This window comes from Pseudoxanthomonas kalamensis DSM 18571, from assembly GCF_010211745.1.
GTDB classification, from domain to species: Bacteria; Pseudomonadota; Gammaproteobacteria; order Xanthomonadales; family Xanthomonadaceae; genus Pseudoxanthomonas_A; species Pseudoxanthomonas_A kalamensis.
Map to the genome: position 1 here is coordinate 335,790 of NZ_PDWQ01000002.1, position 110,096 is coordinate 445,885.

The window sequence follows — 110,096 nt, forward strand, 5'->3', positions numbered from 1 at the left end:
TTTCGGCGGCGCGGCGGTCGCGGAAGCTGATCATCTCGCCGAACTTCCAGCGCGTGTCCACGTGCAGCAGCGGTATCGGCGGCCGCGACGGGGCGAAGGCCTTCTGCAGCAGGTGCAGCAACACCGAGCTGTCCTTGCCGATCGAGTACAGCAGCACCGGATTGGCGAAGCTGGCCGCCACTTCACGCAGGATGTGGATGCTTTCGGCCTCCAGCGCATCGAGGTGGGATAGGCGGGCAAGCGGCATGTGACGTGATCGCTTCGTAAGCAGGCTGAACGCGCATGTTAGTGGGTCGCCGCCGCCTGACTGGGATACTTGATATAATTCTATATTTCTGGAAATATAGAATTATGGATGCCGCTACCACCGTCACCGCGCTCAAGGCTCTGGCCCACGACAGCCGCCTGGCGGCCTATCGCACCCTCGTCCAGGCTGGGCCGGCGGGCTTGGCCGTGGGCGAATTGCGCGATGCGCTGGGTCTGCCGCCGGCCACCCTGACCGCGCACCTGAACGTGCTGCGCGCCGCCGGCCTGATCCAGGACGAACGCGAAGGCCGGGTCATCCGCCTGCGCACCGATTTCGCGCAAATGAATGCGCTGCTCGGCTACCTGACCGAAAACTGCTGCGGCGGCGAACCCTGCGCGCCGGCGGCCTGCTCCGCCTCTACCCGAGAAATCTCCGCATGACCGACCGCGTCTACCACGTGCTGTTCCTGTGCACCGGCAACTCGGCGCGCAGCATCATGGCCGAAGCCCTGCTCAACGTGCTCGGCAAGGGCCGCTTCCGTGCCTGGAGCGCCGGCAGCCACCCGAGCGGACAGGTGCAGCCGATGGCCGCGGAACTGGCCGCCGCGCTCGGCTACCCGACCGACGCCTTGCGCAGCAAGAGCTGGGACGAGTTCGCGGACGCGCAGGCGCCGGTGATGGATTTCGTCATTACCGTCTGCGACAACGCCGCCGGCGAAACCTGCCCGTACTGGCCCGGGCAACCGATGCTCGCGCACTGGGGCGCGCCCGACCCGGCGGCCGTGCAAGGCGACGACGACAGGCGCCGCCACGCCTACATGAACGCCTTTTCACTGCTGCGCCGGCGGGTGGAACTGCTGGTCTCGCTGCCGGACGAAAAACTCGAGCGCCTGGAAGCGCAGGCGCAACTGCACGCGATCGGCAAGACGACGTGACCCGCAAACTGCTGGCCGAATTCTGCGCCAGCTTGCTGCTGCTGGCGGTGGTGATCGGTTCCGGGGTCATGGCCGAACGCCTGGCCGGCGGCAACCTGGCAATCGCGCTGCTGGCCAACACCGCGGCCACGATGGCCGCGCTGTACGTGCTGATCGAACTGTTCGGCCCGGTCAGCGGCGCGCACATGAATCCCGCCGTCAGCCTGGCGATGGCGCTGCGCGGCGAATTGCCGTGGAACGCCTTTGCGCCGTATCTGCTGGCGCAACTGGCCGGCGCGGCATGCGGCGCCTGGCTGGTGCATGCGATGTTCGACTTGCCGGTGCTGCAATGGTCGCAGCACGCACGGCATGGCGGCGGGCAGTGGCTGGCCGAGATCGTGGCGACCGCCGGCCTGCTGCTGATCGTGCTGCGGGCACCATCGTCGCGGGTTGCGGCGCTGGTCGCCTGCTGGATCGGCGCGGGTTACTGGTTCACGTCCTCGACCGCGTTCGCCAACCCGGCCGCCGCGTTCGGGCGCATGTTCAGCGACAGCTTCGCCGGCATCGCCCCGGCCGATGTCCCCGGCTTCGTGCTGGCCGAACTGGTCGGCATGGCGCTGGCCCTGGGTTTGCATCGTGCGTTGGGAATCGGAGCCGCAAGCACACAGGCCTCGGGTGCCCGTGCCTGAGGGTCACCGGCGCACCTTCTCCCTGCTTGCCGAGCGGGCATACCCATAACGGCGTGACCCAAGGTGGGCCAAGGCCCACCCTACGCAAACATTACAACCCTCAACCGTGGGGCGGGCTCAAGCCCGCCTTGCGCGGGTTGTCGAGACCGCGAAGCGGGCTCGGCTTGGATGAATTGTTAGGTGCTTGGCTCGGAAGCACCGACAAACGGGCTGGGATCGTCCTTAAAGGGGATCGGGACTATTACCCAGTCGTTTTCGGTAATTATCCCTTCAGCCAACACCATGCAGACGCCATCAAAGACTTCCCAGCACTTATCGCCATAGTATTCCAGCTGTTTAAAGAGCCATACACGCGCCTCGTCTATGGCCTTTTCTCGTTCGCCGACGAAGTCCTTGTTCCCCATGGCATCGATGTACGTATTGAGAATTGCCAAGCGAGCCAATTCAGGATCTGCATGGCGATGGCGCCTTTGGTGTACGTGGGAACCGCGTGTTTCTATTAGATCACCAAGCTGCTCAAATACCAGCTTTCTAAGGGACTCGCACACCTCAACGACTGGCTCCGAGAAATCCTTGTCCTTCTTATACTTTCGCTCGACGTACTTAAGAAGATCGAGGATGCGTTGCTGAAAGATGTAGACCTCATTGAGGTAAGCCTCGTTCCAGAACGTGATCACGGTCGAGGCATGCTCTGACGGTGTGGTGTGCAAGGTCTGACGGACCAACACATCTACTACATCGAGCGTTTCGCAAGACTGCATGCACTCGTAAAAGATGTTGAACAAGTCCCGCAGAAAGGTGACTTCGCGCGACTCATCAACAACGCCTTGGTCGTACCCCCATGGCGTCTTGATCAGCTTGATGCTCCGCTCATGCGCGTGCCGATTCCTATCTTCCTTTTGCCTAAGCTTGGCAGCGGGTTTGCTTAGAGCCCGGAGGAAGCGAGCAACGTGGTCCGGTAGTTCGCGGCTCATTGTCTACAAGTACCTAACGCCTGAGTTAAGCCGGGCCGCTTTGCGGCCACGGCAGAGTGACCATGTTACGACGCTCTACCGTGGCCGCGAAGCGGGCCCGGCTTGAACGAATTGTTAGGCTGCACGCCTCTTATGAAGCATCAGAATGCAGCGTCAGCATCAAGCATCAGGAAGAAAATGTCACCGCAAGACATGTCGTTGTGAATGACCTTACGTCCGTTGTCGGCTTGACTGTAGTTGAGGCCGAAATGAGAAACAGGAAGAATCGACGGGAACATGTGTATGGATCCGCCATGGCTCATTGCATCTCGAATGACGGCTGCGAACTGAAGTACGGCAGGCCATTGATTGCATTTTCTCTTGCCGTGTGTCGATTCAATCAAATCTAGGTTTGTCTCCCAATATCGAGTGAACATCGACTGGGCAAGACCTTCAAGAACTTGCGCTACAGCGACTGTCGAGTCGCCAGTAATCTGATCGAAAGTTGGCTTGACAAGATAGGGGATTTGCCCGGTCCGCATATCGCGGTTGAAAACGTTAGTCAGAATATCGTGTGGAACTAGCTCCAGATTTTTTCCGCTCGCTAGTCCGGCAAATGCGGCGGTCGGGTACTGCGGCGCCCCATTTTCCGTATGCGGTGCAAACGTTGCGACAGAACGGCCGTGATAAGCGCCAATGTAACGCCCGATCGCGCAAGACGCCACGGCGAAGTCCAGCGCAAATTCGTAGCACCTGTGGTTGGTGGGAATGAACTGAATCCCTGGAATCTGATCAATAGACATATCTCACTCGATGGTTGAGGAAGCTGCATGCTTGTGCAGCCTAACACCTGATTAGACCGCTAAATTGCAGCACTAATTGGAGTATCCTCAATCCACGACAGGCGGCAAATCCAGCGTCTTGCCGGATCATGTGCTTCCCTTAACATTGCCGAAGCCGGGAATCACCCGCAGCTATCCGCAACCCACCTCAAATCGTGATCGTCTGGCTCAACGATTCCCAACTCGGGGGTGCAGGCCATTTGGCTTCCTGGTTGCCTTCCATCACCCGGCGCAGGTCGCGTTTGTCGATCTGCGGGGCCAGTGCCTGCACCAAGTCCAAAGCGTAGTCGCGCAGCACGCGTTCGCGCGGCAGCACGGCCCAGGCGACGCATTCGTTGATCTGCTTCGGCGCCGGCCATGCGCGCAGGTCGGCGTCGGTGGCGCTGATCGCCATTTCCGCCAGCAGGCCCACGCCCAGGCCGGCACGCACGTAGGTCTTGATCAGGTCCGCGTCCAGCGCGGTCAGGGCGATACTCGGTTCCAGCCCTAAACTGGCGAAGGCGCGCTGCAGCGACGATTCCGGGCGGGTCGAGGACTCGTAGCTGATCAGCGGTTGCGCGGCCAGTGCCGCCATGTCCGGCGCCTCGGCGCTGTCCAGCGGATGGCCGCGCGGCACCAGCGCCAGCCGCCGCCAGCGGTACAGCGGCACCGCCACTCCGGCCTGCGGCACGTCGCCTGCGGTGCTGACCACGGCCATGTCGGCATCGCCGGCGCCCAGCAGGTCCAACGCGGTGCTTTCGGCGGCCTGTTGCAAATGCACGCTGACCTGCGGATAAGCCTGCTTGATGCGGGCGATGGCCGGCGGCAGCACGAACCGGGCCTGGGTGTGGGTGGTGACCACCACCAGCTGACCCTGGCTTTCGCGGCGCTGATTGGCGGCGTAGGTGCGGATGTTGTTGGCTTCAGCCAGCACCGCGCGGGCGCGGGCGATGACTTCCTCGCCGGCCGGGGTCACCGATTCCAGGCTGCGGCCCTTGCGCACGAACAACAGGAACCCCAGCTCGTCTTCCAACTGCTTGAGCTGCTTGGACAAGCCCGGCTGGGTGGCGTGCACATGCGACGCCGCCTGCGTGATGTTGAGCTCGGCGTCGGCAATGGCGATCAGGTAGCGCAGCTGGGTCAGGGTCATGGGGGAGCAGGGTTCCGGGTAACGGACAGGAAATCGGGGCACAACTCCGGCGGCGACTGTAGAGGAACCCACAACTGATCGGGCCCTCCAGCTTATAACCAACGGAAATAAGTCGAAAGCCGCTGGTCATTTCTCATCCCATATAACCGGGGGTTATCGTCGCCACGATTTCAGCATCTGCCGATTTCGGCCGTTGCACATTCCCTCGCCCGGAGCCGGACATGGCCATCCACGACAGCATCCTCGACACCATCGGCCGCACCCCGGTGGTTCGCCTCAACCGCATCTCGCCACCGGGCAAGACCTTGTACGCCAAGGTCGAGTCCTTCAATCCGGGCGGCTCGGTCAAGGACCGGCTGGCGCTGGCGATCATTCTGGACGCCGAGGCACGCGGCGTGCTGAAACCCGGTGACACCGTGGTCGAAGCGACCTCCGGCAATACCGGCGTGGCGCTGGCGATGGTCTGTGCCGCGCGTGGCTACAAGTTCGTGGCGACGATGACCGAAACCTTCTCGGTCGAGCGACGCAAACTGATGCGCGCCTATGGCGCCAAGGTCATCCTGACCCCGGCCGCCGAACGCGGCACCGGCATGGTGCGCAAGGCCAAGGAACTGGCCGACACGCATGGCTGGTTCCTGGCCAGCCAGTTCGCCAACCCGGCCAACCCGGCCTATCACCGGCAGACCACGGCGGCGGAAATCCTGCGCGATTTCGCCGGCCTGCGGCTGGACCATTTCGTCAGCGGCTGGGGCACCGGCGGCACCCTGACCGGGGTCGGCGAAGTGCTGAAGCTGGCGCGCCCCGAAGTGAAGATCACCGCCGCCGAACCGGCCAACGCGCCGCTGCTGCAGGGCAAGGAATGGACGCCGCACAAGATCCAGGGCTGGACTCCCGACTTCGTGCCCGACGTGCTGAACCGCGAGGTCGCCGACCAGATCCTGTCGATCGCCGATGCCGACGCGGTCGCCGTCTCGCGGCGGTTGGCGGCCGAGGAAGGCATCTTCGTCGGCATCTCGGCCGGTGCCACCGTCAGTGCCGCCCTGCAGGTCGCTGAATCGGCGGCCGACGGCGCGGTGATCCTGGCGATGCTGCCCGACACCGGCGAGCGCTATTTCTCCACCCCGCTGTTCGAAGGCGTCAACGAAGGCTCGGACGACGACTGGCTGGCGTCGCTGGACTGAGGCATCGGGGCATCCGGAATCAATGCGCGGCCGCCGCGTCGCCGGCGGCATGCGCGCGGTTCACTCCGCTTTGCATCAGCAGCACCAGCGGCATCGACAGCAGGGTCAGCCACATCATCAGGTAGAAGTCGTTGATGTAGCCGATGGCCAGCGATTGCCGCAGCACTTCGCCCTCCAGCAGCGCGCGGCCGCTGGCGGTGGCCGGGTCGGCCAGCGCCGGCAGCAGGCCGGTTTTGGCGCCGAAGGCGGGAATGCGCGCACCAATCTCGGCGTGGTTGACCTGCAGCGCGCGCGACAGCAGGGTCATCACCACCGAGATGCCGACCGAGGAACCGATGTTGCGGACCAGGCTGAACAGGCTGGCCGCCTCGGTTCTCTGCCAAGGCTCCAGCGTGGCATAGGCCACGGTCGAGATCGGCACAAACACCAGCCCCAGCCCCAGCCCCTGCACCACACCCAGCCAGACCACGTCGTGCATCGGCGCCTCGACGCCGAACCGGCTCATGCCGTACAGCGAGTACACCATCATCGCCATGCCGACCAGGATCGGCCCGCGCGCATCGACCCGTCCCAGCAGGCGGCCGACCACCATCATGCTGACCATGGTGCCCATGCCGCGCGGGGCCAGCACCAGACCGATGGTCAGCACCGGATAATTCATCAGCGAACTCAGGTACGGCGGCAGCAGCGCCAGGGTGGCGAACAGCACGATGCCGACCACGAAGATCAGCACGCAGCTGATGGCGAAGTTGCGGTTGCGCAGCAGGTCGAGATCGAGCAGCGCCTGTTCGCGCCTGCGCAGCCACCACAGCACATACATGTACAGGCCGAGACAGGCCAGCGCGGCTTCGATCCGGATCTCCATGCTGCCGAACCAGTCCTCGCCCTGGCCGCGGTCGAGGAACAGTTGCAGGCCGCCGATTCCCAGCGCCAGCAGGGCCAGACCGACGCCGTCCAACGGTCGCCGGTGTGGCTGATCGTGACCGACGCTGACCATGATCCCGAGCAGCGCCAGCAAGCCGACCGGCAGGTTGATCAGGAACACCCAGTGCCAGCTGTAGTACTCGGTCAGGTAACCGCCCAGCGGCGGACCGAGGATCGGCCCGACCAGGATGCCCATGCCCCACAGCGCCATCGCCGCGCCGTGCTTCTCCTTCGGGAAGGCATCCAGCAGCAACGATTGCGAGATCGGCACCAGCGAAGCGCCGAACACGCCCTGCAGGATGCGGAACAGCACCATCTCGCCGATGCTGCCGGCAATGCCGCACAGCAGCGAGGCGACGGTGAAACCGCTGACGGCGATGATCAGCAGCCGTCGCCGTCCAAGCCAGCCGGACAGCCAGCCGGTCACCGGGGTCAGGATCGCCGCGGCCACGATGTAGCTGGTGAGCACCCAGGAAATCTGGTCCCGACTGGCCGCCAACGAGCCCTGCATATCCGGCAAGGCGACGTTGGCGATGGTGGTGTCCAGCGCCTGCATCAGCGTGGCCAGCATCACCGACACCACCAGCAGGGCGCGACTGCCTTCGCCGGCCCTGGCGTTTGCGCGCGCCTGTCGCAACGATCCGATCATGCCGGTCCGTTCCCCGTGGGCGGGACAGTCCGCATCAACGCGCGGCGGTCGCCGCCGCCTTGGTGCCGTCGCGCAGATCGACATCGACCTCCGCACTCATGCCGGCGCGCAGCACCGGCTTGTCGGTCGAGGTGTCGTCGATCTCCAGCCGTACCGGAATCCGCTGCACGATCTTGACCCAGTTGCCGGTGGCATTCTGCGCCGGCAGCACGCTGAATTCGGAACCGGACGCCGGCGCGATCGAAGCCACGTGCGCCTTCCACTTCACGCCCGGGTAGGTATCGACCTCGATCGTGGCCGGCTGGCCGACCTGCATCTTCGTCAGTTCGGTTTCCTTGAAGTTGGCTTCCACCCAGATCGGCGCGATGGCCACCATCGGCATCGCCGCCTGGCCGACGTTGACGTACTCGCCTACCTGCAGATCGTGCAGGCCGACGATGCCGTCCACCGGCGCGCGCACTTCGGCGTGCGACAGATCCAGCCGCGCCTTGTCCAGCATCGCCTGCGCGATGCGGTAGGCCGGCAGCTTTTCCAGCGGCGTGCCGACGTTGCCGCTGAGGTCGGCGGTGGCCTGCGACTCGGAGGCGATGGCGTCGGCCAGGTCGGTCCGCGCTTCGGCCACGGCGTGACGCGCATCGTCCAGGTCCTTGCGCGCGACCAGTTCCCTGGCCGCCAGCCCTTCCAGGCGCGACAGGTCGCGCAGCGCCCAGCTCAGCGTTTCCCGCGCCGACTGCACCGAACTGCCGGCGCCGCTGACCTTGGCGCGGCTGGCGTTGGCGCTGTTGGCCATGTAGGCGACCGAGGCCTCATTCTGTTCCACCGCGATCTGCAGCGGCTCCGGGTCGATCCGGAACAGCAGGTCGCCCTGCTTGACCGGCTGGTTCTGGCCGACCGCCACTTCGACCACCCGACCGCCGACCTGCGGCGCGATCAGCAGGGTATCGGCCTTGATGTAGGCGTTGTCGGTGCCGACGTGGCGGCTGGACATCCACCACTGCCAACCGAAGATGCCGACCACCAGCAACGGACCGAGAATCCATAGCAGCGCGCGCGAACGGCGACGCGGCGCGGGAGGGGTGGCGGCCGCCGGGATTTCCGCGGCTTCGTTGATCTTGCTGGTCATGGGGGTCAAGCCTGCTTTGCGGGGGAGTCGCCGCGGCTTTCGCGGTCGAGTTGGATAAGGGTTTCGCGGATCCGGTTCAGCACCTTCATCGTGGTGTCCAGTTCGCCGGGATCGATGTCGGTCAGGCTGTCCTCGCGCAGCGAAGAAGCCACCGCCAGGATCGCGTCCATCAGCTGGTTGCTCTGCGGCAACAGGTACAGCCGCCAGCAACGGCGGTCGTTGGCGTCGCTGCGGCGTTCGACGAAACCGGCCTTCTGCAGGCGATCGACCAAGCGGCCGACCGCGATCGGCTCCATGTCGATCTGTTCGGCCAGTGCGGTCTGGGTCAGACCTTCCTCGTCGTGAATGCGCTTGAGCGCACGCCACTGCGAGCGGGTCAGGCCCAGATGCGCGGCACGGCGGTCGAACACGCGCCGGAACAGCTGCCCGAGGTCGGTCACCAGATAGCCGATGTTGGCAGAGTTTTGCTGCATGGCAGCATAATATACCTGCTTAGGCAATAATGTCTACAGCACCCATATAAGACCAATCGGAATCGGGACATCGCTCAAGCCGACGCTATGCTGTGGCCATGCGCCCGCAGGCCCGCAACCTGATCCTGTCCAACCTGCTGACCCTGGTCCTGGCCCTGATCCTGCATTGGGAGCCGGCCTGGCTGGTCTGGCCGTACTGGATCCAGAGCGTGGTGATCGGCTGGTATGCGCGCAAACGCATGCTGGCGCTGGACCGCTTCAGCACCGAAGGCTTCACTTCCAACGACCGGCCGGTGCCGGAAGACGAGCGCGGCAAGCGCTCCACCGCCACATTCTTCAGCCTGCACTACGGCCTGTTCCACCTGGCCTATCTGGTCTTTCTGTGCATCCAGCATCCGGTCGCCGCCCCGCGCGATCTGACGCTGCTGGCGCTGTGCGGGCTGTCCTTCGTGCTGGCGCAGCGACAGACCTACCAGGTCCAGCACGCGGCCGACCTGCGCGGCCGGCCCAACCTGGGCTCGCTGATGTTCCTGCCCTACATCCGCATCCTGCCGATGCACCTGATCATCCTTGCCGGCGGGGCGATCTCCGGCGGCACGTTCACCCTGGTCGCCTTCACCGTGCTGAAGACGCTGGCCGATCTCGGCCTGGACGCAGCCGACCGCAGGATCGCCGAGAACGCGGCCAGGCGCGCCGCGCCGGCACCCAGGACGGAAGGCTGAAACGACGACGCCGGCACAGGGCCGGCGTCGCGCGAAAAGACCTGACGGAACCCGCTCAGCCCTTCCACTGCCCCAGCGCAGCCTGGCCGTTCTCGCGGGCGCGCTCGTAGACTACCGCCTGCGCCTTGGCGAAGTTGCCGACCAGGTCTTCCGACCACAGCTTCAGCGCGGCCTGCTGCATGGCGCGGCCGTAGGAGAAGCTCAGCGGCCACGGCAGATTGCCGAGCTGGTTCATCAGGTTCAGGTGTGAGGTGGACTGCTCGTCGGTCTGGCCGCCGGACAGGAACACGATCCCCGGCAGGATCGCCGGCACCGTGCTCTTCAGGCACATCACCGTGGACTCGGCCACTTCATCGGCATCGGCCTGCTCCTCGCAGCCTTTGCCGGCGATGACCATCGAGGCCTTCAGGATAGTGCCTTCCAGCAGCACGTTCTGCTCGTACAGGGCGCCGAACAGCGAACGCAGGGTGGCCTCGGTGACCTCGTAGCAGGTCTGGATGTCGTGGTTGCCGTCCATCAGCACTTCCGGCTCGACCATCGGCACCAGGCCCTGCTCCTGGCACAGCGCGGCATAGCGCGCCAGCGCGTGGGTGTTGGCCTCGATGCAGGTGCCGGACGGGATGTCCTCGCCGATGTTGATGACCGCACGCCACTTGGCGAAGCGCGCGCCCAGCGTGTAGTACTCCTCCAGCCGCGCGCGCAGGCCGTCCAGGCCTTCGGTGACCACCTCGCCGGGGAAACCGGCCAGCGCATGGGTGCCCTTGTCGACCTTGATCCCAGGGATCATGCCGTGCTCGCTCATGTACTTGGCGAACGGCACGCCGTCGCTGGTCGACTGGCGGATGGTCTCGTCGAACAGGATCGCGCCGGAAATGTAGTCGGACAATTTCGGCGTGGTCAGCAGCAGTTCGCGGTAGCGGCGGCGGTTCTCTTCGGTGTTGTCGATGCCGACGCCGGCGAAACGCTTGGCACAGGTGCCGGCCGATTCGTCGATGGCGATGATGCCCTTGCCCGGGGCGACCATGGCCTGGGCGGTTTCGGCAAGCTGTTCGATGCTCATGTCGATCCTGTGGAGTCGGCTGGAAAAGACCAATTATAGACCGGACTCGCCCTTGCAGCAGCGGCGCAAGCCGCGAACGGAAGCACCCGAGTCCGCACGTATTTTCGCGAAGCGCCGAACGTGGCGGCGGCTTGTGCCGGGTTTACAACTCGCCCAGCCCGACCGCCTTGCCGCCCTCGCCGATCTGCAGCAGGCGCAGGGTGTTGGTCGCGCCGTGGCGCTCCATGTGGTCGCCGCTGGTGAAAACGACGCGGTCGCCGCCGACCAGCAGTTCGCGGTCGAACAGTACCCGCAGCGAATCGCGCGCGGCCTCGCGCGGGGCCAGCCCGCGGCTGTCGAAGGCGATCGGGAACACGTCACGCATCAGCGCCATCCGCCGGCGCGCGCCGTCGTGGCGCGAGAAGGCGTAGATCGGCGAGCCGCTGCGGAAACGCGACAGATAGCGCGCGGTGCCGCCGGATTCGGTCATCGCCACGATCGCGCGCACGCCGATGTGCTCGGACAGGAACATCGCCGCCATCGCGATCGCCTGGTCGGCGCGCTGCAGGTTGCGCGGCGCCGCTTCGAAGTCGGTATCGGCATGGAACTGCTTTTCCGCGCCCAGGCAGATCCGCGCCATCGCCTGCACCGCCTTGACCGGATAGCTGCCGGCCGCGGTTTCCTGCGACAGCATCACCGCGTCGGTGCCGTCGATCACCGCGTTGGCCACGTCCAGCACCTCGGCACGGGTCGGCATCGGGCTGTCGACCATCGACTGCAGCATCTGGGTGGCAGTGATCACCACCCGGTTGCGCGCCAGCGATTCGCGGATGATCTTCTTCTGCAGACCGGGCAGCTCGGCATCGCCGATCTCCACGCCCAGATCGCCGCGCGCCACCATCACCACGTCGCTGGCCTCGATGATCTCGGACAGGTTCTCGATCGCCTCGGTGCGCTCGATCTTGGATACCAGCGCCGCATCGCTGCCGTTCTCCTGGGCGATCCTGCGCGCTTCCTGCATGTCCTCGGCGTTGCGGCAGAACGATACCGCGATGAAGTCCACGCCGATGTTCTGCGCCACGTAGGCGATCAGTTCGCGGTCGCGGTCGGTCAGCGCGCCCAGCGACAGGCCGCCGCCCTGCTTGTTCAGGCCCTTGCGGTCGGACAGCACGCCGTCGTTGAGCACGCGGGTGACGATGCGCTCGCCATCGACCTGCTCGACCTGCAACTGCATCAGGCCGTCGTCCAGCAGCAGCACGTCGCCGGCAGCGACGTCGCCAGGCAGGCCCAGGTAGCTGACGCCGACCTGGGACGCATCGCCCGCCGGCGCATCGGCGCTGGCGACCAGGTCGAAGCGTTCGCCCAGCTTCAATGACACCTTGCCCTCGGCGAAACGTTCGATGCGGATCTTCGGCCCCGGCAGGTCGGCGAGGATGCCGACTTCGGCGCCGGCCCGTTGCGCGGCCGCGCGCACGGCGGCGGCGCGCTTGGCCTGGGCGGACGGATCGCCGTGGGAGAAGTTCAGCCGCACCACGTTGACGCCGGCGCGGATCAGTTCGTCGAGTACGCCCGGCGCATCGGTCGCCGGACCGAGCGTGGCCAGAATTTTGGTATGCCGTTGGTATGCAGTCATCTTCCCTCTCCCTGAGCGCCCAAACTACCACAGAACACTGTGATATCAGCCGTCTGGGGAGCGCAGAAACGAAAATGTCCCGGGATGGTCCGGGACATTGAATACCAACTAATTACCAATTATGGCGCCCGCGACTCAGCCGCCGCGCGCCTCCAGCGCCGCCACCGCCGGCAGGGTCTTGCCCTCGAGGAATTCGAGGAAAGCGCCGCCGCCGGTCGAGATGTAGCCGACCTTGTCGGCGATCCCGTACTTGTCCACCGCGGCCAGGGTGTCGCCGCCGCCGGCGATGGAGAACGCCGGCGAATCGGCGATCGCCTGCGCCAGGGTCGCGGTGCCGTGGCCGAAAGCGTCGAATTCGAACACCCCGACCGGCCCATTCCAGACCACGGTACCGGCGCGGGCGATCAGCCCGGCGTAGCGCGCGGCGGTGTCCGGGCCGATGTCCAGGATCAGGTCGTCCTCGGCCACCGCATCGACTGCCTTGATGCTGGCCGGCGCGTCCGGCATGAACTGCTTGGCCGTCACCACATCGCTCGGCAGCGGAATGTCGGCGCCGCGCGCCTTTGCCGCCTCGACGATCTTGCCTGCGGTTTCCAGCAGATCCGGTTCGCACAGCGACTTGCCGACCGCATGCCCGGCCGCGGCGATGAAGGTGTTGGCGATGCCACCGCCGACGATCAGCTGGTCGACCTTTCCGACCAGGTTGCTCAGCAGTTCCAGCTTGGTCGAGACCTTGCTACCGGCGACGATCGCCAGCAGCGGCCGCGCCGGCTTGTCCAGCGCCTTGCCCAGCGCATCCAGTTCGGCCATCAGCAGCGGCCCGCCGGCGGCGACCGGGGCGAAGCGGATCACGCCGTGGGTCGAGGCCTGCGCGCGGTGCGCGGTGCCGAAGGCATCCATGACGAACACGTCGCACAGCGCCGCGTACTTCTTCGACAGCGCTTCGTCATCGGCTTTCTCGCCGACGTTCATCCGGCAGTTCTCCAGCAGCACGACCGCACCCGGCTCGACCTGCACGCCATCGACCCAGTCGCGCACCAGCGGCACCGGCTTGCCCAGCAGTTCGGACAGGCGGCGCGCCACCGGCGCCAGCGAATCGGCTTCGCTCCATTGCCCTTCTTTCGGCCGCCCCAGGTGCGAGACGACCATCACCGCCGCGCCCTTCTCCAACGCCAGCTTCAGCGTCGGCAACGAGGCGGTGATGCGCTGTTCGGAGGTGATCCGGCCGTTGTCGATCGGCACGTTGAGGTCCTGCCGGATCAGCACGCGCTTGCCGGCAAGGTCGAGATCGGTCATGCGAAGAATTGTCATGTTCTACTCGATGCGTGATTCGATGTGGAGAGAGAGTTGTGTGGCCGCTCAGCTTTCGCCATTCGGCTTGCGCAGCAGGCTGAAGGCGAAACCGGCGACCAGCGCCGCGCCGCACAGCAGCAGCGCCCACAGCAGCCAGGATTTCCAGTCGCGCGCCGGCGGCAGCGGCTGCAATGCGGCTTCGCCGGCGGCGTCCTGCGCCTGCCCCGGCACCGCGGCCACCGGCTGCCAGGCCTGTCCGCGCTGGGTGCGCAACGCCTGCAGCAACGAAGCCACCGCCGCCTCGCCGCGTACGGTACGCGCACTGCCGGCGAACACGGCAAACGGCACCTGCCCCTCGGCGACGAATACCAGCGTCTCCGGGCGATAGCCCAGCCGTAGCACCGGCACCGCGTCGTTGACCGGGGTGCGCGTCTGCAATTGCCAGTAGCGATGCCGCAACCGCCCGCGCAGGCTCTGCGGCGGCGAACGGTCGGCACCGCCGGACTCCTGCAGCTGGAACGCCAGCCACGGCCCGGCCACGCTCTGCCACGCGGCATCGGTGTCGTCGCGCGCGGACAGGGTCCATTCGCGGCTGTTGTTGCCGGGCAGCAGCACGTCGGCCTGTTCGATCGGGAAACGACCGTCCAGCTCGTAGCGGTACACAACCACGCCGTCTTCCTCGACCCGCTGCCCGCTCAATTCGCGCCACTGCCAGGCCGGCGCTTCGGCGCGCGCCTGCAGTTCGGCCTGCAACCCGCTCAGGCGCAACGGCGGCCGTGCTTCGTCCAGCGGTACCAGCCGCAGGTAACGCGCACGCACCGGCTCGGACAGCGCGATCCGCCGCTGCAGCAGACGCTGGCCGTTGTTGTCCAGGTCGAGCAGGCGTGCCTCGTCCTGGGCGATGCTCCAGTGCTTCAGGTCGTCCGAGGCGACCACGCGAAAACGGCGCTCGAACGGCGCCTGCTGCGGGTCCCACTCCACGCGCAGGGCGGCCACCGGCTCCTGCACGCGGCTCAGGTCGACCAGGACCTCGCCGGCCGCGTCGTCGCCGGCCGGCTGCTGCATCAGCACCCGGCGCAGGCTGCCATCGGCAGCGATCTCGCTGATCGAGGCCACGTCGGCGCCGCTGTCCGGCACCGCGGCCGGCAGCGGGAACCACGGCACCTCGCGGGTCGAGGCCGGCAACAATGGCGACTGCCCCGCCGGGAACAGCGCCGAAGGCACTTCCACCCCGGCCGCATTGGCCACCGTGACGTCGTCGAGCCGCGGCGAACGCGCCTGCCGGTAGATCTCCGGCGTCAGTTCGACGCGGTAGGCGCCGGCTACGGTGTCGTCGAGCTGCAACGGCCATTGCCGCGCGTAATCGTCGCGAACGCCGGCCACGGCCAGCCATGGCACCCACAGCAGGGCGGCCATCAGGATCTTCTTCATGCTTGCGTTTCCTCACTCGGCTTGCGCGGCGGCGCCGGGGCGAAATAGCCCACCAGCGTGCACAGCAGGCCATAGGCGATGAACGAGGCGATCCCCAGCACGTTGCCGAGGTTGCCGCGATCGACCAGAACCAGCTTGACCAGTACCACCGCCATCAGCAGCGCGCCAGCCAGCCACAAGCCGCGATTGCCGCGGCGCGAACCGATCACCCAGCCGATCACGCCCAGAACGCTCCAGACCACGGTCAGGCTGGTCTGCGCCAGGCCGGACGACAACAGATCGGCATCCCAACCCAGGCCGCCCCAATGGTGTACGGCATGCAGGGTGATCGAGGTGACCAGCAGGAAACCGGCCGCGGCCATCTTGAATACCCGCAATGGCCGCAGCCAGGTCGGCGCCTGCGCCGACCACAGCCAGTGCGCGGCCAGCGCCAGTACCGCCAGCTGGCCCAGCTCTATCGGGTTGAGCAGCGGCAACCACGGCAACGGCGCGCTGTCGCCGGAAGAAAACACCGCCACCATCCACCAGAAACCGAGCACGACGAACAGCACCACCATCAAGCCGCGGCGCAGCGGATCGAACCCGCTGCCCAGCGGCGCGGCCAGCCACGGCCAGCGGAACTGGGCCAGCGCCGCGACCAGCAGCCACGGCAGCGCCAGCCCCAGCAACGACCAGCCCTCGGCCAGCTGCAGATGACCGGACAGCCAGCCAAGCAGCAGCGATGCCGCCAACGGCCATACCAGCCACCACACGAACTGCGCCCACGCGGCGAAACGATCGCCCGCCGCACGCAGGCACAACAGGCTGCGCACGCCCAGCAGCGCGAACGCCAGCCATGCCCATACGCCATGACCGGCGAACGGCTGGTCGTGCTGAGCGGTCTGTGCCAGCGCCAATGGCGCCGCCAGCGCGAAGGCAGCCAGCGTGGTCAGTGCCAGCAACAGCGCCGGCCGCCGGCGATGCGCCTCGGCTGCCAGCCAGCCGCTCAGCGCCGCCAGGGCCAGCAGCGCATCGGCTTCGGCATTCCACTCTCGCGGCATGAATTCGAACACCTCGCGCATCAGCGCGAAGCACCACCATGCCAGCGCCCACAGGTAGTAGATCGCCGCGTATTGCGGCTTGCCGGCGTTGCGACAGGCCGCGGCGCTGGCGAAGCCGGCCACCGCCAGCAGCAGCGCACCCATGAAGGTCGGGTTGGCGAAAGCGACGGTATCCCGGCTCCAGGCCGCCATCGACAGCAACAGCGCGAACGCCGCGGCCAGTTGCAGGCCGGCGCCGGTCAGCTGCGGCAACCAGCGCCGCTGGCGCAGCCCCAGCCAGACCAGGGCCGCGCCTTCCAGCGCGAACACCGAAGCAGTCGCGCGCGCCGACAGCGCCAGCGGCACCGCCAGCGTGGCGAAGCCGACCGCCAGCAAGGCATACGACTGACCCAGCGCGGCGTAGCGTTCGCGATGAATGAAGATCCTGGCCAGCACCGCGTACAGCGCAGCCAATCCCAGTGCCCACAATGCCAGCGTCATCCGCGGCTGGTCGTGCAACAACGCGGCCTGCAGCGAGAACGCCACCAGCGGCGTGCCGAACACCAGGCAGCCGTCGATGAAATCGCGCCGGCTGGCCGGTCGCCGCCGCGCGTACAGCAGCGGGATCAGCAGATAGAAAGCGAAGAACAGCAGCAGGAACGGCTGCGTGCTGGCGTACTTGTCCGGCGCGTAGTCCAGCACGCCCCACAGCGTGCCGATGCCGAAGGTGAAGACGAAACCCAGCAGGTTCAGCACCCGCCACGGCCGCCACCAGGCGATGACCAGGATCGCCGCGTTCAGCACCGCGTAGTACGAGAACAGCGCGACATGGTTGCCGCTGCCGGTGGACAGCCAGATCGGCGCCAGGAACCCGGCCAGCAGCGCGAACACTGCCAGCGCACGGCTATTCTGCAATACCGCCAGCATGCCGGCCCCGGCGATCAGCACCACGCTGAATGCAAAAGCTGCCGAGGCCGGGATCAGTTCGTAGCGGCGGAACGCGGCGAACGCGACCAGCAGCAGGATGCCGATCATCCCGCCCTGCAGGCTCAAAGCAAAGCTGCGGTTGCTCAGCCGCTTGCGCCAGCCGAACACCAGTCCGGCCATCGCGGCGGCGGCGATGCCGGCCAGACGCAGTTCGATCGGCATCCGCAGCCAACCCTGGTCGCTGGCGTACTTCAGCAGCGCGGCCACGCCGGCGAACAACACCAGCATGCCGATCTTGACCGGCACGTTGCCGACGGTGAGCCAGCGCTTGGCCGCGCGCAGACCCAGGGTGAACGGATCGGGGCGCGCCGGCGTGGCGGGTGCAGTTTCGAATATCGGCTTGGGCTTCGACGCCGCCGCAGCAACTGGCCGTGCCGGTTCCGGCGGCAACGGCGGCGGCAGCCCGGGAGCAGCCGTTTCGACATCGGCCGGCGATTCGACCGGCGACTCGGGTTGCGGGTCGGATAGCGGTGCCGGCTCAGGCTCGAATTCGGGTTCCGGCTCGGCGGCGGTGGCAGCCTCACCGTGCGAAGGAACCGCCGACGCGCGCCACTGCGCCAACTCGCTTTCCAGCGCCCCGACCCGGCCTTTGAGTCGCGACAGCGAGACCAGGGCCACGACCAGCAGCACCGGCACCGCCAGCACAGCGAGGCCGATCAGGGTCAGGATTGCCGCCAAATCGTCCATTCAGGCGCTTCTCTGTCCGCGGTCCTGCCCGAGCGGCGGCCGAACAGAGGATCGTGTCTGGTTCAGCCGGCCACCACCCGCACCATTTCCAGGCACTTGTTGGAATAGCCCCATTCGTTGTCGTACCAGCTGACCAGCTTGACGAAGGTGGAATCGAGCTGGATGCCGGCTTCGGCGTCGAACACGCTGGTGCAGGTCTCGCCGCGGAAATCGGTGGCCACCACCTTGTCTTCGGTGTAGCCCAGGATGCCTTTCAGCGCGCCTTCGCTCTGCGCCTTCATTTCGGCGCAGATCTCGGCGTAGGTGGCCGGCTTTTCCAGCTCGGCGGTCAGGTCGACCACCGACACGTCCGAGGTCGGCACCCGGAAGCTCATGCCGGTCAACTTCTTGTTCAGCGACGGGATCACCACCCCGACCGCCTTGGCCGCGCCGGTGCTGGACGGGATGATGTTCTCCAGAATCCCGCGACCGCCGCGCCAGTCCTTGTTGCTGGGCCCGTCGACGGTCTTCTGGGTGGCGGTGGCCGCGTGCACGGTGGTCATCAGGCCGCGCTTGATCCCCCACTTGTCGTGGATGACCTTGGCCAGCGGCGCCAGGCAGTTGGTCGTGCACGAGGCATTGGAAATGATCGCCTCGCCCCGGTAGGTGTCGTGGTTGACGCCGTAGACGAACATCGGAGTGTCGTCCTTCGACGGCGCCGACATGATCACCTTCTTTGCGCCGGCGTCCAGATGCTTCTGCGCGCCTTCCTTGGTCAGAAAGATGCCGGTGGACTCGATCACTACCTCGGCGCCGACCTCGTCCCACTTCAGGCTGGCCGGGTCGCGTTCGGCGGTCAGGCGAATGCGGTCGCCGTTGACGTGCAACGCGCCGTCCCTGACTTCGACTTCACCCTTGAAGCGGCCGTGCACGGAGTCGTACTGCAGCATGTAGGCCAGGTAGTCGGGTTCCAGCAGGTCGTTGATCGCGACGATCTGGATGTCGCCGCCGAAGTTCTGCACCGCCGAACGCAGCACGTTGCGGCCAATGCGGCCGAACCCGTTGATGCCTACCTTGATCGCCATGACGCCCGACTCCCGTGGGTGGAAAAATGGTCGCTGATTCTAGCAGGCGCGCTGCGGGCCGGTCCTGCCTGAACCCCGCCCATCGCATTGATCCCGATCAAGGTGCGAATAACGCGACCGTAACAGAATCCCGCCATCCAACAAGACGGAAGCAAGACCATGAAGACCAAATACCTGCCCCTCGCCCTGCTGGCGGCTGCCGGCCTTTCCAGCCCCGCCTTGGCCCAGTCAGCCGGCGACTGGACCTTGGGGGTAGGCGTGCACAACGTCGACCCGAAGTCCGACAACGGCAACCTCGACGCCACCGCGCTTGAGTTGGGGGTGTTGCCGCCAACCGAAGTGGACAGCAGCGTGCGGCCGACGGTGACCTTTGAATACTTCGTCGCCAACAACCTCGGCATCGAAGTACTGGCGGCCCTGCCGTTCCAGCATGACATCAGCATCCAGGGTGTCGGCAAGGTCGGCAGCACCAAGCAGCTGCCGCCGGTGGTATCGCTGCAGTACCACTTCGCCAACAGCAGCAAGGTGACCCCGTTCGTCGGCGCCGGCCTCAATTACACCCTCTTCTTCAGTGAGGACACCACGGGCGCGCTGGCCGGTACCGACCTGAAGCTGGACGACTCCTGGGGCTTGGCGGCCCATGTTGGCGTCGACTTCGCCCTGAGCGATCGCAGCGCGCTGCGCGTCGATGCGCGCTGGGCCGATATCGACACCGATGTCGAGGTCAACGGCATCAAGGTCGGCACCGCCGAGATCGACCCGATCGTGTATGGCATGGCCTGGGTCATGAAGTTCTGAACGCCGCGGACGTGAAGCAGCAATCGCCGCAGCAGTCACGTCCCGTCGCTTCGGGGGCAGGTCGTGTCGGATAGAATGTCCGGCATGATCCGCCCCCTCCTTCTTTCGCTGTTCGTACTGCTCCTGCTGCCCTCGCCGGACGCGCGTGCCTGGGGCCGGCAGGGCCATCGTCTGGTGGCGGAACTGGCCGAGGCCGACCTGACCCCGCGCGCGCGCGCCGAAGTCGATGCGCTGCTGCACGACGAGCCCGAACCCGGCCTGGGCGCGATCGCCAGCTGGGCCGACGACTTGCGCGGCACCGATCCCGGGGAGTTCCGCCGCACCTCGCGCTGGCACTACATCAACGCCCGCGGCGGTGGCTGCGATTTCGACCTGGTCCGCGACTGCCCGGATGGCAATTGCGTGGTGATGGCAATCGAGAACCAGCTGAAGATACTGGCCGATCCCTCGCAAGCGGCGAACGCGCGACGCGACGCGCTGAAGTTCGTCGTCCATTTCGTCGGCGACGCGCACCAGCCGATGCATGCCGGCAGCCGTCCGGACAAGGGCGGCAACGATTTCCAGATCAGCCTGCGGACCGACATCGAACCGGAAGCGTACGCGCGCAACCGCTATGCCGATGGCGTGATGGGCACCAACCTGCATTCGGTGTGGGATTACTACATCCTCGCCAACGCGCGGCTGTCGACACCCGCCTATCTCGAACGACTGACCGCCTTGCCCGCACCCGATGCCGCCGCGGACAACGTTCCACTCGACTGGGCGCGCGAATCCTGCCGCCTGATCGACGCCGACCAGTTGTATCCGGACTCGCACAGGCTCGACAGCCGCTACCTCGACGCCATGCGGCCGCTGGCCGAACGGCAATTGCGCCTGGCCGGCCTGCGCCTGGCCAGGGTGCTCAACGACGCGCTCGACCCTGCGCCCTAGCTTGCCGCTTTCGGCGACCAGGGCCGGATGTTGCGCGTAGCCCACTCGCGCATGAAGCCACCCAGTTGCAGGAACGAATCGGCGCGCGGCGAATGCTTGCGCCAGCACAGGCCGATCGTGCGCGCATTGGCTTGATCGCCCAGCGGACGCACGACCACGTCGCTGCCTTCCAGGATACCGCCGACGATCGCCAAGTCGGGCAGGAAAGTCGCGCCCATACCTTCGGCCACCATCGCCACCAGCGTGTGCAGGCTGGTGGAGGAAAAGTTGGCCTTTTCGATTTCGGCCGCGCGCTGCAGCGCCGGCAGCGCATGGCTGTGCAGACAATGGTCGTGCTCCAGCAACAGCAGGTTCTGCCCACCGTCGTCGGCATCCGGCAGGAAACCGCTCCGGTCTGACGGCAACGGCGCCGAAGCGCTGGCGCTGACGAAACGGTAGGCGTCATCGAACAGCATGTACGTCTCCAGCCCCGGCGTTTCGTAGGGAAACGCCATCAGCACCAGGTCCAGCCGCCCCTCGACCAGGCGATCAAGCAACAGCCGCGTCTTGTCCTCGCGCAGGGCCAGGCGGAGATGCGGGAACCTGCGGCCGACATCGGGCACCAACCGCGGCAGCAAAAACGGGCCGATCGTCGGCAGCACACCCATCTCCATCACCCCGGACATCGGCTGGCTGGCTTCGCGCCCCATGGCCATCAGCGCTTCGGCATCCCGCAGCAGCAGGCGCGCCCGCGTGACCAGCTGCCGTCCGATCGGAGTGATCACCACCGAACGCTTGCTGCGCTCGGCCACCGCGACCCCGGTCGCGCTTTCAAGTTCGCGGATACCGGCGCTCAAGGTGGATTGGGTGACGAAGCAGGCTTCGGCCGCCCGACTGAAATTCAAGTGATCGTGCAGCGCCACCAGATAACGCAGGTGGCGCAGGTTGGGTAGAGCATTCATGTGCGCAGTTCCTCCCGACGCCGACTTGGCGTGCTGCACGGTTGCCGGGACAACATATCGGAAAAAACGATCAATTCAATTGAATTTATTCGTTTCCATTGATTTGTCAGCAGGCATATCGTCTCCGCAGGCCAAACGAACCGATATGGAGACACGACATGGCAGCCCCGATTCCCCACCCCGTCGATCTGGACACCCGTCCCGAGGTGACCTCCTTCTTCGACGAGGCCACCAACACCGTCAGTCATGTGGTCAAGGATCCGGCCAGCCAGGCCTGCGCCATCATCGATTCGGTCATGGACTTCGATTACGCCGCCGGCCGGATCGCCTTCGAACACGCCGACCGCATCATCGAACACGTCCGTCAGCACGGCCTGGAAGTGCAGTGGCTGATCGAGACCCATGTCCATGCCGACCATCTGTCCGCAGCCCCTTATCTGCAACAGCAGCTGGGCGGCCGCATCGGCATCGGCGAGCACATCGTCCAGGTGCAGGAAACCTTCGGCAAGGTGTTCAACGAAGGCACCGAGTTCCAGCGCGACGGCAGCCAGTTCGATCGCCTGTTCGCCGATGGCGAGCGCTACCGGATCGGCAGCATGGAGGCTTTCGCGATGCATACGCCGGGCCACACGCCGGCCTGCATGACGCATGTGATCGGCGATGCCGCTTTTGTCGGCGACACCTTGTTCATGCCCGATGGCGGCACCGCGCGGGCGGATTTTCCCGGCGGCGATGCGGCCACGCTGTACCGCTCGGTGCGCCGGATTCTCGAACTGCCGTCCCCGGTTCGCCTGTTCATGTGCCACGACTACGGCCCGGGTGGACGCGAGATCCGCTGGGAAACCACGGTCGGCGAGCAGCGTGCCGGCAACATCCACGTCCATGACGGCGTCGACGAGAACGACTTCGTCGAACTGCGCACCGGTCGCGACGCGACCCTGTCGATGCCGCGCCTGATCCTGCCGTCGCTGCAGGTCAACATGCGCGCCGGCCAGCTGCCGCCGGCCGACGCCGATGGCAGGCATTTCCTGAAGGTTCCGCTGAACACGCTTTGAGTTCTTCGTCGACGGCGCCACTGCGTCGCCCTGCACCGCCGACGCCCTTCCCTGACGCACCCCCCAACGAGGAGACAATCCCATGAGCTGCACCGATTCCGATCCGAAAATCACCGCCGCGGCTGCCGCCAGTGCCGTCGCTCCGGCGACGACCGTTGCCGTGGCACCTGCCGCCGAGCCTGCCGTCATCGGCATTCCCCGCATCAACGAACCCGCGCCCGCCTTCCAGGCGCAGACCACCCATGGCCCGCGCTCGCTGGCCGACTACAAGGGCAAGTGGCTGGTGCTGTTCTCGCATCCGGCCGACTTCACGCCGGTCTGCACCACCGAGTTCACCGCTTTCGCCAAGGCCTCCGGCGAGTTCGCCGCCCTCAACACCGAGCTGCTGGGCCTGTCGATCGACTCGGTGTTCTCGCACCTGGCCTGGGTGCAGAACATCAAGGAAAAGTTCGGCGTCGAAATCCCGTTCCCGATCATCGAAGACCTGTCGATGAACGTGGCCCGCGCCTACGGCATGATCCACCCGGGTGCCTCCGACACCTCGGCGGTACGTGCCACCTTCGTCATCGACGACAAGGGCATCCTGCGCGCGATGGTCTATTACCCGATGACCAACGGCCGTTCGGTCGCCGAGATCCTGCGCCTGGTCAAGGGCCTGCAATACAGCCTGGCCAACGGCGTCGCCACTCCGGAAGGCTGGCAGCCGGGCGAGAAGGTGCTGCTGGGTGCGCCGAAGAGCGTGGCCGAACTGGAAAGCCGCGCCGGGCAGTCGCTGGAAACGGTGGACTGGTACTTCTCGATGAAGCCGGGCGCCTGAGTCCGGGTGGCAATCGCGTCGATGCGGGCGAAGACCTCGCCCGCATCGGCCTTCCGGTCATTCACTCTCTATGTACAGGCACTCGACCGCGGAGTCCCCCGTGCTTTCGATCACACCCGTTTCCGATACCTACCACGTCTGCGCGCAACTGCATCCGCAGGACGTGGTCGAAGTCGCGCGTGCCGGCTACGCGACCCTGATCTGCATGCGCCCGGACGATGAAGTGGACGGGCAGCCCGCCTGGGCCGACATTGCCGCGCAGGCACGCAGGCATGGCCTGGATTTCCACTTCATTCCAGCGCGATCCGGCGCGGTGACACCGCAGCAGGCCGCCCGCCTGCGCGAAGTCATGAACGGCGCACCCGGCAGGGTCCTGTCCTACTGCGCCTCCGGCAATCGCTGCACGCTGGCCTGGCACATGGCCATGAATGAGCACGGCTGAAAACATGAGCTTGCACGTCATCCTGCAGACACTGGCCTCGTTGGGTTCCGGCGCCCTCGTCGGTTTCATCCTGGGCCTGATCGGCGGCGGCGGCTCGATCCTGGCAACGCCGCTGCTGCTGTACGTGGTCGGGATCGCCGAACCGCATGTCGCCATCGGGACCGGCGCCCTGGCCGTTTCCGCCAATGCCTACTCCAACTTCATCGCCCATGCGCGCAAACGCAACGTCTGCTGGCGTTGCGCGGTGTTGTTCGCCGTGGTCGGCACGCTCGGTGCGCTTGCCGGGTCCAGCCTCGGCAAGTCGCTGAACGGACAGCTGCTGCTGTTCCTGTTCGGTCTGGTCATGATCGTGGTCGGCCTGGCCATGCTGCGTCCCCGCCGCGAACGCGGCGGCGATGCCGATGTCACCACCCTGCGCAATTGTCTGCGTACGGCAGCGGTCGCGCTGGTCGCCGGTGGCGCATCGGGTTTCTTCGGAATCGGCGGCGGTTTCCTGATCGTGCCGGCGCTGATGCTGGCCACCGGCATGTCGATGGCCAATGCGGTGGGTTCGTCGCTGCTGGCGGTCGGCACCTTCGGCCTGGCCACCGCGCTGAACTACGCCGCTTCCGGCCTGATCGACTGGAAAGTCGCCGCGCTATTCATCGCCGGCGGCATCGGCGGCGGCCTGCTCGGCACGCGGCTCTCGCTGCAGCTGGGCCGCCAGCGCGATGTGCTGGCGCGAATCTTCGCCGGCACCGTGTTCATGGTCGCGCTGTACATCCTCTACCGCAGCGGCGCCAGCCTGCTGGCCGGCGCATGAGGTCATAGGACGACCGGCCACACCGAACTTCAATGGATCACTGCGACCTGATCGCAGGGCCCTGTCGCCCGCGACGGTTACGGACAGGCCGCGGCCAAGCAAGTATCGATGGGCGCTTCCTGCAGCAACTCGCGCACGCGCGCTTCGGTCGAACGCATGCCAGCATCGCGCCCCAGCTGCAGCGCCTGCTCCGGGTCCATGCCGGTCTGCATCTGCGCCAGCGCCAGCAGTGCGCCGGCGCGGTTGGCCGAGGCGCAATGCAGCAGCACCTTGCCCGACGCCGCGGCCAGCAGTTCGCGCAGCCGGGTCGCGTTGTCCGCATCAAGGTCGGCCGCACCGGCCACCGGCAGGCTCAGGTACTGCATGCCCGCCGCCGCCACTTCGGCAGCCTCGTCGCGACCCTGCATTTCCGCCTCGGGCCGCAGGTTGATCACCGTGGCCACGCCCTGCGCGGCGATACCGGCCCAGTCCGACGCCGTCGGCTGCCCGGCGGTCAGCAGTTCCGGCAACGGCGCATACAGCGGCACCTCCACCGTGGCCACCTTCGCCACTGCCGGTGATGGCGGCGGCGAAGCGCAGGCGCCGACCAGAGCCAGCGACAAGGCCAGCGTGGCCCGGAGGATCCTTGAATGCATGTTCGACTCCTTCGTGCGCGGCGACACGCTCAACGATACGCCTTCAGGTAGCGATCCTCGAACTTGCGCTTCAGCCAGTGGAACAGGCGAAGGCGTGGCAGCACGAGGTTGCGCTTGTCGTTGCGGAACACCAGCATGCCGCTGTCGAGACTGTCGACAATGCACACCAGCTCGGTCTTGAACCCGTGCCGCGCCGGCTGCCCACGCAGTTCGGCAGCGATGTTCCTGGCCACCGCCGCCGCCTGCAGATCGGCCTGGTGCGCCTGCTTGGCCATCCAGTCCGGTCCGGGGTAGCTGCCGGCGTCGCCGGCCACGTACACCCGCGGCATGCCTTGCGCACGACAGTTCGCATCGGCGGCGACGAAGCCACCTTCCGAACGCGGCAGCTCGCTGCCCTCCAGCCAGGTCGGGCCGGTCAGGCCAGGCATGAACAGAATCAGGTCGGCATCGAACTCACCGCCTTCGGTCACCACCTTGCCGGACTCCAGCCGCACCATCTTGTGGCCCAGATGGGTATCGATGTCCTGCCGCGCCATCTGCGCCAGCAGGTTCGACACCGCCGACGGACCCAGCCGCTGGCCCGGCTGCGGCGAAGGATTGAAGAACACCAGCCGGAACTTGTCGCGTCGGCCCTGCTGGCGCAGCAGGGTGTCGATGCCGAACAGGAACTCGAACATCGGCCCACCGCGCACCGCGCCGGGTTCCTTGGGATTGGTGGCGAAACCGACGGCGATGGTGCCGCCTTCCAGCGCCGCCAGCCGGTCGCGGATCGACTCGGCCGCGGCAATGCCTTCGCAGGGGATGATCGCGTGCTCGATCCCCGGCAACTTGCGCAGGTAGCGCCCGCCGGTGGCGATCACCAGGTAATCATTTTCGACTTCACCGCGATCGGTCAGCACACGACGACCGCCGTTCAGCACCTGCTGCACACTACCCTGGTGCCAGCGCACCCGCTGACGGGAGAAGAAGTCCTGCAACGGAATGCGCAGATCCTCGCCGCGCTTGCGGCCCGACGGCAGCCAGATCAGGCTCGGCAGGTACACCAGTTCGGCGCGCGGCGAGACCACCGTGATCTCCGCATCCACCCCCTGCTTGCGCAGCTCGCGGATCGCGGTCAGCGCGGCGAACCCGCTGCCGAGGATGCTGATCCGGCTCATCTCGTGCCTTCCATACTCACGACCGACCCACGGCAGCCAGTTGCGCCTGCGCCCAGCGCACGATGTCGGCCGTGCCCATCGCCCCGGACTGCCGCGCCAGTTCGCGCCCCTGGCGGAACAGCACCATCGTCGGGATGCTGCGGATGCCGAAGCGCGTGCCCAGATCGGGAAGTGCCTGGGTGTCGAGCTTGGCCAGCCGCATGGACGGTTCCAGTTGCGCGGCGGCAGCTTCGAAATGCGGCGCCATCATCCGGCACGGACCGCACCACGGCGCCCAGAAATCCACCAGCAGCGGCAGATCGGCCTTGACCGCATGCGCCTCGAACATCGCCGCCGACTCCAGCGCCAACGGATGCGCGGCAAACAGCGCCTGATGGCAACGCCCGCATTTCGGCGCCTCGCCCAGGCGCGCGGCCGGCACCCGGTTCAGCGCCATGCAGTGCGGACAGGCAAGCTGCAGCATGTCGTTCATGCCGGCTCCGCGGAACCACTGTCGTAGACCACGGCACCGGTGCCGTCCTTGACCGTCACCCCGACCTCGATCCCGGCGCGCACGCTCTGGGTGACCACGCAGAAGTTCTCGAACTGCTCGAGGATGCGCGAGAACTGCTGGTAGTCGTCGGCCGGGTCGGCCAGTTGCAATTCGACCTGCACCGACGGAATCCGCCAGCGGCCGTCGGCATTGCGCTCGGTGCCGGCGCTGATGCTGGCGTGCAGCTTGCCCGGCGTGTTCTTGAACTTGCGCAGGGCGAACAGCAGGCTGGCGGCCATGCAGTTGGCGATCGCCGCCAGCAGCAGGCGCGAAGGATTCGGTCCCTGGTCGTGGCCGAGCGGCGCGGGCTCGTCGGTCAGCAGCGGGTCCAGTTCGGTATCGTCGAAGCTGATGCGGAAGGCATAGTCGCTCTCCTGTTCCAGGCCGACACGGATCGGTTGTCCGGTACTCATGTACAACTCCTCGATGATCGGCGCGGAATCCGGGTTCGTCCGCGCCGGGAAGGATCAGGGTTGCCCGGCAGGCACTTCCACCCACAGGGCGCCACGCAGGTCGCCGACCTCGAAGCCGGTGGCCGCGTCGTCAGGATAATGCGCACGGATGGCCGCCTGCACCGGCGCCGCGACCGCGCTGCCGTGGCACGCCAGGCACGGCGGTTCGGTGGCGATGCCGCGCATCATCCGCAGCGACACGCCGTCCGGCAGCCCGTCGCGCTGCACGCGCAGCTGCGCGGCCGCCGGTTCGCCCGCGGCCACCGCCTGCTGGAACTGCTGCAAGGTTTCCAGCTGCCAGTCCTGCGCCGCCTGGCCCGGATTGCGGTTGCGGCCGGGCAGAGCGACCCGACCCAGGCGCACATGATGTTGCCGCATCACCTCGTCGGCGATCCCGGGGGCCTGCGTGTGGCAGACGTCCACGGCCGCCACCGGCCCGCCGGACTGCATCGACTGCTGCAGGGCTGCGCGCAGCTGGCCGCTGAAATCGGCGGCCGCGGCCTGCGCGCGCAGCAACGCCGGGTCCGGCGCCTGGGTTTCGGCCACCGGCGCCGGGGTCGCGGTATCGGCGTCTTGCGCATCCGCGGAAGGCGAAGCCCCCTGACATGCCGCCAGCAGCAACGCCGACGACAACACGATCATTCTTTGCAGGTTCATGCGATGGCCTCCTGTGTATCCTGCCGCGCCCGCTTGCGCTTCAGCAGTCCGTAGTACAGCAGCGGAATGACGACCAGGGTCAGCACCGTGCTGACCAGGATGCCGAAGATCAGCGAGATCGCCAGGCCGTTGAAGATCGGGTCGTCGAGGATGAAGAACGCACCGCCCATCGCCGCCAGTGCGGTCAGCGCAATCGGCTGCGCGCGCACCGCGCAGGCATCGACCACCGCGCTTTCGAGCGACTGCCCGCGTTCGACCAGATGGTTGATGAAGTCCACCAGCAGGATCGAGTTGCGCACGATGATGCCGGCCAGGGCGATCATGCCGATCATCGAGGTGGCGGTGAACTGCGCGCCCAGCAGCGCATGGCCCGGCATCACTCCGATCACCGTCAGCGGGATCGGCGCCATGATCACCAGCGGCACCACGTAGTTGCGGAAGTACGCCACCACCAGCAGGTAGATCAGGATCATCCCGGCCGCATAGGCGATGCCCATGTCGCGGAAGGTCTCGTAGGTGATCTGCCATTCGCCGTCCCACTTGATCGCGAAACTGTCGGTCTCCGGTGGCTGGCGGATGAAGAACTGCTGCAGCGCCTGCCCGCCGATGGCGTTGTCGGACACCTGGCCGACCAGGTCGAACATGCCGTACAGCGGGCTGTCGATGCGGCTGCTCTCGTCGCCCATCACGTACACCACCGGCAGCAGGTCCTTGTGCTGGATCGCGCCGTCCCAGCCGGCCTTGCGCACCTGCACCAGCTCCGACAGCGGCACCAGCTGACCGCTGCCCCCGCGCACGCGCAGCGACAACAGGTCGTCCAGCGTGTCCTGATCGGCAGGCGGCAGGCGCAGGCGGATCGGTCGCGGGTACTTGGAGCTGCCGTCGACCAGATGGCTGGCATCCATGCCGGACAGGCCGGCGGCAATCGCGTCGGCGATGTCCGATTGCGCCACGCCCAGCCGCGCGGCGCGCACGCGGTCGATTGCCAGCACATCGCGCGCGGCGTCGGCCTCGACGCTGGTATCGACATCGACGATGCCCTCGGTGGCGAGGAAGCGCTGTTCCAGCGCGCGTCCCAGTTCGCGGCTGCGCGCGTAGTCGGGGCCGTACAACTCGGCCACGATCGGCGACAGCACCGGCGGGCCCGGCGGCACTTCCACCACCTTCACCGAGGCGTCGTGGCGACGGCCAATCCCGGCCAGCTGCGGCCGCAGGTCCGAGGCGATCTCGTGGCTCTTGCGACTGCGTTCGTGGCGATCGACCAGATTGACCTGCAGGTCGCCGACGTTGGCGCCTTCGCGCAGATAGTACTGGCGCACCAGCCCGTTGAAGTTGATCGGTGCAGCGCTGCCGGCATACCCCTGGTAATCGAGCACTTCCGGGGTGCGGTCGAGCACCGCGGCCAGTTCGGTCAGCAGCGCGTTGGTGTCTTCCAGCGTGCGCCCTTCCGGCAGGTCGACGACCACCTGGAACTCGGACTTGTTGTCGAACGGCAGCATCTTCAGCACCACCAGCTTGAACACCGCCAGGCTGCAGGCCAACAGCACCAGACCGACCATGCCGAGGAACAGCAGGCGCCGACGCTTGTTGCCGCTGTCGCGGTCGAGGAACGGGGTCATCACCCGTTCGAACAGCCGGTGCAGGCGCGCGGCCATCGTGCCCGGCGCATGGCCATGATTGCCGTCGGCGGCATCGCCGGCATGATCGTCCGCACCGGCGTGGTGACGCAGCAGCTTCAGCGACAGCCACGGCGTGACCACCAGCGCGATCATCAGCGACAACAGCATGCCGACCGAGGCATTGACCGGAATCGGGCGCATGTACGGCCCCATCAGGCCGGTGACGAAGGCCATCGGCATCAGCGCAGCGATCACGGTGAAGGTGGCCAGGATGGTCGGGCCGCCGACTTCGTCGACCGCCGGTGGAATCGCTTCGCGCAGGCTCTTGCCGCCCTGGCTCATGTGGCGGTGGATGTTCTCGACCACCACGATGGCGTCATCGACCAGGATGCCGATCGAGAAGATCAGCGCGAACAGCGAAACCCGGTTCAGGGTGAAGCCCATCGCCAGCGAGGCGAACAGCGTCACCGACAAGGTCAGGATCACCGCCGAGCCGATCACCACCGCCTCGCGCCGGCCTAGCGCGAACAGCACCAGCAGGATGACCAGGCCGGTGGCGAACACCAGCTTCTTCATCAGCGTCTGCGCCTTGTCGCTGGCAGTCAGGCCGTAGTCGCGGGTGACTTCGATCTCGATGCCGTCGGGGATGACCTGCCCGCGCAGCGCCTCGATGCGCTGCTGCACCGCCTGGGTGATGTCCGAAGCGTTGCTACCCGGCTTCTTGGCGATCGCCAGGGTCACCGCCGGGGCGATGCCAGTGGCCGGACCGTCGCGGCCGGCCGGCGCGCCGTGCCAGACATAGCTCGCCGGAGTGTCGGCGGCATCGGTCACCATGGCCACATCCTGCAGCCGCACCGGCTGGCCGCCGGCGACGCCCAGCACCAGGCTGGCGACGTCGTCGCGGTCGGCCAGGAACTGTCCGGAGGTCACTTGCACCACCCCGTCCGGACCGATCCGCTCGCCCGCTTGGCGCGCCAGATTGGCCGTCTGCAGTGCGCCGGCTAGGTCGGCCACGGCCAAACCATGGCTGGCCAGCCGCGCCGGATCCAGCGTCACCATCACTGCACGCTCCGGTGCGCCGATGGTGTAGACGTCGCGGGTGCCAGGGATGCGCTTGAGCTCGTTCTCCAGCGTGTGCGCCACTTCGGCCAGTTCCACCGCGCTGCGTTGCGGATCGTCGGTCCACAGCGTCAGCGCCATCACCGGCACGTCGTCGATGCCCTTGGGCTTGATGATCGGTTGGCCGATGCCGAGTCCGCGCGGCATCCAGTCCTGATTGGAATAGACCTTGTCGTACAGCCGCACCAGCGCCGGCTGCCGCTTCACGCCGACCTCGAATTCGACCGTCAGCACCGCCATGCCAGGACGGCTGATCGAATAGGTGTGCTTGATCTGCTCGATCTCGGACAGGGTCTGCTCCAGCGGGTAGCTGACCATCTGCTCGACCTGGCGCGCGTCCGCGCCGGGGAACGGCACGATGACGTTGGCCATGGTCACGTCGATCTGCGGTTCTTCCTCGCGCGGGGTGACCATCAGCGCAACCATGCCCAGCAACAGGCCCAGCAACGCCAGGATCGGCGTCAGCGGGTTGTCCTGGAAGGTACGCGCGATGCGCCCGGAAATGCCGAGGCGGTGCGGAGCTCCGGACGGCATGTCAGTCTCCGCCCTTGCGCGCGGCCACCAACGCCTGCACTGCGGCCACCGGGTCGACGGCGATCTTCTCGCCCGGCTTCAACCCGGAGATCACTTCGACCGTGTCGCCGGACTGTTCGCCCAGGCGCAGCTGACGCAGGCTCAGCCGGCCATCGGCCAGCACGTAGACCGCATTGATTTCGCCACGCCGCACCAGCGCCGATACCGGCACCCGCGGATACGCCGCGCCCGTCACCGCCGGGAACGCCACCTTGGCGGTGCCACCGGGCTGCGGCGCCGGATCCAGCACCGGCAGGTTGATCCGCACCTTGACCGCATGGGTGGCCGGATCGGCGCTCGGGAACACCACGACACCCGCTGCAGCAACGCGGCGACCGTCGTCGAAGCTCACCCTCGCCTCCGGCCGCGCGCGGACCCGCTCGGCCTCCGATTGCGGCACGCTGACCTCGATCCGCAACTCATCGGGCGCAAACACCGTCATCAGCGTCTGTCCGCCGATCAGGTCGCCGCCGAAGACCACGCTTTCGCCCGGCTCCACGTTGCGCGAACTGACCACACCATCGAACGGCGCGCGCACCTGGGTATAGCCCAGCGACTGCCGCGCCTGCGCCAGCCCGGCGGCGGCGGCATTACGGGCGGCCAACGCCGAATCGCGCCCCGCGCGCATCTGGTCCAGCTGCGACTTCGACACGTACTGGCTGCCGGCCAGTGCCTGATAGCGTTTGTAGTTGCTTTCGGCCTCGGCCAGCGAGGCTTCGGCGGAACGCAATTGCGCCACCGCGCTGTCCACCCCGGCCTGCTGCTCGACCACGCTGAGCCGCAGCAGCACCGCGCCGGCCTTGACCCGGTCGTTGACGTCGTAGTTGACCGCGGCCACCCGGCCGCTGGTCTGCGCGGTCAGCGTGGCCTGGCGTACCGCCTCCACCACGCCATCCCAGGCGCGTCCCTCCGCGCCATCGGCAGCGGTCACTTCCAGGGTCTTCAAGCCCTGGATCGCCGCCGGTGCGTGCGCTTCGTCGTGCCCGCCACAGGCCGCCAGCGTCGATGCCAGCAGCAGCGGCAGTGTGAATCGTCCGCTCATCGCCATCTTCGACCTCACGGGCGTTTCCTCACTTGAATGCACAACCGCTGGAGACGCCCAGCTTGCGGAAGATCATCGCCGCCGGGCAGAAGCCGGTGAAACTGGCCTGCAGCATGTTCAAGCCGATGAAGGCGGTGAACAGCAGCCACCACGGCGACACGAAGTGCACCAGGGCGACGCTGATCAGGATCATCACGCCGGCGAAGGCGAGGACGGCACGGTCAAGGTTCATGGGAATTCTCCGTTGGGTATCGTTGGGGTCAGCGGGTGCGCACGATGCCGAGCAGCTTGAGCACGTACTTTTCGTAGATCGGCTCGGTGTTGCCCGATTTGATCTTCATCATGAAGTACTTTTCGAAGGCGATCTTGGCCAGGTGCACCCACTTGCCGACCTTGGCCCAGGTGACGTTGCGCGGCGGGATCTGCGGCAGCGCCACGAAGGCCGCGCCGGTGTCGCCCATGTCGGCCAGGCAGATCGCGTTCCAGGTCGCCTCGGCGCTGCCTGCTTCGCCCTTCAGCTCGGCCTCGATATTCTTGGCTACCGCGGTGACCATCGATTCGATCATGAAGCCGGTCTTCGGCGCGCCGGTCGGCACCAGGGTGGCTTCCACCGGCGGAATCGCCACGCAGACGCCGATCGAGTAGATGTTCTTGTACGCAGGATTGCGCTGGTGCTTGTCGATCAGGATGAAACCGCGCGGATTGCACAAGCCTTCGCCCTGGCGCACCGCGTCCACGCCGGTGAACGCCGGCAGCACCATCGAATACTTGAACGGCAGCGTGTGGGTCTTCTTCGGCTGGCCGTCCTCGCCGATCTCGGCCACGTCCATCTCGCCGTCGCGAACCTCGGTGATCTTCGCGTTGACGATCCACTGGATATGGCGCTGGCGGAACTCGGACTCCATCAGGCCCTTGGAATCGCCCACCCCGCCCAAGCCCATGTGGCCGACGTACGGCTCCGGGCTGACGTAGGTGATCGGCACCTTGTCGCGCAGCTTGCGCTTGCGCAGATCCTTGTCGAGGATCATCGCGAATTCGTAGGCGGGACCGAAGCAGCTGGCGCCGGCCGCCGCGCCGACCACGATCGGACCCGGCGCCTTCAGGAATTCCTGATAGGCGTCCCAGCCGGTGGCCGCATGCCCGGTGGTGCAAATGGATTGTGTGTAACCACCCTCCGGACCGAGGCCGGGGATCTCGTCGAACGCCAGTCGCGGGCCGGTGGCGATGACCAGGTAGTCGTAGTCGATGTAGCGGCCGTCGCGCAGCAGCACCCGGTTCGCGTCCGGCTCGACCTTGTCGGCGCCGGCACCTTCGAAGGCGATCCTGTGCTTGGCCAGGCGCGGCGGCACCTGAATCTGCACCTCGGACGGCTTGCGCCAGCCCACCGCCACCCAGGGATTGGACGGAGTGAACGAGAAGTTGTCGCCTTCGCCGATGACGGTGATGTCCACCCCCGCACCCAGCGTCCCGCGCAGCTCATAGGCCGCGCTCATGCCTCCGATGCCCGCTCCCAACACCACGATATGAGTCATTGCAACGCCCTCCCGCGTCTCCGGCGCCCACCCCGGAATGGATGGGCCTGCTCCGGTTGCAGTTATATTAGCAATGTCTTATATTAGTCTCAACGAATCCAAGGAGCAAGCCCCCATGACCTTGCAGGTATCCGATCTGGTCGCCCAGGCACGCGCCGAGATCCGCGAGATTTCCCCCGCCCAACTGGCCGCCGAAGGTCTGGAGTCGGCGACGCTGGTCGATGTGCGCGAAGCCGCCGAATACGCCACCGGTCACCTGCCGGGCGCGGTCAACATCCCGCGCGGGCTGATCGAGTTCCAGATCGAGGCCCTGCCGGCCGGCGGCTGCGTCACCGATCCGGCGCTGTCGGCCAAAGACCGTCCGCTGCTGCTGTACTGCCTGAGCGGCGGTCGCTCGGCACTGGCGGCACGCAACCTGCAATTGCTCGGGTTTACCGCGGTGAAGTCGCTGGACGGCGGCATCAACGCGTGGCGTGCGGCCGGCCTGCCGGTCGTGCAGCGCTAGAGGCAACCTCGATGTTCGGACTGATCAAATCGCTGTTCGGCCTGGCCGGTCCGCAGATCGGCCCGGCCGAAGCGGTCGGCAAGCAGAATGCCGGCGCGCTGATGCTGGACGTGCGCGAAGCGCACGAATTCACCGCTGGCAGCATCCCCGGCGCGATCAACCTGCCCCTGAGCCGGCTCGATCCGGCCGCGCTGCCTGCCGGCGAACAGGAGATCGTGCTGTTCTGCCAAAGCGGCATGCGATCGCGGATGGCGCAGGGCAAGTTGTCCGGCAAGACCGCTCGGTCGCTGAGCAATCTCAGTGGCGGCATCCTGGCCTGGTCGCAATCGGGTCTGCCGGTACGCAAACCCGGCAAGGCGCCCCGTTCTTGAACGCCTTCGACGCGATGAACGAGAAAGCCGACACCGCCCGCTGGGACCAGCGCTACGCCACCGACGATTACGTCTTCGGCACCGCGCCCAATGCCTTCCTTGCCAGTCAAGCCTTCCGCCTGCAGCCCGGCATGCAGGCGCTGGCGGTCGCCGACGGCGAAGGACGCAATGGCGTCTGGCTTGCCGAGCAGGGACTGCAGGTGCTGTCGGTGGATGCTTCGGACGTCGGTCTGCACAAGGCCGCGGCGCTGGCCGCCGCACGCGGCGTGAGCTTGCGCACCGAACTGGCCGATCTCGGCGAATGGGATTGGGGCCGCGGGGACTACGACATCGTCGTCGCCATCTTCATCCAGTTCGCCGGTCCGGCGTTGCGTCGACGCCTGTTCGAAGGCATGCGCGCCGCGCTGAAGCCAGGCGGCCTGCTGTTGCTGCAGGGCTACCGGCCCGAGCAACTCGGCTACGGCACCGGCGGGCCGAAGGAAGCCGAAAACCTGTATACCGCCGAACTGCTGCGTGAAGCCTTCGCCGGCATGGACATCCTGCACCTGCACGCGCACGACAGCGAGATCGCCGAAGGTCACGGCCACCACGGCATGTCCGCGCTGATCGACCTGGTGGCGCGCAAGCCGGAGGTGTCTCCGGCGGAATGACGGTACATTTTCCGCCTGCGCGGCGTTGCCGGAGTACATCCTCCCCTCGCGCTCCCGCACGCCGCCAGGCACCCGATATCGCAAGGACGACCCGCATGAACGCTTCACCCACCACTGCCGCCTCCGCACCCGAACGCATCAATCCCGAAGCGATGCGCAGCCATTCCGCTTCCGCGGCCCGCCTGCTCAAAGCGCTGGGCAACGAGAACCGGCTGATGTTGCTGTGCCTGCTGGTCGATGGCGAACAGTCGGTCGGCGAACTGAACGCCAAGCTGGACCTCAGCCAGTCGGCGTTGTCGCAGCACCTGGCGATCCTGCGCCAGGACGGTCTGGTCAGCACCCGCCGCGAAGCGCAGACCATCTACTATTCGCTGATTCCGGGGCCGGCACAGCGGATCATCGATACCCTGCACGGCATCTACTGCTCGCAGAAACCGCTGTGCGAATGAACCCGCACGATCACCCCGTCATAACCCCTTTTTCGGCACCCTGATCGCATGTCCCAAGCTCCCAACAAGGCCGACCGCCTGCGCCAGGCGCTGTCGGCGCTGCAACCGACCCATCTGGACGTGGTCGACGAAAGCCACACCCACCACGTCGGCGAGGAAAGCCACTACAAGGCGGTGGTGGTCAGCCCGGTCTTCGCCGGCAAGCGGTTGTTGCAGCGCCACCAGACCGTGTACGCCGCGCTGGAAGGGCTGATGCGCGAAATCCACGCCCTCGCCCTGCATACCTACACCCCAGAGGAATGGGCCGAACAGGGCGCGGCACCGGAATCGCCGCGCTGCCGTGGCGGCGGCCTGCACGACCGGCGCACGCACGGGAGCTGAGCCCCGCACGCACGTCCGGCCGGCGGAAACGGCGGACCGGATTCGGCTCCACCGCCCTGCCGGACCTTCGACGAAGATCAGTGCTGCATGTGCGCGCTGCCGGCGCCCATCTCGCGCACTTCGAACTCCACCGGGATCGCGCCGGCATGTTCGAACACCAGCGTCACGCTGAAGCGTTCGCCCGCCGTCAATGCATGGGTCGGGCGGATGAACATCAGGTGATATCCGCCGGGCGCCAGCTCGACCTTGCCGCCGGCCGGCACCGCCAATCCGTCGGCCAGCGCGCGCATCCGCATCATCCCGTCCTCGTGGCGCATCTCGTGGATTTCCACCCGTTCGGCGATCCCGCTCTCGGCCCGCAACAGACGATCATCCTTCGTGCCCGTGTTGACCACGGTCAGGAAACCGCCGGCCACCGGCGCCGCCGCCACCGTCGCCCGCGCCCACGCACCTTCGACGCGTACGCCTTGCTTCGGTTCGGCGGAACACGCCGCCGTCGCCAGCAGCAGGGCCATGGCCCAAAACAGCATTCGTTTCATCGCTTTTTCTCCCATGCTCATGTTTTCAAAGTTCAATCACATCGCCGTCCAGCAGGCTCAATGGCCGGCCGGCGTCAATGCGTTGCAACAGGGCCTGACCCAGGAATACCGTCCAGGCCAGCAACCAGACGCCGATGCCGGCAAGGAACAACAGCACGACATTCATCTTCGCCTCCTCCCGTCGCGGCTCAATACTTGAAACCCAGCTTCACCCAGACGCTGCGACCCGGCTCGTCGATCCGCACCGGCATCGCCGGATAGCCGAAGTCGGCACTGCCGGCCAGGTTCAGATGCTCGCTGTAATCACGGTCGAACAGGTTGTCGATGCCGGCGGTCAGCTGCAGCCGGTCGTTGAAGCGGTAACCACCGTTCAATGCCACCGTGACGAAGCCCGCGCTGGAGCCCAGATCCCGGCCGACCACGTTGCCCTGCCCCACCGCCACCCGGTCCTGCGCATCGACCGCGCGCACCAGCACGCCAGCGGTCCAGCGTGGGCCGTCATAGGCCGCGGTCAGCTTCGCCTCCAGCGGGGTCATCTGCGGCAATGGCGTGCCGGCGCTGCGGTTCTCGCCCCAGGCCCAGGCCACGCTGCCGCCCAGTTTCCAGTACGCGGCCGGGCGGAACTCCAGACCCGCCTCAGCACCGTGGATGCGCGCATCGACATTGGCCACCGAGGACATCGAACCCATCATGCCGCCGCTGCTGTAGGTGAACAGGATGTAGTCGTCGACCCTGCCCGCGTAGGCCGACACCCAGGCATCCAGCCGCTCGCTGCGGTACTGCGCGCCGATGTCGAGCTGGGTGGTCTTCTCCGGCTCGACGCCGGCGAAAGCGTTGGCCGCACCCATCGGCCCCATGTCCGGCGAGAACAGTTCCCAGTAGTCCGGCATGCGCCCGGTGTGGCCCAGGCCGGCGTACCAGCCGAAACCGCTGTCGGCGATGTCGTGCTCGTAGCGCAGGAAGCCGCCGGACAGGGTTTTCTCGCGGGTCACGCCGGCGGTCGGGTTGGGCATGCTCATCATCCCGCCCATGCCCATCATGCTCACGGTGGCTCGATGGTCGCTGACCTCGGCACGGTCGGCACGCGCACCGGCGACCACGCGCTGGCCGGGCGCCAGCGTCCACGTCGCTTCGGCGAACAGGCCCAGATTGCGGAACTCGGCATCCTCGGACCATGGCAACTCGCGATAGGCGCCGCGGCCCATCGCGCTACGCTCGCGATGACGGCTGCGCTGCGCATCCACGCCGGCGCTCAGTTCGAACGCGTTCCAGGCCCAGTCCGCCGCGGCCCGCCCCCCTTGGGTACGACGGTCGACATTGGACGCCATCGGCATCGGCATGCTGCTCATCGGGTTCGGATCGCGCAGCGTGTAGTTGTCCATCAGGTGATCGGCGTAGTTGTGGAACAGGTTGGCCTGGACACGTTTCAGCGCACCCTGGAAGCCGCCCTTCTCGAACCGCAGGCCGTAGCTTTCGCGCTTGAACATCGAGCCGTCCATGCCGCGACCGGCATAGCGCGCCTCGCCGTCGCCGCTGCCGGCGGTGAACTCCAGCACGGTATCGGCATCCGGCGTCCAGCCCAGGGCAAGATCGGCGTTCCACTTCTTCCACTCGGACGGCACGCCATCGCCATCGCCGTCGTCGTAGTCGTCAGATTGCGAGCGGTTGGCGCTGAGCCGCGCGTAGCCGAGCGGCGCGCCGACGGTGGCGTCCAGCACCTGGTCGTTGCGGCCGAAGCTGCCGCCCAGCAGGCTGCCCTGCAGGCGCAGCCCGGCTTCGTCGAAGCGCTCGGTATCGCGCTGGAAGCGCACGGTGCCGGCCGAGGCGCCCGGCCCCCACAGCACCGTCTGCGGCCCCTTGACCACGGTCAGTCGGTCATAGGTTTCCGGCGCCACATAGCTGAGCGGATTGTCCATTCGCGCCGGGCAGGCACCGGGCATGCTGCCGTCGTTGCTGAGCAGGTTCAGGCGCGAACCGAACATGCCGCGCAGCACCGGGTCGCCATTGGTGCCGCCGTTGCGCAAGGCGGAAAAGCCGGGAATGGTCTTCAGGTAATCGGCGCCGTCGCTGGCCGGCACCGGCTGCCGCGGCAGACGCGGATCGGTAACGAAGGTCAACGGCGACACCGGCGCGGCAGTCACCACCACGGTGTCGAGGGTTTCGGTCTCGTCGTCGGCAGGTTCGGCGGCCAGGGCAGGGGTGGCCGCCAGAGCCAGAGCCAGGGCCAGGTTCAGGCGCGACGGCATTGCCGGTACGGCAGGAAAAAAGGTCATGGAAACTCCAAAGCACAAGGGCAGGACCGTGGGTCCTGCAGAATCGTCAGGTCTTGTGGTTCAGAGCAGGCAGGGCGGGCCGCGCGCGCCCAATCCAAGCAACAGCGCGGCCGGATGCGCCGGCGGCGCGCGGCCTTCCGGAGCGATCGAACGCCCCGGCAATGGCAACAGGAAAGTCAGCGCCAGCAGGACCGTCGTCACCGACGCCAGCAACGGACAATAGGCGCAGTAATCGCCGCCCATCGCTCCCGCCGGCAACGGCTGCTTGCCGGTATCGTCCGGATGCAGCGCATCCAGCCACGACAGGCCATCGGTGGTGCACATGGCGGCCAGCGCATCCAGGTAGCGCGGGCTGCCGCTTTCCAGCCAACGGCTGACCGACGGTGCCAGCGCCACCAGCAGGATGGCGACCAGCCCCAGACGGGCCATCAGCAACTGGAAGCGGCGATTGCGGATCACGCCCGGACTTTACCCCGGAATCGCGTCGATGACAGCATGCGCCGCCGCAACCACCGCATCCACGGTAATGCCGAACTGCCTGTACAGCTCGCCGGCCGGCGCCGAGGCGCCGAAGTGGTCGATGCCGATCACCGCACCGTCCAGACCGACATAGGCGCGCCAGAAGCCGGTGACACCCGCCTCGACCGCCACCCGCCGGCGCACCGCAGCCGGCAGCACCGATTCACGGTATTCGGCACTCTGGCGCTCGAACACGTCGGTGGACGGCATCGACACCACCCGCGCCTTGCCGCCGAACTGCTCGGCAGCCTTGACCGCCAGTTCCAGCTCCGAGCCGGTGGCGATGAAGATCAGCTCCGGCGCGCCGTCGGAATCCTTCAGCACGTAACCGCCGCGGGCGATGGCGGCCAGCTGTTCGGCGCTGCGCGGCTGATGGGCCAGGTTCTGCCGCGAAAACACCAGACAACTCGGGCCGTTCTTGCGCTCGATCGCACAACGCCAGGCCACCGCCGATTCGACCGCGTCGCAGGGACGCCAGACGTCGTTGTTGGGGATGTAGCGCAGGCTGGCCAGGTGCTCGACTGGCTGATGAGTGGGTCCGTCTTCGCCGAGGCCGATCGAGTCGTGGGTGTACACGTGGATCGCGTGCGCGTGCATCAGCGCGCTCATCCGCACCGCGTTGCGCGCGTAGTCGCTGAACACCAGGAAGGTGGCGTCGTACGGCAGGAAGCCGCCGTGCAGGGCCAGGCCGTTGCTGATCGCGCTCATCGCGAATTCGCGCACGCCGTAGTTGATGTAGTTGGCATCGGCGGCACCATCGGCCACCGGCTTGCTGCCGGACCACAGGGTCAGGTTGGAATGGGCCAGGTCGGCCGATCCGCCGACCATTTCCGGCAACAGCGGCGCGAAGGCTTCGATCGCCATCTGCGAAGCCTTGCGCGAAGCCACCACCGGGCCTTCGGCCTGCAATTTGGCGATGTAGGCATCGGCCGCCGCATCGAAACCTTCCGGCAATTCGGCGTGCGAGCGGCGAACCAGTTCGGCCGCCAGTTCCGGATACTGCGCGGCATAGCGATCGAAACGCTGCTCCCATTCGCCCTGGCGGAAGCTGCCGGTACCGCCGGCACGCCAGCCGTCGTAGATCGCCTCGGGAATCTCGAACGGCCCGTATTCCCAGCACAGCGCCTTGCGGGTGGCCGCCACTTCGTCAGCGCCCAGCGGCGCGCCGTGCGAAGACTCCTTGCCCGCCTTGGCCGGCGAACCGAAGCCGATGGTGGTGCAGCAGCAGATCAGGGTCGGCTTGTCGTCCTGCGCCAGCGCGGCATCGACCGCCGCCTTGATCGATTCGGCATCATGGCCGTCCACGTCGCGGATCACCTGCCAGCCATAGGCCTCGAAACGCGCCGGGGTGTCGTCGGTGAACCAGCCGGCCGTGTCGCCGTCGATCGAGATATGGTTGTCGTCCCAGAATGCGACCAGCTTGCCCAGCCCCCAGGTGCCGGCCAGCGAGGCCGCCTCGTGCGAGATGCCTTCCATCAGGCAGCCATCGCCCAGGAATACCCAGGTGCGATGGTCGACGATTTCCAGTTCGGGCCGGTTGTAGCGTTGCGCCAGCAGCTTCTCGGCGAGGGCGAAGCCGACCGCATTGGCAAAGCCCTGTCCCAGCGGGCCGGTGGTGGTCTCGACCCCGGGGGTCATGAAGTTTTCCGGATGCCCGGGCGTTTTCGAACCCCACTGGCGGAAGCGCTTCAGCTCCTCGATCGGCAGGTCGTAGCCGGACAGGTGCAGCAGGGCGTACTGCAGCATCGAGCCGTGGCCGTTGGACAGCACGAAACGGTCGCGGTCGAACCAGCCGGGATTGTTCGGGTTGTGCCGCAGGTAGTCGTTCCACAGTACCTCGGCAATGTCCGCCATACCCATCGGCATGCCCGGATGGCCCGAGTTGGCGGCCTGCACGGCATCGATGGCGAGGAAACGGACGGCGTTGGCGAGATCGCGACGGCTCGGCTGGGTCATGGCGGCAAGAGGTTCCCCGGGGACGAAAGAAACGGGCGCGGCGGCGCCCGGACCGCCATTGTCCCATCCGCGCCCCGATAAGTCATACCGAACCGGCAGGGCAAGCCCGGCCGGTTCGCGGCCATCGCGGTCAGCCTTCGACCGGGCCGAGATCGTCGACGTCGTCGCCGATATGCGCCGGCTCGCCGCGGCCGACGACCACCGCACCGACCAGATCGCCGGTGACGTTGACCGTGGTCCGGCACATGTCGAGCAGGCGGTCCACGCCCAGGATCAGGCCGATGCCCTCCGGCGGGATGCCGAACATGACCAGGATCATCGCGATCACCGGCAACGAGCCGCCCGGCACCCCGGCCGCGCCGATGCCGCCCATCACGCACAGCAGCAGCACCATCAACTGCTGGCCCAGCGCCAGCTCGACGCCGTAGAACTGGGCCAGGAACAGCACGGTGATGCCTTCGAACAACGCGGTGCCGTTCATGTTGGCAGTGGCGCCCAGCGTGCAGACGAAGCGCGCGACCTGGCGCGGCACGCCCAGGCGCTCCTCGGCCACCATCAGCGAGGTCGGCAGCGTGGCGCTGGACGAAGAGGTCGAGAACGAGGTCAGGATGGCCGGCTCGGCGCCGCGCCAGAACTTCAGCGGTGACATCCTGCCCACCAGCCACAACAGCAGCGGGAACACCACGAAGAAATGCAGACCCAGCGCCAGCAGAACGGTACCGACGAAGCGTGCCAGCTGGATCAGCACGTCGAAACCCAGCCGCGCGGTAATGCTGAACAGCAACGCCGCCACCGCATAGGGCGCCAGCCGGATCACCCATTCGATCAGCCGCAGGCAGATGTCGTAGACACCTTCGCAGAACTCGACGAAATGGTGAGTGCCGTGGGTGCGCAGCACGGTGGCGGCGATACCGAACATCAGCGCGAAGAACATCACCGCGATCAGGTCGCCGCTGGCGGCCGCGGCCACCGGGTTCTTCGGCACGATGTTGAGCAGGATGTCGATGCCGGACGGCGCATTGCGGCCCTTCTCGGCGATCGCACCACCGTGCTCCATCGCCTGCGAGATCAGCAGCGCGCGCTGCTCCTCGGGCAGGCCGATGCCGGGCTGCAGCAGGTTGACCACGACCAGACCGATCATTACCGCGATGGTGGTGACCAGCATGATCCACAGCAGGGTCTTGATCCCGATGCGACCGAGCGACTTCGGGTTGCCGATCTCGACCACGCCCAGCACCAGCGCCGAAAAGATCAGCGGAATCACCAGCATGAACAGCAGGCGCAGGAACAGCTGGCCGATCGGGTCGGCCACGTAGGTGATCAGCGTCTGCAGCCAGTCCGATTGCGCGAACCAGAAGTTGCAGGCCAGACCGGCCAGGGTGCCAACCACGAAACCGATGGCCATCTTCCAGTGCAGCGGCATGCCGCCGCGACCTTGCTGTTCTGACATGCGTCTTCCTCGAATGTCCGGACCGTCAATCCGACCCGATGGCCGAGCTTAGCAAATCGACCGATCGCAGTCGGGTTGGACGTTCAGCGGAATATCGCCGTCCCTCGATCGCCATCGGACTTGAGCCAGCCCCGATTCATGCCACTGGTGCTGAACGGCATGACGATGTTGCCGTCGGCATCCAGTCCGACCGCACCGCCATTGCCCCCCGCATCCGGGATCACACCGAGGATCACGTGATCGGCGGCTTTTGCGATCGGCTCGCCGAGATAGCCGACCCGCGCACAGATGTCGCGCGCGGCATTGAAGCGGATGTAGAACTCGCCCCAGCCGGTTCCGGAAATTCCGCAGCGCGCATCCGCCCAGGTGCCGGCACCGATCACCGGCGAATCGCCGATACGGCCCCACTGCTTGCCGGTCATGCCGCCAGTGGAGGTCCCCGCAGCGATATGCCCGTCCATGTCGAGCGCCACCGCGCCGACCGTGCCGATGTAAGGGTCGTCCAGGTCGATCACCGGCACCTGCCAGCGTTCGGGCCCGGACAGTCCGGCCTGCCCCTGCTGTTTCTTCAGGAAAAGCTCCAGTTGTTCCTGGCGCAGCGGCGTGTCGAACCAGTGGTTGTCCACCCGCTGCAACCGAGGTTGCGTATCGGCGAAGCGCTCTGCGCCTTCGCCGGCCAGCATCACGTGGACCGAGTGATCCATCACCGCACGCGCGGCCAGAATCGGGTTGCGTACCGTGGTCACGCCAGCGACCGCGCCGGCATTCTGGTCGGCGCCGTCCATGATCGAGGCGTCCAGCTCGTGGCCACCCTTGGCGTTGAACACCGCGCCTTTGCCTGCATTGAAATACGGCGATTCCTCCAGCACCACGATCGCCGCCTGCACCGCGTCGATCGCCTTGCCGCCCGATTTCAGCACCTGCTCACCGGCATCCAGCGCCTGATCGAGTACCGCGCGGGTGGCGGCAACGTCTTCGGCGCTCATGCGATCCGGCGCCAATGTACCGGCACCGCCATGCACCACCAGAGCGTACTTGCCCTGCGCCGGCGCCGCCATCGGCAACGCCAGCCCTGTCAGCAGACAAATCATTGCGAGCTTTCTCACCCTTCCACTCCAATGCCGGAAGGCGCCCAGTATGAGCGTTGCGGTACCGGCTATGCCACTTGCAGTGGAGGGTGCAGCGCGACGGCTGCTGTTTCGTTCGCTCAGCGCGGATACAAAGGCGGCAGCAGCTCCTGCACAGGATCTGGGCGTGTCCGCCATTGCGGGCCTTCGCGGAAGGCTTCGCGCAAGGCCGCGCGCGCGGCGACGCCATCGCCGTCCGCCCAACGCACGCGGCGCAGCAATTCGACGGCCTCGCGTTGCGCCGGCAGCGCCAGTATCGACAGCAGCGCATCCAGATCCGGCGCCGGCGGTGTGGCCATGCCGCGCAGTACCTCGCCTACATCGTCCAGGCTGCCGGTATCCAATGCGCGGCGCAGATCGGCGATGCCATGGGTCGGCCGCGCCGGCTCGCGCGGCACTGGACTCGCAGTGTCCGACCCCGCAACACCACCGCCACGCAGGCGCAATGCCCAGACCAGGGTCGCCAGCCACAGCATCCCGAACAGCGCCGCCAGCCACAGCCACAACCGTGCCCATCGGGAAGGCGCCATCGCCACCGCCGGCATGGCGGCGCCGGTATCGGCCGTCTGCATCGCGGCATTCGGCTGCGGCGATGTGGCGAAGGTGCCTGTGCCCGGCGCCACCGGCAACCGCAACGCTGGCAGGTGTGCGCTCCTGGCCGCGCCGGCGCGGACATCCCACCACTTCATTTCCAGCGCCTGCAGGTCGATCATGCCCGCCGTGGCCGGCACCAGCGAATAGCGTCGTGTCAGTTTCACCTGCGGTTCGCCATCGACGAAACTTTCGCTGTAGTCCGGCGGATCGGCAAACACCTGCAGCCCCGGCGCCGACGGCGAGGGTAGTTCCGGCAATTGCGAGCGAGTCGCGCCAACTGCCGTCGCCTCCACCACCAGGCTTGCCGCTTCGCCGGCGCGCAGGTTCTGCGGCACCGCCGTGTAGCGCAGTTGCAGGTTGCGTAGCGGCAGCCACGGCTGCGGCGCGTCCTGCGGCTGCGGCTTCACTTCCAGCCGCTGGCTGGCGCCGCTGGCACGCAGGATGCCGCGCCCGCCGCCACCGAGCATGTCGTCGATCCATCCGCCGGCGCCACGGCCTTCGAAACGCGGCGCTGGCAGGGTCAGCGGTCCGCTGCGCTCGGGCACCAGCAGATAGTGGCGCTCCAGCACCTGGTAGCTGCGCCCGCCAACGTCGCGTGCATACTGCGTGTCGTCACCGACCCGTTGCAGCGAAGCCCCGTCCGGCGCATCCAGATCCAGTTCGCCGGAAACCAGCGGGGTGGCGTAATACAGTCGCACGGTGACACCGACCGATTGCTGCACGTATGGCTCGCGCGCGCCGACCTCGGTTTCCAAGAATGCCGCACCGCCGCGTTGCGCGGACGAACGTCCCGTGGCGGCCACCTTCACCGTCAACTGCAGCGGCCGCGTCCACTCGCTGCCGACGCGCAGGGTCGGAATGTCCAGCACGCCTTCACGCCGCGGTACCAGAGTGACCGCGAACAGCACGCGGGTCTTCATGCCGCCGTTGCCCATCTCGACCTGGCGGCTGCTGGAACGGTCAACGATCTCGAAATCGCCCTGCAGCGGCGAGAAATCCGGCGTGGCCGTGGTCTGGTCGGTCTCGACATTGAGCACCACCGCCTCGCCAGCAGCAACCGGATTGCGATCCAGCCATACGCGCGGCTCGGCCACGGCCGCCGTCGAGAACAGCGCCAGCGCAAACGCCAGGCAGGCGCGCCATCGCATCGTCATCGTCCTTCCCTCCGCCGGCGTTCGTGTTCCAGCCGGAATTTCTCCCGAAGCAGGCCGCCCGGATCATCGGGTACGCGCCGCAACCAGGCATCGACCGCCTGCCGCTGCTCGCGCTGCTCGGCGGTTTCGTTGTCCGCTTCGACCACCGCTTGCGCCTGTTGCGGCTTGCCTTCCTCGTCGGTCATGGCCTGACGCATGCGTTCGCGCTGCGCCGCGTCGGCCTGCTGTTGCGACTGCGCATCCTGCGCCTTCGCGGACGACTCAGATTGCGGTTTGCGATCGGCTGACTCCGGTGTCTGCTGCCGGGACTGCGTCGATGGATCCTGCTCCTGCTGCGATGGCGACGAGCCGGAAGTTTCAGGCTTCTGTCCCGGTTGCGGCTTCGACGACGAATCCTGTTGCTTGCCACCTGCCTGCCCTTGCCGCCCCTGCTTTCCGTCCTGCCCCGATTGCGGTTGCGCGTCCGGATTCTGTTCCGATTGCTGCTTGCGCGCGGCCTGCACCGCCGCGCGATTGGCCTTCGCGTCTTCCATGTCCGGCTGCCGCTTCAATGCCTCGTCGTAGGCAGCGATGGCCGGGTCGTAGTGGCCCTGCTTGGCCAGCGCGTTGCCCAGGTTGTAATAGCCGTCGGCCGTGTCGATACCCTCGAACTGTTGTTGCGCGGCTGCGTAATCGCCCTCGCGATAGGCCCTGGCGCCTTCGACCAGGCGTCCGTGCTGCACCTGATCGGCACGCCGCCACCAGCCGCCTTCGGCGGCCTGCGCCGGAAGCGCCAACGGCAACAGCACGCACAACGCCAGTACCGTCATCCCGCCACGGCGGAACAGCGGCAATGCCAGCAGCAACAGCGGCAGCAGCAGCCAGTAGCCTTCGTCCTGCCAGGCCAGGCCGCCTTGCCCACGCGCGGTCGATGCCGCTTCGCGCGGCTGCAGCACATCGAGCGCCTGCAGGTCGGCATCGTCCGCCGTCAGCGTCCGATAGCGTCCACCGCCGGCCGTGGCCAGCGCCTGCAACGAACCCGTATCCAGCCGCGCCTGCTCGATTGCGCCCGCGCGTGCGCGGTAGGCGCTGCCGGTCGGCGTGCCGATCCCCAGTACCGAGACCCGTGTGCCCTGCTGCCACGCTTCGACCGCGGCGGCTTGCGCGGCCGCGTTCGCCTGGTCGGTCAATAACAGGATGTCGCCATGCTCGAATCCGGCTTGCTGCAGCAACCGTTGCGACCACGCGATGGCCGCGGCCGGATCCTGACCGTCGACCGGCATCACGTCCGGATCCAGTGCGTCGAGGAACAGCGCTACATTGCCGGCATCGTCGGTCAGCGGTGCCACCGTGTACGGCTCGCCGGAATAGGCCACCAGAGCCACCTGCCCGCCTTCGCGCGCACGCAGCAGGTGCGACAGCTTGGCGCGTACCTGCGCCAGCCGCGACGGCGGCAGGTCGTTGGCACTGATGCGGCTGGACAGATCGACGGCGATCACCAGCGGCGAACGCGCCTGCCACAGCGGCTGTTCGCTCTGCCTCCAGCTCGGCCCCGCCAACGCCAGCACTGCCAGCACGATGCAGACCGATGCGAGCCACGGGCCATTGCGCCCCGGCTTGCCGCCATCGTCCAGCAGATGCGGCAACAGATGCGCATCGACCGATTCGCGCCAGACGGCGGCCCGCTGCGCGCGCCGGCGCGCCCACAGCCAAATCACAGGCAATGCCAGCAGCGCCCACAACCAGTGCAGGCGCAGGAAATGCAGGGCATCCCACCAGACGCTCATGGCCAGCGCCCCGGACGGATGAAGGCCAGCACCGCCAGCAGCATCGCCGCTGCCAGCGGCCACGGATACAGCTCGATGCGCGGGCGCACTGCCTTGCCCGGCTGCGTCACCGGCTCGATCCGGTCCAGTTCGTCGTAGATGCCGACCAATTCCGCCGTGTCGCGGGCGCGGAAGAATTGACCACCGGTCGTCTGCGCGATCTTCTGCAACGTCGCCTCGTCGATCTCGTCGTTGCCGCCCACCGGCAGCGCCAGACCGAACAGCGACAACGCGCCGCTGCCGCCGAAGCCGATTGTATGCACGCGCACGTGTTCGGCACGCGCCAGTTCCGCCGCTTTCAGCGGATCGAGCATGCCTGCCGTGTTGACGCCGTCGGTCAGCAGGATCAGTACACGCTGTCCTTTCTTCTGTTCGCGCAGACGCTTGACCGCCAGGCCGATGGCGTCGCCGATCGCGGTCTCGCGCCCGGCCAGACCGGTCACGCTGTCGCGCAGCTGCTCGCGCACCGAGTCGCGATCCAGCGTCAGCGGAGCCAGGGTATAGGCGCGCTGTCCGAACACCAGCAGGCCGACACGATCACCCTTGCGCCGGTCGAGGAAATCGGCGAGCACGGCCTTGGCCGCCGTCAGCCGCTCCACCGCGCGGCCGCCCAACTCCATGTCCGGCTCACTCATGCTGCCGGACAAATCAATCGCCAACATCAGGTCGCGACCGCTGTGCGGCGGCACCACCGCTTCGCCCAGCCGCTGCGGGCGTGCAGCCGCTGCGCACAACAGCAGCCACGCCAGCGCCGCCAGCAACGGCACGCCGAGCCGCCGAGCCGTTCCGCCCGCTTCGACGATGTGGCGCAGGCGTTGCCCGTACGGCACCTTCAGCGCGGCACCGGCCGGCTTGCGCGCCGGCAACAGCCACGCGACTAGCCACGGCAACGGCAAGGCGCACCACGCCCACGGCCAGGCGAAGCCGCCGGAGAATTCGTGCAACCGGAGCAGCCACTCGCTCATCGCCGACCAGCCATCAACTGCAGGAATTTCACACGCGCCAGCGGAACGAATGCCTGCAGCTGCCCGTCATCCACGTCCGGTCGAAACGGCCCGTCCAGCAGGATGCGGCCGACCCCGGCGCTGAAGTCGTGCCCGCCTTCCTCGCCGTCGAGGAAACGCAACCAGTCCTCGCCTTCCAGCGCATCCGTCCCGGCGCGCGCGCGGCGCGATGCACGACGCAGCAATTCCGATGCCGCCGCCACCGCCTGTGCGCCATGCACCGCAGCGACGATCGCATCGAAATGCCGTTCCCAGGCGAGTTGCCGCTGACGGCGTCGATGCCGCCACCACAATCCAAAGACGGCCAATGCCAACAACGCAACGGCCAGCCACCACCAACCCGGCGCCGGCGGCCACCAGGCCGGCGCGGCGGTCACGTGAACATCCCGCAGGATCAGTTCACCGTTCTGCATCAGGCCACCTGCGGCTGCGCTCGGGCCAGCAGGGGTAACCAGGATTCGCTTGCGGCATCGGTCGGCAAGGCCATTGCCCGCACCCCGCAGCGCGACAGTGCGCCGATCGCCGTTTCCAGCCCGTGCACGAATTCCTGATCCCACTCACGCCGCTGGGCGCCGCCGGCCAGATCCAGGCGGACGCGTTCGCCATCGGACAGGAAAGGCAGCACCGATGCGGGCGGCGCCAGTTCCAGCGGGTCGGTCAGCAACAACGCGATCACCTCGGCATGCGCCGCCAGCCCCGACCAGCGCGCCGCAGGCACCGTGGCAATGCTGTGCGGATCGGCCAGCACCACCAGCCGCGAGCCCGGACGCAACAGACGCTGGGCGTGTTCGACCGCCACCGCCAGGCCATCGTCCCGCACCGGCGGTTGCGAGTACCAGCGCACCAGCGCATCCAGTACGCGCAATGCGCCGCGCGCGCCGGCGGCCGGCGGAATCGGTGCTTCGCTGCGACACCCCCGCAGGGCCGCGATGCGGTCGCCGTCGCGCACGGCAGCCCAGGCCGCGACCGCGCCCGCACGCGCCGCCTGCACGGACTTGAAGCGCTCGCGGGTGCCGAAGTACAGCGACGGCGTGGTATCGGCCAGCAGCAGGGTCAGACGATCGCGTTCCGCGTGGTAGAGCTTGGTATGGGTCCGTCCGCTGCGGGCGGTCACCCGCCAGTCGATATGGCGCACATCGTCCCCGGCGACATATTCACGCGATTCGGCGTATTCCATGCCACGGCCCCGGTGCGGCGATGGCGCCGCGCCGACCTGGCCGTAGCGTCCGCGCCGGGCCGGTGGCCGGCGCTGGGCAATGGCGCGCAACGCCACCAGTTCGCTCAGCGCGGGACGGATACCGTTATTGGCCGTGTCCTTCATCATGCGCCCGTCCGCGCTCAGGGCAGCGGAACCTTTTCGACCAGCGCCGCAACCAGGCGGTCGCCGTCCCAGCCTTCAGCCGTCGCTTCATAGCTGGGCAGAACCCGGTGCCGCAACACGTCCGGCGCGATTGCGCGCACGTCCTCGGGAGTAACGTAGTCGCGACCGGCAAGCCAGGCGCGCGCGCGCGCGCAGCGCTCCAGCGCGATCGAGCCGCGCGGGCTGGCGCCCCAGGCGATCCGTGCGGCCAGCGTCGGGTCGTACCGCTGCGGATCACGCGAGGCCAGCACCAGTTCGACCAGATAGCGCTCCAGTTGCGGCGCCAGATGCAGGTCCAGCACCTCGCGGCGAGCGGCGAACACGTCCTCCAGCGGGATCCGCGCCATCACCGCTGCCGCCGGCTGCAGCGTCTGCCGGGCCTGTTCACGGGCCAGCCGCAGGATTTCGGTTTCGGTTTCCGCCTCCGGGTAGCCGATCCGCACGTGCATCAGGAAGCGGTCCAGCTGCGCTTCCGGCAGCGGGAACGTGCCCTCCTGCTCGATCGGATTCTGCGTGGCCATCACCAGAAACAGCTTCGGCAACGGCCAGGTCTTGCCGCCGACGGTGACCTGTCGCTCGCCCATCGCTTCCAGCAGGGCCGACTGCACCTTGGCCGGCGCGCGGTTGATCTCGTCGGCCAGCACGATCGGGTGGAACACGGGTCCGGGCTGGAATTCGAAACGCCCTTCCTGCGGCCGCCATACCTCGGTGCCGGTCAGGTCGGCCGGCAGCAGATCGGGGGTGAACTGGACGCGAGCGAAATCCGCTTCCAGTCGCGACGCCAAGGCGCGGATCGCGGTGGTCTTGGCCAGGCCGGGTGCGCCTTCCACCAGCAGATGGCCATCGGCCAGCAGAGCAATCAGCAGGCGCTCGATCAGCGCCGCCTGGCCGACGATGATTTCGCCCAGCTCATCGCGCAATCGAAGGAAAGCCTGGTGCAGGCGGCTTTCGGCAACCTGTCCGGTGACAGGGGAAGAGACATCCATGGGAGTACCCGTCGGGGATGAACGTCGATTTGACCCGATTGCCGCACAATGGTTCAAGCGGCAACAGTCATGCCCGACAGGCATTCAGCCCGCAGAAACCGAAAGGGCCGTCCGAAGACGGCCCTTTCCAGAACTCATGGCCAGCCCCGAGATCAGCGCTTGGCGACCTGCAGAACCTTGGGGGTGATGAAGATCAGCAACTCGGCCTTGTTCTTCTGCCGGCCCTTCTTCTTGAACAGGTTGCCTAGGAACGGTATATCGCCCAGGAACGGCACCTTGGAAATGCTGGTGCGGTCGGTGAACTCGTACACGCCGCCGATCACCACAGTCTGGCCATCTTCCACCAGTACCGCGGTATTGATCTCACGCTTGTCCAGGATCGGCACAGTACCGAAGTTGACCAGGGTGATGTATTCCCGGACCTCGTCCTTCTTGACATTCAGATTGAGGAATACGCGCCCGTCATTGGTAATGGTCGGGGTAACCCGCAGTTCCAGCACCGCTTCCTTGAATTGTACATTCGGTGTAGCCGCACTACCTGCGGTGCCGCCGGTAATGGTGACGTAACCAATTTCCTGACCCTGCTTGATCACGCCCTCGCGCTGATTGGCCGTGACAATGCGCGGATTGGAAATGACTTCGCCGCGACCTTCTTCCTGCAGCGCAGACAGCTCCAGATCCAGATTGAAGTTCTGCCCCAGCAAGGTGTAAGCAATACTGGCGGCCGGATTGGTGATGAAGCCTGCAGCAGGCAGGTTGACGTTCAATCCATCCGGAACGACATGCAGATTGTCCTGGGAGATCGAGACGCTGTCCTCGACATCGCCGGTAATAATGGCTGTGTTGTCGCCGTACTGCTTGCGGCCTGCGATACCGAACCTGGCGCCAAGGTCGCGAGCGAAGGTATCGGTCGCAATGACGATGCGACCTTCGATCAGCACCTGGTCGACCGGGCGATCGATCACGCCGATCAGTTCACGCATCTGCGCGACTTTCTTCGGAATGTCGCTGATCATCAGGGTGTTGGTGCGCTCGTCGGCAACGATCCGACCACGCGGCGACAGGAAGCCGTTCTCGAACTGGTTGCTGCCACTGCCACCACCGCCGCCGCTGCCCTGATTGCCAATGCCCTTGGCCTCGGTCAACGCCTTGAAGATTTCGGTGGCACTGTGATAGTTGATCTGGACGTAATCGGTGATCAGATCCTGACGGTTCTCGATCGCGATGCGCGCGTCTTCCTTGTCCTGTTCGAACTTGGCGAGTTCCGGCTGCGGTGCCACCCAGATCACGCCACCGTCGCGGCGCTTGTCCAGGCCCTTGGCGCGCAGGACGATCTCCAGCGCTTGGTCCCAAGGCACGTTGACCAAGCGCAGGGTCACGTTGCCCTGCACGGTATCGGAGGCCACGATGTTCAGTCCCGACTCTTCCGCGATCAGCTGCAGCACGGTACGCACCGGTACATCCTGGAAGTTGAACGTGACCGGTCGCCCCTTGTAGGTGCGATTGCTGGCAGCCGCGCTGGTGGCCGCAGATGTCGCCGTGGCGACCGACGACCCGACCGCAGGCTGGGCAGCAGCAGGCAGGATTTCCACCACGTATTCGTTGCCGCTCTGGTAGGCCAGCGATTCGATGCTGCCCTTGGTGTTCAGCACCAGGCGTGTGCCACGGCCGTTGGCAAGCGCGTCGATCCGCTGCACCGGCGTGGCGAAATCGACCACGTTGAGCGGACGCTGCAACGACGCCGGCAGACTGGCATTGCCGACATCGACAATCACCGAGTCGCCCTGATTGCGCAGGTCGGGGGCGGCGCCGTTGCCGTCGAAGCGCAGAATCAGGCGTCCGGCGCCGTCCTGGCCTCGTTTGAAGTCGATGGCCGACACCTGCAACGGGGCCGACGCCTGGCTTCCCGCCTGCGCTGGAGTCACGGGGGTCGCGGCGGCGACGGTACCGGTTGCGGCAAACAATCCGATCGCCAGTCCCAGGCCGCAGGCCCGGACCCGGGTCCGATGCCGTGCAAGACGCAGGCTGAGAACATTCAAAGCGGTCATCGTGTATCCCCTAATCATTGATCTTCAAGCGCGATGGCGGCCGGACGCTCCAGCCAGCCCCCCGCTCCATCCGGTACCAGTTCAACAAGCTCGATGCGATCTTCGTGCACGCTGGTGACACGACCGTCGCTCTGTCCCAGGTATACGCCTGGGCGCACCCGGTAGGTCACCTTGTCCGGCGCCATCACCAGGGCCACAAGCCCACCACCACTTCCGATGGTGCCCACCATGTCGAGGCTGTCCAGCGGATACTGCTCCAGCGTTTCCTTGCGCCGGTTCGGGTCCGGACGCGGACCGCTACTGTCGGCGTTGTTCCATGCATCGCTGAACGGATCGCGCATGTCCTGCGCCGCGTATTCGAAAGTCTCGAATTGCTGCATGACCGGCAACGGATCCAGCGGTGGTGCAGGCCGCGCACGCACGTCCTCCACCCACTTGCGCAGGTTCGGCGCATCGCCCGGTGTACTGGTGATGCCGCGACCACAGCCCGCCAGCACCAGTATCGCAAGCACGGGCAGCGCGATGCGGGTCATTCGGGAAGCCTGATTCATCATGCTCACTTGCCCCCCTTGTTGCCGGCCGCGGCATCCGCTGCCGCCTTCTCCTGCGCGGCCGTCTCTTCCTCGTCCAGATAGCGATAGGTCTTCACCGTGCCAGACAGCTCGAGCATGCCCGCGTTATTGCCATCCTTGGGCTGCAGGGAAATATCGTGCATGGTCAGGATGACCACGCGCGGCAGCGAGGCCACGCCGCTGACGAAGGCGCCGAACTGGTGGTAGCTGCCGACCATGCGCAGGGCGATCGGCTTTTCGGCGTAGAACTCTTTCGGCGACTCCGGGCCGGGCTGGAACAGCTCGTTGCTCAGGCCGCTCGACAAGGCCGTCTGCGAGACATCGACGATCAGGTCGGGCATTTCGGTCTTGCTGGGCAGCTGACGGAGCATCTGCTGCAACACCTGCTCCATCTGCGCCAGCTGCTGCTTCAGCGGCTCCAGATTGGCGGCACGCCCGGCCTTGTCTTCGAAGTCCCGACGCAGCTGGGTTTCCTTGCCCTCCAGGCTTGCCAGCTCTTCGCTCTTGCCCTTGATCAGCAGGAACCAGGCCATCACCAGAATGAACAAGCCGACCAGCACGCAGAACACGATCTTGGCGTTGCGCGGCCAGTCGCCGATGTTGTTGAAGTCCAGGTCGCTGACCTTGAAAGGTTTCTTCTGGCTCATGACGCCGGCTCCGTTTCAGTGGCCGGCGCGGTCGCCGGGTCGGCTTCCGGTTGCGCCGGTGCGCTGGCAGGCGTCGATTCCGTGTCGGCCGGTGTCGATGCAGGCGCATTCGCCGGAGCCGCTTCCTGCGCCGCCGGCATGACTTCGACCACTTGAGTGTCCCCGGATGCCCCGTCGGCAGCGGCCGCTTCCGCGTCGTTGGGGGTGGCCAGGCGAACCTGCAGGGTGAAGGTATACGGCAACGCCCGGGCAAAACCGGCCGCCGCACCCTTCGCGTCGCCGGGCGCCTTGGCTTCGATGATGGCCAAGTCGGGCTTGGTCATCCAGCCGGAAGATTCCAGGTTGCGCATGTAGCTGCTGACCCGCGCATTCGACTGCGCGCGGCCTTCGATGGTCAGCACCTCGCCTTCCTGTTTCAGGTTGGTCAGGGCGACGCCGTCCGGAATGGTGCGTACCAGAGAATCGAACAGGTGCACCATCTGCGAGCGATTGGCCTGCAACTCTTCGATGACCTTCTTGCGCGCCAGCAAGCGGTCCTTCTGCTTGTCCAGCGTCTCGATTTCGGCGATCTGCGCATCGAGCTTGGTGATCTCGCTGGTCAAGAACTGGTTGCGTCCCTCCTGGCCACTGATCTGGGCACCGTAGTAGAGCCACAGCAGGATCGCGAGCGCGACGCCGGCCAGCGCCGCGAAGCCGAGCATGCCGTAGAACTCTTTCTGTCGGGCCGCTCGCCGTTCCGCGCGCCAGGGGAGCAGATTGATCTTTGCCATCAGTCGAAGCTCCTCAGCGCCAGGCCGGTGGCGATCATCAGCGCCGGCGCGTCCTGCGCCAGAGCATGCGCCTGCACACGCTGACCGAGGGTCATCTGCGCCAGCGGATTGGCTACCAGGGTCGGTACCCCAAGCTGCTCCTCGACCATTTCCGGCAGGCCGATCAGCGCGGCGCAACCGCCGGCGAGCACGATCTGGTCAACCCGGTTGAATTCGCTGCCCGCGTAGAAGAACTGCAACAAACGGCTGATCTGCTGCACGGTGGCTTCCTTGAACGGCTCCAGCACCTCGACCTCGTAACTGTCCGGCAGGCCGCCCTGGCGCTTGGCCATGCCGGCTTCCTCGTAGGTCAGGCCGTAGCGGCGCATGACCTCGTCGGTCAGCTGCTTGCCGCCGAACACCTGTTCGCGGCTGTAGACGCTGCGCCCGTCGCGCAGCACGTTCAGGGTGGTCATCGTGGCGCCGATGTCGACCAGCGCGACCAGACCGTCGGCGGGCACCGCCAGTTCGTTGGCAATCAGGGCGAAGGCGTTTTCCACCGCAAAGGCTTCCACGTCCATCACCCGCGCGGTCAGTCCGGCCAGTTCCAGCGCCGACTGCCGCAACTCCACGTTTTCCGAACGCGATGCCGCCAGCAGTACCTGCACCATTTCCGGATTGTTCGGAACCGGGCCCAGCACCTCGAAATCCAGGTTCACTTCGTCGATCGGATACGGGATGTAGTTGACCGCTTCCAGCTCGACCTGCGCTTCCAGTTCCATCTCGTCCAGCTCGGCCGGCATCGGGATGATCTTGGTGATGACCGCCGATCCGGCCACCGCCGCGGCGGCGAACTTGGCCTTGGTCCCGGCGCGGGTCACTGCGCGGCGGATCGCCTCGGCCACGGCTTCGACTTCGACGATGTTCTTTTCCACCACCGCATTCGGCGGCAGAGGTTCCACGGCATAGTGTTCCACGCGGAAACGATTGCCCGCGCGCGACAGCTGCAGCAGCTTGACCGCGGTCGAACTGATGTCAACGCCAACCAGCGGTGGCTGGCTTTTCGGGAGTAGCCCCACGGTTTTCCCCTTTCCAGCAGGCACAGCCCCCGGCCGTTCCTGTCAGTCTTGTTATCGGTATCTAGAGCATATCCTACGGCACTCGCGGTGTTTCGTCCCGGGTGTGCCGCTTGTCACATTTGTTTAGAGATGCAGGCCAAGTGTTTGTTTCCCCCGGAATCGTTACTGGCTTGCCGGCCCTAATCTATACTCCGCCGCTGTCAATTGTGCAATCGGAACCGTACGGATGCCCCGTTTCCGCCGCCTGCTGCGCTGGGCGATCTACCTCTTCATCGCCTTCGCGCTGATCGCCGCAATCGGGCTTGGCATCCTGTATTACGTGGTTTCCTCCAAGTTGCCCGAAGCGGATATCCAGTCGCTGCGGGATGTCCAGCTGCAGGAGCCGCTGTACATCTACGCCCGCGACGGCCGGCTGATCGGCCTGTTCGGCGAAACCCGCCGCTATCCGGTGGATATCGATCAAGTCCCCGAGCAAGTCAAACGCGCTTTCATCGCCGCGGAGGACAGCACCTTCTATCAGCACAAGGGCGTCGATCCCAAGGGCATCGCCCGTGCAGTCTGGCAGATCGTCAGCCGCAAGGAAGGCCGGGTAGCCGGCGGCAGCACGATCACCCAGCAGGTGACCCGCCAGTTCTTCCTGAGCTCGGAGTACAGCTACACCCGCAAGCTGGCCGAAATGATGCTGGCGATGCGGATGGAGAAGGAACTGGGCAAGGACGAGATCCTCGGCCTGTACCTGAACAAGAGCTTCTTCGGCAACCGCGCCTACGGCGTGGCCGCCGCCGCCGAGTACTACTACGGCAAGTCGCTGGACCAGCTGACCACCGCCGAAACCGCCACCCTGGTCAGCACACTGAAATTCCCCTCCACCGGCAATCCGATCAGCAATCCGGCGCGCAACCACGAGCGCAGCCTGTACGTGATCGAACGCATGCGGGAAGACGGCTACCTGACCCCGACCGAAGCGGCCACGGCCAAAGCCGAAGCCATGCATGCCAGACCGCACGAGCGCGAAATCGAGGTCTACGCGCCCTACGTGGCCGAAATGGTCCGCCAGGAGATGATCGCCCGCTACGGCGGCGACGTGCTGACCAAGGGCTACCACGTCACCACCACGATCGACCCGACCACCCAGGCGGCGGCCGACACCGCGGTCCGCGATGGCCTGTCGCTGTACGACCACCGCCATGGCTGGCATGGGGTGGAGCAACACTTCGACGTGCCGGCCGATGCCGACGCCACGGCCTTGGCACGCCTGCTGAACGGCATCCCGACCCAGGCCGACATGCTGCCGACCGTGGTCACCCGCGGCGATGGCGACGGGGTGGTCGTGGTCGCCGCCGATGGCCGCGAAATCGCCCTGCCCGCCGCCGCCAGCCGCTGGACCGGGCGCACGCCGGCCGCCCTGCTCAAGCGCGGCGATCTGGTACGGATCCGCCCCGGCAAGAACGAGGGCGACTACCTGATCGACCAGATCCCGGCCGCGCAGGCCTCGCTGGTCTCGCTGGAAGCCAACACCGGCGCCATCCGCGCCATCATTGGCGGTTACAGCTTCGCCGGAAACGAATTCAACCGCGCCACCCAGGCCCGGCGCCAGCCCGGCTCCAGCTTCAAGCCGTTCGTGTACGCCGCCGCCTTCGACAAGGGCTTCAACCCGGCCTCGATCGTGCTCGACGCCCCGGTGGTGTTTCGCGACCGTCGCGGCCGCATGTGGCGGCCGCAGAACGACGGTGGCGGGTTCTCCGGACCGATGCCGCTGCGCGAGGCGCTGGTGCGCTCGAAGAACCTGGTTTCGGTCCGCCTGCTGGACGGGATCGGTGTCGATTTTGCCCGCAAGTACATCAGCCAGTTCGGCTTCGAGGAATCCGAGCTGCCGCCCAACCTGTCGATGTCGCTGGGCACCGCCTCGCTGACCCCGCTGTCGATGGCGCGCGGTTATGCCGCCTTCGCCAACGGCGGCTCGCGCATTACCCCGTGGCTGATCGACGAGGTCAAGGACCGCGACGGCAGCGTCATCTTCAAGGAAGTCCCGGCCGTGGCCTGCCGCAGCTGTGGCGGCCATGCCGGCAGTTCGGCGACCAGCAGCGTCGTCGACGGTTTCAACTTCGGCCCGACGCAATCGGCCGCTCCCAAGCCCGAGGCCGCGCCCTCGCCGGAAAGCGCGCCGCAAACCGCAGGAAACGACCCCGCGACCGCCGAAACCACCACCGCCCCGCGTGCGATCGACGAACGTACCGCCTACCAACTGGTGTCGATGATGCGCGACGTGGTGCTTCGCGGCACGGCGACGGCGGCACGGGTACTGAACCGCGAGGACGTCGGCGGCAAGACCGGTTCCACCAACGACTACCGCGATGCCTGGTTCGCCGGGTTCGGCGGCCCCTATGCCACCGTGGTCTGGGTCGGCAAGGACAATTTCCGCAGCCTCGGCCGCGGCGAGTACGGCGGCCGCGCCGCGCTGCCGATCTGGATCGACTACATGCGGGTGGCGCTGAAGGATCAGCCGGTGGCGCAGAATGAACCGCCGCAAGGCATGGTCGAAGTGACGGTCAACGGCAAGACCGAATGGGTCAAGGTCGAAGACGCCGACCGCATGCACGACGACGACAGCTTCTACGACGAGGATGTCTTGCCCGACGAGGAGGCGTTCGACATCTTCTGATCCGGAAGGAATCGTCCTTCCCCGGACCGATACGGGTTTCCTGTAGAGTCGATCAAGGCCTCCGCAGGGGACATCGACATGCATCGCGCCCGCCAACATGCCGAGACGCGGACCCGCGAGCGTCGGCGACGACTGGCCCACGAAGCCGCACGATTGATGGCCGAGGGCGGGTTCCGCGACTTCCACCAGGCCAAGCTCAAGGCCGCCAGCCGGCTGGGCATCCACGACGATGCCTCGCTGCCGCGCAATCGCGAGATCGAGGACGCCCTGCGCGAATACCAGCGCCTGTTCTTCGGCGACGCGCAGGTTTCCGCCTTGCGCATGCGCCGCGAAGCCGCCCTGCACGCGCTGGAGTTCCTCGCCCGTTTCGAGCCGCGGCTGGTCGGCCCGGTGCTGGACGGCACCGCCGATGCGCGCTCGCCGGTGCAGTTGCACCTGTTCGCCGACGACGCCGATGCGGTGCCGCGCTTCCTCGACGAACACGGCATCCCGGCCGAATCGCGCAGCCGCCACGTCCGTCTGGACCGCAACCGGGAAACCGACCTGCCGGTCTGGCGGTTCTCCGCCGACGGCATCGGTTTCGACCTGCTGGTCCTGCCGCGCGACGCCCTGCGCCAGGCGCCACTGTCCGCCGTGGACGAAAAGCCGATGCGCCGGGCCTCGGTAGCCCAGCTGCGGGAATTGCTGGCCGAGGACGAGATCGAAAACTACCTGGACGTGCCGTCCGCCTGAAACGACGACGCCCCGCCGAAGCGGGGCGCCATCCTGATCAACCGCAACAACCCGCAGGCTTAGCGGTCGCCGGCGCCCTTGTAGTCGCGCACGTCGTAACCGGTGTAGATCTGCCGGGGGCGACCGATCTTCATTTCCGGATCGACCTGCTGCTCCAGCCAGTGTGCCACCCAACCGGCGGTGCGGCCGATGGCGAACATGACCGTGAACATCTCGGTCGGGATCTTCAGCGCCTTGTAGATGATGCCGCTGTAGAAATCGACGTTGGGGTAAAGCTTGCGCTCGACGAAGTATTCGTCCTTCAGCGCGGCCTCTTCCAGCTTCATCGCCACTTCCAGCAGCGGATCGTCCACGCCCAGCTCGCCCAGCACCTTGTGGGTCATCTCGCGGATGATCTTGGCGCGCGGGTCGAAGTTCTTGTAGACGCGGTGGCCGAAGCCCATCAGGCGGAACGGATCGCTCTTGTCCTTGGCCCGGGCCACGGCGGTTTCGACCTTGTCCGCGGTGCCGATCTCATCGAGCATCTTCAGCACCGCTTCGTTGGCGCCGCCATGCGCCGGGCCCCACAGCGCGGTGATGCCGGCGGCCACCGAGGCATACGGATTGGCACCGGTCGAACCGACCAGCCGCACGGTCGAGGTGGAGGCGTTCTGCTCGTGGTCGGCGTGCAGGATGAACAGCAGGTCCAGCGCCTTGGCCACCACCGGATTCATTTCCAGCGGCTCGCTCGGCAGTTCGAACATCATGTGCAGGAAGCGGTCGACGTAGCCGACGTTGTTGCGCGGGTAGCGGATCGGCCAGCCGATCGAGTAGCGGTAGGCCGCAGCGGCCAGGGTCGGCACCTTGGCGATCAGGCGGATCGCGGCCAGCCGACGCTGCTCCGGATCCTCCAGGTCGAGGGTGTCGTGGTAGAACGCCGACAGCGAAGCGACGCTGGCGGCAAGCATCGCCATCGGGTGCGCGTCGTAGTTGAAACCCTGCAGGAAGTTCTTCAACTTCTCGTGCATCATCGTGTGATGCGTGACCTCGTTCTCGAAAGCCGAGAACGCTTCCTTGCTTGGCAGCTCGCCATTCATCAGCAGATAGGCCACCTCGAGGAAATTCGAGTGCTCGGCCAGTTGTTCGATCGGGTAGCCGCGGTACAGCAGCACGCCCTTGTCGCCGTCGATGTAGGTCACCGCGGACTTGCAGCTCGCCGTGGCGGTGAAGCCGGAGTCGTAGGTGAACAGGCCGGTTTCCTTGGTCAGCCTGGAAATGTCGACGCAATCGTTGCCCAAGGTGGGCTTGAGCACCGGCAACGCCACCGCCTTGTCGCCGGCGGTCAGGGTCACCTGATCGAGTGCTTTGGAATCGGACACAGCATGCTCCTTCGTGGGGGGCGCCGGGCACGCGACCTGACGCATGACGGGAGCCCGCGGCGGTCCCGCGGGTACTGTGAATTATCGCATACGCGCCAGCGCGCCGCGGCTGCGCAAACGCGTCTTCGGAGGCGAATCCGACTAAAGGACGAGCCGCGCGAAAGCACAAACGGAAACGGCCGCGCTAGGCGCGGCCGTCGAGTCCGAAGCATTTCACCACGCTGTCGCGGCGATTACTTCTGCTGGTAACGACGCTGGAACTTGTCGATGCGCCCGCCGGTGTCCACGACCTTGTGCTTGCCGGTGTAGAACGGGTGGGAGGCGGAGGAAATTTCCACCTTGACCAGCGGGTACTCGTTGCCGTCCTCCCAGGTCGTGGTTTCCTTGCTGGCAAGGGTCGACCGGGTCAGGATCTTGAAATCCGAAGTCACGTCGTGGAAGACGACTTCGCGGTATTCGGGATGGATGTCGGCCTTCATGGCGGCACCAGATGTGCGAAGGGAAGCCCAGCATTGTAACCAAAGCCCCTGGCGCGGCGCAAGCCGGCTCAGGTCGCGGCCAGCGCCTCCCGGATCAGGCCCTCGAAACGGTCGCGGTCGTAGCGCAGCAGGATCTCAGGCCCGGCCTCCGTCCCCTCGGCCTCGTGCCGCCAGTCGACCAGGCTGGCGCCGCGGCCGTGGCCGCCCTGCAGTTCGATCACCAGCGGCCGCCGCACCCGTTCCAGCGCGCCCTCCGGCTGCAGCGCCAGCGCCATGCCCAGGGCATCGGCGGCGTACCAATATTCGCCCCGGCGATCCAGCGACCACAGCCGGGTTTTCTCGGAGATGGCAGCGTAGAAGCGCGCCTGCGGGGTATCGGCCCGCAGCCACTCCTCGACCCGTTCGTGCAACAGGCCATGAGCCAGGGTGGCCTCCCAGTCGGCCAGTTCGATGGCGCTGCCGAAGGCCTGGAACACCAGATGCGCGGCTTCCGGGTCGAAATAGAAGTTGAACTCCGCCGCCGCGGTGATGTTGCCGTGCGCGGTGACCGCCCCGCCCATCACCACCAGCCGGGCCACCCGCTGCGGCAGGCTCGGGTCCAGCTTCAGCGCCAGCGCGATGTTGGTCAGCGGCCCCAGCGCCACCAGCAGCAGGCGCCCGGCGTGCTGGTGCGACAAGCGCAGGATGGCCAGCGCGGCATGTTCGGCCTCGGCCTGCCGGGCCGGCGGCGGGTAACCGACATCGCCGAACCCGTCCTCGCCGTGCACGTAACCGGCGTCCGGGGCCGGATGCAGCAGCGGCGCCGGCGCGCCGGCGAACACCGGAATGTCATCACGGCCGGCCACTTCGCACAGCTTCAGCGCGTTGCGCACGGTATGGGCCAGGCCGACATTGCCGGCAGCGATGCTCAACCCGACCACCCGGTGGCGCGGGTCGTTGAAGGCCATCAGCAGGGCCAGCGCGTCGTCCACGCCGGGGTCGGTATCGATCAACAGCGGAATGCGTTCGTCCATTCGCCCATTATGCGCGAAGCGGTTTCAGGCCCCGGCATAGCGGGCCGCGCCACCGACCCAGCGGGCGACGATGCGGTCGGCCTGCTGCGGCGCCTCGGCCAGCAGGCGGTCGGCCAGCGCGTGCACCTGCGGCAACAGGCCGGCGTCGCGGCCGAGGTCGGCGATGCGGAAATCGGCCAGCCCGGTCTGGCGAGTGCCCAGCAACTCGCCGGGACCGCGCAGTTCCAGGTCCTTTTCGGCGATCACGAAGCCGTCGCTGGTCTGGCGCAGGGTATCCAGCCGCTGCCGCGCCATCTGCGACAACGGCGGCTGGTACAGCAACACGCAGGTCGAAGCCGCCGCGCCGCGCCCGACCCGGCCGCGCAACTGGTGCAACTGCGCCAGGCCCAGCCGCTCGGCGTTCTCGATGATCATCAGCGAGGCATTGGGCACGTCGACGCCGACCTCGATTACCGTGGTCGCCACCAGCAGATCGATCTCACCACGGGTGAAGGCCTGCATGGCGGCCTGCTTGGCCGCGGCCTTCATCCGCCCGTGGACCAGAGCGATGCGCAACTCCGGCATTGCCGCATCCAGTTGTTCGAAGGTGGTCTGCGCGGCCTGGGCGACCACTTCGTCGGATTCGTCGATCAGGGTGCATACCCAGTAGGCCTGGCGGCCTTCGCTGCAGGCGGCGCGGATGCGTTCGACCAGTTCCGGCCGACGCTCGGCGGCCAGCGCCACCGTCTGCACCGGGGTGCGTCCGGGCGGCAACTCGTCAATCGCCGATACATCAAGATCGGCATAGGCGGTCATGGCCAGGGTGCGCGGGATCGGGGTAGCGGTCATCACCAGCTGGTGCGGCACCGCGCCGCCGCCGGCCGCGCCCTTGTCGCGCAAGGCTAATCGTTGCTGCACGCCGAAACGGTGCTGCTCGTCGACGATGGCCAGGGCCAGATCGTGGAACACCACCGCCTCCTGCATCAGCGCGTGGGTGCCGACCACGACCTGCGCCACGCCAGAAGCCACGTCCTCCAGCGCCTTGGCGCGCGCCTTGCCGGTCACCTTGCCGGCCAGCCAGGTCACCTGCACGCCCAGTGGCTGCAACCACGCGTGCAGGTTGCGCAGGTGCTGCTCGGCCAGCAATTCGGTCGGCGCGGCCAGCGCGACCTGCCGCCCCTGCTCAACCGCCAGCATCGCCGCCAGCGCGGCGACCACGGTCTTGCCGGAACCGACATCGCCCTGCACCAACCGCAGCATCGGCAACGGCTTGGCGAGGTCGGCGCATACCTGTTCGAACACCCGCCGTTGCGCCGCGGTCAACCGGAACGGCAACGACTGCTCCAGCCGGCGTGCCAGCACGCCGTCGCCGGCCAGCACCGGCGCGCGATGCCGCTGCAGGGCGATCCGCTGCCGACGCAGGCTCAACTGGTGCGCCAGCAATTCCTCCAGCGCCAACCGGCGCTGCGCCGGATGCTGGCCGGTCAGCAACGCGGACACGTCGGCATCGAGTGGCGGACGATGCAGTGTCAGCACGGCCTCGCGCAGCGAAGGCAGCCGCAACGCATCCAGCACGTCCGCCGGCAGCAGCTCCAGCGAGGCCTCGTCGGGCAGGCGATCCAGCGCCTGCGCCACCAGCCGGCGCAGACTGACCGGGCCGATGCCCTCGATCGCCGGATACACCGGGTCCAGCGCCTCGCCCAGGTCTTCGCCACCCTCTTCGTCCAGCACCCGATAGCTGGGGTGGACGATCTCCAGTCCGTGCTGGCCCGGGCGCGGCGTGCCGTAGCAACGCACCCGTGCGCCGACGCGGAACTGGTTGACCTGCTGCGAACGGAAGTGGAAGAAGCGCAGGACCAGGGTTGCCTGCGAATCGTCGGCGATCGCCACCCGCAACATCGGCCGGTAGCGGAAGCCGCGTTCGACCGCTTCCACCCTGCCCTCGACCTGTACTGTCTCGCCCGCCCGCAGTTCGGCAATCGGCGTCAGCCGGGTGCGGTCCTCGTACTGCCGCGGCAGGTGCAGCCACAAATCCTGCAGGGTCAGCAGGCCGCGCGCGGCCAGCTTCTCGGCCACCCGCGGGCCAACGCCCTTCAGCGAGGCGATGGGGATGCGGGCCGCCTCGTCGTGCCCGGAACCGGCTTGCGACATGCCGACAAGCATGCAGGCTGGCCCCGGCGGATGCCAGCCCGCCGGAACCCGGCCACGATCAGAACGAGACGCTCAGCTCCGCCCCGAGCTGACGCGGCGCCGATATCGAAGCGAACGGCGTGCCCAGCACCGAGGCGCTGATGTTGTTCACCCCGGTCACGTACTGCTTGTCGAACACGTTGTTGCCGTACACACCCAGGCCCCAGACGCCGTCGGCCGAGGTCCATTGCACGCGCACGTCGGTGCGGTTCTGCGCCTCGTTGACGTTGAAGTTGGGGCTGCTCTGGCAACTGCCCTGGGTCTGCGATTCCGCGTTGCAGCGACCTTTGCCGCGGTAGGCATGCAGCAACGAGAGGCTCAGGTCGCCCGCATCCCCCAGGTTGAAGGTGTAGCTGCCACCCAGCGACAACGACAGATACGGTTCGCCAGTCGGATCACCGGAAACGTCGGTGCCGTTGATCATGGCGTCCTTGTAGGTCGAATCGATGAAGGCGCCGGACAGGTTCAGGTCCAGCCCCTGCACTGGCCGCCAGTGCATGTCCAGATCCACACCCCAGGCTTGCAGATCGCTGGTATCGATCAGGTAACGTGGCACTGCCGAACCGGCGGTGCTGGTATCCAGGTAGATCGACTGCCGGTCCTTGTAGATGTAGTAGTAGGTGGACGCGTTGAGCGACAGCTTCTGCTCCGGGAACACGGTCTTGATGCCGAATTCGGCGTTCCACACTTCCTCGTTGTCGAAGTACGACAGCGGCTGCACGCTGTTGTAGCCACCGGCCTTGTAACCCTTGGCCAACGAGGCGAACACCATGGTGTCGTCGCTGAGCGCGTAGTCGATCACGAAACGCGGACTGATATCGGTCCAGGAGTCCTTCTTGCCGACCTTGACCCCTTCCAGTTCACCGAAGGCGAATACGAAATCTTCCTGGAACATCTCGGCCGCCACCGGCAGGCCCATCGACTGCAACAGGGCGAAGAACCCGGCCTGGTCCAGCGCCGCCAGCGTGTAGTCGAACGTCTCCGCTTCGCGCGGGCCGTTGTACCAGGAGAACTCCTTGCGGTCGTGGGTCAGGCGCAGGCCGAAAGTCAGGTTGAGCCTGTCGTTGACGTGCCAGATGACGTCGCCGAACGCGGCCAGCGCCTGCGCGTCGCCCTGGTTGATCATGCTTTCGGTCCAGGTATGGCCCAGCATGGTGAACGGAATGCCCTGGCCTTGCAGGATCTGGTCGATCAGCGCGATGGCGTCGATCGGCCCGCCCAGCATCTGCAGGTTGGACATCCCCGTGCCGAGGCTGTCGGTCAGCAGGCGAGTATCGCTGGTCTGGTCGGCCTCCTCCTTGAACCAGCTGACGCCGGCCACCCAGTCGAAACTGCCGGCCACGCCGTTGAACTTGAATTCCTGGTAGTAGCTGCGGTTGCTCTCGATGTTGGCAGTATCGAAGTACAGGTTGGGGCGGTTGCTGCCGTCCTCGTCCTCGCGGTTGACGGTATCGAAGTCGCGCAATGCAGTGGTCGACAGCAGGGTGCCCCAGGAAAAATCGTGGGTGACCTGCAGGGTGACGCCGTTGAAATTGCGCGATTCCTCGTTGCCGATCACGTCGTTGTACACCGGTGCATCCAGCGGATTCAGGTACGTGGCCGGATCGGCCGGATACGGCGCGACCGACGGATACGGATCCAGCGCCACCAGCCCGATCGCCGGACGCGCCTTCTGGTTGATGCTTTCATGGTCCCATGACAGGTTCAGCGTGGTCGCATCGCCCAGTTCCGAGCGCCAGGCCGCACGGGTCGCCCAGCTGTCCTCGGGGTTGAGCTTGGCGCCGCTGCCGGCGTCGGTCAGCCAGCCGTCGCTGTGGTTGCTCAGCGCGCTGAAGCGCAATGCGTGGCGATCACCGAACGGGATGTTGACCAGACCGGACAGATATTCGCGCCCATCCTCGCCGAAGCGCAGTCGGGCGTTCGCCTCGAACGCGCTTCCGGGCTTGTTGGTGATCAGCGACACCGCGCCGGCGGCGCTGTTGCGGCCGAACAGCGTGCCCTGCGGCCCCTTCAGCACCTCGATCCGCTCAATGTCGTTGAACGCCAGCATGGCACCACCGGTGCGCGCCGAATACACGCCGTCGATGTACACGCCCACCGGCGGATCGGTGCCGATGCCGAAATCGCCGACCGAGATGCCGCGGATCGCGTAGCGCGGCTGGGTCGGGCTGCCATCGGACACCACCAGGCCGGGCACGAAGTCGGCCAGGTCGCCGATGTCGTTGGCGGCGACGCGGTCAATCGTCTCGCCGTTGACCACCTGGATGGCGATCGGCACGTCCTTCAGTTCCTGTTGACGGCTCTGCGCGGTCACGGTGACGGTGTCCAGCGTGGCGGCATCGTCCTGCGCTTCGGCGGTCGCCTGTTGCGCCAGTGCCGATCCGGCGGCGCTGAGCAGGCAACTGGCCAGCAGGGCGCGGCGCAGGCCGATTGCCAATTCGCGTTGATGCAAGTTCATCACTCCCTCCCAGAAGCGTGGTATTTCGGTTATCCGTTCGTGTCGTCGGCGGAAATCCTGTCCGCCGCCATATCGTCGCAACTGCTGCGCTGGGCCTGGATCCAGGCATTGATCAGTTCCACGCCCTCGCGATGGGTCACCGAGCGACCGACCTCCGGCATCATTTCGCCCGGGTCGGTGCTCTGCATGCGGAAGCTGAGGATCGACGCCGCGGCATCGCCCGGCTCGATATCGTGTCGGCGGTTGCCAGTGCCGCGACCGGCAGCGATCGGCAGCTTGCAGAAGCCCAGCTTGTGGCGGTCCTCGGTCCGCGCATCCAGGAACAAACCCGACGTAATGGCCGCGCCGGTGGGGCTGTGGCAATGGCCGCAGTTGATGTCCAGATAAGCGCGCGCGCGCTGTTCGAGGCTGGCGTGGCCGGCATCGGCGGCGTCGGCATTGCGCGGCGCCTGCGCCGGATCGGGCGCGCCGCTCAGGTAGCCGATGCGGGTCAGATGGGTCAACTGGTTCTCGCGGCCGTCGGCATAGTCGAAGTCGCGGTTCAGGTGCCTGGCCCTGGGCCCGATCGGCGACAGCAACCGCGAACGATTGTCGGTGATGTGGCAGCCGCCGCACTGGTTCTGGTCCGGCACCTGGTAAGGCAGGGCCTCGCGGCTGCCATCGGCGGCGACCAGCTCCAGGTCAACCAGATCGCCGGTGCGCTTGAGCACCGCGTCGGTTTGGGCGTCGTTCCATACGTACGGCAGCGCGATCCAACCGTCCTGACGATGCACCAGCAGGCGCGTCTCGACCAGCCGCACCTTCGACAGCTCGAGGCTCTCGCCTTTCAGCACGCTGTCCGACGGCGGCCTGCGCGCCACCGACTTGCCGTCCCAGGCCTGCCCCGCCGGCAGCGGGTAGTAGAAGGTCTTGCTGATGATGGTGCCGACCGGGAAGTCGAAGGCCTCGTAATCGCGGTACTGCGCCGAGCTGCCTTCCGGCATCCAGATCGTCCGCAGCTTGTGCGCGTAATCGGTGAACAGCGGCGTGTTGAGGTCGTACGGAACCACGCCGGCATTCAGGCGCAGGCGTCCCTGCTCGACATCGAGCACATGCCAGTCGCTCAGTTTCGGCGGCATGCCATCGGCGAAGAAGTTCACCGAAGGCTGGCGGCCGCACCCGGCCAGCAGCATCAGCAACAGCAGCGCTGCGGCCAGACGCACGCGATCAACCACGCTTCAGGTCCACGGCCGGCAGTCTGGGCAGGTCGCAGGCGAACGGTGCGGCGTCCTTGTTCGGGTTCTTGTAGCCGCCGGGGCCATCGGCGTCGATCACGCCGCTGACGTCGCGCAGGCAGATTTCCGGGCCGACCGCCTGGTCATCGACCTTGCGGTCGGCGTTGTAGTAGCCGTCCCACAGCACGTCGGGCAGGCTGCCGCGCAGGCCGTACAGCGCGATCCTCAGCGCCTTCAGGTCCAGGCCGTCGGGCGAATCTCCGCCACCGGACAGGGTGTTGCCGTGCACGTAGACGCGCTCGGGATACGGGTCGAAGCTGTCGGACGTGGTCGAGTCCTTGTAGCCGGTCGAATACACGCTGGAGATGATGATGTTGGCGGTGGCGTTGTCGCGGATCTCGTTGTCGAAGATCTCGATGTCGTCGTTGGAATTGACCACCACCCCGGAACCGGCCGGCACGCTGGCCACCGGCGTGCCTTCGGCGCCGAAGTTCTCGTGATTGTTGGCCACCACCTGGTTGTCGTAGACGCGGATGTTGCCGCCCTGCTGCGACAGCCCGGGCATGTTGAATACCAGGATGCCGCCGGTGTTGCCGGTGGCGACGTTCTCGTACACGTCGGCGTTGCGGGTGTTCTCGACCTCGATCCCGGCCACGTTCTGCTCGGCACGGTTGCGACGGACGATGACGCCGTCGGACTGGCCGACATAGATGCCGGCGTCGGAAGCACCGATCGCCACGCTGTCCTCGATCAGCACGTTCTTTGTCAGCACCGGATACAGCCCGTAGCCGCCGTTGTCGGTGCTGGGGCCACCGGTCCATTCGACCTTGACCTTGCGGATGGTGATGTTTTCCGACTCGCTGATCTTCAGGCCGTCGCCGCGCGAATCCTGGATGGTCAGGTCTTCGATCAGGAAATCGTCGCCGTTGACCAGCAGGCCCTCGGCGCCGGCCTTCTGCCCCTTGAAGCTCAGCACGGTCTGGTCCATACCGGCGCCGCGCAGGGTCACCCCGCTGGCGCGCAGGGTCAGGCTGCGGTCGAAACGGTAGGTGCCGGCCGGAATCTCGATGACGTCGCCCGGCTTGGCGTCGAGCAGGCGCTCGTGCAGTTGCTGGGCGTAATCGGCATCGCCGCTCGCGGCCGGTGCCTGGCCGGCGGATTCGGGCTTGCAGGCAGCCAAGGCCAGCAGCAGACCGATCGTCAGGATGTTGCGTTGCATGTCGTCCTCCCGAAATGCGGCGACCGCGCGGCCACCATACGCCAGCGAATACTGGAAACCCGCAGTTTTGCCGCAGGGCCGCGTGCAACATAGGGCGGAACCGGCATACTAGGGGGGGCAAAGCGGACAAGCTGGAGGGGCCAGCGTGGATCAGCACATCGAAGCGGGCAACGACCGGCGTCTGGTCGCGGCCAATCTGCCGACCAATATGCTGTGCAGTCTGGTGCTGCTGGCCGAGGAACAGGGAATCGATTGCCAGCCCTGGTTCGCCGGCCTGCGCCTGAGTCCGGGCGAAACCTGCGACCCGCAAGTCCGCGTGTCCTACCGCCAGGCCGCCACCGTCATCCGCCGCGCCCTGCGCAGCCTGCCGGCGCCGGCGCCCGGGCTGGCAATCGGGGCCAGGCAGAACGGCAGCAACTTCGGCCTGCTCGGCCTGGCGATGCGGATGGCGCGCGATTTCGGCGAGGCGGTGCGGATCGGCCTGGACTTCCAGCAGAACCAGGGCCCGCTGCTCGACCTGCGGCTGGACGATGTCGACGGGCAACACGTGGCGGTCACCGCCACGCCGCCGCTGAAGGTACCGGAGATCCTGCCATTCCTGTGCGAGGAAATGTTCTCCAGCCTGCTGATGCTGGCGCGCGAACTGACCGACTCACGCTTCGCGCCCACGCGGGTCGAACTGGCCTACCCGGCGCCGGCGCATGCCGGGCAGTATCGGGAGCTGTTCGGATGCCCGGTGCTGTTCGATCAGTCCCACAACCGGCTGGTGCTGGAACGGCGCTGGCTGTCGCTGCCGTTTCCGCACCACAACCCGGTCAGTTCGCGACAGGCGCTGGCGATGTGCCAGGCGCAGATGGCCACGACCCAGGGCAACGCCGGGGAAACCATCGCCGCGGTCGAGCGTCAGCTGCGTCCGCGCCTGCGCGAGAACCCGAAGATGGACGACATCGCCACCCGCCTGCACCTGAGCGGACGCACCCTGCGCCGGCGGCTGGCGGAAGAAGGCCAGTGCTACAGCGACATCCACGACCGCGTGCGCACCGAACGTGCGCTGGAACTGCTGGAGAACCACAAGCTGGGCATCGCCCAGGTTGGCAGCCAGCTGGGCTTCAACGATGCGCGCGAGTTCCGCCGCGCCTTCAAGCGCTGGACCGGGCACACACCCAGCCAGGCGCGCACGCTGGCAAATTGATCGCGGCGCCGGGAACGGACCTCAGCCCAGCACCATCGTCGCTTCGACTTCGAAGCCCACGCCCTTGGGCAGGGCCGCGACCTGGATCGTCGAGCGTGCCGGATACGGCGCCTGGAAGTATTCCTGCATCACCGCATTGACCGCGGCGAACTCGCCCAGGTCGGTAAGGAACAGGCCGAGGCGGACGATCCGGTCGAGCGAGCCACCGGCCGCCTCGGCCACCGCCTTCAGGTTGTCGAAGGCGCGCCGCGCCTGCGCGTCGATGCCGCCGGCGACCACCTCGCCGGTCGCGGGGTCGAGCGGAATCTGTCCGGAGAAATACACCGTGTCGCCGACCCGCACCGCCTGCGAATACGGGCCAATGGCGGCCGGAGCCTGTTCGGTGTGGACGATCTGCTTGCTCATGCTGGGCACTCCGGAAGCTGGCTCTGAAACTTGGCATTCTACCGGCGTCCCGCCATCCGTGACCGCCCTTGCCTGCGCGTGCGCCTACAACTGCCGGCGCACGCCGCTGACCACATGCAGGCGGCGCAGGCGGCGCATGACCTCGGCCAGGTGGTTGCGGTCGCGGACCTGGATCGAGAAGCGCAGCACCGCCGCGTGCATGTCGCGCTCGAGGTATTCGACGCGGTCGATGTTGGACTGGCTCTGCGCCACCGCCGCGGCCACCTGCGCCAGCACCCCGGTGCGGTTCTCCACGTCGATCAGCAGCGCGGCGTCGAAATCGCCGCTGACGTTCGGGTCCCAGGCAATCGGCACCCAGCGGTCCGGCGACTTGCGGAACTCGGCCACGTTTGGGCAATCCAGCCGGTGCACGACCACGCCCTTGCCGGCGGTGTGATAGCCCATGATCTCGTCGCCGGGGATCGGCAGGCAGCACTGGGCGAAGCTGACCACCCCGCGCTCGCTGCCGGTGATCAATATCTTTTCCTGCGAATGCCGGGACTGGCTGCCACTGCGCAGTTCGGCGTAGGCGGTCAGCGCCTGCGCGGCCTGCGCCGGCATCCAGTTGCCCAGCGCCACGTCGGCCAGCAGCGCCTCCAGTCGCGGATAGCGGTGCTCGGCCAGGAACGCCTCCAGCCGCTGCTGCGGCAGCCGCTCCAGCGAGCTGTCCAGTTCTTCCAGCGCGCTGTCCAGCATGCGGTGGCCCAATTGCACCGCGTACTCGTGCTCGAGCTGCTTGAGCTGGTGGCGGATCGCCGTGCGCGCCTTGCTGGTGACGACGAATTCCAGCCACTGCGGCTTCGGCGTGGCCGACTTGGCGATGATGATTTCCACGCTCTGTCCGCTGACCAACTTGGTGCGCAGCGGCGCCAGCTTCTTGTCCACCCGCGCGGCCACTGCCCGGTTGCCGATGTCGGTGTGCACGGCATAGGCGAAGTCGAGCGCGGTGGAATTGCGCGGCAACGACAGGATCTTGCCCTTGGGCGTGAACACGTAGACCTCGTCCGGGAACAGGTCGACCTTGACGTTGTCGAGGAATTCCAGCGAAGAACCGGCGGCGCGCTGATTCTCGATCAGTTCGACGATCCAGGCATGAGCGCGGCTCTGCGCGCTGTTCGGCGCCTCCGCACCGAACTTGTAGCTCCAGTGCGCGGCGATTCCGCGTTCGGCGATCAGGTCCATTTCCTCGGTGCGGATCTGCACCTCGATCGGCGAACCGTACGGGCCGAACAGCACCGTGTGCAGCGACTGGTAGCCGTTGGCCTTGGGAATGGCGATGAAATCGCGGAAACGCCCGTCCAGCGGCTTGTACTGCGCATGCACCGCGCCCAGCGCGTGGTAGCAGTCCGGCACCGAGCCGACCACCACCCGGAAACCGAACACGTCCATGACCTGGTCGAAGCTCTTTCCTTCCGCATGCATCTTGTTGTAGATGCTCCACGGGGTCTTGATCCGGCTGATCAGGCGATGGTCGATGCCTTCCTTGGCCAGGCTCTGCGACAGCTGCACCTCGATCTGCGCCATCGCCTCGCGCCGTACCACCGGCCGGCTGCGGATGTGCTTGTCGATGACCGCATGCCGCCACGGGAACATCGCACGGAAGCTGAGGTCCTGCAGTTCCGACTTGACCAGGTTCATCCCCAGCCGCTGGGCGATCGGCGCGTAGATGTCCAGCGTCTCGCGCGCAATGCGCCGGCGCGCGTCCGGACTCTGCGCGCCCAGCGTGCGCATGTTGTGCAGGCGGTCGGCCAGCTTGATCATGATCACGCGCAGGTCGCGCGACATCGCCAGCAGCATCTTGCGGAAGCTTTCGGCCGCGGCCTCCTGGCGGTCGCGGAACTTCAGCTTGTCCAGCTTGGTGACGCCCTCGACCAGCTCGGCGACCGTCTCGCCGAACTCGGCGACGATCTCGGCATGGGTCAGCGGGGTGTCCTCGATGGTGTCGTGCAGGATCGCCGCGATCAGCGTTTCGGTATCCAGCCCCAGTTCGGCCAGCACCCCGGCCACCGCCACCGGATGGGTGATGTACGCCTCGCCGGACTTGCGCAACTGGCCCTCGTGCGCGGCGGCGCCCACTTGCCAGGCCCGTCGCAGCTGCGCCAGCTGCTCGGCGGACAGGTAGGACGCGGCGCGCTCCAGCTTGCGGACGTACTCGGGCACGCCCTCCGGTTCGGAAGCATGCGGCGGCACGGCGTTGGCGGAACGGCCCGGACTCATGCCCGAAGCCTATGCCAGCGCCGGATGGACGGCAACGCCGGCCGCCGCCGCCGGGCTTCGCAAACGCGAACGGCCCGCATCAGGCGGGCCGTCCTTGATCGGGCAAATGCGGTGCCGGGATCAATCGTCGTTCTTCGACATGTCCTCGTCGGCGACCACTTCGGCGGCGGCCCATTCCATCGCCTCGCGCTCGGCACGCTCGCGTTCGGCCTTCTCGACCTGCTCGATCAAGTCGTCATCGATGCTGCGCGCGGCGATCTCGCGCAGCGCCAGCACGGTCGGCTTGTCCTCGGATTCGCTGTTGTCCAGGGTCGGCTCGACGCCGTTGGCCAGCTGGCGGGCGCGCTTGGCGGCCATCATGACCAGCTCGAAACGGTTGTCGACGACTTCCAGGCAATCTTCTACGGTGATGCGGGCCATGCGGGCTCCCGGCGGCCGGCCGGCCGCGCGACAAGTAAAGGGAAAGGGCGCGGATTGTAGTCCGGGAAGCCTCCCGGGGCAAGCAGTCCCTTTTCAATCAGCCACTTGCAGGGCTTTCCGATGCCTGCGGCCGGGCCCGGCTCAGCCGTCCAGCAGGGTCCGGATCAGCCCAGCGTGACGCTCGGCCTGCCGCGTCCGGCGCAGGCGGCTGGCGGTAAAGATCGCCTGCATCTCGTCCACCGCGCGTTCGAACACCTCGTTGACGATGACGAAGTCGAACTCGCCATAGTGCGACATCTCCTCGCGGGCATTGGCCATGCGCCGGGCGATCACGTCCTCGCTGTCCTGGCCGCGCTTGCGCATGCGTTGCTCCAGCGCGTCGCGCGACGGCGGCAGAATGAACACCCCGACCGCGTCGGGCACCTTGGCCTTGACCTGCTGCGCGCCCTGCCAGTCGATCTCCAGCAGCACGTCCTTGCCGGCGGCCAGCTGCGGCTCCAACGACTGCCGCGCCGTGCCCTTCCAGTCGCCGTGGACACGCGCGTACTCGAAAAAATCGCCGGCATCGATCATGCGCCGGAACTCGTCCTCGCCGACGAAGTGGTAGTGCTCTGCATGCCGTTCGCCGGGGCGCGGCGCGCGCGAAGTGAAGGAGATCGACAGCGCGATCTGCGGGTCGCGCGCCAGCACCGCGTTGACGATGCTGGATTTGCCGGCGCCCGACGGCGCGGCGACGATGTACAGGGTTCCGCGCATGTTCATTCGATGTTCTGCGCCTGCTCGCGAATCTGGTCGATCAGCACCTTCAGCTCGACCGCGATGTTGGTGGTGCGCACATCGACCGACTTGGAACCCAGAGTGTTGGCCTCGCGGTTGAATTCCTGCAGCAAGAAGTCGAGCCGGCGGCCGACCGGCCCGCCCTGCTTCAGCACGCGGCGGATCTCGGCGACATGGCTATCCAGGCGATCCAACTCCTCATCCACGTCCAGCTTCTGCAGCCACAGCACCAGTTCCTGCTCGACCCGGCCGGGATCGGCGTCCTGGGCCAGGTCGGCCAGCCTGGCCTGCAGCTTCTGCCGCTGGCCGCTGCGAATGTCGGGGATCAGTTCGCGCACGGCGGCTGCCTGCGCGGCGATACCGTCCACGCGTTCGGCGATTGCCGCGGCCAGCTTGCCGCCCTCGCGTTCGCGCGCGGCGAGGAACTGGTCGAGCAGTTCGTCCAGCAAGGTGAATACCGCCGCCTGCAGCGCATCGGCATCCAGCGCCCGGCTCTGCAACAGGCCGGGAAACTGCAACAGGCCGGCCAGGTCGGTCTGCACGCCGGGAAAGCGCGCCGCCAGGTCCAGCGACAGTTCGGCCAGTTGCGCGACCCGGGCCGGGTCCAGCCGCAACGCGGCGCCGCCATCGCCCATGCGCAGGCGCAGGCTGAAATCCAGCTTGCCGCGATTGACACGCGCGGCGATGCGTTCGCGCAGCTGCGGCTCGAATACGCGCAACTCCTCCGGCAGCCGCAGACCGAGTTCGAGGAAGCGGTGGTTGACCGAGCGCAGTTCGCCGACCAGTGCGTCGCCTTCGATGGCGCGCTCGACGGCGGCGTAGGCGGTCATGCTGCGGATCATGCGGTTTCCCGATCGGTGGCGCGGAAGCGAATGGTAACCTAGCGCGCCCCGTTGCCGGATTTCCGCATGAGCTTCTCCCGCCCCAGTGGCCGCGCCGCCGACCAGCTCCGCACGGTCGCGATCCAGCGCGGCTTCACCCGCCATGCCGAGGGTTCGGTGCTGATTTCCTTCGGCGACACCCGCGTGCTGTGCACGGCCAGCGTGGAGAACCGCGTTCCCGCCTTCCTGCGCGGCAAGGGCGAAGGCTGGGTCACCGCCGAGTACGGCATGCTGCCGCGCTCCACCCATACCCGCAGTGATCGCGAAGCCGCGCGCGGCAAGCAGGGCGGGCGCACGCTGGAAATCCAGCGCCTGATCGGCCGCGCGCTGCGCGCCTGCGTCGATCGCGGCGCGCTGGGCGAACGCACCATCACCCTGGACTGCGATGTGCTTCAGGCCGACGGCGGCACCCGCACCGCCGCCATCACCGGCGCCTACGTCGCCCTGGTCGACGCGGTGAACCGGCTGTTGGCGGGCGGCGAACTCAAGCGCAATCCGATCCTCGGCGCGGTCGCTGCGGTTTCGGTCGGCGTGTACCGCGGCGTGCCGGTGCTGGACCTGGATTACGCCGAGGACAGCGACTGCGACACCGACATGAACGTGGTCATGAACGACGGCGGCGGCTTCATCGAGCTGCAAGGCACCGCCGAGGGCCATGCCTTCCGCCGCGACGAACTGGACGCGTTGCTCGGACTGGCGCAGACGGGCGTCGGGGAGCTGCTGGCCGCACAACAGGCGGCGCTGGCCGGCTGAGCACCCGCGCGATGAAACTGGTCCTGGCCTCGTCCAATGCCGGCAAGCTGGCCGAATTGCGCGAACTGCTGGCCGACGACGGCATCGAACTGGTCGCGCAGGGCGACTTGGGCGTGGACGATGCCGAGGAAACCGGGCTGAGCTTCGTCGAGAACGCGCTGCTGAAGGCGCGGCATGCCGCACGCGCGACCGGGCTGGCGGCGATCGGCGACGACTCCGGCCTGTGCGTGGATGCGCTGGGCGGTGCGCCGGGCCTGTATTCGGCTCGCTACGCCGGCACCCACGGCGATGCGCAGGCCAATATCGACAGGTTGCTGGAGCAGCTGCGCGACGTGCCGGAAGACGGACGCACGGCGCAGTTCCATTGCGTGCTGGTACTGGTCCGCCATGCCAAGGACCCGCGCCCGCTGATCGCCGAAGGCGAATGGCGCGGGCGCATCCTGTCGGCGCGCAGCGGCGAAGGCGGCTTCGGCTACGACCCGGTGTTCTTCGACCCGGCACATGATTGCTCTGCCGCGCAGATGCCTTCGGCGCTGAAGAACTGCCTGAGCCACCGCGGACAAGCGCTGGCGGCATTGAAGCTCAAGCTGGCGCACCTGCAGTAGCAGCGGCGCAAGCCGCGAGAGGCTTTCATGGGAAAGCTCCATCGCGGCTTACGCCACTCCTACAATGGCCGCCATGCTGATCCCGCCGCCGCTGTCGCTGTACGTGCACCTGCCCTGGTGCGTGCGCAAATGCCCGTACTGCGATTTCAATTCGCACGAAGGGCGCGGTCCGCTGCCGTTCGCCGAGTATGTCGATGCGCTGATCCGCGACCTGGATTTCGACCTGCCGCTGGTCTGGGGCCGCAGCGTGCACAGCGTGTTCTTCGGCGGCGGCACCCCCAGCCTGTTCCCGGCCGAGCAGATCGACCGCTTCCTGCAGGCGGCCAGCAACCGGCTGCGTTTCGCTCCCGACTGCGAAATCACCTTGGAGACCAACCCCGGCACCGCCGAGCACGGCCGCTTCCACGACTATCGCCGCGCCGGGGTCAACCGGATCAGCTTCGGCATCCAGAGTTTCGACGATGGCTGCCTGCGGCGGCTGGGCCGCATCCACGACAGCGCCGAAGCCGGGCACGCGGTGAAACTGGCCCAGGACGCCGGCCTGGACAACCTCAATCTGGACCTGATGTACGCCCTGCCGGAACAGACCCTGGCGATGGCCGAGGCCGACCTGGAACGCGCCTTCGCCCTGCAGCCGGCGCACGTCTCGCACTACCAGCTGACGCTGGAGCCGAACACGCTGTTCTTCGCCCGCCCGCCGCAGGACATTCCCGACGAGGATGCCGCCTGGGACATGCAGGAGCGCTGCCAGCAGCGGCTGGCCGATGCCGGTTATGCGCAGTACGAGACCAGCGCTTACGCCCGCCCCGACCGCCAATGCGCGCACAACCTGAACTACTGGCGCTTCGGCGACTACCTCGGGATCGGCGCCGGTGCCCACGGAAAACTCACATTAGGCAGCGAGCAGACGATCCTGCGCCGCTGGAAGCTGAAGCACCCGACCCGCTATCTGGCCGCGGCCGGCAGCGACGAAGCCCTCGGTGGCGATGAGCGCATCGCGCCGGAGCAGCGCCCGTTCGAATACATGCTCAATGCCCTGCGCCTGAATACGGGCTTCGACCTATCCGATTTCGAGCGCCGCAGCGGCTGTGGCCGCGACCTGATCGCTGGCGAACTGGCTACCGCCATCGCGCGCGGCTGGCTGCGCCGCGCCGGCGATCAGGTCGCTCCCACGGCGCTGGGCCGGCGGTTCGCCAACGATGTCATCTCGCTGTTCCTGGCGGCAGGCACACAGGAGCGGTAAGTCACATTACTGGCCACCATTCCCCCCTCGGCAGCGGCCGGATTCAGCCGGAATATGTTAAATAGACTCAAGGGGACAAGCCGCAGCATTTCATGCCGACCAATCAACCACCAAACCGCCCGGCGCCGGCCGAGATTCCGAAACCGGTACGGAAAATCCTTGATGCGTACTCGACGACGGTTTCGACCGATCTGAGCGAGCGCATCAACGGTACCCTGACCGAACTCGAGCACCAGCTGTTCAAGTTGGCCGAACGGGCGCACAACAACGACCGTCAGGCCGAGTTGATGGCCAACCTGCATGCGTTGCGGCTGCACCGCAGCAACCTGCTGCCGAACATGCTGGCGACGCTGGACGCGCAGCTGGCAACGATCCGCGAACTGCCGGCCCAGCCCGACAACGTCGATGCCGACCCGATCGAATACCGGACCCTGACCCTAGTCGAAGACGCGACCATGGACCTGGAGATCGCCCTGCGCGAAATCGTCCGTCGCCACGAGACCCGGGCGCATACCCCGCTGTACCTGCTGGGTCAGCGCTTCGGCGTGCTGGCCGCGCAACCGGCCTTCTCGGCCACCCGCATTCCGGCCGGCCCGCAATCGCTGGCCAATGCCCTGCGCGATTCGATCCCGGTGCTGCAGCTGGATCTGGAATCGCAGCTGCTGCTGTTCCGGGTGTTCGAACAGCGCGGCATGGCCGAGTACGCCGGCTGGATCGACGCTCTCAACGAACTGCTCGCCGAACAGGGCGTGCTGCCCGGGCTGATCTACGCCCCGCAACGCAGCCGGACCCCGCAAGCCGCACGTCCGCGGGGGTCCAACAAGGCGCCGGCAAGCGCCGGAACCCATGCCGCCGACGGCAACCGGCCGATGACCGGCTGGCACGGACAATCCTCGCCCTCGGCCTGGACCCCGCTGACCTCACCCGCGGGCGGCGCCCGTCCGGGCCCGGCCTCCGCACCTTCCGCCCCCGCCGCGGACATGACCTCCTTCGCCACCCTGCAGCAACTGCTGTCCGGACGGCGCGCCGCCACTGCGCAGGCAGGCGGCGGCGTGAGTAATGCTGGAGGCGGTACGACTGGTGGTGGTGCGGGCGGCACGGCTGGTGGCGCCGTCAGTGTTGGCGGCGGTGGCACCGGCGGAAGCGGTGGTGGCAATGCCAGCGATCTTGCCGGCAGCGGCGGTGGAGTGGCCTTCGATGGCTCCGAGGGTTCGGCCGCCGATGGCGCGCTCGCCATTCCGACCCGGGAGGTGCTGACCACGTTGCGCGCGTTGCAGGCGCAGCCGGTGCGCATGGTGCCCGGGCAGCGCCACCGCAGCCTGCGCGACGTGCAGGCCGGCTTGCTGCAGCAGATGCGCGAGCAGCACGGCCCGCAGGCGACGATGGTGCAGGAGGACGCGGACACCTTCGAGCTGCTGGACCTGCTGTACAACGAAGTCGAGCGCGAAGTGCGCCGCGACGCACCGGCGGTCGAACTGCTGGTCCGCCTGCAGGTACCGATGGCGCAGGCCGCGCTGAACGACCGTTCGTTCTTCATCCGCCCGCAGCACCCGGCGCGCGAACTGGTCAACTCGGTGGCCGAATCCGGCGCCAACTGGCTGGACGAAGAAGAGGTCGATCCGATCCTGGTGCGCAAGCTGCAGGACGCGGTCGACCGGGTCGTGGCCGAATACACCGGCGAGGGCGAGGAGGTCTTCGAACAGGCCAACCGCGACATCCAGGACCACATGCAGGCGCAGGCGCGGCGCGCCGAGATTACCGAGCGCCGCCATGTCGAGGCCGCGCGCGGCAAGGACCGGCTGGAAATCGCCCGCCGCCGCGCCGCCGAAGCGATCGACTCGGCGCTGGAAGGCAAGCAGCCGCAGAAGTTCGTGCAGACGCTGATGCAGCAGGCCTGGGCCGACGCCCTGACCCTGACCCTGCTGCGCAACGGCGAAGGCTCGCCCGAGTGGACCCAGGTCAAGCAGGTGACCGAGCGCATCGCCGAGGCCGCCACCGCCGAGGACGCCGCCGCCAACGACCCCGAGCTGGCGCCGCAGATCGAAACCGCGCTGACCCAGGTCGGCTATCACGGCGACGAAGCCGCGGCCATCGCCGGCCGCCTGTCCGGCAGCGACAACGACGAAGGTCTGTCGCGCACCGAACTGGCGGCGAAGCTGAAGGAAAAGACCCGGCTTGGCGAGCAGGTCGCCAGCAAGCCGCAGAAGCTTCCGGAGCGCACGCCGCAGGAAGAAGAGTGCTACCGCTACCTGCGCACCCTGCCGTTCGGCACCTGGTTCGAGTTCGTCAGGAACCAGCAGGGCGACGTGACCCGGCAGCGGTTGTCGTGGTTCAGTCCGATCACCGACAACGCCCTGTTCGTCAACCAGCGCGGCCAGCGGATCGGCGAGCAGTCGCTGGACAGCCTGGCGCGGCTGATGGCGCGCGACCAGGCGCGGGTGGTCACCCAGGACAAGGGCCGTCTGATCGACCGTGCCTGGCAGGCCACGTTGCGCACACTGAAGCAACTGGCCGGCGGAGGAGACGAGGCATGAGCCAGGACCAGCGCCGCGCGATCCGCCACGATGTCCGCCAGCCGGTCCCGGTGACCGACACCATGACCGGCGATACCGTCGGCTTCGTCGCCAACATCTCCGAAACCGGCATGCTGCTCAACGCCGGCACTGCCCTGCGCGAGGACGCGCTGTACCAGCTGCACTTCCGGCTGCACGACAACGGCGGCAAGGAGTACGCCTTCAACGTCGGCTCGCATCTGCTGTGGCTGAGCGCGGCCAACACGCCGGGGCAATACTGGGCCGGCCTGCATTTCATCGCCATCAGCGACGAACAGATCGAATCGCTGCGCCGCTGGTCGGCATCGATGGCCAACAAGGCCGGCTGAACGCGCGACACCTGCGCGGCGCTGCAGCGGTGCCGCCGCTGCGGCAGAATGACGGCTCTTCCGTTCATCGATGCCGTCCATGACCGCCGCCAGCAGCGCCGACCCGGGCGCCCTCTATCCCGACCATCTTGCCGCCCTGTGCCGGCATGCCGACGAAGCCCTGGCGCGCGGCGGCTTCGACCATCTGCTGGTGCCCAGCGGCTCCCTGCACTACCAGCTCTATGACGACCGCGACTATCCCTACGCGGTCAATCCGCAGTTCAAGTACTGGTTGCCGCTGACCCGGCTGCCGGACAGCTGGCTGGTCTATACCCCGGGCCGCAAGCCGACCCTGATCTACCACCAGCCGTTCGACTACTGGCACGTGGTGCCGCAAGCGCCGGGCGGATGGTGGCTGGAACACTTCGATGTCCACGTCATCCGCACGCCGGAGCAGGCGTTGCCGCTGCTGCCGGGGCCGGCCGCGCGGTGCGCCATCCTCGGCGAGGCGCAAAGCGCCTTGGGCGAATACATCCCCAACAACCCGGAAGCGGTCGTCCAGTACCTGGAATACCGGCGCTCGTACAAGACGCCTTACGAACTGGCGTTGATGCGGCAGGCACAGCGGCTGGCCGTGCGCGGACATCGCGCCGCCGAAGCCGCCTTCCGCGACGGCGCCGGCGAATTCGACATCCACATGGCCTACTGCGCCGCGGTTGGCCAGGACGCGAACGACCTGCCGTACGGCAACATCGTCGGCCTCAACGAACACGCCGCGGTACTGCACTACATGGATCGCGATACGAGCGCACCGGCGCAGTCGCGCAGCTTCCTGATCGACGCCGGCGCCAGCGCCTGCGGCTACGCCAGCGACATCACCCGCACCCATGCCCGCGACCGCGGCGGCGAGTTCCAGGCCATGATCGATGCCGTGGACGCCGTGCAGCAGGCGCTGGGGCGCGCGGTCCGTGCCGGCACCGACTACAAGCGCCTGCACCTCGACGCTCATCTGGCGTTGATGGGGGTGCTGAAGGACTTCGGCGTGCTGCGGGTGTCACCCGAGGCCGCGCTGGAAACCGGCGTCAGCGCCGCCTTCTTCCCGCACGGGCTGGGCCATCCGATCGGCCTGCAGGTGCACGACGTGGCCGGCTTCGCCGCCGACGACCGCGGCGGCCGCATCGAGCGCCCGCCCGGCCACCCCTACCTGCGCATGACCCGGGTGCTGGAGCCGGGCATGGTGGTCACCATCGAGCCGGGCATCTACTTCATCGACATGCTGCTGGAGCAAGTCAGGCGCAAGGGCCACGGCGACAGTATCGACTGGGATCGCGTCGAAACCTTCCGCCCTTGCGGCGGCATCCGCATCGAGGACGAGGTGCTGTGCACCGACGCCGAGCCGGAGAACCTGACCCGCCCGGCCTTCGCCGAAGCGGCCTGACCGGCTTCGCGATCAACCGGCGTCGGCCACGCCCAGCACCTGCTTCAGGAACGGCACGGTGACCCGCCGCTGCGCCGCCAGCGATGCGCGGTCCAACCGATCCAGCAGGCCGAGCAGCGACCCCGGATCGCGCGCGGTGCGGACCAGCAGCCATTCGACCGCCGCATCCTCCAGCACCAGTCCGCGACGCTGCGCGCGACCGCGCAACAACGCGCGGCGGCCTTCGTCGTCCAGCGGCTGCAGCCGGATCCGCGCGCACTGCGACAGCCGCGAGCGCAGGTCGGGCAGTACCAGGGGCAGCGCATCCGGCGCCGCGTCCGCGGTGTACAGCAGGCCGATGCCGGTATCGTGGGCGCGGTTGTGCAGGTCGAACAGCGCAACCTCGTCGTCACGACCGCCGACGACATGCTGCAGACCGTCCAGCACCACGACTTCGTTGCCGGCCACGGCCTGCAGCGCGTCGGCCACGCGCCCGGCGGCGGCCTGCAGCGGCAGGTAGGCGACCCGGCGACCGGCCTGCTCGGCGGCGGCGCAGACCGCCAGCGCCAGATGGGTCTTGCCGCTGCCGGCCGGCCCGTACAGGTAGCAGGCACGGGGATCGGTCTCGACCGCCAGCGCGCGCAACTGCGCCAGCGCGCCCGGAGGCGGCGACAGGAAGGTTTCGAATCGCTGCTCCGGCGGATATCGCAAGGCCAGCGGCAACTGCGGCGTGGGGCTGCCCATGGAGCCGGTCAGGCGTCCTCACCCTCGTTCGGCGACCCGGCTTCGGCATCGGTCAGCGGGTCGATATTCGCGCCTTCCGGCGATCCGGCGGACGCCAGCGCCGTGGCCGGCTGCGCACCGGCGTACAGCCGGCTCTGCGTGTAGCGCTCGTGCGCATAGCGCAGCAGCACGTTGGAAACCGCCGCCACCGGCAGCGCCAGCAGCATGCCGAGGAAACCGAACAGCTGGCCGCCGGCCATGATCGCGAAGATCACCGCCATCGGGTGCAGGCCAATGCGGTCGCCGACGATGCGCGGAGTCAGCACGTAGCCTTCCAGCATCTGGCCGACGACGAAGACCACGCCGACCAGCGCCAGCAACTGGATGTCCACGCCCTTGGCCTGCACCAGCGCCGCCAGCAGACCCAGCACGATACCGGTCGCCGTACCCAGATAGGGCACGAAGCTGATCAGGCCGGCGATGATGCCGATCAGCAGGCCCAGCTTCAGCCCGACCAGCGACAGGCCGATGGCGTAGATCGCGCCCAGCGCCAGCATCACCAGGAACTGGCCGCGCAGGAACGCGCCCAGCACCTCGTTGGATTCGGATGCCAGCCGCGACGCCGTGCCGATGTGGTCGCGCGGGATCATCGCCGCGACCCGTTCGACCAGCAGGTCCCAGTCGCGCAGGAAATAGAACGCCAGGATCGGCAGCAGCACGACGTTGGCGATCCAGGCCAGGAAGGCGAAACCGGAGCTGGACAGGTAACCGAACACCGCGGTGGCGATGCCGCCGGCCTGCTTCCAGTGGCTGCGGATCAGTTCGATCAACTTGTCGCTGTCGAACCAACCGGCCAGGGTGTAGCCGGTCCGCTGCTCCAGCCAGGGCAGCGCGGTGCCGACGAACCAGTCGCGGTACCCGGGCAACGCGTTGATCAGGGTCGAGACCTGCCGCTCCAGCATCGGCACCAGGATCACCAGCACCAGCGCCAGCAGCACCACCATCAGCAGATAGACCAGGGTCACCGCCATCGTCCGCGAACGACCGGCGCGCTGCAGGCGGTCGACCAGCGGGTCGCCCAGCCAGCCCAGCAGCGCCGCCATCGCGAACGGGGTCAGGATCGGCGCCAGCAGCCAGACGATCCAGCCGGCGACGAACGCCACCAGCCCCCATTGCAGGCGCTTGAGGAAGCGGGCGATGTCGGCATTGGCGTCGGTGGTCTCGCTCATCGGCGGCAGGTTCCTCGTGCGGTTCTCAGTACAGCCGGTATTCCGGGGTCGGCGTCGGTTCGCCCTCGGCCAGCTCGGCGACCGGTACTTCAACCAGTACCGCCGGGTCCACGCTGCTGCGGAACCCGTTCAGACCCGACAGCAGTTCCAGTTCCAGTTCCAGTCGTCCCGGCGTCGCCTGCAGCGGACGGATCCCGCGCACCACGCTCATCTTCTGCAGGGTACCGCTCAGGCGCAGGTAATCGTCGGTCGAATCGATACCGGTGAAGGCGACCCGATACTTGCCGGCCGTGCCGACCCCGCCCGCCTTGCGGTAACGCTTGATCAGCGCATCGGCCGCGCCATCGGCGCCCGACACCATCGCCCGGCGCGCGTCGCTGTCGCTGGCCGACCATTTCGACAGCACCTTGCCGTTGTCGACGAACACCCAGTCCGCGCGCCAGCCACCGCCGCTGCGGTACAGCTTGCCGATCAGCTGCATCGGCGGCTGGTAGCGCGAGGACGCGCGCGCCACGGCGGCGGTGTCCTGGCGCCAGATCGCCCCGACCAGCGCCTGTTCGGCGGCGTTGCCCGCCGGCAGGCCGAGCCGGTAGCCGCGCTCGATGGCCCGACTCAGCAGCGGGCGCACCGCATTGGCCTGCTTCAGCGCGGCCAGTCGCGGCCCGCTGCCGTCGTCGATCGCCAGCCAGGCCACCGGCTTCGGTCGCGGCTGCGGCCAGACCGGCAGCCCGAGCACGCCAGCCAGGGCATCGACTTCGGTCGGCTTGAAGCGCGCCACCAGCATGGTGCGGTAGGTCGGCGCGCCGCCGGGCGAGCTGCCCTGGTCCTGGCGGAAGTCGTAGCTGTCGATGTAATCGCGCGCCCGGCGCAGTTCCTGGGCGACGCCGGGGCGACCCATCGCGTTGCGGTCGCCACTGATCTTGCCCAGCACCACGCCCAGCGCGCGCGCCATGCCGCGCTCCAAGTCGGTATCGCTCTGGCTGGCGACCGGGACTTCGGCCTCGTACACGCCGCTGGCGCCGGCGCGGTCGCCTTCGGTCCGCAGTCCGCTCTGCGCCCAGGCCAGGCCGGCAAACAGGGTCAACGCGAATACGGTCAGCGGAACGGCGATACGGCGCATCTTGCTTCCTTGGGCCAGACGAAACGCCGGAAATCCACGTTCCCGGCAAGCGGGAATTGTTGCCCGAACCGGCTTCCGGCGCCACCGCCGGCCGCGGCGAGCGGGTGATCGGACGGCGATTCCCTTAGAATTCCGTCCTCGCCCGCACCCATGCCGATGCCGTGAACCAGCCTTCCTCCCCCGCCCCGGGCGGCATGACCTACCGCGACGCCGGCGTCGACATCGATGCCGGCAACGAGCTCGTCGAACGCATCAAGCCGCTGGTTCGACGCAGCTTCCGGCCCGAGGTGATGGGCGGTCTGGGCGGTTTCGGCGCGCTGTTCGACCTGTCCGGCAAGTATCGCGAACCGGTGCTGGTGTCGGGTACCGATGGCGTCGGCACCAAGCTCAAGCTGGCCCAGCAGCTGGGCCGCCATGACAGCATCGGCATCGACCTGGTCGGCATGTGCGTCAACGACGTGCTGGTGCAGGGCGCCGAGCCGCTGTTCTTCCTCGACTATTTCGCCACCGGCAAGCTGGACGTGGACACCACGGTAGCCGTGGTCGGCGGCATCGCCCGCGGTTGCGAGTTGTCCGGTTGCGCGCTGATCGGCGGCGAAACCGCCGAGATGCCCGACATGTACGGCCCCGGCGAGTACGACCTGGCCGGCTTCTGCGTGGCCGCGGTGGAGAAATCCGAGCTGCGCGACGGCTCGGCGGTGCGCGCGGGCGACGTGCTGATCGGCATCGGTTCCAGCGGCCCGCATTCCAACGGCTATTCGCTGATCCGCCGCATCTACGACGCCGCTGGTCGGCCCGCCGACCTGGACATCGGCGACGCGACGCTGGCCGACGCGCTGATGGAACCGACCCGGCTGTACGTCAAACCGGTGCTGGAGCTGCTGCGCGGTGCCCACGGCGCGGCCATCCACGGCATGGCCCACGTCACCGGCGGCGGCCTGACCGAAAACATCATCCGGGTGGTCCCCGACGGACTGGGACTGGAGATCGACGCCTCGTCGTGGACGCTGCCGCCGGTGTTCGACTGGCTGCAGCGCGAAGGCCGGGTCGCCGACAACGAGATGTGGCGCACCTTCAACTGCGGCATCGGCTTCGTGCTGGTCGCCGACGCCAGCCACATAGCTGCCATCGAAGTCGAACTCGAGCGACTGGCGCTGCCGCACTGGCGGATCGGCCAGGTCGTGCCCTCGACAACCGGCGAGCGGGTGCGAATCGGCTGATCCGGCCATGGCTCGCGGAAAACGCCTGATCCTGGTCGCGACCTGGGTGGTGTTCGCCATCACCTGGATCAAGCCGCTGTGGCCTCTGGAACAGGCGTTGCACAGCAGCCTGACCGTGGTCGGCCTGGTTTGGCTGCATCTGCACGATCGCCGCTGGCCGATGCGGATCGGCGACTTCGCCCTGGTCTGCGGCTTCATCGTCATGCACTGCATCGGCGCGCGCTGGATGTATTCCAACGTCCCTTACGAGCAGTGGCTGCAAAGTCTGCTGGGCTGGTCGCCCGGACAAGCCTTCGGCTGGCAGCGCAATCAATTCGACCGCCTGATCCACTTGCTGTACGGCCTGTGCCTGGCGCCCGCCCTGGTCCACTGGCTGTGCCAGCGTTGGCGGTCGCTGTCATTGCGTCAGGCGTTCGCGCTGATGCTGATGCTTATCATGTGCAGCAGCCTGGTCTACGAGTGGCTGGAGTGGGTGATCGCGCTGCTGCTGTCGCCGGAAGCGGCCGAGTCCTACAACGGTCAGCAGGGCGATATCTGGGATGCGCACGCCGACATGCTGCTGGCCACTATCGGCGCAGGACTGACCTATCCTTTCCTGCAGCACCGTTTCCCCGGATACCGCGATTGATGTCTGCCCCGCCCCCGCTGCCCGCCCCGCACGCCAACGCGATGCCGCCTTCGCGCGACGCCGCGGACCTGCGCACGCTGTCGATCCTGTTCCACGTGTACAACGCCCTGCAGTTGCTGGGCGTGTTGCTGATCGGCGGCCTGCTGGCCCTCGGCATCGGAATCGAACGCAGCAAGAACCTGACCGGACAAACATCGGAACAGGCGATCGGCGGGCAGATCCTGATCGGCATCCTCACCGTCGTGATCGTGCTCTCGCTGGTCATGCTGGTGCTGAAGTTCATCGTCGCCCGCGATCTGGCGCGGCATCGTCGCCACGGGCTGTGCCTGGCTGTTTCCATCCTGATCTGCCTGGACTTGCCGCTGGGCACCGCCCTGGGCATCTATGCCCTGGTCGTGCTGAACCGGCCTTCGGTCAAGGCGCTGTTCGGAACGCGCTGACGGCATGACTTCGCGTCTCGCCGTCCTCGTCTCCGGTCGCGGCAGCAACCTGCAGGCGTTGCTGGACGCCATCGCCGCCGGCACCCTGGATGCGGAAGTCGTCGGCGTGTTCTCCAACCAGCCGGCCGCGCCGGCCCTGCAACGGGTCGCCGAACCGCTGCGCTGGTCGGCCGAACCGAAAGCGTTCGCCGACCGCGCCGCCTTCGACCGCGCGCTGGCCGATGCAGTCGCGGCCACCGCGCCGGACTGGGTGATCTGCGCCGGCTACATGCGCATCCTGGACAGCGCCTTCGTCGAACGCTTCCGTGGTCGCCTGTTGAACATCCACCCTTCGCTGCTGCCGAAATACCGCGGCCTGCACACCCACCGGCGAGCGATCGAGGCCGGCGACGCCGAACACGGCGCCAGCGTGCATTTCGTGGTCCCGGAGCTGGATGCCGGCGCGGTGATCGCACAGGTTCAGGTGCCGCTCATCCCGGGCGACCGCGAGCACGACCTGGCCCTGCGCCTGCTGCCGCGCGAGCACGCCCTGCTGGTGGCGGTAGCGCGGCTGGCCGCCGACGGCCAGATCGCCGAAAGTGGCGGCGCGGTCCTGCTGGACGGTCAGCCCCTTTTCAGCCCGCTGCGCCTAGATTCCGCCGGAAACCTTTGCCGTCGTAGCGATTGAACATGCCGTTTCCGCGTCCCGCCATCCACTTCGCCGCCGTCCTGCTGGCCCTGGCCAGCGGCAGCGCCTGCGCGCTGGAACCGTTCAGCGCCCGCTACCTGGCCTTCAACGAAGGCAAGCAGGCCGGCGAAGCCACCCTGCAGGTCGTGCAGGAAGCCAACGACCGCTGGCGGATCAACCTGAACGTGCGCGGCAATCGCGGCCTGGCCGGCCTGCTGCGGCTGAATGCCGACCAGAGCACGGTTTTCCAGCTGGAAGACGATCGCTTCCGTCCGCTCGAACAGAGCACGGTCAAGCATGCGCTGTTCACCGGCCGCAAGGTCAGCGGCCGTTACGACTGGAACGCGCACCTGGCCCATTGGGAAGGCGACATCAGCAAGAAGCGCCGCGACCCGGTGCCGTTGCGCGACGGCGACCTGAGCACCTTGCTGATGAATCTGGCGGTGATCCGCGATGCGCAACCGGGCGCCACGCTGGACTACCGCGTGGTCGACAACGGCCGCGCGCGCGAATACCGCTATGCGGTCGCCGCCGACACCGAGATCGTCCAGGCGGACGACGAGCTGAGTTACGATGCCATGCGCGTGGCGCGCAGCAACGGCGGCAACGACGACACGATATTCTGGGTCGCCAGCGGCGTGCCGACCCCGGTCCGGATCCTGCAGCGCGAAGACGGCCAGGACGGACTGGACCTGCGGCTGGTCGATTACCAAGGAGTGCAATAAGCCATGTTCCCCGCACCGCGCCGCGGCCTGCCCCTGATCGTCGCCGCCCTGCTTGCGCTCGCCAGCGCGCCGGCGCTGGCCATCGAGGCCTTCACCGCCGATTACCAGGCCAGCTACATGGGCCTGCAGGCCGACGGCAGCATGTCGCTGTCGCCGCAGGCCGGCGACCAGTGGCAGTACACGCTGGAAATCCGCAACAACCTGGGCGTGCTCAGCCAGAGCACCCGCTTCGACGTGGTCGATGGCCAGTACCGCCCGCTCAGCAGCCTGGACAAGACCCTGCTGCTGGTGAAGCGCAAGACCGTGGAAACCACCTACGACTGGAACCAGCGCCAGGCGACCTGGAGCGGCGACGTCAAAGCCGACCGCGCCGGCCCTGCAGCCCTGCGCAACGGCGACATGGACGCGCTGCTGATCAACCTGGCCGTGATCCGCGACCTGGCCGCCGGCAAGCCGCTGAAGTACCGCATGGTCGAGAACGGCCGCGTTTCGCCGATGTCCTATCAGGTGTTGGGCAAGGAAACCATCAGCGTGGCCGGCAAACAGGTCTCGGCGACCAAGCTGTCGCGCACCAGCGGCCGCCGCGAAACCGTGGTCTGGGTGGCCCCGGACCTGCCGGCGCCCGCACGCATCCTTCAGCGCGAAGACGGCAAGGACAGCATCGACCTGCGCATCCGTTCCTGGAACTGACGGCGGACGATCACTCGGGGTCGCCGGCAAACGTGGTCTTGCACTCGACCCGGATCGTCTCGCCGCCGCGGCGCCAGTAATAGGTCTTGCAGGTACGCGGGCCGTCTTCGTTTTTCCTGACGCTGACCGCGTAGAACGCCTGCGCGATCTCGCCGCCGGTGACGGTGCCGTCCCCGTCCCAGTCCATCTGTTCGCTGCGCATGCCGCTGATGCCGGCCGCATCGGTGAAATACAGCCAGGCCAGCGCGATCAGCAGCAGGCTGGACAGCGCCAGCCAGACCCGCACCCGCCTGGACGACGAATTGCGTGCCGGCGACATCACGACACCCTGCGGATCTGCGCGCCGAGGCCACCAAGCTTTTCCTCGATGTTCTCGTAGCCGCGGTCCAGGTGGTAGATGCGGTCGATCACGGTCTCGCCCTCGGCGACCAGCCCGGCCAGGATCAGCGAGGCCGAGGCGCGCAGGTCGGTGGCCATCACCGGCGCACCGCTGAGCTTGTCCACTCCGCGCACGATGGCGGTATGCCCTTCGACGCGGATGTCCGCACCAAGCCGTTGCAGTTCCTGCACGTGCATGAAGCGGTTCTCGAAGATGGTCTCGTTGATGACGCCGACACCGTCGGCAATGCAGTTCAGCGCCATGAACTGCGCCTGCATGTCGGTGGGGAACGCCGGGTACGGCGCGGTGGTCAGGCTGACCGCCTTCGGCCGCTTGCCCTGCATGTCCACGGTGATGCTGTCGTCGTCGGACTCGACCGCGGCGCCGGCTTCCTTCAGCTTCTCCAGCACCGCGTCCAAGGTATCGGCGCGGGCCTGGCGCACGGTGACGCGGCCGCCGGTCATCGCCGCGGCGACCAGGAAGGTGCCGGTCTCGATCCGGTCCGGCAATACCGAATGGCGACCGCCCTGCAGCCGTTCGACGCCGTGGATGACGATGCGCGGCGTACCGGCGCCTTCTATCTTCGCGCCCAGTGCGTTCAGGCAATCGGCCAGGTCGGTGACCTCAGGTTCCATCGCCGCGTTCTCCAGCACCGTGGTGCCTTCGGCCAGGGTGGCCGCGGCCATCACGTTCTCGGTGCCGGTAACGGTGACCATGTCGAACACGAAGCGTGCGCCCTTCAACCGCGCCGCGCGCGCCTTGATGTAGCCGTTTTCGACCACGATGTCCGCGCCCAGCGCCTGCAGGCCCTTGATGTGCTGGTCCACCGGTCGCGAACCGATCGCGCAGCCGCCCGGCAGCGACACCACCGCCGCGCCATGGCGGGCCAGCAACGGGCCCAGCACCAGCACCGAGGCGCGCATGGTCTTGACCAGTTCGTAGGGGGCGACGAAACGGGTCACGCTGGTCGGGTCGATGGTGATGCCGCGCCCGCGCGCCAGCGTGCCTTCGTCGATGGTGATGCCCGCGCCCAGCTCGCCCAGCAGCTTGATGGTGGTGACCACGTCGTGCAGGTTGGGCACGTTGGTGATCTCCACCGGCGCGTCGGCCAGCAGGGTGGCGCACAGGATCGGCAGCACCGCGTTCTTGGCGCCGGAGATGACGACTTCGCCGTTCAGGGGCTGGCTGCCGGTGACGATGATTTTCTGCATGGGTTTCCGGGTGTGTCGTTGATGGGCGGGCGGGAACTGCGCCCGGCCCGCTAGGTGCCGGTTTCTTCCGGCGTCAATGTCTTCAGCTGCAGGGCGTGGATCTCGCCGCCCATGCGTTCGCCCAGGGTGGCGTAGACCATTCGGTGCCGGGCCAGCGGCAGCTTGCCGCGGAAGGCCTCGCTGACCACGGTCGCCTCGAAATGCACGCCGTCCTCGCCCTGCACCCGCACCTGCGCGCCGGGCAGGCCGGTTTCGATGAGTTCACGCAGGATTCCGGCGTCCAAAAGGCTTTCCTAATAGAATGGCCGGCCATTCTACCCTCAGCCGCGCCGCGCCCATGTCCCGCAACCTTCCGCCCGCCGATGCCCCCAGCGATGCCAGCCTGGCATCCAGCGGCCAGCGCGTGATCGGGCTGGAAGCCGAGGCCCTGCAGGCGCTGCAGGCGCGCATCGACGGCGCGTTCTCGGCCGCCTGCCGGCTGATCCTGGGCGCCCGCGGGCGCGTGGTCACCACCGGCATGGGCAAGTCCGGGCACGTGGCCCGCAAGATCGCCGCGACCCTGGCCTCCACCGGCACACCGGCCTTCTACGTGCATCCGGGCGAAGCCGGCCACGGCGACCTGGGCATGATCACCGACGCCGACGTGGTGCTGGCGCTGTCGTATTCGGGCGAGTCGGACGAACTGCTGACCCTGCTGCCGGTGCTCAAGCGCCAGGGCAATCGGCTGATCGCGATGACCGGCCGCGCCGGCTCCACCCTGGCGCGCGAGGCCGACGTGCATCTGGACGTGGCGGTGCCGGCCGAGGCCTGCCCGATGGATCTGGCCCCGACCAGCAGCACCACCGCCAGCCTGGCGATGGGCGATGCGCTGGCGGTGGCCCTGCTGGAAGCGCGCGGCTTCGGGCCGGACGACTTCGCCCGCTCGCATCCCTCCGGCAGCCTGGGGCGGCGCCTGTTGCTGCACGTGTCCGACGTGATGCACGACGGCGACGACATCCCCGCCGTGCCGCTCGGCGCCAGTCTGGCCGAAGCGCTGGTGGAAATCAGCCGCAAGCGTCTGGGCCTGACCGCGGTGGTCGACGGCGAAGGCCGGCTGCACGGCATCTTCACCGACGGCGACCTGCGCCGCACGCTGGATGCCGGCTCCACCGACATCCACGCCACCCGCATCGACGCGGTGATGACCCGCGACCCGGTCACCATCGGCGCACGCCAGCTCGCCGCGGAAGCCGCGCACCTGCTCGAGGAGCGCAAGATCGGCAGCGGCCTGGTCGTGGTCGACGACGCGGGCAAGGTGATCGGCGCGCTCAACATTCATGACCTGTTGCGTGCCCGCGTGGTGTAACCGGGCCTGTGAATCCCGAACGCCCACTCCCCTCACCCGCCGACACGATGCCCCATTCCCATCTCCACGACCTGAGCGAAGACCTGCTGCAACGCGCCGCCCGCGTTCGCCTGGCCTGCTTCGACGTGGACGGCACCCTGACCGACGGCCGTCTGCTGTTCGACAGCGAGGGCCGCGAAAGCAAGTCCTTCCACGTCGCCGACGGCCAAGGCCTGGCCCAGCTGCGCCACTTCGGCGTGCGCGTCGCCTTCGTCACCGCCCGCGACAGCCGAGTCGCGCGTCTGCGCGGCGAGGAACTGGGCGCCGAGGTCCATGCCGGCGCCAAGGACAAGCTGGCCTGCGTGCGCGAACTGTGCGAGCGCCACGGGCTGGCGCTGGAACAGGTCAGCTTCATGGGCGACGACCTGCCCGACATCCCGCCGATGCGCCATGTCGGCCTGAGCGTCGCCCCGGCCAACGTGCACCCGTGGACGCGCCCGCACGCGCGCTGGATCACCCGCGCGGCCGGCGGCGAAGGCGCGGCGCGCGAACTGTGCGATCTGCTGCTGGCCGCACAGGGACACGTGCCGGCGTTGCTGGCGGAGCTGGAACGATGAACTGGCGCCTGCTGCTCGGGCTGGGCCTGCTGCTGGCCGCGATACTCGGCGGCTGGTCGGCCTGGAAACACCGCGACCAACCACAGCCGCAGGTGATGCAGACCGGCCGCCCCGATTACGTGATGCGCGATTTCGAGATGATCGTGCTGGACGATGCCGGCAGCGAATCGCTGAGCCTGCGCGCGCCGCTGATGGAGCGCGACCCCAACGACCACACCTACACCATCGCCACCCCGCTGTTCCTGATTCCGGACGACGAGGGCCGCAACTGGGAATTGCGCGCGGACAGCGGCTGGGCCAGCGCCAAGGGCGACGAGGTCAAGCTGAAGGACGATGTCATCGGCACCAGTCCGCCCGGTTCCAGCCTGACCGGCACTTTCGAAACCGCGTACCTGGACGTGCTCCCGCGCGAGAATCTGGCCCGCACCGATGCCGCCGTGACCCTCACCCAGCCCGGTTCTATACTCAAAGGCGTGGGGTTCGAAATCCACACCAAGACCAAGCGTTACGCATTCAAATCCAAGGTCCGATCCCGTTATGAGCCCCACGCCGCGCGTTAGCGCCCTCCTGTTTCTGTCGCTGCTGGCCGCCGGTGGCGCCTGGGCCAAGTCCTCCGACCGCAACCAGCCCATCCTTCTGGATTCGGATACCCAGGAAGGGACGATGGACGGCAACAGCACGGCCGTGTGGCAGGGCAATGTCACGCTCAAGCAGGGCACGCTGGAAATTTCCGCCGCCCGCGCCGAACTGGCGCAAAGCAATGGAGACCCGTCGCGCGCCGTGTTCACCGGCAAGCAGGTGCAGTTGAAGCAGCAGATGGACGATGGCAGCTGGATGAACGCCGCCGCCGATCGCATCGACTACGACATGAACACCGAGGTCATCATCCTGACCGGCAACTATTCGCTGAAGTCCCCGCGCGGCTCGCAATCCGGCCAGCGGCTGGTCTACGACACCCGTTCCGGCAACATGCAGGCCGGCGGCGACGGCTCGCGGGTCAAGACCGTGATCCTGCCGCGCGGCGCGCGCGGGCAGACCAAGGTCGGCGAACCTAGCCCCGTGCCCGCCAACGGGGACACGCCCTGATGCTGACCGCCCAGGGCCTGCGCAAACGCTACCGCCAGCGCGAGGTGGTGGCCGACTTCGGCCTCACTCTGGAGCCGGGCGAAGTGGTCGGCCTGCTCGGCCCCAACGGCGCCGGCAAGACCACCTGCTTCTACATGATCGTCGGACTGGTCGGCGCCGACGCCGGCAAGATCGAGCTGGACGGCCAGGACATCACCGCCGAGCCGATGTACCGGCGCGCGCGGCTGGGCGTGGGCTACCTGCCGCAGGAGCCCTCGGTGTTCCGCAAGCTCAGCGTGGCCGACAACATCCGCCTGGTGCTGGAACTGCGTGAGGATCTGGACGGCGCCGGCATCGACCGCGAACTGGACCAGCTGCTCGACGAACTGCAGATCGGCCACGTCGCCGACCAACTCGGCGCCAGCCTGTCCGGCGGCGAACGGCGGCGCTGCGAGATCGCCCGCGCGCTGGCCGCGCGGCCACGGCTGATGCTGCTGGACGAACCTTTCGCCGGCGTGGACCCGATCTCGGTCGGGGAAATCCAGCGCATCGTCAAGCACCTGAAGAGCCGCGGCATCGGGGTGCTGATCACCGACCACAACGTGCGTGAAACCTTGGGAATCTGCGACCGGGCGTATATCCTCAACGAAGGCAGCGTGCTCGCGCAGGGGGCTCCGGACGCGCTGCTGGCCAATCCGGACGTGCGTCGGGTCTATCTGGGGGAAACCTTCCGGCTCTAGGGACTCGCTACGCCCGGCCCCTGGCCGTGGACCGATGCGGATCCGGACGACGGAATGAAACCACGCCTCCAGACATCGCTGGGACAGCAACTGGTCATGACGCCGCAGCTGCGTCAGGCCATCCGCTTGCTGCAGATGTCCACCACCGAGCTGGAAGCCGAACTCACCGAGGCGGTGGAGACCAATCCACTGCTGGACTGGGCCGAGAACGGCGACGACGACTTCGACAGCGATGGCGGTGCAAACGCCGAGCCTGCTGCGGATGCCGACACCGCCGACGAATCCCGCGAACGTGCGGACGACGACTGGGGCACCCCCGACGACGGCCCCTGGTCGATGGAAGGCGGCGGTCGCGGCGGTTCCTTCGACGACGACGACATGGGCAGCGCCGCCGAACGCGTGGCCAAGGCCGATAGCCTGCAGGACCATCTGCTGTGGCAGTTGCAGCTGTCGCACCTGTCCCCGCGCGACCTGAGCATCGGCGCGACCCTGATCGACGCGCTGGACGAGGACGGCTACCTGCGCGAACCGCTGGACACCATCGCCCAGGCCCTGCAGCCGGAGATCCGCGCCGACGAGGACGAGATCCTGGCCGTGCTGCACCAGCTGCAGCGCTTCGACCCGGTCGGCGTGGCCGCGCGCAGCCTGGGCGAATGCCTGCGCGTGCAGCTGGCCGGCTACGATGACGACACCGCCGGCAAGGCCGCGGCCCTGCGGATCGTCGACGACGGCCTGCTGGAACGATTGCCGCGCAGCACCGCGGCCGGCCTGGCCGGCGAGATGAAGCTGGCGGCCGAGGAAGTCGAAGCCGGCATCGCCCTGCTGCGCTCGCTGGACCCCAAGCCCGGCGCGCAGATCGGCGAACTGAGCCACGACACCTATGTGGTCCCGGACTGCGTGGTCTGGCGGCACAACGGCGTCTGGCGCGCCGGGCTGTCTTCCAGCTCGCTGCCCAAGGTCTCGATTCACCGCGGCTACGAACAGATGATCCGCCAGTGCAGCGACAGCGATGCCAGCTACCTGCGCGGGCACCTGCAGGAAGCGCGCTGGCTGCTGAAGAGCCTGGAAGCGCGCGGCGAGACCCTGCTGAAGGTGATGCACTGCCTGCTGCACCAGCAGGCCGGCTTCCTCGAATTCGGCGAACAGGCCCTGCGCCCGCTGACCCTGCGCGAAGTCGCCGCCGAAGTCGGCCTGCACGAATCGACGGTTTCACGCGCGATCGCCCGCAAGTTCGTGCGCACGCCGCGTGGAACCTTGCCGCTGCGGTCGTTCTTCGCCTCCGGCGTCGGCACCGAAGGCGGCGGCGAGGCCTCCAGCACCGCGATCCAGTCGATGATCCGCAAGCTGATCGAGGAAGAAAACCCGCGCAAACCGCTGTCCGACGCCAAGCTGGCCGATCTGCTGAAGGCCTCCGGGGTACCGGTGGCGCGCCGCACCGTGGCGAAGTATCGTGAGGCCATGGACATCCTGTCCTCGCACGAGCGCGTGCGGATGGCCTGACCGGAAAGCGGTTCCGGTGCGCCGACGGAGCGTTTAACCAGATTCCAACGGCCGATGGCGGCACACTGTCGGCCCGACCTTTCGACAAAGGAGGAACCTCGACCCCAAACCCGTTGTCCCAGACCCTGCCGCGTAGCTCGCGGCTACCTTTATCTGTCAGGAGGCACACCATGCGTATCGAGACCTATGGCCAGCAGATGGAAGTCACCCCTGCCCTGCGGGAGTATGTGGAAACCAAGCTGGGTCGATTGGGCAAGCACTTCGAACAACCGCTCGAGGTCCGAACGCAACTGGGCATCCGCAAGCCCGACCACGTCGCCGAAGCGACCCTCTCGGTCTCCGGCGCCACCCTGCACGCCGACGCCAGCGCACAGACCATGTACGCGGCCATCGACATCCTCGCCGACAAGCTCGACCGCCTGCTGATGAAACACAAGCGCAAGAAGCTCGACCAGGCGCGCAGCGGCAAGGTCGAAATCCTCGGCTGATCTCCGCTTTCCCCTGCCATCCGGCGCGGCCTTTGCCTGCGCCGGACGGCTTGCGCAGGCAACGACCCTGCCCGCATCATGCCGGCTATGGATAGCAGCATCACCGCGCGCGAACTGTTCGACCAGCAGAAAGAGAAGCTGTCCCTGCGCTGGCTGGCCGGGCAGAAGGGCGAGAAACGCAGCATCGAGTCCGGCGATACCGTATCGCGGCGGCCGTCGCTGGCCGGCTACCTCAACACCATCTATCCGAACAAGGTGCAGATCCTCGGTACCGAGGAACTGGCTTGGCTGGATTCGCTGGATTCGCGCATCCGCTGGGAAACCATCGAGAAGATCATGCGCTACCGGCCGCTGGCGCTGGTGATCAGCAAGAACCAGTCGTGCCCGGAAGACCTGCGCGAGGCGGCCGAGGAATCCGACACCCCCTTGTGGGTATCGCCGAATCGCGGCCACGAACTGTTCAACCACATCTCCTACCACCTGGCGCGCACGCTGGCGCCGCGGGTCACCCTGCACGGGGTGTTCATGGAGATCTATTCGATCGGCGTGCTGATCACCGGCGAATCCGGATCGGGCAAGAGCGAGCTGGCGCTGGAACTGCTCAGCCGCGGCCACCGCCTGGTCGCCGACGATGCCCCCGAATTCACCCAGATCGCCCCCGACGTGCTGGACGGCACCTGCCCCGAACTGCTGCAGGACCTGCTGGAAGTGCGTGGCTTGGGCGTGCTGAACGTGCGCGAGATGTTCGGCGACACCGCGGTCAAGCGCAACAAGTACCTGCGCCTGATCGTGCACCTGACCAAGCCGATGACCGAACCGCACGCGCACGGCTACGAGCGCCTGACCGGCGATTCCGGCACCCGCCACGTGCTCGACCTGGACGTGCCGCTGATCACCCTGCCGGTGATGCCGGGCCGCAACCTGGCCGTGCTGACCGAGGCCGCCACCCGCCTGCACATCCTGCGCACCAAGGGCATCGACCCGGCCGCCATGTTCATCGCCCGCCACAGCAACCTGCTCGAACGCAGCGCGCCATGACCACCTCGGCCGCCGACGAGGAGCACGTCCCGCGCACGCCGGCGCCATCGGTGGTCATCGTCAGCGGCCTGTCCGGCTCGGGCAAGTCGGTCGCCCTGCGCACGTTCGAGGACCTGGACTTCTACTGCGTCGACAACCTGCCGGTCGAGCTGCTGCCGGCCTTCGTGCGCAGCCTGATGCGCGACGACCAACTGCCGCAGAAGATCGCGGTCGGCATCGACGTGCGCAACCGCCACAGCGACCTGAGCAAGCTGGCGCAATGGCGGGCGGCGGTCACCGAGCTCGGCTTCGATCCCCGCCTGCTGTTCTTCGACGCCAACGACGACGCCCTGTTGCGGCGCTACGCCGATACCCGCCGCCGGCACCCGCTTGCCCGCCTCGGCCTGTCACTGCGCGAGGCGATCGGCCTGGAACGCGAGGTCGTCCAGCCGTTGCGCGACGAGGCAGACACCGTCATCGACACCAGCGCGCTGAACGTGCACCAGCTGCGCCGGCGCATCGTCGCCGAATTCGCTCCGGGCAGCGGCACCGCGCTGTCGCTGCTGTTCGAGTCCTTCGCCTACCGCCGCGGGGTGCCGACCGACGCCGATTTCGTGTTCGACGCCCGGGTGCTGCCCAATCCGCACTGGCATCCGGAATTGCGTCCGCTGAGCGGGCGCGATACGGCGGTCCGGGAATTCCTCGACGCGCAGCCGGAAGTGGCCGAATACGTCGAGCAGGTCAGCCAGTTCCTCGATACCTGGCTGCCGCGCCTGCGCGGCGAGACCCGCAGCTACGTCACCATCGCCTTCGGCTGCACCGGCGGCAAGCACCGTTCGGTGTACCTGGCCGAGACCCTGGCCGCGCACGCGCGCGAGCTGGGCTGGGAGGACGTGGCCACCTTCCATCGCGAACAGGACTGATCGCTACCCGGATTTCACGCCAGTCTGCTAACTTCCGGGCATGGCTTGTGGCATCCTCCTGATTACCCATCCCGGCGTGGGCGCCTCGATTCTGGCGGTCGCGCAGGCGCTGCTGAAACAGCTGCCGCTGAAGGCGGAAGCCTTCGAGGTGCCGCTGGACGCCGACCTCGACCAGCTGCTGCCGCAGGCCTCGGCCGCGATGCGCAAGGTCGATGGCGGCGACGGCGTGCTGGTGCTGACCGACCTGTACGGCGCCAGCCCCAGCAACCTGGCCCGGCGGCTGGCGCAACTGGGCACGCCGGTACGGCGTGTTTCGGCGTTGAGCTTGCCGATGCTGCTGCGGGTGATGAACTATTCGGAACAGAACCTGGAAGAACTGCCGGCCACCGCCGCGGCCGGCACCCGCAACGGAGCCGTCATCGACGATGCTTGAGCGTGAACTGATCGTATCCAACCGCCTGGGACTGCACGCCCGCGCCACCGCCAAGCTGGTGCAGGTGCTGGCGCCGTTTCGCTGCAACGCCACGCTGGCGGCCAAGGGGCGCGAGGTCAACGCCAAGAGCATCATGGGCGTAATGCTGCTGGCCGCCGGCCAGGGCACGCCGGTGACGGTGCGCATCCAGGGCGAGGACGAAGCCGTGGCGATGGACGCGGTGGCCAGCCTGTTCGAGCGCCGCTTCGACGAGGACAGCTGACGCATGCGGCTGCAGTTTTCCGGGCACGGCGCCGCGCGCGGCAGCGCACTGGGACGGGCCCGTGTCAGGCAGCCGCACGCGCTCGAGGTCGCCGAACAGCAGATCGCCGCCAGCGCGGTCAGCCCCGAACTCACACGCCTGCATGCGGCAGTGGACGCCACCCGCGGCGAAATGCGCGCGCTGCGCGAAAAGCTGCACGGCGCGCTGGCCAGGGAGGTCGGCGAATTCCTCGACCTGCACGCCTTGCTGCTGGACGACCCCGAACTGCTGCACGGCCTGGACGAACTGATCCGGGTCGGGCGCTACAGCGCCGACTATGCGCTGCGCCTGCAGCGCGACCGGCTGGCGGCGGTGTTCGAGGGCATGGACGACGCCTACCTGAAAAGCCGCATGGACGATCTGGACCATGTGATCGGCCGCATCCACGCCCACCTGCACGAACGCGCCGATGCGCCGAAGGGGCTGGCCGGCGAGATCCTAGTCTGCGACAACGTGGCCCCGTCCGAACTGGCGCAACTGCAGGCGCAGGGCGTGGTCGCGGTGGTCAGCGCCGCCGGCAGCACCCTGTCACACAGCGCCATCCTCGCCCGCAGCCTGCATCTGCCGCTGGTGGTCGGCGCGGCGCATGCGCTGCAGAAGATCAACGACGGTGACGTGCTGGTCGTCGACGGCGGCAGCGGCGAGGTCATCGTCGAACCGAACGCGTCCGACCTGCGCGCGCACCAGTCGCGCCAGCGCGACGCCGCACGCGAACAGCGCGAATTGCGCCGCCTGCGCGGCAAGCCCTCGCGCACCCTCGACGGTACCGATATCGCCCTGCTCGCCAACGCCGAATCGCAGGAGGACATCGCCCGCGCGCATGCACTGGGCGCTGGCGGCCTGGGTCTGTACCGCACCGAGTTCCTGTTCCTGCAGCGCGATCACCTGCCGGACGAGGAAGAACAGTTCCGCATCTATCGCGATGCGGTGCTGGGCATGAGCGGCCGGCCGGTGACCTTCCGCACCCTGGACCTGGGCGCCGACAAGGCCGACCGCGCCGGGCTGGTCGCCGCCGACGAAGACAACCCGGCGCTGGGCGTGCGCGGCGTGCGTCTGGCGCTGGCCCACGGCGAGGTGTTCAACACCCAGCTGCGCGCGATCGCCCGCGCTTCCGGCTACGGCCCGGTGCGGGTACTGGTGCCGATGATCAGCAACCGCGAGGAAATCCTGTCCGTGCGCCGCCGCCTGGCCGGCATTCTCTCGCACATGCGCCGCAACGGACATGAAGTCGCCGAGCAGATCGATTTCGGGGTGATGATCGAAGTGCCGGCCGCGGCGATCGGCATGCAGGCGTTCGTCGACCTGATCGACTTCGCCTCCATCGGCACCAACGACCTGGTGCAGTACCTGCTGGCCGCCGACCGCGACAACGAGGCGCTGGGCGAGCTGTACACCCCGCTGCATCCGGGCGTGCTGCGGCTGCTGCGGCACATCCTGCGCGCCGGCGAGGAGAACGGCGTGCCGGTGGCGATGTGCGGCGAGATCGCCGGCGATCCGCGCTTCACCCGCCTGCTGCTGGCGCTGGGCCTGTGCGAATTCAGCCTGCACCCGGCCACCTTGCTGGAAGTGCGGCGCGCGATTCGCGACAGCGACCGCGGCCGGCTGCTCGCGCAGACGGACAAGCTGCTTAAGTTGCGCGACCGCGCCGCCATCGAACGCTGGATGGACGCAGCGGAACAGGCCGTATAGGGGTTCCGCCTCCCCTCTTCGCCCTTCTACCGCATTCGGCCGGGGTGTCCATTGCCGCGCCCGCGGGCGATAATGTCTGGATGAACGCCTGACCGACCGCGCGTACCGACGCCGCGGCATCACCCCCGACCGGAGTCGCGCATGGCCGAAGCCGTCCGCCACGACAAGACCGCGCGCCAGCTGCGCCTGCTGTCCGATGCACTGGACAGCGGTCGGCTCGGCCCGGTGCGTCGTCTGGTCAACACCCTGTCCCCGGCCGAGATCGGCAACCTGCTGGAATCGCTTCCGCCCGGCAAGCGCGAGGTGGTGTGGGGCCTGGTCGATGCCGAGGACGACGGCGAGGTGCTGGTCCACGTCGGCGACGAGGTCCGCGAGAGCCTGCTGGCCGACATGGACCCGGACGAAATCGTCGCCGCGGTCGAAGACCTGGACATCGACGACCTCGCCGACCTGGTCGAGGACCTGCCCGGCACCGTCATCGACGAAGTGCTCAAGTCGATGGACCGCGAGAACCGCGAACGGCTCGAACAGGCGCTGTCCTACCCCGAGGACACCGCCGGCCGCCTGATGAATCCGGACGTGGTCACCGTGCGGGCCGACGTCAATGTCGACGTGGTGCTGCGCTACCTGCGCCTGCGCGGCGAGCTGCCCGACCACACCGACCACCTGTACGTGGTCAGCCGGCGCCACCAGTACCTGGGCCGGGTCTCGCTGGCCGATCTGGTCACCCACGAAGACAGCACCCCGATCAACCGGTTGATGGACGACGAGCAGCCGGCGATCGATGTCGAGGAAAACGCCGACGAAGTGGCGCGCCAGTTCTCCGACCACGACTGGGTCTCGGCGCCGGTGGTGGACGACAGCAACATCCTGCTCGGCCGCATCACCATCGACGACGTGGTCGACATCATCCGCGAGCAGGCCGAGCACCAGGCCCTCGGCGCCGCCGGTCTGGACGAGGACGAAGACCTGTTCAGCCCGGTCCGGCGCGCGGTCAAGGGACGTGCGCTGTGGCTGGGCATCAACCTGATCACCGCCTTCCTCGCCTCCGCCGTGGTCGGCCAGTTCGAAGGCACGCTGCAGCAGGTGGTGGCGCTGGCGGTGTTGATGCCGATCGTCGCCGGCATGGGCGGCAACGCCGGCACCCAGGTACTGGCGCTGATGGTGCGCGGCCTGGCGCTGGGCCAGGTCGGCGCCAGCAACGCCCGCGTCCTGCTGTGGAAGGAGATCCGGGTCGCCGTGCTCAACGGCCTGATGCTCGGCAGCGTGGTCGGGCTGGTGGCGCTGCTGTGGTTCCACGACTGGAAGCTGTCGCTGGTCATCGCCACCGCACTGACCATCAATCTGTCGGCCGCTGCGCTGGCCGGCGTGCTGGTGCCGCTGGGGCTCAAGCGCGCCGGCTTCGACCCGGCGCTGGCCGGTGGCGTCATCCTGACCACGGTCACCGACATCATCGGCTTCCTCAGCTTCCTCGGCCTGGCGACGCTGGTGCTGCTGCACTGAGACGCAGCAGGCAACGGCCTTCGGGCTGGGGCACAATCACGACCGCGACATGGCGCATAAGGAGATTCGCTGATGAAATCCGTATCGACCCTGCTGATGACGCTGCTGCTGGCGGCTTTCCCGATGACGACCCACGCCCAGGCTTCCGGCGACGGCGGCCGTTTCGTCAAGCGCGAAATCGTCCTCGACGGCGCTGTCCATCGCTACCAGGTCTTCGTGCCGGATGCGGCCGTCGCCGGCGAGCATCCGCCGGTGATCCTGTTCCTGCACGGCACCGGCGAGCGCGGCAGCGACGGCGACAAGCAGACCCAGGTCGGTCTGGGGCCCTACGTCCGCACGCACATGAACAGTTTCCCGGCAATCGCGGTGTTTCCGCAGGCACCCGACGACCGCGACTGGATCGGCGAAACCGTGGACATGGCGCTGGCCATGCTGGAAGCGGCGACCGGGGAATTCCACGGCGACCGCGACCGCACCTACCTGACCGGACTGTCGATGGGCGGCTACGGCACCTGGGAAACAGCGCTGACCGAACCTCAACGCTTCGCCGCCCTGGTGCCGGTCTGTGGCGCGATCCACCCGCCGCGCCCGGAACGCCAGACCCTGGCGGTCACCCGGCTGATGGACAGCGACGCCCCCTATCGGACACTGGCCGAGCGCCTGCGCCACCTGCCCATCTGGATCTTTCACGGCGCCCGCGACGATGTGGTGCCCACCACCGACGACCACAGGATCTTCGCCGCGCTGATCGATGCCGGCGCCGATGCACGCTACACCGAATTCCCCGACGATAACCACAACGCCTGGGATTCGACCTACCGCTCGGCCGGCATGTGGGAGTGGTTGTTCAAGCAGAATCGATCGCACTAAGTCCGGATCACCTCAACCCAGCAACGCCTCCAGCACCGCCATGCGGATGGCGACGCCGTTGCCGACCTGGCGCAGGACCAGCGATTGCGGGCCATCGGCGATTTCGTCGGTCATTTCCACGCCGCGGTTGATCGGGCCGGGGTGCAACACCGCCGCGCCGGGCGCGGCGCGCTGCAGGCGCTCGGCGGTCAGGCCGTAGTCGCGGTGGTAGTCGGCCAGCGAGGTCACCAGCCCCTCTTCCATCCGCTCGCGCTGCAGCCGCAGCATCATCAGCGCATCGACACCTTCCAGCATGGCGTCGAAGTCGTTGCCGACCGCGCAGCCCTGCAAGGTGTCGTCCTTCGGCAATAACGCCTGCGGGCCGCAGACGCGGATTTCGCCCGCGCCCAGGGTGCGCAGCGCATGCAGGTCCGAGCGCGCGACCCGCGAATGCTCCACGTCGCCGACGATCAGCACCTTCAGCTTGGAAAAATCCGCGCCCTTGGCCTGGCGCAGGGTCAGAACGTCCAGCAGGCCCTGGGTGGGATGCGCGCTGCGGCCGTCACCGGCATTGATGATGGTGGTGCCTTCGCCGGCGTGTTCGGCCAGCATCCCGGCCGCGCCATCGTCCGGGTGGCGGACGACGAAGCCGCGCACGCCCATCGCCTCCAGGTTGCGCAAGGTATCCAGCGCGGTTTCGCCCTTGCGCGCCGACGAGGTGGAAGCATCGAAGTTGATGATGTCCGCGCCCAGCCGCTGCGCGGCGATCTGGAACGAACTGCGGGTGCGGGTCGATGGCTCGAAGAACAGGGTACAGACCGTGGTGCCGACCAGCGAGTTGCGCTTGTGGGTGCGCCCCAGCGCGGTATCGCGAATCTGTCCGGCGCGGTCCAGCAGGCGGCACAGCGTTTCCCTCGGCAGGGCTTCCAGCGTCAGCAGGTGGCGCAGGCGGCCATCGGTATCCAGTTGCAGGTTCATGCCTTCCCCGTGTGGTTGTGGCCCCGCCGGTCGGCGAGGCCGGTGATTCAGACCGCGGTCGCATCCTCCGGCGCGGCCAGCCAGCGTTCGACGATGACCGCCGCCGCCACCGCATCCAGCGCGGCCGCATCACGACGGCGCTTGCGGCCTTCGGCCCGGTCCAGCGCGAACCGCTGCGCCGCTTCGACCGAACTGGAACGTTCGTCCACCAGCACCACCGGCAGCCGATAGCGCTCGCTCAGTTCGCGGGCGAAGGCCTGCGCGCGCTTGCGGATCGGCTGGTCGCCGCCGTCCAGCGTCATCGGGTCGCCAACCACCAGACCGTCGGGCCGCCATTCCTCGCGCAGGCGGTCGATCTGTGCCCAGTCCGGACCCTTGCCATGCACGTCGATCACTGCCAGCGCGCGCGCGCCGACGCCGAAGGCACTGCCGACCGCCACGCCGATGCGGCGCGCGCCGACATCGAAGCCCAGCACGGTTCCGTGCGGACGGATCGGCGCGGGCTGCGGCTCAGGCATGGCCGCTGTAGTCGGTCAGCCGGGTCATGTCCACACCGATGCGCCCGCCGGCGGCCAGCCAGCGCGCTTCCAGCGGCAGCGCGAACAGCAGTTCGGCATCGGCCGGCGCGGTCAGCCAGCTGTTGTCGGCCAGCTCGGATTCCAGCTGCCCGGCGCCCCAGCCGGCGCAGCCCAGGGCGACCACCGCATGTTCCGGCCCCTTGCCGGCCGCCATCGCCTCCAGCACGTCGCGCGAGGTGGTCAGGTACAGGTTGTCGGCCACTTCCAGCGTGGAATCCCAGTGCCGCGATCCATCGTGCAGGACGAAGCCGCGTTCGGGATGCACCGGGCCACCGCTGAGCACCACGCATTCGCGCAGCGCGGCATCGTCGGTATCCAGTTCCATCTGCTGCAGCACTTCGCCCAGCGTGTATTCGGAGGCGCGGTTGACCACCACACCCATCGCGCCTTCGCCATCGTGCTGGCAGACCAGGGCCACCGTGCGCGCGAAGTTGGGATCGTCCAGCGCCGGCAGGGCGATCAGCAGCTGGTTGGCGAGGGTGTCCGGCGCGTGGGTCATGCCGGCATTCTACCGGCCCGCTGGCGCGACGACGGCGGCCAGTCGAAGGCGCGTGGCGCGCGTTCAGTCGTCGTCGGCATCCGGCGCGTCGAACAGCGTCGGTTCCGGCGCGCTTTCCCGCATGTGGTGGGTGGTGGTCACCGGCGCCGCCGCCGGACGCCCGCGCGGGGCCGGCAGGCCGGCGGTGGCCTCTTCCACCGCGGCCACCAGTTCGGCGCGGCGATCGTCGGGAATCTCCTGCCAGTGGCAGTCCAGCAAGGCGCCTTCCAGCGCGTAGAGCATGTTCAGGCTGGCACGGAACCCGGCGCGCTTGACCCGCATGTAGGCTTCGACCGCGCCGACCTCGGCCAGGTCCTCGTGCGTACGCAGGCCCACCTGACGCAGCCAGGCCGCGCTCTTCGGGCCGATATTGCGCAGCTTGGGCATCGCGTTCATGCCAGCGACTCCACGAACACCGCCGCCACCGCTTCCAGCCCGTACTGGTCGTCGGCGTCGAAGCGCGCCGGCTGCGGGCTGTCCAGATCGAACACGCCGACCAGCTCGCCGTCGCGCAGCAGCGGTACCACCAGTTCCGAGCGCGAAGCCGCGTCACAAGCGATGTGGCCGGGGAAGGCATGCACGTCATCCACCCGCTGGGTCTGCCGGTGGCTGGCCGCGGTGCCGCAGACGCCGGTGTCCAGCGGAATGCGCACGCAGGCCGGCTGGCCCTGGAACGGACCGACCACCAGTTCGCGGCCGTCGAAGAAGTAGAAACCGACCCAGTTCAGCTGCGGCAGCGCGTGATAGACCAATGCCGACAGGTTGGCGGCGTTGGCGATGCGGTCCGGTTCCCCGTGCAGCAAGGCACGGGCCTGGGCGGCCAACTGGGCGTATTGCTCCGGCTTGCTGCCCGCAAGGGCGGTGGCGGAAAAACTCATGCCGCGATTCTAGCCGCTATGCCGGAAGCCCGTATTCCGCGGCCTTATCATGAGGCGATGGAATCCGCCCTCTACGTCACCGGTACCGATACCGGGATCGGCAAGACCGTCGCCAGTTGCACCTGCCTGCACGCCCTGCGCGGACGCGGCCTGCGCGCCATCGGCATGAAGCCGGTGGCCAGCGGTTGCGAACGCACGGCTGAGGGCTGGCGCAACGACGACGCCCTGCGATTGCAGGCGGCCAGCCAGCCGCGCCCCGACTATGCCGATCTCAACCCCTACGCCCTGCCGCTGCCGCTGGCGCCGGAACTGGCCGCCGAAGACGCCGGCGTCGCGGTGCGGCCGCAGCCGATCCGCGAGGCTTTCGACCGCCTGCAGGCCCGGGCCGACGTGGTCGTGGTCGAAGGCGTCGGCGGTTGGGCCGCACCGCTGTCGGCCACGCTGGACCAGGCCGACTTGGTGCGCCTGCTGAACCTGCCGGTACTGCTGGTGGTCGGCCTGCGCCTGGGCTGCCTGAACCATGCACGGCTCAGCGTGCAGGCGATCGAAGCGTCCGGTGCGCGGCTGGCCGGCTGGATCGCCAGCGAGATCGACCCGGCGATGGATTGCCGGGACGAGAACTTCGCCCTGCTGCAGGCGCGGCTGCCGGCAGCGTGCTGGGGCCGGCTGCCGCATGCGCCGCAGCCCGATCCTGCCGTGTTGGCCACGCACCTGCAGCTACCGGCCGCGTTCGCGCCATCCCGCCGCCCATAAAAAACCCGGCAGCTCGAAAGCTGCCGGGCGGTTTGCGCGGAGGGAGGGGAACCGCGCAAGTTTGCTGCGACCGGACGGCCGCGCCGATGGCTCAGCGCTTGGTCGTCTTGGTGGCCTTGGCCATCGTGGCCTGCATCTTGTCGGTGGCGCTCTCGAACTGGCTCTTGACCAGCTGACCCAGCGCTTCGCCGGTCTTCAGGTTCAGGCCGAACACTTCCTGGCCAGCGGCGACCAGACGCTCGGTGTTGTCCTTGGCGATCTGCATGCCCTTCGGCCACAGGACCTTGTAGGCGTCGAGATCGCGCGCCTCGGCGACTTCGCCGAAGTAGCTGGTGGCGGCGTCCATGTTCTTCTCGAGGGTCTTCAGCTGCACGCCGAAAACCGTTTCGGCGTTTTCCAGCGCCAGACGGTTGGCGCGGGCCGCAGCCGCGGCGAACTGGTGGGTGAAAGCGGTGAAAGCGGAATTGTCGAACTGGGCGGACATGGCGTGCTCCTTGAAAGGGTGATGCCGTTGTTGTTGCAGTGCAACATACGGGCTTTCATGTTGCAGTGCAATATCCGCCGTACGGATTTCCGACGAACGGTCAGTTCCCGTTCAAGATCAAACGCTTGTATGACCGGCTGGGCCGGGTCTCAACCCCGGTAGCGGCAGCCGGCGGTACAGGTTTCGTGCACCACCACCTCGCTCAGCCCCGGCAGCGCTGGCCGCAACCGGTCCCAGACCCAGACCGCCAGCCGCTCGCTGGTCGGGTTGTCCAGGCCTTCGATGTCGTTGAGGTAGTGGTGGTCGAGCCGTGCGTACAACGGCGCGAAGGCCGCCTTGATGTCGGCGTAGTCCATCACCCAACCGGTCTGCGGGTCGATCTCGCCGGATACGTGCACTTCGATCCGGAACGAATGACCGTGCAGGCGCGCGCACTTGTGCCCTTCCGGCACGTTCGGCAGCCGGTGCGCGGCTTCGATGCTGAAAACCTTGTAGATGTCCATGCCGGCTATTGTCGGGCCGGCACCGGCATGCCGCAATGCGGCAATCAAAGTCCGCAGTGGGCGGCCAGGGCGTCCGGCGCGGCGGCGTGCGGAGAAGACCGCAGGAAGCCATCGACTTCGCCAGCCACGGGAATGCTGCTCTGCGCGCCAAGGCGGGTGCAGGCCAGCGCCGCCGCCGCCGCCGCCCGCCGCAGCGCCTGTGGCCAGTCGCCACCACCGGCCAGCGCCGCCACCAGCACGCCGCAGAAGGTGTCGCCGGCGCCGGTGGTATCGACCGCCTCGACCGCGAAACCGGGCTGCAGCAGGAAGTCTTCGCCAACCCGCGCGCAACTGCCGCACGCGCCCAGGGTGACCGCCACGGCCGGTACCGGGAGACGCCGCAAGGCGTCGGCGATGCTGCCTTGCGCGCCGGCGATCGCGGCCAGCTCGCCTTCGTTGACGATCAGCAGGTCGAGCGTGGCCAGCAACCCTTCTTCCAGGGCCTGCGCCGGCGCGGCGTTCAGCGCCACCCGCACGCCCTGTTCCCGCGCGGCCTGCGCATAGGCAGCCACCGTCTCGACCGGGGTTTCCAGTTGCAGCAGCAGCCAGTCGGCGCCGGTCAGCGGCGGCAGATCGGTCGGTGCCAGTCGCGCATTGGCGCCCGGGGCCACGGTGATCGCGTTCTCGGCGTTGTCGGCCAGACAGATGAAGGCGGTACCGGTGGCGCAATCCGGGCAGCGCACCACGTCCAGCCCGACCCCGGCCTCGCGCAGCGAACGCTCCAGCGGCACCGCGAAATCATCCTCACCCAGCGCCAGCAACATGCGGGTTTCGGCCGCGCCGGCGCGGGCGCAAGCCACCGCCTGGTTGGCGCCCTTGCCGCCGGGGAAGGTGGCGAAATCGCGGCCCAGCACCGTTTCGCCCGGCGCCGGCACATGGTCGGCGCGGACGACGAAATCCAGATTGGCCGAACCGGCAATCCATACCCGGCCGCTCGCGCCCAGTGCGTCGTGACTCATTCCGCCCTCTCCATCGTTTCAATCCGGCAAGGGCCGCGCCCAGTGCGTGTAGCTGGCTTCGATCGAGGCCCGCACCGCACGCAACTCGCGCTTGCCCGCCGGCGGTTGCAGCCCGGCCAGCACGTCCTTCCAGCCGGCTTCGCTCGCTTGTGCCCAGGCCCGCACCAGCGCGCGGCAGGGTTGGGCGGTCGCCTTCGCCAGCATGCAGGCGAAGTAGATATCGCCGGCCTGCCAGTGCTGCTCGTCGAGCAAGGCCTGCACATAGTCGCGCGGCACCTCGCCATAGCGCGACACTTCGTCGACGAAGCTGTCCGGATAGCGCGTCGCGTAGACATCGATGTCGCGCAGGTGGCGGTCGATCCAGGCATCGCCGGTCACCGGCTGGTACGCCGGCGCTTCGCTACCCGCTTCCACCACCAGTGCGGACTGGGCCAGGGCATTGCCGCCGCAGGCCAGGACAATCAGGCAGCAGA

114 protein-coding genes (2 of these 114 cut by a window edge) are annotated in these 110,096 nt (G+C 67.5%); 46 read left to right on the forward strand and 68 right to left on the reverse strand.

Annotated features, from left to right (window positions below):
- Positions 1-247: the start of a sulfate adenylyltransferase subunit CysD gene (gene cysD, locus CSC70_RS05520; protein WP_162455654.1), read on the reverse strand. 662 nt of this gene lie to the left of the window's left edge; the window shows 247 of its 909 coding nt (coding positions 1-247); it begins with the start codon at positions 245-247; its stop codon lies off the left edge, out of view.
- Between the two features lie 104 nt (positions 248-351).
- Between cysD and CSC70_RS05525 the strand changes: the two genes are divergently transcribed.
- From CSC70_RS05525 to CSC70_RS05535, 3 genes are read left to right on the forward strand one after another with little or no spacing between them, the layout of a single operon-like run.
- On the forward strand, positions 352-687 hold the full coding sequence (locus CSC70_RS05525) for an ArsR/SmtB family transcription factor (RefSeq protein ID WP_162455655.1): 336 nt from the start codon (positions 352-354) through the stop codon (positions 685-687).
- Positions 684-1,181, forward strand: a complete 498-nt coding sequence (locus CSC70_RS05530) for an arsenate reductase ArsC (RefSeq protein ID WP_162455656.1) — start codon at positions 684-686, stop codon at positions 1,179-1,181. The genes CSC70_RS05525 and CSC70_RS05530 overlap by 4 nt, the downstream gene beginning before the upstream one ends.
- Entirely contained in the window at positions 1,178-1,849 is a 672-nt protein-coding gene (locus CSC70_RS05535) for an aquaporin (RefSeq protein ID WP_162455657.1), read from the forward strand. Before CSC70_RS05530 ends, CSC70_RS05535 begins: the two co-directional genes overlap by 4 nt.
- A gap of 176 nt (positions 1,850-2,025) precedes the next feature.
- Here CSC70_RS05535 and CSC70_RS05540 read toward each other — a convergent pair whose 3' ends face one another.
- From CSC70_RS05540 to CSC70_RS05550, 3 genes are all read right to left on the reverse strand, one after another.
- Positions 2,026-2,823 (reverse strand): hypothetical protein, encoded by a 798-nt coding sequence (locus tag CSC70_RS05540; protein WP_162455658.1) that lies wholly within the window; start codon positions 2,821-2,823, stop codon positions 2,026-2,028.
- 140 nt (positions 2,824-2,963) lie between these two features.
- The gene (locus CSC70_RS05545) at positions 2,964-3,605 is read right to left on the reverse strand and encodes a hypothetical protein (protein ID WP_162455659.1); all 642 of its coding nucleotides are present in this window, start codon (positions 3,603-3,605) and stop codon (positions 2,964-2,966) included.
- Positions 3,606-3,792: 187 nt separating this feature from the next.
- The gene (locus CSC70_RS05550; protein ID WP_162455660.1) at positions 3,793-4,773 is read right to left on the reverse strand and encodes a LysR family transcriptional regulator; all 981 of its coding nucleotides are present in this window, start codon (positions 4,771-4,773) and stop codon (positions 3,793-3,795) included.
- A gap of 221 nt (positions 4,774-4,994) precedes the next feature.
- Between CSC70_RS05550 and cysK the strand changes: the two genes are divergently transcribed.
- The gene (cysK, locus tag CSC70_RS05555; protein ID WP_162455661.1) at positions 4,995-5,954 is read left to right on the forward strand and encodes a cysteine synthase A; all 960 of its coding nucleotides are present in this window, start codon (positions 4,995-4,997) and stop codon (positions 5,952-5,954) included.
- Between the two features lie 19 nt (positions 5,955-5,973).
- On the opposite strand, the gene CSC70_RS05560 is transcribed toward cysK, so the two are convergent.
- From CSC70_RS05560 to CSC70_RS05570, 3 genes are read right to left on the reverse strand one after another with little or no spacing between them, the layout of a single operon-like run.
- The gene (locus tag CSC70_RS05560) at positions 5,974-7,527 is read right to left on the reverse strand and encodes an MDR family MFS transporter (protein ID WP_162455662.1); all 1,554 of its coding nucleotides are present in this window, start codon (positions 7,525-7,527) and stop codon (positions 5,974-5,976) included.
- Positions 7,528-7,561: 34 nt separating this feature from the next.
- The gene (locus tag CSC70_RS05565) at positions 7,562-8,650 is read right to left on the reverse strand and encodes an HlyD family secretion protein (RefSeq protein WP_162455663.1); all 1,089 of its coding nucleotides are present in this window, start codon (positions 8,648-8,650) and stop codon (positions 7,562-7,564) included.
- 5 nt (positions 8,651-8,655) lie between these two features.
- Complete coding sequence (locus CSC70_RS05570) at positions 8,656-9,123, reverse strand: MarR family winged helix-turn-helix transcriptional regulator (protein WP_162455664.1); 468 nt, start codon at positions 9,121-9,123, stop codon at positions 8,656-8,658.
- Between the two features lie 98 nt (positions 9,124-9,221).
- Here CSC70_RS05570 and CSC70_RS05575 point away from each other — a divergent pair, with 98 nt between their 5' ends.
- Positions 9,222-9,845, forward strand: a complete 624-nt coding sequence (locus CSC70_RS05575) for a DUF6498-containing protein (protein WP_162455665.1) — start codon at positions 9,222-9,224, stop codon at positions 9,843-9,845.
- Positions 9,846-9,900: 55 nt separating this feature from the next.
- On the opposite strand, the gene CSC70_RS05580 is transcribed toward CSC70_RS05575, so the two are convergent.
- The 6 genes from CSC70_RS05580 to gap form a co-directional block, all read right to left on the reverse strand.
- Complete coding sequence (locus CSC70_RS05580) at positions 9,901-10,905, reverse strand: class I fructose-bisphosphate aldolase (protein WP_162455666.1); 1,005 nt, start codon at positions 10,903-10,905, stop codon at positions 9,901-9,903.
- 142 nt (positions 10,906-11,047) lie between these two features.
- Complete coding sequence (pyk, locus tag CSC70_RS05585; protein WP_162455667.1) at positions 11,048-12,517, reverse strand: pyruvate kinase; 1,470 nt, start codon at positions 12,515-12,517, stop codon at positions 11,048-11,050.
- A 135-nt stretch (positions 12,518-12,652) separates the two neighbouring features.
- Complete coding sequence (locus tag CSC70_RS05590) at positions 12,653-13,828, reverse strand: phosphoglycerate kinase (RefSeq protein WP_162455668.1); 1,176 nt, start codon at positions 13,826-13,828, stop codon at positions 12,653-12,655.
- A 48-nt stretch (positions 13,829-13,876) separates the two neighbouring features.
- Positions 13,877-15,241 (reverse strand): DUF3999 domain-containing protein, encoded by a 1,365-nt coding sequence (locus tag CSC70_RS05595; protein ID WP_162455669.1) that lies wholly within the window; start codon positions 15,239-15,241, stop codon positions 13,877-13,879.
- Positions 15,238-17,925, reverse strand: a complete 2,688-nt coding sequence (locus CSC70_RS05600) for a DUF2339 domain-containing protein (RefSeq protein WP_162455841.1) — start codon at positions 17,923-17,925, stop codon at positions 15,238-15,240. The genes CSC70_RS05595 and CSC70_RS05600 overlap by 4 nt, the downstream gene beginning before the upstream one ends.
- A 71-nt stretch (positions 17,926-17,996) precedes the next feature.
- The gene (gene gap, locus CSC70_RS05605; protein ID WP_162455670.1) at positions 17,997-18,998 is read right to left on the reverse strand and encodes a type I glyceraldehyde-3-phosphate dehydrogenase; all 1,002 of its coding nucleotides are present in this window, start codon (positions 18,996-18,998) and stop codon (positions 17,997-17,999) included.
- A gap of 159 nt (positions 18,999-19,157) precedes the next feature.
- On the opposite strand from gap, the gene CSC70_RS05610 reads away from it, so the two are divergent.
- Together CSC70_RS05610 and CSC70_RS05615 are read left to right on the forward strand one after the other, a co-directional pair.
- Positions 19,158-19,796 carry an OmpW/AlkL family protein gene (locus CSC70_RS05610; RefSeq protein WP_162455671.1) on the forward strand — a complete coding sequence of 213 codons (639 nt, stop codon included), beginning with the start codon at positions 19,158-19,160 and terminating at the stop codon, positions 19,794-19,796.
- An 84-nt stretch (positions 19,797-19,880) separates the two neighbouring features.
- Positions 19,881-20,726, forward strand: a complete 846-nt coding sequence (locus CSC70_RS05615) for a S1/P1 nuclease (protein WP_162455672.1) — start codon at positions 19,881-19,883, stop codon at positions 20,724-20,726.
- On the opposite strand, the gene CSC70_RS05620 is transcribed toward CSC70_RS05615, so the two are convergent.
- On the reverse strand, positions 20,723-21,667 hold the full coding sequence (locus CSC70_RS05620) for a hydrogen peroxide-inducible genes activator (protein WP_162455673.1): 945 nt from the start codon (positions 21,665-21,667) through the stop codon (positions 20,723-20,725). The genes CSC70_RS05615 and CSC70_RS05620 overlap by 4 nt on opposite strands.
- 158 nt (positions 21,668-21,825) lie before the next feature.
- On the opposite strand from CSC70_RS05620, the gene CSC70_RS05625 reads away from it, so the two are divergent.
- From CSC70_RS05625 to CSC70_RS05640, 4 genes are all read left to right on the forward strand, one after another.
- Positions 21,826-22,722 (forward strand): MBL fold metallo-hydrolase, encoded by an 897-nt coding sequence (locus CSC70_RS05625; protein WP_162455674.1) that lies wholly within the window; start codon positions 21,826-21,828, stop codon positions 22,720-22,722.
- A gap of 82 nt (positions 22,723-22,804) precedes the next feature.
- Positions 22,805-23,539, forward strand: a complete 735-nt coding sequence (locus tag CSC70_RS05630) for a peroxiredoxin (protein ID WP_162455675.1) — start codon at positions 22,805-22,807, stop codon at positions 23,537-23,539.
- Between the two features lie 100 nt (positions 23,540-23,639).
- Positions 23,640-23,981, forward strand: coding sequence for a protein tyrosine phosphatase family protein (locus tag CSC70_RS05635; protein ID WP_162455676.1), 342 nt, complete (start codon positions 23,640-23,642; stop codon positions 23,979-23,981).
- A gap of 4 nt (positions 23,982-23,985) precedes the next feature.
- Positions 23,986-24,783, forward strand: coding sequence for a sulfite exporter TauE/SafE family protein (locus CSC70_RS05640; RefSeq protein ID WP_162455677.1), 798 nt, complete (start codon positions 23,986-23,988; stop codon positions 24,781-24,783).
- A 77-nt stretch (positions 24,784-24,860) separates the two neighbouring features.
- On the opposite strand, the gene CSC70_RS05645 is transcribed toward CSC70_RS05640, so the two are convergent.
- Genes CSC70_RS05645 through CSC70_RS05685 form a run of 9 tightly spaced genes read right to left on the reverse strand, consistent with a single transcriptional unit; the run spans position 24,861 to position 34,101 of the window.
- Positions 24,861-25,418 (reverse strand): protein tyrosine phosphatase family protein, encoded by a 558-nt coding sequence (locus tag CSC70_RS05645; protein WP_162455678.1) that lies wholly within the window; start codon positions 25,416-25,418, stop codon positions 24,861-24,863.
- Positions 25,419-25,447: 29 nt separating this feature from the next.
- Positions 25,448-26,575, reverse strand: a complete 1,128-nt coding sequence (locus CSC70_RS05650; protein ID WP_162455679.1) for an NAD(P)/FAD-dependent oxidoreductase — start codon at positions 26,573-26,575, stop codon at positions 25,448-25,450.
- A 16-nt stretch (positions 26,576-26,591) separates the two neighbouring features.
- Positions 26,592-27,047, reverse strand: a complete 456-nt coding sequence (gene trxC, locus CSC70_RS05655; protein WP_162455680.1) for a thioredoxin TrxC — start codon at positions 27,045-27,047, stop codon at positions 26,592-26,594.
- Positions 27,044-27,520, reverse strand: a complete 477-nt coding sequence (locus CSC70_RS05660) for an OsmC family protein (protein WP_162455681.1) — start codon at positions 27,518-27,520, stop codon at positions 27,044-27,046. The genes trxC and CSC70_RS05660 overlap by 4 nt, the downstream gene beginning before the upstream one ends.
- A 54-nt stretch (positions 27,521-27,574) precedes the next feature.
- A complete protein-coding gene (locus CSC70_RS05665; protein ID WP_162455682.1) occupies positions 27,575-28,216 on the reverse strand; it encodes a Tll0287-like domain-containing protein in 642 nt (213 codons plus the stop codon).
- Entirely contained in the window at positions 28,213-31,488 is a 3,276-nt protein-coding gene (locus CSC70_RS05670) for an efflux RND transporter permease subunit (protein WP_162455683.1), read from the reverse strand. Before CSC70_RS05670 ends, CSC70_RS05665 begins: the two co-directional genes overlap by 4 nt.
- A 1-nt stretch (position 31,489) precedes the next feature.
- A complete protein-coding gene (locus CSC70_RS05675; RefSeq protein ID WP_162455684.1) occupies positions 31,490-32,587 on the reverse strand; it encodes an efflux RND transporter periplasmic adaptor subunit in 1,098 nt (365 codons plus the stop codon).
- Between the two features lie 10 nt (positions 32,588-32,597).
- On the reverse strand, positions 32,598-32,801 hold the full coding sequence (locus CSC70_RS05680) for a YgaP family membrane protein (protein ID WP_162455685.1): 204 nt from the start codon (positions 32,799-32,801) through the stop codon (positions 32,598-32,600).
- 28 nt (positions 32,802-32,829) lie between these two features.
- Entirely contained in the window at positions 32,830-34,101 is a 1,272-nt protein-coding gene (locus CSC70_RS05685; RefSeq protein WP_162455686.1) for an NAD(P)/FAD-dependent oxidoreductase, read from the reverse strand.
- Between the two features lie 115 nt (positions 34,102-34,216).
- Between CSC70_RS05685 and CSC70_RS05690 the strand changes: the two genes are divergently transcribed.
- From CSC70_RS05690 to CSC70_RS05710, 5 genes are all read left to right on the forward strand, one after another.
- Entirely contained in the window at positions 34,217-34,606 is a 390-nt protein-coding gene (locus tag CSC70_RS05690) for a rhodanese-like domain-containing protein (protein ID WP_162455687.1), read from the forward strand.
- A gap of 11 nt (positions 34,607-34,617) precedes the next feature.
- Positions 34,618-34,977, forward strand: a complete 360-nt coding sequence (locus CSC70_RS05695; RefSeq protein ID WP_162455688.1) for a rhodanese-like domain-containing protein — start codon at positions 34,618-34,620, stop codon at positions 34,975-34,977.
- Positions 34,978-34,991: 14 nt separating this feature from the next.
- Positions 34,992-35,627, forward strand: coding sequence for an SAM-dependent methyltransferase (locus tag CSC70_RS05700; protein ID WP_162455689.1), 636 nt, complete (start codon positions 34,992-34,994; stop codon positions 35,625-35,627).
- Between the two features lie 95 nt (positions 35,628-35,722).
- A complete protein-coding gene (locus CSC70_RS05705) occupies positions 35,723-36,076 on the forward strand; it encodes an ArsR/SmtB family transcription factor (protein WP_162455690.1) in 354 nt (117 codons plus the stop codon).
- Positions 36,077-36,124: 48 nt separating this feature from the next.
- Positions 36,125-36,457 (forward strand): BolA family protein, encoded by a 333-nt coding sequence (locus CSC70_RS05710; RefSeq protein ID WP_162455691.1) that lies wholly within the window; start codon positions 36,125-36,127, stop codon positions 36,455-36,457.
- A 77-nt stretch (positions 36,458-36,534) separates the two neighbouring features.
- On the opposite strand, the gene CSC70_RS05715 is transcribed toward CSC70_RS05710, so the two are convergent.
- The 18 genes from CSC70_RS05715 to CSC70_RS05800 all read right to left on the reverse strand — a co-directional run bounded on the left by CSC70_RS05715 (position 36,535) and on the right by CSC70_RS05800 (position 56,319).
- The gene (locus CSC70_RS05715) at positions 36,535-36,996 is read right to left on the reverse strand and encodes a copper chaperone PCu(A)C (RefSeq protein ID WP_162455692.1); all 462 of its coding nucleotides are present in this window, start codon (positions 36,994-36,996) and stop codon (positions 36,535-36,537) included.
- A gap of 25 nt (positions 36,997-37,021) precedes the next feature.
- On the reverse strand, positions 37,022-37,162 hold the full coding sequence (locus CSC70_RS05720) for a hypothetical protein (protein WP_162455693.1): 141 nt from the start codon (positions 37,160-37,162) through the stop codon (positions 37,022-37,024).
- A gap of 22 nt (positions 37,163-37,184) precedes the next feature.
- Positions 37,185-39,269 (reverse strand): TonB-dependent copper receptor, encoded by a 2,085-nt coding sequence (locus CSC70_RS05725; protein WP_211369424.1) that lies wholly within the window; start codon positions 39,267-39,269, stop codon positions 37,185-37,187.
- A 60-nt stretch (positions 39,270-39,329) separates the two neighbouring features.
- On the reverse strand, positions 39,330-39,728 hold the full coding sequence (locus tag CSC70_RS05730) for a DUF2946 domain-containing protein (RefSeq protein WP_162455695.1): 399 nt from the start codon (positions 39,726-39,728) through the stop codon (positions 39,330-39,332).
- Between the two features lie 9 nt (positions 39,729-39,737).
- Entirely contained in the window at positions 39,738-41,744 is a 2,007-nt protein-coding gene (gene tkt, locus CSC70_RS05735; protein ID WP_162455696.1) for a transketolase, read from the reverse strand.
- 130 nt (positions 41,745-41,874) lie between these two features.
- The gene (locus tag CSC70_RS05740; RefSeq protein WP_211369425.1) at positions 41,875-43,194 is read right to left on the reverse strand and encodes a dicarboxylate/amino acid:cation symporter; all 1,320 of its coding nucleotides are present in this window, start codon (positions 43,192-43,194) and stop codon (positions 41,875-41,877) included.
- An 83-nt stretch (positions 43,195-43,277) separates the two neighbouring features.
- Positions 43,278-44,285: an isoaspartyl peptidase/L-asparaginase family protein gene (locus CSC70_RS05745; RefSeq protein WP_211369426.1), complete on the reverse strand. Its 1,008-nt coding sequence runs from the start codon at positions 44,283-44,285 to the stop codon at positions 43,278-43,280.
- Between the two features lie 116 nt (positions 44,286-44,401).
- Positions 44,402-46,069: a BatD family protein gene (locus tag CSC70_RS05750; RefSeq protein ID WP_162455698.1), complete on the reverse strand. Its 1,668-nt coding sequence runs from the start codon at positions 46,067-46,069 to the stop codon at positions 44,402-44,404.
- Complete coding sequence (locus CSC70_RS05755) at positions 46,066-47,835, reverse strand: vWA domain-containing protein (RefSeq protein WP_162455699.1); 1,770 nt, start codon at positions 47,833-47,835, stop codon at positions 46,066-46,068. Before CSC70_RS05755 ends, CSC70_RS05750 begins: the two co-directional genes overlap by 4 nt.
- Positions 47,832-48,839 (reverse strand): vWA domain-containing protein, encoded by a 1,008-nt coding sequence (locus CSC70_RS05760; protein WP_162455700.1) that lies wholly within the window; start codon positions 48,837-48,839, stop codon positions 47,832-47,834. The genes CSC70_RS05755 and CSC70_RS05760 overlap by 4 nt, the downstream gene beginning before the upstream one ends.
- Entirely contained in the window at positions 48,836-49,291 is a 456-nt protein-coding gene (locus tag CSC70_RS05765; protein WP_162455701.1) for a DUF4381 family protein, read from the reverse strand. The genes CSC70_RS05760 and CSC70_RS05765 overlap by 4 nt, the downstream gene beginning before the upstream one ends.
- Positions 49,291-50,202, reverse strand: a complete 912-nt coding sequence (locus tag CSC70_RS05770; protein WP_162455702.1) for a DUF58 domain-containing protein — start codon at positions 50,200-50,202, stop codon at positions 49,291-49,293. The genes CSC70_RS05765 and CSC70_RS05770 overlap by 1 nt, the downstream gene beginning before the upstream one ends.
- 14 nt (positions 50,203-50,216) lie before the next feature.
- Positions 50,217-51,224, reverse strand: a complete 1,008-nt coding sequence (locus CSC70_RS05775; protein ID WP_162455703.1) for an AAA family ATPase — start codon at positions 51,222-51,224, stop codon at positions 50,217-50,219.
- 152 nt (positions 51,225-51,376) lie between these two features.
- The gene (locus tag CSC70_RS05780) at positions 51,377-53,272 is read right to left on the reverse strand and encodes a type IV pilus secretin PilQ (RefSeq protein ID WP_162455704.1); all 1,896 of its coding nucleotides are present in this window, start codon (positions 53,270-53,272) and stop codon (positions 51,377-51,379) included.
- A 14-nt stretch (positions 53,273-53,286) separates the two neighbouring features.
- Positions 53,287-53,805, reverse strand: a complete 519-nt coding sequence (locus CSC70_RS05785) for a pilus assembly protein PilP (protein WP_162455705.1) — start codon at positions 53,803-53,805, stop codon at positions 53,287-53,289.
- A 23-nt stretch (positions 53,806-53,828) separates the two neighbouring features.
- Positions 53,829-54,491, reverse strand: coding sequence for a type IV pilus inner membrane component PilO (locus CSC70_RS05790; protein WP_162455706.1), 663 nt, complete (start codon positions 54,489-54,491; stop codon positions 53,829-53,831).
- On the reverse strand, positions 54,488-55,261 hold the full coding sequence (locus CSC70_RS05795) for a PilN domain-containing protein (protein WP_162455707.1): 774 nt from the start codon (positions 55,259-55,261) through the stop codon (positions 54,488-54,490). Before CSC70_RS05795 ends, CSC70_RS05790 begins: the two co-directional genes overlap by 4 nt.
- Positions 55,261-56,319 carry a pilus assembly protein PilM gene (locus tag CSC70_RS05800; RefSeq protein WP_162455708.1) on the reverse strand — a complete coding sequence of 353 codons (1,059 nt, stop codon included), beginning with the start codon at positions 56,317-56,319 and terminating at the stop codon, positions 55,261-55,263. The genes CSC70_RS05795 and CSC70_RS05800 overlap by 1 nt, the downstream gene beginning before the upstream one ends.
- A 226-nt stretch (positions 56,320-56,545) precedes the next feature.
- Here CSC70_RS05800 and CSC70_RS05805 point away from each other — a divergent pair, with 226 nt between their 5' ends.
- Complete coding sequence (locus CSC70_RS05805) at positions 56,546-58,981, forward strand: penicillin-binding protein 1A (RefSeq protein WP_162455709.1); 2,436 nt, start codon at positions 56,546-56,548, stop codon at positions 58,979-58,981.
- 78 nt (positions 58,982-59,059) lie between these two features.
- A complete protein-coding gene (locus CSC70_RS05810; protein WP_162455710.1) occupies positions 59,060-59,713 on the forward strand; it encodes a hypothetical protein in 654 nt (217 codons plus the stop codon).
- Between the two features lie 59 nt (positions 59,714-59,772).
- Here CSC70_RS05810 and CSC70_RS05815 read toward each other — a convergent pair whose 3' ends face one another.
- The 7 genes from CSC70_RS05815 to CSC70_RS05845 all read right to left on the reverse strand — a co-directional run bounded on the left by CSC70_RS05815 (position 59,773) and on the right by CSC70_RS05845 (position 69,623).
- Positions 59,773-61,116, reverse strand: a complete 1,344-nt coding sequence (locus tag CSC70_RS05815; RefSeq protein WP_425501524.1) for a citrate synthase — start codon at positions 61,114-61,116, stop codon at positions 59,773-59,775.
- A gap of 188 nt (positions 61,117-61,304) precedes the next feature.
- Complete coding sequence (locus CSC70_RS05820; protein ID WP_162455712.1) at positions 61,305-61,550, reverse strand: type B 50S ribosomal protein L31; 246 nt, start codon at positions 61,548-61,550, stop codon at positions 61,305-61,307.
- A gap of 68 nt (positions 61,551-61,618) precedes the next feature.
- Positions 61,619-62,563: a nucleoside hydrolase gene (locus CSC70_RS05825; RefSeq protein ID WP_162455713.1), complete on the reverse strand. Its 945-nt coding sequence runs from the start codon at positions 62,561-62,563 to the stop codon at positions 61,619-61,621.
- A 24-nt stretch (positions 62,564-62,587) separates the two neighbouring features.
- A complete protein-coding gene (recG, locus tag CSC70_RS05830; protein ID WP_162455714.1) occupies positions 62,588-64,693 on the reverse strand; it encodes an ATP-dependent DNA helicase RecG in 2,106 nt (701 codons plus the stop codon).
- Between the two features lie 58 nt (positions 64,694-64,751).
- Positions 64,752-67,190: a TonB-dependent receptor gene (locus tag CSC70_RS05835; protein WP_162455715.1), complete on the reverse strand. Its 2,439-nt coding sequence runs from the start codon at positions 67,188-67,190 to the stop codon at positions 64,752-64,754.
- A 29-nt stretch (positions 67,191-67,219) separates the two neighbouring features.
- Positions 67,220-68,404: an SO2930 family diheme c-type cytochrome gene (locus CSC70_RS05840; RefSeq protein WP_246189333.1), complete on the reverse strand. Its 1,185-nt coding sequence runs from the start codon at positions 68,402-68,404 to the stop codon at positions 67,220-67,222.
- Complete coding sequence (locus CSC70_RS05845) at positions 68,397-69,623, reverse strand: parallel beta-helix domain-containing protein (protein WP_162455716.1); 1,227 nt, start codon at positions 69,621-69,623, stop codon at positions 68,397-68,399. The genes CSC70_RS05840 and CSC70_RS05845 overlap by 8 nt, the downstream gene beginning before the upstream one ends.
- Positions 69,624-69,768: 145 nt before the next feature.
- On the opposite strand from CSC70_RS05845, the gene CSC70_RS05850 reads away from it, so the two are divergent.
- Positions 69,769-70,815, forward strand: a complete 1,047-nt coding sequence (locus tag CSC70_RS05850; RefSeq protein ID WP_162455717.1) for an AraC family transcriptional regulator — start codon at positions 69,769-69,771, stop codon at positions 70,813-70,815.
- Between the two features lie 21 nt (positions 70,816-70,836).
- Here the strand turns inward: CSC70_RS05850 and CSC70_RS05855 are convergent, their stop codons facing one another.
- From CSC70_RS05855 to CSC70_RS05875, 5 genes are all read right to left on the reverse strand, one after another.
- The gene (locus CSC70_RS05855; RefSeq protein WP_162455718.1) at positions 70,837-71,220 is read right to left on the reverse strand and encodes a RidA family protein; all 384 of its coding nucleotides are present in this window, start codon (positions 71,218-71,220) and stop codon (positions 70,837-70,839) included.
- Between the two features lie 84 nt (positions 71,221-71,304).
- Positions 71,305-73,476 carry a RelA/SpoT family protein gene (locus tag CSC70_RS05860; protein ID WP_162455719.1) on the reverse strand — a complete coding sequence of 724 codons (2,172 nt, stop codon included), beginning with the start codon at positions 73,474-73,476 and terminating at the stop codon, positions 71,305-71,307.
- A gap of 120 nt (positions 73,477-73,596) precedes the next feature.
- Entirely contained in the window at positions 73,597-73,896 is a 300-nt protein-coding gene (gene rpoZ, locus CSC70_RS05865; protein ID WP_162455720.1) for a DNA-directed RNA polymerase subunit omega, read from the reverse strand.
- A 141-nt stretch (positions 73,897-74,037) separates the two neighbouring features.
- Positions 74,038-74,652 (reverse strand): guanylate kinase, encoded by a 615-nt coding sequence (gene gmk / locus CSC70_RS05870; protein ID WP_162455844.1) that lies wholly within the window; start codon positions 74,650-74,652, stop codon positions 74,038-74,040.
- Positions 74,653-74,654: 2 nt separating this feature from the next.
- On the reverse strand, positions 74,655-75,515 hold the full coding sequence (locus CSC70_RS05875; RefSeq protein ID WP_162455721.1) for a YicC/YloC family endoribonuclease: 861 nt from the start codon (positions 75,513-75,515) through the stop codon (positions 74,655-74,657).
- Between the two features lie 66 nt (positions 75,516-75,581).
- On the opposite strand from CSC70_RS05875, the gene rph reads away from it, so the two are divergent.
- From rph to pepQ, 6 genes are all read left to right on the forward strand, one after another.
- A complete protein-coding gene (gene rph / locus CSC70_RS05880; RefSeq protein ID WP_162455722.1) occupies positions 75,582-76,307 on the forward strand; it encodes a ribonuclease PH in 726 nt (241 codons plus the stop codon).
- Between the two features lie 11 nt (positions 76,308-76,318).
- Positions 76,319-76,912 (forward strand): RdgB/HAM1 family non-canonical purine NTP pyrophosphatase, encoded by a 594-nt coding sequence (gene rdgB / locus CSC70_RS05885; RefSeq protein WP_162455723.1) that lies wholly within the window; start codon positions 76,319-76,321, stop codon positions 76,910-76,912.
- 64 nt (positions 76,913-76,976) lie between these two features.
- Positions 76,977-78,155, forward strand: a complete 1,179-nt coding sequence (hemW, locus tag CSC70_RS05890) for a radical SAM family heme chaperone HemW (protein WP_162455724.1) — start codon at positions 76,977-76,979, stop codon at positions 78,153-78,155.
- Between the two features lie 92 nt (positions 78,156-78,247).
- Positions 78,248-80,689, forward strand: coding sequence for a DUF1631 domain-containing protein (locus CSC70_RS05895; RefSeq protein ID WP_162455725.1), 2,442 nt, complete (start codon positions 78,248-78,250; stop codon positions 80,687-80,689).
- On the forward strand, positions 80,686-81,036 hold the full coding sequence (locus CSC70_RS05900; protein ID WP_162455726.1) for a PilZ domain-containing protein: 351 nt from the start codon (positions 80,686-80,688) through the stop codon (positions 81,034-81,036). The genes CSC70_RS05895 and CSC70_RS05900 overlap by 4 nt, the downstream gene beginning before the upstream one ends.
- A gap of 79 nt (positions 81,037-81,115) precedes the next feature.
- Complete coding sequence (gene pepQ, locus CSC70_RS05905; RefSeq protein ID WP_162455727.1) at positions 81,116-82,453, forward strand: Xaa-Pro dipeptidase; 1,338 nt, start codon at positions 81,116-81,118, stop codon at positions 82,451-82,453.
- Positions 82,454-82,465: 12 nt separating this feature from the next.
- Here the strand turns inward: pepQ and hda are convergent, their stop codons facing one another.
- The 3 genes from hda to CSC70_RS05920 are packed head-to-tail and all read right to left on the reverse strand — an operon-like array spanning position 82,466 to position 85,504.
- On the reverse strand, positions 82,466-83,176 hold the full coding sequence (gene hda / locus CSC70_RS05910; RefSeq protein WP_162455728.1) for a DnaA regulatory inactivator Hda: 711 nt from the start codon (positions 83,174-83,176) through the stop codon (positions 82,466-82,468).
- Positions 83,177-83,184: 8 nt separating this feature from the next.
- Complete coding sequence (locus CSC70_RS05915) at positions 83,185-84,384, reverse strand: AI-2E family transporter (protein ID WP_162455729.1); 1,200 nt, start codon at positions 84,382-84,384, stop codon at positions 83,185-83,187.
- 25 nt (positions 84,385-84,409) lie between these two features.
- Positions 84,410-85,504: a DUF2066 domain-containing protein gene (locus CSC70_RS05920; protein WP_162455730.1), complete on the reverse strand. Its 1,095-nt coding sequence runs from the start codon at positions 85,502-85,504 to the stop codon at positions 84,410-84,412.
- Between the two features lie 194 nt (positions 85,505-85,698).
- On the opposite strand from CSC70_RS05920, the gene purM reads away from it, so the two are divergent.
- From purM to CSC70_RS05950, 6 genes are read left to right on the forward strand one after another with little or no spacing between them, the layout of a single operon-like run.
- Complete coding sequence (gene purM / locus CSC70_RS05925) at positions 85,699-86,724, forward strand: phosphoribosylformylglycinamidine cyclo-ligase (RefSeq protein ID WP_162455845.1); 1,026 nt, start codon at positions 85,699-85,701, stop codon at positions 86,722-86,724.
- A gap of 7 nt (positions 86,725-86,731) precedes the next feature.
- Complete coding sequence (locus CSC70_RS05930; RefSeq protein WP_162455731.1) at positions 86,732-87,352, forward strand: DUF2238 domain-containing protein; 621 nt, start codon at positions 86,732-86,734, stop codon at positions 87,350-87,352.
- Positions 87,352-87,792 carry a hypothetical protein gene (locus CSC70_RS05935; RefSeq protein ID WP_162455732.1) on the forward strand — a complete coding sequence of 147 codons (441 nt, stop codon included), beginning with the start codon at positions 87,352-87,354 and terminating at the stop codon, positions 87,790-87,792. Before CSC70_RS05930 ends, CSC70_RS05935 begins: the two co-directional genes overlap by 1 nt.
- A 4-nt stretch (positions 87,793-87,796) precedes the next feature.
- Positions 87,797-88,459, forward strand: coding sequence for a phosphoribosylglycinamide formyltransferase (gene purN / locus CSC70_RS05940; protein ID WP_162455733.1), 663 nt, complete (start codon positions 87,797-87,799; stop codon positions 88,457-88,459).
- Between the two features lie 2 nt (positions 88,460-88,461).
- Positions 88,462-89,184: a DUF3108 domain-containing protein gene (locus CSC70_RS05945; RefSeq protein ID WP_162455734.1), complete on the forward strand. Its 723-nt coding sequence runs from the start codon at positions 88,462-88,464 to the stop codon at positions 89,182-89,184.
- Positions 89,185-89,187: 3 nt separating this feature from the next.
- The gene (locus CSC70_RS05950; protein ID WP_162455735.1) at positions 89,188-89,874 is read left to right on the forward strand and encodes a DUF3108 domain-containing protein; all 687 of its coding nucleotides are present in this window, start codon (positions 89,188-89,190) and stop codon (positions 89,872-89,874) included.
- A 10-nt stretch (positions 89,875-89,884) separates the two neighbouring features.
- Here the strand turns inward: CSC70_RS05950 and CSC70_RS05955 are convergent, their stop codons facing one another.
- The 3 genes from CSC70_RS05955 to CSC70_RS05965 are packed head-to-tail and all read right to left on the reverse strand — an operon-like array spanning position 89,885 to position 91,748.
- The gene (locus tag CSC70_RS05955) at positions 89,885-90,193 is read right to left on the reverse strand and encodes an EF-hand domain-containing protein (RefSeq protein ID WP_170293801.1); all 309 of its coding nucleotides are present in this window, start codon (positions 90,191-90,193) and stop codon (positions 89,885-89,887) included.
- Entirely contained in the window at positions 90,193-91,464 is a 1,272-nt protein-coding gene (gene murA / locus CSC70_RS05960) for a UDP-N-acetylglucosamine 1-carboxyvinyltransferase (protein WP_162455736.1), read from the reverse strand. Before murA ends, CSC70_RS05955 begins: the two co-directional genes overlap by 1 nt.
- A 50-nt stretch (positions 91,465-91,514) precedes the next feature.
- Entirely contained in the window at positions 91,515-91,748 is a 234-nt protein-coding gene (locus CSC70_RS05965; protein ID WP_162455737.1) for a BolA family protein, read from the reverse strand.
- 53 nt (positions 91,749-91,801) lie between these two features.
- Here CSC70_RS05965 and CSC70_RS05970 point away from each other — a divergent pair, with 53 nt between their 5' ends.
- From CSC70_RS05970 to CSC70_RS06035, 14 genes are all read left to right on the forward strand, one after another.
- Positions 91,802-92,809: a KpsF/GutQ family sugar-phosphate isomerase gene (locus CSC70_RS05970; RefSeq protein ID WP_162455738.1), complete on the forward strand. Its 1,008-nt coding sequence runs from the start codon at positions 91,802-91,804 to the stop codon at positions 92,807-92,809.
- 47 nt (positions 92,810-92,856) lie between these two features.
- The gene (locus CSC70_RS05975; protein WP_162455739.1) at positions 92,857-93,405 is read left to right on the forward strand and encodes a KdsC family phosphatase; all 549 of its coding nucleotides are present in this window, start codon (positions 92,857-92,859) and stop codon (positions 93,403-93,405) included.
- Positions 93,402-93,965, forward strand: a complete 564-nt coding sequence (gene lptC / locus CSC70_RS05980; protein ID WP_162455740.1) for an LPS export ABC transporter periplasmic protein LptC — start codon at positions 93,402-93,404, stop codon at positions 93,963-93,965. Before CSC70_RS05975 ends, lptC begins: the two co-directional genes overlap by 4 nt.
- Entirely contained in the window at positions 93,943-94,491 is a 549-nt protein-coding gene (gene lptA / locus CSC70_RS05985; protein WP_162455741.1) for a lipopolysaccharide transport periplasmic protein LptA, read from the forward strand. The genes lptC and lptA overlap by 23 nt, the downstream gene beginning before the upstream one ends.
- The gene (gene lptB / locus CSC70_RS05990) at positions 94,491-95,210 is read left to right on the forward strand and encodes an LPS export ABC transporter ATP-binding protein (protein WP_162455742.1); all 720 of its coding nucleotides are present in this window, start codon (positions 94,491-94,493) and stop codon (positions 95,208-95,210) included. Before lptA ends, lptB begins: the two co-directional genes overlap by 1 nt.
- A gap of 54 nt (positions 95,211-95,264) precedes the next feature.
- The gene (locus tag CSC70_RS05995) at positions 95,265-96,710 is read left to right on the forward strand and encodes an RNA polymerase factor sigma-54 (protein WP_162455743.1); all 1,446 of its coding nucleotides are present in this window, start codon (positions 95,265-95,267) and stop codon (positions 96,708-96,710) included.
- A gap of 170 nt (positions 96,711-96,880) precedes the next feature.
- Positions 96,881-97,198, forward strand: coding sequence for a ribosome hibernation-promoting factor, HPF/YfiA family (gene hpf / locus CSC70_RS06000; protein WP_162455744.1), 318 nt, complete (start codon positions 96,881-96,883; stop codon positions 97,196-97,198).
- A gap of 87 nt (positions 97,199-97,285) precedes the next feature.
- On the forward strand, positions 97,286-98,236 hold the full coding sequence (gene hprK, locus CSC70_RS06005; RefSeq protein ID WP_162455847.1) for an HPr(Ser) kinase/phosphatase: 951 nt from the start codon (positions 97,286-97,288) through the stop codon (positions 98,234-98,236).
- Positions 98,233-99,138 carry an RNase adapter RapZ gene (rapZ, locus tag CSC70_RS06010; RefSeq protein ID WP_162455745.1) on the forward strand — a complete coding sequence of 302 codons (906 nt, stop codon included), beginning with the start codon at positions 98,233-98,235 and terminating at the stop codon, positions 99,136-99,138. Before hprK ends, rapZ begins: the two co-directional genes overlap by 4 nt.
- A gap of 40 nt (positions 99,139-99,178) precedes the next feature.
- Positions 99,179-99,571 carry a PTS sugar transporter subunit IIA gene (locus CSC70_RS06015; RefSeq protein WP_162455746.1) on the forward strand — a complete coding sequence of 131 codons (393 nt, stop codon included), beginning with the start codon at positions 99,179-99,181 and terminating at the stop codon, positions 99,569-99,571.
- Positions 99,564-99,833 carry an HPr family phosphocarrier protein gene (locus CSC70_RS06020; protein ID WP_162455747.1) on the forward strand — a complete coding sequence of 90 codons (270 nt, stop codon included), beginning with the start codon at positions 99,564-99,566 and terminating at the stop codon, positions 99,831-99,833. The genes CSC70_RS06015 and CSC70_RS06020 overlap by 8 nt, the downstream gene beginning before the upstream one ends.
- 3 nt (positions 99,834-99,836) lie before the next feature.
- Complete coding sequence (gene ptsP, locus CSC70_RS06025; RefSeq protein ID WP_162455748.1) at positions 99,837-101,561, forward strand: phosphoenolpyruvate--protein phosphotransferase; 1,725 nt, start codon at positions 99,837-99,839, stop codon at positions 101,559-101,561.
- 141 nt (positions 101,562-101,702) lie between these two features.
- A complete protein-coding gene (gene mgtE / locus CSC70_RS06030; protein ID WP_162455749.1) occupies positions 101,703-103,064 on the forward strand; it encodes a magnesium transporter in 1,362 nt (453 codons plus the stop codon).
- A gap of 123 nt (positions 103,065-103,187) precedes the next feature.
- The gene (locus CSC70_RS06035; protein ID WP_162455848.1) at positions 103,188-103,934 is read left to right on the forward strand and encodes a carboxylesterase family protein; all 747 of its coding nucleotides are present in this window, start codon (positions 103,188-103,190) and stop codon (positions 103,932-103,934) included.
- A gap of 12 nt (positions 103,935-103,946) precedes the next feature.
- Here CSC70_RS06035 and CSC70_RS06040 read toward each other — a convergent pair whose 3' ends face one another.
- The 5 genes from CSC70_RS06040 to CSC70_RS06060 all read right to left on the reverse strand — a co-directional run bounded on the left by CSC70_RS06040 (position 103,947) and on the right by CSC70_RS06060 (position 106,885).
- The gene (locus CSC70_RS06040) at positions 103,947-104,891 is read right to left on the reverse strand and encodes an aspartate carbamoyltransferase catalytic subunit (protein ID WP_162455750.1); all 945 of its coding nucleotides are present in this window, start codon (positions 104,889-104,891) and stop codon (positions 103,947-103,949) included.
- Positions 104,892-104,938: 47 nt separating this feature from the next.
- Positions 104,939-105,409, reverse strand: a complete 471-nt coding sequence (gene ruvX, locus CSC70_RS06045) for a Holliday junction resolvase RuvX (RefSeq protein WP_162455751.1) — start codon at positions 105,407-105,409, stop codon at positions 104,939-104,941.
- Positions 105,402-105,968: a YqgE/AlgH family protein gene (locus CSC70_RS06050; RefSeq protein WP_162455752.1), complete on the reverse strand. Its 567-nt coding sequence runs from the start codon at positions 105,966-105,968 to the stop codon at positions 105,402-105,404. Before CSC70_RS06050 ends, ruvX begins: the two co-directional genes overlap by 8 nt.
- Positions 105,969-106,031: 63 nt before the next feature.
- Positions 106,032-106,394: a TfoX/Sxy family protein gene (locus tag CSC70_RS06055; protein ID WP_162455849.1), complete on the reverse strand. Its 363-nt coding sequence runs from the start codon at positions 106,392-106,394 to the stop codon at positions 106,032-106,034.
- Positions 106,395-106,399: 5 nt separating this feature from the next.
- On the reverse strand, positions 106,400-106,885 hold the full coding sequence (locus CSC70_RS06060; RefSeq protein ID WP_162455753.1) for a GAF domain-containing protein: 486 nt from the start codon (positions 106,883-106,885) through the stop codon (positions 106,400-106,402).
- A gap of 57 nt (positions 106,886-106,942) precedes the next feature.
- Here CSC70_RS06060 and bioD point away from each other — a divergent pair, with 57 nt between their 5' ends.
- On the forward strand, positions 106,943-107,638 hold the full coding sequence (gene bioD / locus CSC70_RS06065) for a dethiobiotin synthase (protein ID WP_162455754.1): 696 nt from the start codon (positions 106,943-106,945) through the stop codon (positions 107,636-107,638).
- Between the two features lie 91 nt (positions 107,639-107,729).
- On the opposite strand, the gene CSC70_RS06070 is transcribed toward bioD, so the two are convergent.
- The 4 genes from CSC70_RS06070 to CSC70_RS06085 form a co-directional block, all read right to left on the reverse strand.
- The gene (locus CSC70_RS06070; protein ID WP_162455755.1) at positions 107,730-108,122 is read right to left on the reverse strand and encodes a phasin family protein; all 393 of its coding nucleotides are present in this window, start codon (positions 108,120-108,122) and stop codon (positions 107,730-107,732) included.
- A gap of 149 nt (positions 108,123-108,271) precedes the next feature.
- Positions 108,272-108,625 carry a 6-carboxytetrahydropterin synthase QueD gene (queD, locus tag CSC70_RS06075; protein ID WP_162455756.1) on the reverse strand — a complete coding sequence of 118 codons (354 nt, stop codon included), beginning with the start codon at positions 108,623-108,625 and terminating at the stop codon, positions 108,272-108,274.
- Between the two features lie 44 nt (positions 108,626-108,669).
- The gene (locus CSC70_RS06080; RefSeq protein ID WP_162455757.1) at positions 108,670-109,623 is read right to left on the reverse strand and encodes a ribokinase; all 954 of its coding nucleotides are present in this window, start codon (positions 109,621-109,623) and stop codon (positions 108,670-108,672) included.
- A gap of 18 nt (positions 109,624-109,641) precedes the next feature.
- Positions 109,642-110,096, reverse strand: partial view of a hypothetical protein gene (locus CSC70_RS06085; protein ID WP_162455758.1) — the 3' portion only. The gene runs 31 nt beyond the window's last position; 455 of the gene's 486 nt are visible here — the last part of the coding sequence; the start codon falls outside the window, past its right edge; the stop codon is at positions 109,642-109,644.

What these genes read in the sequence shown, in the direction of transcription:
- CSC70_RS05525 (WP_162455655.1), top strand. Translation starts at nt 352, where the DNA reads ATGGATGCCGCTACCACCGTCACCGCGCTCAAGGCTCTGGCCCACGAC.
- CSC70_RS05530 (WP_162455656.1), top strand. Translation starts at nt 684, where the DNA reads ATGACCGACCGCGTCTACCACGTGCTGTTCCTGTGCACCGGCAACTCG.
- CSC70_RS05540 (WP_162455658.1), bottom strand. Translation starts at nt 2,823, where the DNA reads ATGAGCCGCGAACTACCGGACCACGTTGCTCGCTTCCTCCGGGCTCTA.
- CSC70_RS05545 (WP_162455659.1), bottom strand. Translation starts at nt 3,605, where the DNA reads ATGTCTATTGATCAGATTCCAGGGATTCAGTTCATTCCCACCAACCAC.
- CSC70_RS05550 (WP_162455660.1), bottom strand. Translation starts at nt 4,773, where the DNA reads ATGACCCTGACCCAGCTGCGCTACCTGATCGCCATTGCCGACGCCGAG.
- cysK (WP_162455661.1), top strand. Translation starts at nt 4,995, where the DNA reads ATGGCCATCCACGACAGCATCCTCGACACCATCGGCCGCACCCCGGTG.
- CSC70_RS05560 (WP_162455662.1), bottom strand. Translation starts at nt 7,527, where the DNA reads ATGATCGGATCGTTGCGACAGGCGCGCGCAAACGCCAGGGCCGGCGAA.
- CSC70_RS05565 (WP_162455663.1), bottom strand. Translation starts at nt 8,650, where the DNA reads ATGACCAGCAAGATCAACGAAGCCGCGGAAATCCCGGCGGCCGCCACC.
- CSC70_RS05570 (WP_162455664.1), bottom strand. Translation starts at nt 9,123, where the DNA reads ATGCAGCAAAACTCTGCCAACATCGGCTATCTGGTGACCGACCTCGGG.
- CSC70_RS05575 (WP_162455665.1), top strand. Translation starts at nt 9,222, where the DNA reads ATGCGCCCGCAGGCCCGCAACCTGATCCTGTCCAACCTGCTGACCCTG.
- CSC70_RS05580 (WP_162455666.1), bottom strand. Translation starts at nt 10,905, where the DNA reads ATGAGCATCGAACAGCTTGCCGAAACCGCCCAGGCCATGGTCGCCCCG.
- pyk (WP_162455667.1), bottom strand. Translation starts at nt 12,517, where the DNA reads ATGACTGCATACCAACGGCATACCAAAATTCTGGCCACGCTCGGTCCG.
- CSC70_RS05590 (WP_162455668.1), bottom strand. Translation starts at nt 13,828, where the DNA reads ATGACAATTCTTCGCATGACCGATCTCGACCTTGCCGGCAAGCGCGTG.
- CSC70_RS05595 (WP_162455669.1), bottom strand. Translation starts at nt 15,241, where the DNA reads ATGAAGAAGATCCTGATGGCCGCCCTGCTGTGGGTGCCATGGCTGGCC.
- gap (WP_162455670.1), bottom strand. Translation starts at nt 18,998, where the DNA reads ATGGCGATCAAGGTAGGCATCAACGGGTTCGGCCGCATTGGCCGCAAC.
- CSC70_RS05610 (WP_162455671.1), top strand. Translation starts at nt 19,158, where the DNA reads ATGAAGACCAAATACCTGCCCCTCGCCCTGCTGGCGGCTGCCGGCCTT.
- CSC70_RS05615 (WP_162455672.1), top strand. Translation starts at nt 19,881, where the DNA reads ATGATCCGCCCCCTCCTTCTTTCGCTGTTCGTACTGCTCCTGCTGCCC.
- CSC70_RS05620 (WP_162455673.1), bottom strand. Translation starts at nt 21,667, where the DNA reads ATGAATGCTCTACCCAACCTGCGCCACCTGCGTTATCTGGTGGCGCTG.
- CSC70_RS05625 (WP_162455674.1), top strand. Translation starts at nt 21,826, where the DNA reads ATGGCAGCCCCGATTCCCCACCCCGTCGATCTGGACACCCGTCCCGAG.
- CSC70_RS05630 (WP_162455675.1), top strand. Translation starts at nt 22,805, where the DNA reads ATGAGCTGCACCGATTCCGATCCGAAAATCACCGCCGCGGCTGCCGCC.
- CSC70_RS05640 (WP_162455677.1), top strand. Translation starts at nt 23,986, where the DNA reads ATGAGCTTGCACGTCATCCTGCAGACACTGGCCTCGTTGGGTTCCGGC.
- CSC70_RS05645 (WP_162455678.1), bottom strand. Translation starts at nt 25,418, where the DNA reads ATGCATTCAAGGATCCTCCGGGCCACGCTGGCCTTGTCGCTGGCTCTG.
- CSC70_RS05650 (WP_162455679.1), bottom strand. Translation starts at nt 26,575, where the DNA reads ATGAGCCGGATCAGCATCCTCGGCAGCGGGTTCGCCGCGCTGACCGCG.
- trxC (WP_162455680.1), bottom strand. Translation starts at nt 27,047, where the DNA reads ATGAACGACATGCTGCAGCTTGCCTGTCCGCACTGCATGGCGCTGAAC.
- CSC70_RS05660 (WP_162455681.1), bottom strand. Translation starts at nt 27,520, where the DNA reads ATGAGTACCGGACAACCGATCCGTGTCGGCCTGGAACAGGAGAGCGAC.
- CSC70_RS05665 (WP_162455682.1), bottom strand. Translation starts at nt 28,216, where the DNA reads ATGAACCTGCAAAGAATGATCGTGTTGTCGTCGGCGTTGCTGCTGGCG.
- CSC70_RS05670 (WP_162455683.1), bottom strand. Translation starts at nt 31,488, where the DNA reads ATGCCGTCCGGAGCTCCGCACCGCCTCGGCATTTCCGGGCGCATCGCG.
- CSC70_RS05680 (WP_162455685.1), bottom strand. Translation starts at nt 32,801, where the DNA reads ATGAACCTTGACCGTGCCGTCCTCGCCTTCGCCGGCGTGATGATCCTG.
- CSC70_RS05685 (WP_162455686.1), bottom strand. Translation starts at nt 34,101, where the DNA reads ATGACTCATATCGTGGTGTTGGGAGCGGGCATCGGAGGCATGAGCGCG.
- CSC70_RS05690 (WP_162455687.1), top strand. Translation starts at nt 34,217, where the DNA reads ATGACCTTGCAGGTATCCGATCTGGTCGCCCAGGCACGCGCCGAGATC.
- CSC70_RS05695 (WP_162455688.1), top strand. Translation starts at nt 34,618, where the DNA reads ATGTTCGGACTGATCAAATCGCTGTTCGGCCTGGCCGGTCCGCAGATC.
- CSC70_RS05700 (WP_162455689.1), top strand. Translation starts at nt 34,992, where the DNA reads ATGAACGAGAAAGCCGACACCGCCCGCTGGGACCAGCGCTACGCCACC.
- CSC70_RS05705 (WP_162455690.1), top strand. Translation starts at nt 35,723, where the DNA reads ATGAACGCTTCACCCACCACTGCCGCCTCCGCACCCGAACGCATCAAT.
- CSC70_RS05710 (WP_162455691.1), top strand. Translation starts at nt 36,125, where the DNA reads ATGTCCCAAGCTCCCAACAAGGCCGACCGCCTGCGCCAGGCGCTGTCG.
- CSC70_RS05715 (WP_162455692.1), bottom strand. Translation starts at nt 36,996, where the DNA reads ATGAAACGAATGCTGTTTTGGGCCATGGCCCTGCTGCTGGCGACGGCG.
- CSC70_RS05720 (WP_162455693.1), bottom strand. Translation starts at nt 37,162, where the DNA reads ATGAATGTCGTGCTGTTGTTCCTTGCCGGCATCGGCGTCTGGTTGCTG.
- CSC70_RS05725 (WP_211369424.1), bottom strand. Translation starts at nt 39,269, where the DNA reads ATGACCTTTTTTCCTGCCGTACCGGCAATGCCGTCGCGCCTGAACCTG.
- tkt (WP_162455696.1), bottom strand. Translation starts at nt 41,744, where the DNA reads ATGACCCAGCCGAGCCGTCGCGATCTCGCCAACGCCGTCCGTTTCCTC.
- CSC70_RS05740 (WP_211369425.1), bottom strand. Translation starts at nt 43,194, where the DNA reads ATGTCAGAACAGCAAGGTCGCGGCGGCATGCCGCTGCACTGGAAGATG.
- CSC70_RS05745 (WP_211369426.1), bottom strand. Translation starts at nt 44,285, where the DNA reads ATGATTTGTCTGCTGACAGGGCTGGCGTTGCCGATGGCGGCGCCGGCG.
- CSC70_RS05750 (WP_162455698.1), bottom strand. Translation starts at nt 46,069, where the DNA reads ATGACGATGCGATGGCGCGCCTGCCTGGCGTTTGCGCTGGCGCTGTTC.
- CSC70_RS05755 (WP_162455699.1), bottom strand. Translation starts at nt 47,835, where the DNA reads ATGAGCGTCTGGTGGGATGCCCTGCATTTCCTGCGCCTGCACTGGTTG.
- CSC70_RS05760 (WP_162455700.1), bottom strand. Translation starts at nt 48,839, where the DNA reads ATGAGCGAGTGGCTGCTCCGGTTGCACGAATTCTCCGGCGGCTTCGCC.
- CSC70_RS05765 (WP_162455701.1), bottom strand. Translation starts at nt 49,291, where the DNA reads ATGCAGAACGGTGAACTGATCCTGCGGGATGTTCACGTGACCGCCGCG.
- CSC70_RS05770 (WP_162455702.1), bottom strand. Translation starts at nt 50,202, where the DNA reads ATGATGAAGGACACGGCCAATAACGGTATCCGTCCCGCGCTGAGCGAA.
- CSC70_RS05775 (WP_162455703.1), bottom strand. Translation starts at nt 51,224, where the DNA reads ATGGATGTCTCTTCCCCTGTCACCGGACAGGTTGCCGAAAGCCGCCTG.
- CSC70_RS05780 (WP_162455704.1), bottom strand. Translation starts at nt 53,272, where the DNA reads ATGACCGCTTTGAATGTTCTCAGCCTGCGTCTTGCACGGCATCGGACC.
- CSC70_RS05785 (WP_162455705.1), bottom strand. Translation starts at nt 53,805, where the DNA reads ATGACCCGCATCGCGCTGCCCGTGCTTGCGATACTGGTGCTGGCGGGC.
- CSC70_RS05790 (WP_162455706.1), bottom strand. Translation starts at nt 54,491, where the DNA reads ATGAGCCAGAAGAAACCTTTCAAGGTCAGCGACCTGGACTTCAACAAC.
- CSC70_RS05795 (WP_162455707.1), bottom strand. Translation starts at nt 55,261, where the DNA reads ATGGCAAAGATCAATCTGCTCCCCTGGCGCGCGGAACGGCGAGCGGCC.
- CSC70_RS05805 (WP_162455709.1), top strand. Translation starts at nt 56,546, where the DNA reads ATGCCCCGTTTCCGCCGCCTGCTGCGCTGGGCGATCTACCTCTTCATC.
- CSC70_RS05810 (WP_162455710.1), top strand. Translation starts at nt 59,060, where the DNA reads ATGCATCGCGCCCGCCAACATGCCGAGACGCGGACCCGCGAGCGTCGG.
- CSC70_RS05815 (WP_425501524.1), bottom strand. Translation starts at nt 61,116, where the DNA reads ATGCGTCAGGTCGCGTGCCCGGCGCCCCCCACGAAGGAGCATGCTGTG.
- CSC70_RS05820 (WP_162455712.1), bottom strand. Translation starts at nt 61,550, where the DNA reads ATGAAGGCCGACATCCATCCCGAATACCGCGAAGTCGTCTTCCACGAC.
- CSC70_RS05825 (WP_162455713.1), bottom strand. Translation starts at nt 62,563, where the DNA reads ATGGACGAACGCATTCCGCTGTTGATCGATACCGACCCCGGCGTGGAC.
- recG (WP_162455714.1), bottom strand. Translation starts at nt 64,693, where the DNA reads ATGTCGCAAGCCGGTTCCGGGCACGACGAGGCGGCCCGCATCCCCATC.
- CSC70_RS05835 (WP_162455715.1), bottom strand. Translation starts at nt 67,190, where the DNA reads ATGAACTTGCATCAACGCGAATTGGCAATCGGCCTGCGCCGCGCCCTG.
- CSC70_RS05845 (WP_162455716.1), bottom strand. Translation starts at nt 69,623, where the DNA reads ATGCAACGCAACATCCTGACGATCGGTCTGCTGCTGGCCTTGGCTGCC.
- CSC70_RS05855 (WP_162455718.1), bottom strand. Translation starts at nt 71,220, where the DNA reads ATGAGCAAGCAGATCGTCCACACCGAACAGGCTCCGGCCGCCATTGGC.
- CSC70_RS05860 (WP_162455719.1), bottom strand. Translation starts at nt 73,476, where the DNA reads ATGAGTCCGGGCCGTTCCGCCAACGCCGTGCCGCCGCATGCTTCCGAA.
- rpoZ (WP_162455720.1), bottom strand. Translation starts at nt 73,896, where the DNA reads ATGGCCCGCATCACCGTAGAAGATTGCCTGGAAGTCGTCGACAACCGT.
- gmk (WP_162455844.1), bottom strand. Translation starts at nt 74,652, where the DNA reads ATGCGCGGAACCCTGTACATCGTCGCCGCGCCGTCGGGCGCCGGCAAA.
- CSC70_RS05875 (WP_162455721.1), bottom strand. Translation starts at nt 75,515, where the DNA reads ATGATCCGCAGCATGACCGCCTACGCCGCCGTCGAGCGCGCCATCGAA.
- rph (WP_162455722.1), top strand. Translation starts at nt 75,582, where the DNA reads ATGAGCTTCTCCCGCCCCAGTGGCCGCGCCGCCGACCAGCTCCGCACG.
- rdgB (WP_162455723.1), top strand. Translation starts at nt 76,319, where the DNA reads ATGAAACTGGTCCTGGCCTCGTCCAATGCCGGCAAGCTGGCCGAATTG.
- hemW (WP_162455724.1), top strand. Translation starts at nt 76,977, where the DNA reads ATGGCCGCCATGCTGATCCCGCCGCCGCTGTCGCTGTACGTGCACCTG.
- CSC70_RS05895 (WP_162455725.1), top strand. Translation starts at nt 78,248, where the DNA reads ATGCCGACCAATCAACCACCAAACCGCCCGGCGCCGGCCGAGATTCCG.
- CSC70_RS05900 (WP_162455726.1), top strand. Translation starts at nt 80,686, where the DNA reads ATGAGCCAGGACCAGCGCCGCGCGATCCGCCACGATGTCCGCCAGCCG.
- pepQ (WP_162455727.1), top strand. Translation starts at nt 81,116, where the DNA reads ATGACCGCCGCCAGCAGCGCCGACCCGGGCGCCCTCTATCCCGACCAT.
- hda (WP_162455728.1), bottom strand. Translation starts at nt 83,176, where the DNA reads ATGGGCAGCCCCACGCCGCAGTTGCCGCTGGCCTTGCGATATCCGCCG.
- CSC70_RS05915 (WP_162455729.1), bottom strand. Translation starts at nt 84,384, where the DNA reads ATGAGCGAGACCACCGACGCCAATGCCGACATCGCCCGCTTCCTCAAG.
- CSC70_RS05920 (WP_162455730.1), bottom strand. Translation starts at nt 85,504, where the DNA reads ATGCGCCGTATCGCCGTTCCGCTGACCGTATTCGCGTTGACCCTGTTT.
- purM (WP_162455845.1), top strand. Translation starts at nt 85,699, where the DNA reads ATGACCTACCGCGACGCCGGCGTCGACATCGATGCCGGCAACGAGCTC.
- CSC70_RS05930 (WP_162455731.1), top strand. Translation starts at nt 86,732, where the DNA reads ATGGCTCGCGGAAAACGCCTGATCCTGGTCGCGACCTGGGTGGTGTTC.
- CSC70_RS05935 (WP_162455732.1), top strand. Translation starts at nt 87,352, where the DNA reads ATGTCTGCCCCGCCCCCGCTGCCCGCCCCGCACGCCAACGCGATGCCG.
- purN (WP_162455733.1), top strand. Translation starts at nt 87,797, where the DNA reads ATGACTTCGCGTCTCGCCGTCCTCGTCTCCGGTCGCGGCAGCAACCTG.
- CSC70_RS05945 (WP_162455734.1), top strand. Translation starts at nt 88,462, where the DNA reads ATGCCGTTTCCGCGTCCCGCCATCCACTTCGCCGCCGTCCTGCTGGCC.
- CSC70_RS05950 (WP_162455735.1), top strand. Translation starts at nt 89,188, where the DNA reads ATGTTCCCCGCACCGCGCCGCGGCCTGCCCCTGATCGTCGCCGCCCTG.
- CSC70_RS05955 (WP_170293801.1), bottom strand. Translation starts at nt 90,193, where the DNA reads ATGTCGCCGGCACGCAATTCGTCGTCCAGGCGGGTGCGGGTCTGGCTG.
- murA (WP_162455736.1), bottom strand. Translation starts at nt 91,464, where the DNA reads ATGCAGAAAATCATCGTCACCGGCAGCCAGCCCCTGAACGGCGAAGTC.
- CSC70_RS05970 (WP_162455738.1), top strand. Translation starts at nt 91,802, where the DNA reads ATGTCCCGCAACCTTCCGCCCGCCGATGCCCCCAGCGATGCCAGCCTG.
- CSC70_RS05975 (WP_162455739.1), top strand. Translation starts at nt 92,857, where the DNA reads ATGCCCCATTCCCATCTCCACGACCTGAGCGAAGACCTGCTGCAACGC.
- lptC (WP_162455740.1), top strand. Translation starts at nt 93,402, where the DNA reads ATGAACTGGCGCCTGCTGCTCGGGCTGGGCCTGCTGCTGGCCGCGATA.
- lptA (WP_162455741.1), top strand. Translation starts at nt 93,943, where the DNA reads ATGAGCCCCACGCCGCGCGTTAGCGCCCTCCTGTTTCTGTCGCTGCTG.
- lptB (WP_162455742.1), top strand. Translation starts at nt 94,491, where the DNA reads ATGCTGACCGCCCAGGGCCTGCGCAAACGCTACCGCCAGCGCGAGGTG.
- CSC70_RS05995 (WP_162455743.1), top strand. Translation starts at nt 95,265, where the DNA reads ATGAAACCACGCCTCCAGACATCGCTGGGACAGCAACTGGTCATGACG.
- hpf (WP_162455744.1), top strand. Translation starts at nt 96,881, where the DNA reads ATGCGTATCGAGACCTATGGCCAGCAGATGGAAGTCACCCCTGCCCTG.
- hprK (WP_162455847.1), top strand. Translation starts at nt 97,286, where the DNA reads ATGGATAGCAGCATCACCGCGCGCGAACTGTTCGACCAGCAGAAAGAG.
- rapZ (WP_162455745.1), top strand. Translation starts at nt 98,233, where the DNA reads ATGACCACCTCGGCCGCCGACGAGGAGCACGTCCCGCGCACGCCGGCG.
- CSC70_RS06015 (WP_162455746.1), top strand. Translation starts at nt 99,179, where the DNA reads ATGGCTTGTGGCATCCTCCTGATTACCCATCCCGGCGTGGGCGCCTCG.
- CSC70_RS06020 (WP_162455747.1), top strand. Translation starts at nt 99,564, where the DNA reads ATGCTTGAGCGTGAACTGATCGTATCCAACCGCCTGGGACTGCACGCC.
- ptsP (WP_162455748.1), top strand. Translation starts at nt 99,837, where the DNA reads ATGCGGCTGCAGTTTTCCGGGCACGGCGCCGCGCGCGGCAGCGCACTG.
- mgtE (WP_162455749.1), top strand. Translation starts at nt 101,703, where the DNA reads ATGGCCGAAGCCGTCCGCCACGACAAGACCGCGCGCCAGCTGCGCCTG.
- CSC70_RS06035 (WP_162455848.1), top strand. Translation starts at nt 103,188, where the DNA reads ATGACGACCCACGCCCAGGCTTCCGGCGACGGCGGCCGTTTCGTCAAG.
- CSC70_RS06040 (WP_162455750.1), bottom strand. Translation starts at nt 104,891, where the DNA reads ATGAACCTGCAACTGGATACCGATGGCCGCCTGCGCCACCTGCTGACG.
- ruvX (WP_162455751.1), bottom strand. Translation starts at nt 105,409, where the DNA reads ATGCCTGAGCCGCAGCCCGCGCCGATCCGTCCGCACGGAACCGTGCTG.
- CSC70_RS06050 (WP_162455752.1), bottom strand. Translation starts at nt 105,968, where the DNA reads ATGACCCACGCGCCGGACACCCTCGCCAACCAGCTGCTGATCGCCCTG.
- CSC70_RS06055 (WP_162455849.1), bottom strand. Translation starts at nt 106,394, where the DNA reads ATGCCCAAGCTGCGCAATATCGGCCCGAAGAGCGCGGCCTGGCTGCGT.
- CSC70_RS06060 (WP_162455753.1), bottom strand. Translation starts at nt 106,885, where the DNA reads ATGAGTTTTTCCGCCACCGCCCTTGCGGGCAGCAAGCCGGAGCAATAC.
- bioD (WP_162455754.1), top strand. Translation starts at nt 106,943, where the DNA reads ATGGAATCCGCCCTCTACGTCACCGGTACCGATACCGGGATCGGCAAG.
- CSC70_RS06070 (WP_162455755.1), bottom strand. Translation starts at nt 108,122, where the DNA reads ATGTCCGCCCAGTTCGACAATTCCGCTTTCACCGCTTTCACCCACCAG.
- queD (WP_162455756.1), bottom strand. Translation starts at nt 108,625, where the DNA reads ATGGACATCTACAAGGTTTTCAGCATCGAAGCCGCGCACCGGCTGCCG.
- CSC70_RS06080 (WP_162455757.1), bottom strand. Translation starts at nt 109,623, where the DNA reads ATGAGTCACGACGCACTGGGCGCGAGCGGCCGGGTATGGATTGCCGGT.